At 58.4% G+C, this 115343-nt stretch carries 104 protein-coding genes and 2 pseudogenes (2 of these 106 running past the window's edge); 41 read left to right on the forward strand and 65 right to left on the reverse strand.

Going from position 1 to position 115343, the window contains the following annotated elements; translation table 11 throughout:
• The 11 genes from AB4N44_RS01645 to rfaH all read right to left on the reverse strand — a co-directional run.
• Positions 1–346, reverse strand: the beginning of a protein-coding gene (locus AB4N44_RS01645) for a glycosyltransferase family 2 protein (protein ID WP_460158160.1). Its footprint begins 584 nt before the window's first position; only the first 346 of its 930 coding nucleotides appear in the window; its start codon is at positions 344–346; its stop codon lies beyond the left edge, outside the window.
• A gap of 40 nt (positions 347–386) precedes the next feature.
• Positions 387–1700, reverse strand: coding sequence for an O-antigen ligase family protein (locus AB4N44_RS01650; protein ID WP_460110563.1), 1314 nt, complete (start codon positions 1698–1700; stop codon positions 387–389).
• Entirely contained in the window at positions 1697–2809 is a 1113-nt protein-coding gene (locus AB4N44_RS01655; protein WP_460110561.1) for a glycosyltransferase, read from the reverse strand. The genes AB4N44_RS01650 and AB4N44_RS01655 overlap by 4 nt, the downstream gene beginning before the upstream one ends.
• A complete protein-coding gene (locus AB4N44_RS01660) occupies positions 2806–3885 on the reverse strand; it encodes a glycosyltransferase (RefSeq protein WP_460110560.1) in 1080 nt (359 codons plus the stop codon). The genes AB4N44_RS01655 and AB4N44_RS01660 overlap by 4 nt, the downstream gene beginning before the upstream one ends.
• A gap of 2 nt (positions 3886–3887) precedes the next feature.
• Positions 3888–4592, reverse strand: a complete 705-nt coding sequence (locus AB4N44_RS01665; RefSeq protein ID WP_460110558.1) for a WecB/TagA/CpsF family glycosyltransferase — start codon at positions 4590–4592, stop codon at positions 3888–3890.
• Positions 4593–4604: 12 nt separating this feature from the next.
• Positions 4605–5945 carry a UDP-glucose dehydrogenase family protein gene (locus AB4N44_RS01670; RefSeq protein WP_460110556.1) on the reverse strand — a complete coding sequence of 447 codons (1341 nt, stop codon included), beginning with the start codon at positions 5943–5945 and terminating at the stop codon, positions 4605–4607.
• Between the two features lie 71 nt (positions 5946–6016).
• Entirely contained in the window at positions 6017–7408 is a 1392-nt protein-coding gene (locus AB4N44_RS01675; protein ID WP_322847219.1) for an undecaprenyl-phosphate glucose phosphotransferase, read from the reverse strand.
• A 149-nt stretch (positions 7409–7557) separates the two neighbouring features.
• Complete coding sequence (locus tag AB4N44_RS01680; RefSeq protein ID WP_160039963.1) at positions 7558–9873, reverse strand: GumC family protein; 2316 nt, start codon at positions 9871–9873, stop codon at positions 7558–7560.
• A gap of 2 nt (positions 9874–9875) precedes the next feature.
• Complete coding sequence (locus AB4N44_RS01685) at positions 9876–10409, reverse strand: polysaccharide biosynthesis/export family protein (protein ID WP_122598339.1); 534 nt, start codon at positions 10407–10409, stop codon at positions 9876–9878.
• Positions 10410–10421: 12 nt separating this feature from the next.
• Positions 10422–11582, reverse strand: a complete 1161-nt coding sequence (locus AB4N44_RS01690) for an outer membrane beta-barrel protein (protein WP_127927520.1) — start codon at positions 11580–11582, stop codon at positions 10422–10424.
• 38 nt (positions 11583–11620) lie between these two features.
• Positions 11621–12157: a transcription/translation regulatory transformer protein RfaH gene (gene rfaH, locus AB4N44_RS01695; protein ID WP_160039967.1), complete on the reverse strand. Its 537-nt coding sequence runs from the start codon at positions 12155–12157 to the stop codon at positions 11621–11623.
• A gap of 603 nt (positions 12158–12760) precedes the next feature.
• Here rfaH and AB4N44_RS01700 point away from each other — a divergent pair.
• A complete protein-coding gene (locus AB4N44_RS01700) occupies positions 12761–13738 on the forward strand; it encodes an NAD-dependent epimerase (protein WP_460110550.1) in 978 nt (325 codons plus the stop codon).
• Positions 13739–13797: 59 nt separating this feature from the next.
• Here AB4N44_RS01700 and AB4N44_RS01705 read toward each other — a convergent pair whose 3' ends face one another.
• Entirely contained in the window at positions 13798–14610 is an 813-nt protein-coding gene (locus tag AB4N44_RS01705; RefSeq protein ID WP_460110549.1) for a DUF1206 domain-containing protein, read from the reverse strand.
• 236 nt (positions 14611–14846) lie between these two features.
• Between AB4N44_RS01705 and AB4N44_RS01710 the strand changes: the two genes are divergently transcribed.
• Positions 14847–15353 carry a hypothetical protein gene (locus tag AB4N44_RS01710; RefSeq protein WP_460110548.1) on the forward strand — a complete coding sequence of 169 codons (507 nt, stop codon included), beginning with the start codon at positions 14847–14849 and terminating at the stop codon, positions 15351–15353.
• A 112-nt stretch (positions 15354–15465) separates the two neighbouring features.
• Here AB4N44_RS01710 and AB4N44_RS01715 read toward each other — a convergent pair whose 3' ends face one another.
• The 5 genes from AB4N44_RS01715 to AB4N44_RS01735 form a co-directional block, all read right to left on the reverse strand.
• On the reverse strand, positions 15466–16485 hold the full coding sequence (locus AB4N44_RS01715; protein ID WP_460110546.1) for an XdhC family protein: 1020 nt from the start codon (positions 16483–16485) through the stop codon (positions 15466–15468).
• A gap of 11 nt (positions 16486–16496) precedes the next feature.
• Positions 16497–17849 carry a c-type cytochrome gene (locus AB4N44_RS01720; protein ID WP_460110544.1) on the reverse strand — a complete coding sequence of 451 codons (1353 nt, stop codon included), beginning with the start codon at positions 17847–17849 and terminating at the stop codon, positions 16497–16499.
• Positions 17850–17866: 17 nt separating this feature from the next.
• Positions 17867–20119, reverse strand: coding sequence for a xanthine dehydrogenase family protein molybdopterin-binding subunit (locus AB4N44_RS01725; RefSeq protein ID WP_460110543.1), 2253 nt, complete (start codon positions 20117–20119; stop codon positions 17867–17869).
• Positions 20119–20574, reverse strand: coding sequence for a (2Fe-2S)-binding protein (locus tag AB4N44_RS01730; RefSeq protein WP_460110541.1), 456 nt, complete (start codon positions 20572–20574; stop codon positions 20119–20121). The genes AB4N44_RS01725 and AB4N44_RS01730 overlap by 1 nt, the downstream gene beginning before the upstream one ends.
• A 77-nt stretch (positions 20575–20651) precedes the next feature.
• Positions 20652–21584, reverse strand: coding sequence for an AraC family transcriptional regulator (locus AB4N44_RS01735; RefSeq protein ID WP_460110539.1), 933 nt, complete (start codon positions 21582–21584; stop codon positions 20652–20654).
• Between the two features lie 229 nt (positions 21585–21813).
• Here AB4N44_RS01735 and AB4N44_RS01740 point away from each other — a divergent pair, with 229 nt between their 5' ends.
• Entirely contained in the window at positions 21814–23058 is a 1245-nt protein-coding gene (locus AB4N44_RS01740) for an MFS transporter (RefSeq protein ID WP_316918339.1), read from the forward strand.
• Between the two features lie 16 nt (positions 23059–23074).
• Here AB4N44_RS01740 and AB4N44_RS01745 read toward each other — a convergent pair whose 3' ends face one another.
• Positions 23075–23536, reverse strand: coding sequence for a hypothetical protein (locus AB4N44_RS01745; protein WP_460110537.1), 462 nt, complete (start codon positions 23534–23536; stop codon positions 23075–23077).
• A gap of 219 nt (positions 23537–23755) precedes the next feature.
• Here AB4N44_RS01745 and AB4N44_RS01750 point away from each other — a divergent pair.
• Positions 23756–23935: pseudogene (locus tag AB4N44_RS01750) on the forward strand (AAA family ATPase); the annotation flags it as partial.
• A gap of 92 nt (positions 23936–24027) precedes the next feature.
• Here the strand turns inward: AB4N44_RS01750 and AB4N44_RS01755 are convergent.
• Positions 24028–24663, reverse strand: coding sequence for a hypothetical protein (locus tag AB4N44_RS01755; protein WP_150751429.1), 636 nt, complete (start codon positions 24661–24663; stop codon positions 24028–24030).
• A gap of 169 nt (positions 24664–24832) precedes the next feature.
• Here AB4N44_RS01755 and AB4N44_RS01760 point away from each other — a divergent pair.
• A pseudogene (locus AB4N44_RS01760) lies at positions 24833–25060 on the forward strand (MFS transporter); the annotation flags it as partial.
• 84 nt (positions 25061–25144) lie between these two features.
• Here AB4N44_RS01760 and AB4N44_RS01765 read toward each other — a convergent pair.
• Entirely contained in the window at positions 25145–26398 is a 1254-nt protein-coding gene (locus AB4N44_RS01765; protein WP_460110535.1) for an MFS transporter, read from the reverse strand.
• Between the two features lie 74 nt (positions 26399–26472).
• The gene (locus tag AB4N44_RS01770) at positions 26473–26643 is read right to left on the reverse strand and encodes a hypothetical protein (protein ID WP_316918343.1); all 171 of its coding nucleotides are present in this window, start codon (positions 26641–26643) and stop codon (positions 26473–26475) included.
• 183 nt (positions 26644–26826) lie between these two features.
• Between AB4N44_RS01770 and AB4N44_RS01775 the strand changes: the two genes are divergently transcribed.
• Positions 26827–27282 carry a hypothetical protein gene (locus tag AB4N44_RS01775; RefSeq protein WP_160039983.1) on the forward strand — a complete coding sequence of 152 codons (456 nt, stop codon included), beginning with the start codon at positions 26827–26829 and terminating at the stop codon, positions 27280–27282.
• Between the two features lie 90 nt (positions 27283–27372).
• Here AB4N44_RS01775 and AB4N44_RS01780 read toward each other — a convergent pair whose 3' ends face one another.
• From AB4N44_RS01780 to AB4N44_RS01805, 6 genes are all read right to left on the reverse strand, one after another.
• Entirely contained in the window at positions 27373–27876 is a 504-nt protein-coding gene (locus AB4N44_RS01780; RefSeq protein ID WP_160039985.1) for a cupin domain-containing protein, read from the reverse strand.
• Entirely contained in the window at positions 27876–28394 is a 519-nt protein-coding gene (locus AB4N44_RS01785) for a GNAT family N-acetyltransferase (protein ID WP_160040017.1), read from the reverse strand. The genes AB4N44_RS01780 and AB4N44_RS01785 overlap by 1 nt, the downstream gene beginning before the upstream one ends.
• Positions 28395–28490: 96 nt before the next feature.
• Positions 28491–28712 (reverse strand): hypothetical protein, encoded by a 222-nt coding sequence (locus AB4N44_RS01790; protein WP_160040019.1) that lies wholly within the window; start codon positions 28710–28712, stop codon positions 28491–28493.
• A gap of 71 nt (positions 28713–28783) precedes the next feature.
• Complete coding sequence (locus tag AB4N44_RS01795) at positions 28784–29170, reverse strand: cupin domain-containing protein (RefSeq protein ID WP_127927582.1); 387 nt, start codon at positions 29168–29170, stop codon at positions 28784–28786.
• Positions 29171–29242: 72 nt separating this feature from the next.
• A complete protein-coding gene (locus tag AB4N44_RS01800) occupies positions 29243–30067 on the reverse strand; it encodes an AraC family transcriptional regulator (RefSeq protein ID WP_127927584.1) in 825 nt (274 codons plus the stop codon).
• A 136-nt stretch (positions 30068–30203) separates the two neighbouring features.
• On the reverse strand, positions 30204–31109 hold the full coding sequence (locus AB4N44_RS01805) for a LysR family transcriptional regulator (RefSeq protein WP_460110531.1): 906 nt from the start codon (positions 31107–31109) through the stop codon (positions 30204–30206).
• Positions 31110–31203: 94 nt separating this feature from the next.
• Here AB4N44_RS01805 and AB4N44_RS01810 point away from each other — a divergent pair, with 94 nt between their 5' ends.
• From AB4N44_RS01810 to AB4N44_RS01830, 5 genes are all read left to right on the forward strand, one after another.
• Positions 31204–32370 (forward strand): MFS transporter, encoded by a 1167-nt coding sequence (locus AB4N44_RS01810; protein ID WP_460110529.1) that lies wholly within the window; start codon positions 31204–31206, stop codon positions 32368–32370.
• A gap of 58 nt (positions 32371–32428) precedes the next feature.
• On the forward strand, positions 32429–33055 hold the full coding sequence (locus AB4N44_RS01815) for a TetR/AcrR family transcriptional regulator (protein WP_127927591.1): 627 nt from the start codon (positions 32429–32431) through the stop codon (positions 33053–33055).
• A 200-nt stretch (positions 33056–33255) separates the two neighbouring features.
• Complete coding sequence (locus AB4N44_RS01820; protein ID WP_127927593.1) at positions 33256–34527, forward strand: OmpP1/FadL family transporter; 1272 nt, start codon at positions 33256–33258, stop codon at positions 34525–34527.
• Between the two features lie 125 nt (positions 34528–34652).
• The gene (locus AB4N44_RS01825; protein ID WP_127927595.1) at positions 34653–35762 is read left to right on the forward strand and encodes an efflux RND transporter periplasmic adaptor subunit; all 1110 of its coding nucleotides are present in this window, start codon (positions 34653–34655) and stop codon (positions 35760–35762) included.
• A complete protein-coding gene (locus tag AB4N44_RS01830) occupies positions 35759–38848 on the forward strand; it encodes an efflux RND transporter permease subunit (protein ID WP_127927597.1) in 3090 nt (1029 codons plus the stop codon). Before AB4N44_RS01825 ends, AB4N44_RS01830 begins: the two co-directional genes overlap by 4 nt.
• A 51-nt stretch (positions 38849–38899) precedes the next feature.
• Here the strand turns inward: AB4N44_RS01830 and AB4N44_RS01835 are convergent, their stop codons facing one another.
• A complete protein-coding gene (locus AB4N44_RS01835) occupies positions 38900–39814 on the reverse strand; it encodes a LysR family transcriptional regulator (protein ID WP_460110526.1) in 915 nt (304 codons plus the stop codon).
• Between the two features lie 215 nt (positions 39815–40029).
• Here AB4N44_RS01835 and AB4N44_RS01840 point away from each other — a divergent pair, with 215 nt between their 5' ends.
• The 3 genes from AB4N44_RS01840 to AB4N44_RS01850 all read left to right on the forward strand — a co-directional run bounded on the left by AB4N44_RS01840 (position 40030) and on the right by AB4N44_RS01850 (position 42181).
• Positions 40030–41361, forward strand: a complete 1332-nt coding sequence (locus AB4N44_RS01840; RefSeq protein ID WP_460110525.1) for a nucleobase:cation symporter-2 family protein — start codon at positions 40030–40032, stop codon at positions 41359–41361.
• A gap of 31 nt (positions 41362–41392) precedes the next feature.
• Positions 41393–41902, forward strand: a complete 510-nt coding sequence (locus tag AB4N44_RS01845) for a nucleoside deaminase (protein ID WP_460158161.1) — start codon at positions 41393–41395, stop codon at positions 41900–41902.
• A gap of 147 nt (positions 41903–42049) precedes the next feature.
• On the forward strand, positions 42050–42181 hold the full coding sequence (locus tag AB4N44_RS01850; RefSeq protein WP_086936038.1) for a hypothetical protein: 132 nt from the start codon (positions 42050–42052) through the stop codon (positions 42179–42181).
• A 97-nt stretch (positions 42182–42278) separates the two neighbouring features.
• Here AB4N44_RS01850 and AB4N44_RS01855 read toward each other — a convergent pair whose 3' ends face one another.
• The 4 genes from AB4N44_RS01855 to AB4N44_RS01870 all read right to left on the reverse strand — a co-directional run bounded on the left by AB4N44_RS01855 (position 42279) and on the right by AB4N44_RS01870 (position 46976).
• Positions 42279–42674 carry a hypothetical protein gene (locus AB4N44_RS01855; protein WP_460110524.1) on the reverse strand — a complete coding sequence of 132 codons (396 nt, stop codon included), beginning with the start codon at positions 42672–42674 and terminating at the stop codon, positions 42279–42281.
• 215 nt (positions 42675–42889) lie between these two features.
• A complete protein-coding gene (locus tag AB4N44_RS01860) occupies positions 42890–45358 on the reverse strand; it encodes a fimbria/pilus outer membrane usher protein (protein ID WP_460110522.1) in 2469 nt (822 codons plus the stop codon).
• Positions 45359–45555: 197 nt separating this feature from the next.
• Entirely contained in the window at positions 45556–46305 is a 750-nt protein-coding gene (locus AB4N44_RS01865; RefSeq protein WP_460111648.1) for a fimbrial biogenesis chaperone, read from the reverse strand.
• Positions 46306–46373: 68 nt separating this feature from the next.
• Positions 46374–46976, reverse strand: a complete 603-nt coding sequence (locus AB4N44_RS01870; protein ID WP_016986831.1) for a fimbrial protein — start codon at positions 46974–46976, stop codon at positions 46374–46376.
• A 319-nt stretch (positions 46977–47295) separates the two neighbouring features.
• Between AB4N44_RS01870 and AB4N44_RS01875 the strand changes: the two genes are divergently transcribed.
• The 6 genes from AB4N44_RS01875 (at position 47296) to AB4N44_RS01900 (ending at position 56021) form a co-directional block, all read left to right on the forward strand.
• Positions 47296–48516, forward strand: coding sequence for an EAL domain-containing response regulator (locus AB4N44_RS01875; protein WP_034154081.1), 1221 nt, complete (start codon positions 47296–47298; stop codon positions 48514–48516).
• 174 nt (positions 48517–48690) lie between these two features.
• Complete coding sequence (locus tag AB4N44_RS01880; protein ID WP_137217056.1) at positions 48691–49398, forward strand: response regulator transcription factor; 708 nt, start codon at positions 48691–48693, stop codon at positions 49396–49398.
• A 7-nt stretch (positions 49399–49405) separates the two neighbouring features.
• A complete protein-coding gene (locus AB4N44_RS01885; RefSeq protein WP_160040041.1) occupies positions 49406–53038 on the forward strand; it encodes a transporter substrate-binding domain-containing protein in 3633 nt (1210 codons plus the stop codon).
• A 104-nt stretch (positions 53039–53142) separates the two neighbouring features.
• Positions 53143–53526: a hypothetical protein gene (locus tag AB4N44_RS01890; protein ID WP_077572902.1), complete on the forward strand. Its 384-nt coding sequence runs from the start codon at positions 53143–53145 to the stop codon at positions 53524–53526.
• 309 nt (positions 53527–53835) lie between these two features.
• Positions 53836–54297 carry a hypothetical protein gene (locus AB4N44_RS01895; protein ID WP_077572901.1) on the forward strand — a complete coding sequence of 154 codons (462 nt, stop codon included), beginning with the start codon at positions 53836–53838 and terminating at the stop codon, positions 54295–54297.
• 95 nt (positions 54298–54392) lie between these two features.
• Positions 54393–56021, forward strand: a complete 1629-nt coding sequence (locus tag AB4N44_RS01900; protein WP_077572900.1) for a methyl-accepting chemotaxis protein — start codon at positions 54393–54395, stop codon at positions 56019–56021.
• Between the two features lie 38 nt (positions 56022–56059).
• Here AB4N44_RS01900 and AB4N44_RS01905 read toward each other — a convergent pair whose 3' ends face one another.
• A complete protein-coding gene (locus AB4N44_RS01905) occupies positions 56060–56641 on the reverse strand; it encodes a hypothetical protein (RefSeq protein WP_460158162.1) in 582 nt (193 codons plus the stop codon).
• Positions 56642–57003: 362 nt separating this feature from the next.
• Between AB4N44_RS01905 and AB4N44_RS01910 the strand changes: the two genes are divergently transcribed.
• Positions 57004–57921: a fimbrial protein gene (locus AB4N44_RS01910; RefSeq protein WP_254846362.1), complete on the forward strand. Its 918-nt coding sequence runs from the start codon at positions 57004–57006 to the stop codon at positions 57919–57921.
• A gap of 211 nt (positions 57922–58132) precedes the next feature.
• On the opposite strand, the gene AB4N44_RS01915 is transcribed toward AB4N44_RS01910, so the two are convergent.
• From AB4N44_RS01915 to AB4N44_RS01925, 3 genes are read right to left on the reverse strand one after another with little or no spacing between them, the layout of a single operon-like run.
• Entirely contained in the window at positions 58133–59134 is a 1002-nt protein-coding gene (locus AB4N44_RS01915; RefSeq protein WP_460110516.1) for an NAD(P)H-quinone oxidoreductase, read from the reverse strand.
• Positions 59135–59467 (reverse strand): carboxymuconolactone decarboxylase family protein, encoded by a 333-nt coding sequence (locus AB4N44_RS01920; RefSeq protein ID WP_034154073.1) that lies wholly within the window; start codon positions 59465–59467, stop codon positions 59135–59137.
• 11 nt (positions 59468–59478) lie between these two features.
• Positions 59479–60915, reverse strand: a complete 1437-nt coding sequence (locus AB4N44_RS01925) for an NAD-dependent succinate-semialdehyde dehydrogenase (protein ID WP_077572895.1) — start codon at positions 60913–60915, stop codon at positions 59479–59481.
• Between the two features lie 221 nt (positions 60916–61136).
• Between AB4N44_RS01925 and AB4N44_RS01930 the strand changes: the two genes are divergently transcribed.
• Positions 61137–62063, forward strand: coding sequence for a LysR family transcriptional regulator (locus AB4N44_RS01930; protein ID WP_122661952.1), 927 nt, complete (start codon positions 61137–61139; stop codon positions 62061–62063).
• 76 nt (positions 62064–62139) lie between these two features.
• On the opposite strand, the gene AB4N44_RS01935 is transcribed toward AB4N44_RS01930, so the two are convergent.
• The 6 genes from AB4N44_RS01935 to AB4N44_RS01960 form a co-directional block, all read right to left on the reverse strand.
• Entirely contained in the window at positions 62140–62391 is a 252-nt protein-coding gene (locus AB4N44_RS01935; RefSeq protein ID WP_016984519.1) for a DUF2790 domain-containing protein, read from the reverse strand.
• A 254-nt stretch (positions 62392–62645) separates the two neighbouring features.
• The gene (locus AB4N44_RS01940; protein WP_460110513.1) at positions 62646–63767 is read right to left on the reverse strand and encodes an SMP-30/gluconolactonase/LRE family protein; all 1122 of its coding nucleotides are present in this window, start codon (positions 63765–63767) and stop codon (positions 62646–62648) included.
• 123 nt (positions 63768–63890) lie between these two features.
• Complete coding sequence (locus AB4N44_RS01945; protein ID WP_460110512.1) at positions 63891–64907, reverse strand: transketolase family protein; 1017 nt, start codon at positions 64905–64907, stop codon at positions 63891–63893.
• Positions 64904–65752, reverse strand: a complete 849-nt coding sequence (locus AB4N44_RS01950; RefSeq protein ID WP_460110510.1) for a transketolase — start codon at positions 65750–65752, stop codon at positions 64904–64906. Before AB4N44_RS01950 ends, AB4N44_RS01945 begins: the two co-directional genes overlap by 4 nt.
• Before the next feature lie 17 nt (positions 65753–65769).
• Positions 65770–67068 (reverse strand): MFS transporter, encoded by a 1299-nt coding sequence (locus tag AB4N44_RS01955; protein WP_016984522.1) that lies wholly within the window; start codon positions 67066–67068, stop codon positions 65770–65772.
• Positions 67069–67168: 100 nt separating this feature from the next.
• Complete coding sequence (locus AB4N44_RS01960) at positions 67169–67918, reverse strand: SDR family NAD(P)-dependent oxidoreductase (RefSeq protein ID WP_122843954.1); 750 nt, start codon at positions 67916–67918, stop codon at positions 67169–67171.
• A 197-nt stretch (positions 67919–68115) separates the two neighbouring features.
• On the opposite strand from AB4N44_RS01960, the gene AB4N44_RS01965 reads away from it, so the two are divergent.
• Positions 68116–69030 (forward strand): LysR substrate-binding domain-containing protein, encoded by a 915-nt coding sequence (locus AB4N44_RS01965; RefSeq protein ID WP_460064581.1) that lies wholly within the window; start codon positions 68116–68118, stop codon positions 69028–69030.
• A gap of 38 nt (positions 69031–69068) precedes the next feature.
• Here AB4N44_RS01965 and AB4N44_RS01970 read toward each other — a convergent pair whose 3' ends face one another.
• Entirely contained in the window at positions 69069–69671 is a 603-nt protein-coding gene (locus tag AB4N44_RS01970) for a helix-turn-helix domain-containing protein (protein ID WP_460110508.1), read from the reverse strand.
• Positions 69672–69829: 158 nt separating this feature from the next.
• Here AB4N44_RS01970 and AB4N44_RS01975 point away from each other — a divergent pair, with 158 nt between their 5' ends.
• Positions 69830–70525 (forward strand): B3/B4 domain-containing protein, encoded by a 696-nt coding sequence (locus tag AB4N44_RS01975; protein ID WP_016986055.1) that lies wholly within the window; start codon positions 69830–69832, stop codon positions 70523–70525.
• A 101-nt stretch (positions 70526–70626) separates the two neighbouring features.
• Here the strand turns inward: AB4N44_RS01975 and AB4N44_RS01980 are convergent, their stop codons facing one another.
• On the reverse strand, positions 70627–71760 hold the full coding sequence (locus tag AB4N44_RS01980; protein WP_460110507.1) for an alanine--glyoxylate aminotransferase family protein: 1134 nt from the start codon (positions 71758–71760) through the stop codon (positions 70627–70629).
• A 127-nt stretch (positions 71761–71887) separates the two neighbouring features.
• On the opposite strand from AB4N44_RS01980, the gene AB4N44_RS01985 reads away from it, so the two are divergent.
• Together AB4N44_RS01985 and AB4N44_RS01990 are read left to right on the forward strand one after the other, a co-directional pair.
• Entirely contained in the window at positions 71888–72499 is a 612-nt protein-coding gene (locus tag AB4N44_RS01985; protein ID WP_316916337.1) for a dTMP kinase, read from the forward strand.
• Between the two features lie 85 nt (positions 72500–72584).
• A complete protein-coding gene (locus AB4N44_RS01990; protein WP_460110505.1) occupies positions 72585–73700 on the forward strand; it encodes an aromatic ring-hydroxylating dioxygenase subunit alpha in 1116 nt (371 codons plus the stop codon).
• A gap of 42 nt (positions 73701–73742) precedes the next feature.
• On the opposite strand, the gene AB4N44_RS01995 is transcribed toward AB4N44_RS01990, so the two are convergent.
• Positions 73743–75041 carry an MFS transporter gene (locus AB4N44_RS01995; RefSeq protein ID WP_460158163.1) on the reverse strand — a complete coding sequence of 433 codons (1299 nt, stop codon included), beginning with the start codon at positions 75039–75041 and terminating at the stop codon, positions 73743–73745.
• A 291-nt stretch (positions 75042–75332) separates the two neighbouring features.
• Here AB4N44_RS01995 and AB4N44_RS02000 point away from each other — a divergent pair, with 291 nt between their 5' ends.
• Together AB4N44_RS02000 and AB4N44_RS02005 are read left to right on the forward strand one after the other, a co-directional pair.
• Positions 75333–76265 (forward strand): phospholipase C/P1 nuclease family protein, encoded by a 933-nt coding sequence (locus AB4N44_RS02000; protein ID WP_460110503.1) that lies wholly within the window; start codon positions 75333–75335, stop codon positions 76263–76265.
• A gap of 18 nt (positions 76266–76283) precedes the next feature.
• Positions 76284–76847, forward strand: coding sequence for a hypothetical protein (locus tag AB4N44_RS02005; protein WP_460110501.1), 564 nt, complete (start codon positions 76284–76286; stop codon positions 76845–76847).
• Positions 76848–76855: 8 nt separating this feature from the next.
• Here the strand turns inward: AB4N44_RS02005 and AB4N44_RS02010 are convergent, their stop codons facing one another.
• From AB4N44_RS02010 to AB4N44_RS02025, 4 genes are all read right to left on the reverse strand, one after another.
• Positions 76856–78007 (reverse strand): MFS transporter, encoded by a 1152-nt coding sequence (locus AB4N44_RS02010; protein ID WP_460110499.1) that lies wholly within the window; start codon positions 78005–78007, stop codon positions 76856–76858.
• 143 nt (positions 78008–78150) lie between these two features.
• Positions 78151–79386, reverse strand: a complete 1236-nt coding sequence (locus AB4N44_RS02015) for an aromatic ring-hydroxylating oxygenase subunit alpha (RefSeq protein ID WP_460111646.1) — start codon at positions 79384–79386, stop codon at positions 78151–78153.
• A 78-nt stretch (positions 79387–79464) separates the two neighbouring features.
• Positions 79465–80838, reverse strand: coding sequence for an MmgE/PrpD family protein (locus tag AB4N44_RS02020; protein WP_460110498.1), 1374 nt, complete (start codon positions 80836–80838; stop codon positions 79465–79467).
• Positions 80839–80979: 141 nt separating this feature from the next.
• Positions 80980–81939, reverse strand: a complete 960-nt coding sequence (locus AB4N44_RS02025; protein WP_150729204.1) for a LysR family transcriptional regulator — start codon at positions 81937–81939, stop codon at positions 80980–80982.
• A gap of 367 nt (positions 81940–82306) precedes the next feature.
• Here AB4N44_RS02025 and AB4N44_RS02030 point away from each other — a divergent pair, with 367 nt between their 5' ends.
• The 9 genes from AB4N44_RS02030 (at position 82307) to AB4N44_RS02070 (ending at position 91961) form a co-directional block, all read left to right on the forward strand.
• Positions 82307–83341, forward strand: a complete 1035-nt coding sequence (locus AB4N44_RS02030; RefSeq protein ID WP_102899765.1) for a quaternary amine ABC transporter ATP-binding protein — start codon at positions 82307–82309, stop codon at positions 83339–83341.
• 50 nt (positions 83342–83391) lie between these two features.
• A complete protein-coding gene (proW, locus tag AB4N44_RS02035; protein WP_460110496.1) occupies positions 83392–84345 on the forward strand; it encodes a glycine betaine/L-proline ABC transporter permease ProW in 954 nt (317 codons plus the stop codon).
• Positions 84346–84388: 43 nt separating this feature from the next.
• On the forward strand, positions 84389–85411 hold the full coding sequence (proX, locus tag AB4N44_RS02040; RefSeq protein WP_460110494.1) for a glycine betaine/L-proline ABC transporter substrate-binding protein ProX: 1023 nt from the start codon (positions 84389–84391) through the stop codon (positions 85409–85411).
• An 88-nt stretch (positions 85412–85499) separates the two neighbouring features.
• Positions 85500–86558 carry a GlxA family transcriptional regulator gene (locus tag AB4N44_RS02045; protein WP_460110492.1) on the forward strand — a complete coding sequence of 353 codons (1059 nt, stop codon included), beginning with the start codon at positions 85500–85502 and terminating at the stop codon, positions 86556–86558.
• Positions 86559–86684: 126 nt separating this feature from the next.
• Complete coding sequence (locus AB4N44_RS02050) at positions 86685–88001, forward strand: NAD(P)/FAD-dependent oxidoreductase (RefSeq protein ID WP_460110490.1); 1317 nt, start codon at positions 86685–86687, stop codon at positions 87999–88001.
• A gap of 120 nt (positions 88002–88121) precedes the next feature.
• On the forward strand, positions 88122–89024 hold the full coding sequence (locus AB4N44_RS02055; RefSeq protein WP_460110489.1) for a dihydrodipicolinate synthase family protein: 903 nt from the start codon (positions 88122–88124) through the stop codon (positions 89022–89024).
• A gap of 1 nt (position 89025) precedes the next feature.
• The gene (locus AB4N44_RS02060; RefSeq protein WP_460110487.1) at positions 89026–90516 is read left to right on the forward strand and encodes an aldehyde dehydrogenase; all 1491 of its coding nucleotides are present in this window, start codon (positions 89026–89028) and stop codon (positions 90514–90516) included.
• Between the two features lie 203 nt (positions 90517–90719).
• Positions 90720–90968 carry a hypothetical protein gene (locus AB4N44_RS02065; protein WP_191630852.1) on the forward strand — a complete coding sequence of 83 codons (249 nt, stop codon included), beginning with the start codon at positions 90720–90722 and terminating at the stop codon, positions 90966–90968.
• A gap of 63 nt (positions 90969–91031) precedes the next feature.
• Positions 91032–91961, forward strand: coding sequence for a ZIP family metal transporter (locus tag AB4N44_RS02070; protein ID WP_316916341.1), 930 nt, complete (start codon positions 91032–91034; stop codon positions 91959–91961).
• Positions 91962–91990: 29 nt separating this feature from the next.
• Here AB4N44_RS02070 and AB4N44_RS02075 read toward each other — a convergent pair whose 3' ends face one another.
• The 5 genes from AB4N44_RS02075 to AB4N44_RS02095 all read right to left on the reverse strand — a co-directional run bounded on the left by AB4N44_RS02075 (position 91991) and on the right by AB4N44_RS02095 (position 98429).
• Positions 91991–92950, reverse strand: coding sequence for an EamA family transporter (locus AB4N44_RS02075; protein WP_150751409.1), 960 nt, complete (start codon positions 92948–92950; stop codon positions 91991–91993).
• Positions 92951–93206: 256 nt separating this feature from the next.
• The gene (locus AB4N44_RS02080) at positions 93207–94319 is read right to left on the reverse strand and encodes an alkene reductase (protein ID WP_460110485.1); all 1113 of its coding nucleotides are present in this window, start codon (positions 94317–94319) and stop codon (positions 93207–93209) included.
• 170 nt (positions 94320–94489) lie between these two features.
• Positions 94490–96724, reverse strand: coding sequence for a xanthine dehydrogenase family protein molybdopterin-binding subunit (locus tag AB4N44_RS02085; protein WP_460110484.1), 2235 nt, complete (start codon positions 96722–96724; stop codon positions 94490–94492).
• On the reverse strand, positions 96721–97194 hold the full coding sequence (locus AB4N44_RS02090; RefSeq protein ID WP_460110483.1) for a (2Fe-2S)-binding protein: 474 nt from the start codon (positions 97192–97194) through the stop codon (positions 96721–96723). The genes AB4N44_RS02085 and AB4N44_RS02090 overlap by 4 nt, the downstream gene beginning before the upstream one ends.
• Positions 97191–98429, reverse strand: a complete 1239-nt coding sequence (locus AB4N44_RS02095) for a c-type cytochrome (RefSeq protein ID WP_460110481.1) — start codon at positions 98427–98429, stop codon at positions 97191–97193. The genes AB4N44_RS02090 and AB4N44_RS02095 overlap by 4 nt, the downstream gene beginning before the upstream one ends.
• A 337-nt stretch (positions 98430–98766) precedes the next feature.
• On the opposite strand from AB4N44_RS02095, the gene AB4N44_RS02100 reads away from it, so the two are divergent.
• Complete coding sequence (locus AB4N44_RS02100; protein WP_460110479.1) at positions 98767–99966, forward strand: MFS transporter; 1200 nt, start codon at positions 98767–98769, stop codon at positions 99964–99966.
• Between the two features lie 94 nt (positions 99967–100060).
• On the forward strand, positions 100061–100978 hold the full coding sequence (locus tag AB4N44_RS02105) for a LysR family transcriptional regulator (protein WP_460110477.1): 918 nt from the start codon (positions 100061–100063) through the stop codon (positions 100976–100978).
• Between the two features lie 10 nt (positions 100979–100988).
• Here AB4N44_RS02105 and AB4N44_RS02110 read toward each other — a convergent pair whose 3' ends face one another.
• From AB4N44_RS02110 to xylA, 4 genes are all read right to left on the reverse strand, one after another.
• Positions 100989–102125, reverse strand: a complete 1137-nt coding sequence (locus tag AB4N44_RS02110) for a sugar ABC transporter permease (RefSeq protein ID WP_460110476.1) — start codon at positions 102123–102125, stop codon at positions 100989–100991.
• On the reverse strand, positions 102126–103682 hold the full coding sequence (gene xylG / locus AB4N44_RS02115; protein ID WP_460110474.1) for a D-xylose ABC transporter ATP-binding protein: 1557 nt from the start codon (positions 103680–103682) through the stop codon (positions 102126–102128). It lies immediately after the preceding gene.
• Positions 103683–103785: 103 nt separating this feature from the next.
• Entirely contained in the window at positions 103786–104787 is a 1002-nt protein-coding gene (gene xylF, locus AB4N44_RS02120; protein WP_007913194.1) for a D-xylose ABC transporter substrate-binding protein, read from the reverse strand.
• 149 nt (positions 104788–104936) lie between these two features.
• Positions 104937–106253 (reverse strand): xylose isomerase, encoded by a 1317-nt coding sequence (xylA, locus tag AB4N44_RS02125; protein ID WP_460110473.1) that lies wholly within the window; start codon positions 106251–106253, stop codon positions 104937–104939.
• 175 nt (positions 106254–106428) lie between these two features.
• Between xylA and AB4N44_RS02130 the strand changes: the two genes are divergently transcribed.
• Positions 106429–107610, forward strand: a complete 1182-nt coding sequence (locus AB4N44_RS02130; RefSeq protein ID WP_150774233.1) for a XylR family transcriptional regulator — start codon at positions 106429–106431, stop codon at positions 107608–107610.
• A 424-nt stretch (positions 107611–108034) separates the two neighbouring features.
• Here the strand turns inward: AB4N44_RS02130 and AB4N44_RS02135 are convergent, their stop codons facing one another.
• The 4 genes from AB4N44_RS02135 to AB4N44_RS02150 all read right to left on the reverse strand — a co-directional run bounded on the left by AB4N44_RS02135 (position 108035) and on the right by AB4N44_RS02150 (position 111235).
• Positions 108035–108769: an NADPH-dependent F420 reductase gene (locus AB4N44_RS02135; RefSeq protein WP_137217019.1), complete on the reverse strand. Its 735-nt coding sequence runs from the start codon at positions 108767–108769 to the stop codon at positions 108035–108037.
• A gap of 128 nt (positions 108770–108897) precedes the next feature.
• Positions 108898–109614, reverse strand: a complete 717-nt coding sequence (locus tag AB4N44_RS02140) for a nitroreductase (RefSeq protein WP_137217018.1) — start codon at positions 109612–109614, stop codon at positions 108898–108900.
• A 32-nt stretch (positions 109615–109646) separates the two neighbouring features.
• Positions 109647–110078, reverse strand: a complete 432-nt coding sequence (locus tag AB4N44_RS02145; protein WP_137217017.1) for a MarR family winged helix-turn-helix transcriptional regulator — start codon at positions 110076–110078, stop codon at positions 109647–109649.
• 398 nt (positions 110079–110476) lie between these two features.
• A complete protein-coding gene (locus AB4N44_RS02150) occupies positions 110477–111235 on the reverse strand; it encodes an SDR family oxidoreductase (protein WP_137217016.1) in 759 nt (252 codons plus the stop codon).
• 98 nt (positions 111236–111333) lie between these two features.
• Between AB4N44_RS02150 and AB4N44_RS02155 the strand changes: the two genes are divergently transcribed.
• A complete protein-coding gene (locus AB4N44_RS02155) occupies positions 111334–111924 on the forward strand; it encodes a TetR/AcrR family transcriptional regulator (protein ID WP_161986523.1) in 591 nt (196 codons plus the stop codon).
• Between the two features lie 378 nt (positions 111925–112302).
• On the opposite strand, the gene AB4N44_RS02160 is transcribed toward AB4N44_RS02155, so the two are convergent.
• The 3 genes from AB4N44_RS02160 to AB4N44_RS02170 all read right to left on the reverse strand — a co-directional run.
• Complete coding sequence (locus AB4N44_RS02160; RefSeq protein WP_460158164.1) at positions 112303–113175, reverse strand: isocitrate lyase/PEP mutase family protein; 873 nt, start codon at positions 113173–113175, stop codon at positions 112303–112305.
• A 120-nt stretch (positions 113176–113295) separates the two neighbouring features.
• Positions 113296–114603, reverse strand: coding sequence for a C4-dicarboxylate transporter DctA (dctA, locus tag AB4N44_RS02165; protein WP_122590618.1), 1308 nt, complete (start codon positions 114601–114603; stop codon positions 113296–113298).
• A 102-nt stretch (positions 114604–114705) separates the two neighbouring features.
• A protein-coding gene (locus tag AB4N44_RS02170) for a mandelate racemase/muconate lactonizing enzyme family protein (protein ID WP_053123197.1) crosses the window boundary here: on the reverse strand, positions 114706–115343 show its 3' portion. It continues 532 nt past the right edge of the window; 638 of the gene's 1170 nt are visible here — the last part of the coding sequence; its start codon lies off the right edge, out of view; the stop codon is at positions 114706–114708.

Genomic DNA, 115343 nt, shown 5'->3' on the forward strand with positions numbered 1-115343 from the left:
CCACCGGCCGGCCCTGACGACTGAGTTCTTCGTACAGGGCCAGTTGCAGCTCAAGCTTTTGCGGGTGCCACTGGTCATCGGCATCGAGCATCGCCACAAACGTCTCTTGCGAGTGCCGCATGCCGTGATTACGAGCGCTGGCCTGGCCTTCGTTGGCTTGCTGCAGCAGCGTCAGGCGAAACGGCGCGACAAAGTCTCTGACCCGTTGCGGTCCATCATCGGTGGAGCCATCGTCGATAACGATGACGTGATCCGGCAGGCGGGTTTGCCCGACCAGCGACGCCAATGTCTGCTCGATGCTGTCGGCGCCGTTGTACATCGGGATAACGACGCACACTGAATCCACGGAAGGGGGGCTTGATTGGGCACGGGTGGTTCTCCTTGGGTTACGCGTTGGCTGAATCGCGCGGCACTGCTCTGCCAGACACACGCTGACGCTGCGCTGCCGCTGAGGTTTCGGGGTAGGCCGCGAGGTGATGGCGGAAAGACAGGGCCAGAGTGCAGAACACCAGAAACTCGGCGGAGCGATAGTTGGGGATCACGTACGCCACATAATTGGTGACGGCGAACAAACCGATGATCACCAGCGCACTGGCGCGAAACTGCGCCGTCTGGTTCGCGGTCACGGCGCGGTACTGCTTGAGCAGGGCTTCGCCAAACATCAGCGCCAGCGCCGTCAGTTGGATGATCCCGCCGTTGAGCAGGGTTTCGACATAGCCGCTGTGGGCGTTACCGATGTAACCCCAACGGGTAATGAAGCCATCGGCATCGGGGCTGGACCAGAAGGCGCCGAAGCCGTAACCCTTGAGGAACTGCCCGTCGATAAAGGGCCCGAGCAGTTCCCAGATCAAGGTGCGGTCGGTCAATGACGGGTCACGACCGGCCATTTCCAGCAGCACCGCAAAGTTGCTGTAGAGGAACAGGCACACCAGCAGGTAAAGGAGGGTGCAGCCCAGAAACATCAGCGGCGAATGGTTGATGCGCAAACGGATCAGGGTCAGGAAGTACCAGTAGCTGATCGCTCCGGAAACAATCAGCGCGACCCCGGTCGCCGACTGCGCGAGCAGGATCGCGATCAGCGAGAAAAACGCGCAGAACAGCGCCCAGTGATTGCGTCGGCGAATCATCGGTAGCAACAACAGGATGGCGATCGCGTTGAGCCGCGCACCGGCATTCTTTTCGGCAAAAATCCCCTTGAAGGCGCCGTCGCGAATCCCCCCGGACAGGAACGCGACGTCAGGCATCACCACGGCGAGGATCAAGCCGATCAGCGCCGCCCCGCCGATGGCGCAACCAAGCATGAAGGTGATTTTTTCCAGCGAATAGTTGTAGGCAATGAAACCGGCGAAAAACACCATGCTGAGCATCGCGATAAAGCGCTTGAAACTCAGCATCGGGTCGTGGGACCAGCCGATCGACGCGATGACACAGAGCAAGAACAGCAGCATGAAAAAGTTGCTGCGATAAAAGGTCTTGCTGAGGAACACCTTGTTGCGGATGAAGAAGAATAACGGCACCAACAGCGTGATCAGCCCGCAAATCTGATTGGCCACGTTGCCTTCGAGGTCTTTGTTGATGTCGCCGAAGCTGGCGGCTCCGCCCAGGCTGAGGACAAAGGTAATCACCTGGATGTAGAACAGGATGCCGAACAAGGTGAAGCCGTCGCGTAAGGTCGAATACCTGATCGCCAGTGTGCTCATGATGACGGGCTCCCGATCAACGCTTTGAGATAGGTCTGCACGGCGCTGGCATTGATGAATCGGGCCGCGGCCTCCAGGCGCAATTCACGTTGCAGATTGCGCGGTGTGGCCAGTTGCAGGGCAATCGCCTGTGCCAGGGCGAGCGGATCGTCGACGTCAACCAGTGGCGCGACCACACCGCCAACGAGAATGTCTTGCGGGCCATGGGGACAGCGGGTTGCCACCACCGGCGTGCCCGTGGATAACGCCTCTACCAACGCGTTTGGGCTGCCCTCGAAGCGCGACGACAGCACGAAGCAATCGGCGGCAGCGACCTCCGCCAAAGGGGCATGGGCATAGCCCGGCAGATCGAAGCGGTCCGCCATGCCCAGTGCGCGCGCCTGTTCCAGCAGATTCGGCCTGAGTGCGCCCTCGCCAAAAATGATCAGTCGGGCGCGGCTGTCCGGCAATGCAGCGAACGCGGTGATCAAGGTGTCGAAGCCTTTTTGCGGCGCCAGTCGACCCACGGCGACAATCACCGGGCCGGATTTTTCCTGCAGCCAGCGGTGGCTGGGCAGACCGAGCGTCTTCTCGCGAAAGTCATTGTCGAGCACCGGGTTGTCGGCAATGGTCACGTCCTGGCGGCGGGCCACGGTTGTGTCGACCAGGTCCTGGGCTATACCCCGCGAGACACAGATCACCGGGTTGGGAATCAGCCGATACAACAGCGGCGCCAGCAGGTACGCGACGCGCACCATGAAGTCGGGGTTGACGTGCTTGTCGTGGGAAAAGGCATTGCGCTCGCTGACGTGCAGGCGTGCCAGCGTGCCGGACAACACCGACGCAGCGATCGCCACCACGTTGACGTGGGTGAGGGCCGCCAGTTGTGCGTCAAAGCGATTGGCCCGCAGAAAACGCGTGAGTGCCGGCACTGCACGGACGCTGCGTGGGCTATTCAACTCAACCTTCTTCACGCGCGGGTCGAGGTGCGCGGCGTGAATGCCGCCGCCGGTGAGCATCAGCAAGGTCACGTCATTGCCCGCGTCCACCAGCGCTCCAGCCAGACGCGCCATCATTTTTTCAGCCCCGCCGGCGCTGAGGTCATGCAGGATGATCAGCAACTTTTTCATTGATTCCATACCTGGTAATACGCCTGCGCCGCGTACTGGCTGGTGTACTGACGCAGGGTGTCAGTGAGTCTGGTTTCGCTGAAGGCAACGTCATCGCGTGGGACCAGGCTGCGCAGCATGCCGTCGGCCAGCGCCGGTACGTCGTTGACCCTCACCAGTTGGCCGAGTCGGCCGTTGTCCAGCAGTTCTCGGGGGCCGGTCTCGCAATCGCTGGCCAGCACCGGCGTGCCCAGTGCCAGCGCCTCGATCAATACCGTCGGCATGCCTTCTTGCACGGAACTCAAAATGAACAGTTGCGCGTGCCGGAGCAGCGGATAGGGGTTGCTCAGGAATCCGGTGAAATGCACCCGCGGAGCAATGCCCAGACGACGGGCCTGAGCGGTCAGTGCCTCGCGCAACGGGCCATCGCCGATGATCACCAGATCCGGCAGCACTGCGCTGCGCAGTGCCAGTGCGTAAGCATCGAGCAACAGCTGAAAACCTTTCGGTTCGACCAAACGGCCCAGGCCCAACCAGTACGCACCGGGCATTCCGGCGGGTAGCGGCGCCTGCGAGGCTTGAAAGAGTTGCTCGGTGACCACCGCATTGGGGCAATAACGGATGCGCTGCTGACCCCAGGGCAGTAACTCGACGAGCGTCTGGCGCAAGGCATTGGAGACGGTGACGACCTTGCCGCTGCCACACAGGTACAAGCTGTAGAGCACGCGCAGGCTGGCGGGACCGGTGTTCTGTTCACTGCAATCGAGGGTCGCGTGGCGGCAATAGATGACTTTGCACAAACGCCCCAAGGTGGCGAACCAGGTGCAGAGGTTGGCCTGCTCCTTGGCGGCAATCAGGTGGGTGACGCGTTCACGCTGTATGAGCCGGCGCAACAGAACGATGGACTTGAGCAAACCGACGAGACCGCTGCCGCCGCCGTTGAAGCGTTGCACACCCGGGGTATCGGGCACGTCTGCGTTGATGACGAAAAAACTCACCCGGCGACCGTCCTTGAGGAACTGCTCGGACAACCGTTGCTGAACGCGCTCGACGCCACCGCCCAGCTTGAAATCCTTGAGGATAAACAGGATGTGCATGGTCATTCCCCCACGCTGATGGCAACTTTGTGCCGGGCGAGCATCGTCAGCAGGTGCAAGAAGTTGCTGGGGTAATCGATGAGATAGCGTTTGATCGTGTGCGGCTCGCGGTACATTCGATAGAACGCGCGCAGGTGCAGGCGATTGATCAGCGCCGGGTAGTATTGCCGCATGGCCAGGGCTTCCTGGCGGATGAACCCGCCACAGGTGAAGGCAACACCACGAAAGCCTGCGCGCAGGGCATCCTGTTCGAACTGTTCTTGCAGCCCGGCGCCCAGGCCAACAATCAGGATGTCGGCGGCGCTGCGACAGATGTCCGCTTGAATGTCTTCGGCCTCGGCAGCGTCGAAATAGCCGTTGCGATAACCGGCGATGGTCAACTGCGGATAAAGCGCCCCGATCTTGACGATAAACAGCTCCAGCTCGGCCTGCCGGGCGCCGACGAAGTACACGCGTTTACCCAGTTGCTCGGCGCTGCCGAGGACAAGGTCGGCGATCGAGGTGAAGTCGAAGCTGACCCGGCCGATCGTCCTGCCGGTCACCCGCGACATGAAGGTCGACATCAGCATGCCGTCGCAGAAATAGGCGACGCTGCCCGGGGTCTGCTGGAAAACGCTGCCGATGGAGGCAAAGTTGATAAAGGAATAGGCCTGGTTGGCCTCCAGTAATTTCGCCGAGTAATGCCCGACCAGTTCCAGCTGCAACATGGCGCGGCTCCTTCAAATGACTGAAGGGGTTGGCCGCCCCACGGAGATGTAGGTGAAGCCGCGTTTGCTCAAACGCTGCGGATCGAACAGATTGCGCCCGTCGAAAATCAACGGTTGTTTGAGCTGCTGGCTGAGCAAGTCAAAGTCCGGCGCGCGAAAGGCTTGCCACTCGGTGACGATGATCAACGCGTCGGCATTTTTCAGCGCCGCTTCCTTGGTCCCCGCCAGCGTCAGGTCATCGCGTGCGCCATACAGGCGCTGGGCCTCTTCCATGGCTTTGGGATCAAACGCCTGAACGTTGGCGCCGGCTTGCCACAAGGCCTCCATCAGTACGCGGCTGGGCGCTTCGCGCATGTCGTCGGTGTTCGGTTTGAAACTCAAACCCCACAGGGCAAACGTCTTGCCGCGCAGATGACCGTCGAAGTGATTGAAAATCTTGCTGTACAGACTGGCTTTCTGGTCCTGGTTGCGCGCCTCCACGGCCTTGAGCAGGCGGGCGTCGATATCGACACTGGTCGCGGCATGGATCAGCGCCTTGACGTCTTTGGGAAAGCACGAGCCGCCGTAGCCCACGCCCGGGTAGATAAACTGGTAACCGATGCGCGGGTCGGCGCCGATGCCGTGCCGGACTTTTTCGATGTCGGCACCGAGTTTTTCCGCGAGGCAGGCCATCTCGTTCATGAAGCTGATCTTGGTCGCCAGCATGCAGTTGGCGGCGTACTTGCTCAGCTCAGCGCTGCGAAGGTCCATGACAATGATTTTGTCGCGGCTGCGATTGAACGGCTCATACAGTTCGCGCATCACCGCTTCAGCATGCGCGCTGTCGGTGCCGATGATGATCCGGTCCGGGCGCATGCAGTCTTCGACCGCGCAGCCTTCCTTGAGAAATTCCGGGTTCGACACCACGTCGAACGTCAGATGGCTGCGATTGTTGTCGGCCAGCACCTGCTCGATACACGCACGCACCTGATCGCCCGTGCCGACCGGCACCGTGGATTTGTCGACGATGATCTGATGCCGATCCATGTTCAGCGCGATGGTTTGCGCCACGCTCAACACGTATTGCAGATCGGCCGAACCGTCTTCGTCGGGCGGTGTGCCGACGGCGATCAACAGCACATCGCCATGCTGAACGGCTTCGGCCAGGTCGGTGCCGAAGCGCAGACGACCACTTTGATAATTGTCGCGCACAAGGCTTTTCAGGCCCGGCTCGTAGATCGGCAGCGTGCCTTGTTTCAGCGCCTCGACCCGGGCCGCGTCGACATCGACGCAGAGCACGTTGTGCCCGACCTCGGCCAGTGCGGCGCCCTGGACAAGGCCCACGTAACCAATACCGAATACGCTCACATTCATGGTCAAACCTCAGCTCGTTGTGAAGGTTGTCAACGCAGGGGCAGGGCGGGGATCAAGCGGTCTGGCAGGGGTCAGTAGATGTTTTTCGAGAACAGCGTGAAGGGCGTCTTGATGAGGATTTTGATGTCGAGCCACAGCGACCATTGGTTGATGTAGTTGAGGTCCTGGGCGACGCGCAGCTGCATCTTTTCCACGGTCTCGGTTTCGCCGCGATGGCCGGTGATCTGGGCCAGGCCGGTGATGCCCGGCTTGAGGCGATGGCGGGCCATGTAGGCGCGCACCTTGCCGGTGTAATAAATGTTGTGGGTGACGGCATGCGGGCGCGGGCCGACCAGGGCCATCTGGCCGGACACGACATTGAACAACTGCGGCAATTCGTCGATGGAACTGCGGCGCAGGAAGCCGCCGATCGGGGTCAGACGGGCATCGTCACGGGTGGCCTGGCGCACCTCGCGATCGTCGTGGACGTGCATCGAACGAAACTTCCAGACCTTGATCACTTCACCGTTGCAACCGTGGCGGGCCTGCTTGAACAGCACCGGGCCTGCGGAGGTCAGCTTGACGGCGACGGCCACCGCCAGCAGCAAGGGACTGAGCAGAATAATGGCCGCGCCGGCCAGGCTGCGTTCAAACAGGTCCTTGCAAAACAGACTCGCCGGGTGCGAGCTGATCAGGCTTTCATTGAGGTAGATCGCCGGCATTCGCTCGATTTCCGAGATCGAATGGTTGAGCAACACCATGCTGCCGAAATCCGGAATCCACACCACGTCGACATTCATATCCAAGAGGTCGATGTACAGCGCTTCAATGGTCGCGGCATGCGCCATGGTCAGCACGATGTAGACGCGGCGCACTTCCAGGCGCGTGATGATCTCGCGGATCGCGGCAACGTTGCCGAGCAGCGGCAGAATGCTTGGGGCCGGGCCGCTGTTGTCGGCGGCAGCGATGAAACCGAGCACCAGCGCGCGGTTCGGTCGCGAGAGTTTTTTCGCCAGCTCATGGGCCGTCGGGCAGGTGCCGATGATCACCGACCGGCGCTCTTTGCAGACCTTGCGCGAGTGCAGCCGGGCGAAGTAATGCAGGGGCAGAAAACTCGCCGCCTGCACCACGAAACCCAACACGGCCCAGACAATAATCACCTGGCGTGAATAGATCGCGCTGGTCTGGGTGATGAAGGCAATGGCCGCGAGCACGGCCAGCAGAATCAGCCAGCCAGCCAGCAATCGGCCGAGGCCGACCAACAGACCATGGCGCTTGTGGTAGACCTGCATCACGCTGTAAATCGGCACCGAACCGAGCACGGCGAGAATGATCAGGATGCGGTATTCGCTGTTCAGACTGCCGACGCGCCAATGCACGAGCAACATCAGCAACACGGTGGTCAGCGACAGCGCACACAGCCACTGGCCCCAGAAAGTCAGGCCTCGGCGGTGCGTCAGGTGAGCGGTATAGAGCGGTGTCATGGGCTTAACCTCAAGGCAGCAGTCATGTATCAGCGCTAATCGAACGGACAGGACGGGTCGCCCGATGGCTATTCCGTAGCTCGGCAGAGGTGAAGCGGGTTGTGCGATGGCAGAAGGGGGTGTAGCGGCTGGCGTATTCGCCTGAGGTGTTACCTGGGCGCGAAATCGTAGTTATAGAACGCCCGGGAGTGGTGATGGCCGTACTTGCGCGCCTTGCGCAGGTCGACCTGGTTGAGCACGGTGCCAAACACCGGCACATGGCTCTGCTGCAACGCGGCAAGGCCGCGCTGTACTTGGCTGATCGGCGTGCTGTCGGCCTTGACCACGTAGATCACGGCATCCGAATGCCGCGCCAGCAACAGTGCGTCGCTGATCATCTCGGCTGGGGGTGAATCGATAATGATGTGGCGGTAACGCGACCTCAGCGCCTCAAGCATGCGCGCCATGCGCGGTGAGCTGAGCAGATCCTGCGGCGGCGGCTGTAAGGGATTGAGCGAATCGGCCGGCGACGGCAGGCGCGGGGCGGCGAACATGTCCAGCGGTGCCGGCAGGACCTTGCCGGCCGGCAACATGTCCAGATTGCCCACCGAGACAATGCAGTCTTCAAGCCTGGCGGTGCCGGCAATGACATTCGCCAGCCCCGGGCTGTCCGGTGGGAAATCGAAGTTCAGCGACAAGGTTGGCTGACGCATGTCGGCATCGATCAACAGCACACGCTCGAGTGACGTCAGCGAGCTGGCCAGATTGTTGGCAATGGTGCTTTTACCCTCACCGGCAACCGTCGACGTCACCAGCACCACCTGCGAGGGCATTTCGCTGCTTTGCAGCATCAACCAGGTACGCAGGTTGCGAATGGTCTCGGAAAAACGCGGGTTGTCGTTATCCTCGAACAAGCGCGCCAATTGCCGACGGGTTTTCTTCGTCACCAGTGGTACGACGCTGAGCAATGGAATGTTCAGCGCGTTTTCGATCGACTCATCGGTTTTGAAGGTATTGCTCAGGCTCTCGAAGAGCAGCGCCAAGGCAACGCCGATCACCGCAGCGATCAACCCGACGATCGCGACAATCAAGGTTTTACGCGGTTTGCTCGCGTCAACCGGGACAATGGCCGGGTCGACGATGCGCACCTTGGTCGAGTCCATGTCGGCGGTGGCGGTGGTTTCTTTCAGGCGGGTGACGAATGTTTCATACAGCGCGCGGGAGCTGTCGACCTCACGCTGGAACTCGCGCAACTGAAATTCTTTGCGCGCAATGTCCTGGATTTGCGCCTTGTTGCTGTTGAACGACTGCCGTAGCGAGGCTTCACTGGCAGTGGCGAGCTGGTATTGCCGCTCGATACCGGCGACCACTTGTTGCACCTGCAATTGCAGGCTGGTGGTGGCGGTGCGCAATTCGGTTTGCGCAGAAAGCAGGCTCGGGTGTTTTGGCCCATAACGGCCCGCCAGTTCATCTACCTTGGCTTGCGCCACAGCCCGGTCGGCCTGGAACTTCTGCACCAAAGGATTGCTCAGCACCGCAGGTACGCTGGAGAGGCGGCTCAGATCGCCGTTGCCCAAGGCCTTCGCCTGGCGGTATTCGCTCTCGGCTTCAGCGCGGTTGCGCCGGGCGTCGACCATGCGATTACCGGTCATTTCCAGTTCGTTGGCACTGATGGTGGCAACGCCGCCGACGTCCACCAGACCTTGCTCTTCGCGGTAGCCCTGGAGCTTTTTCTCGGCCACGCGCAAGTTGTCGCGCAGCTTGACCAGCCGTGTGTTCATCCAGGCTGTGGTGGTTTGCGAGGACTTCTCGCTGGTGTCGAGCTGGCTGTCGGTGAAGCCTTGGGCCAACGCATTGGCCGCTGCGGCTGCGAGAACCGGATCGGGCAACTCGACCTCGATCTCGAGCAACTGGCTCTTGCCGACGAACTTGACGCTGGTGTGCAGCATGAGGTTCTGCGTGACCTGATTGAAAACATCTTCTTCAGTGGGCTCGTCTTTTTTGCTCAGCGGCATCAACCGGCTCAGGCCCGGGATCCATTGATCAAGGTCGAGATCCGCCAGCCACTGGCGCGGTGTGAACCAGGGCTTTGATTGCTGGCGCGGGTCGGTGACCGGATGCGTGGTCAGGCCGAGTTTTTTCACTGCGCGTTCGGCAAGATCGCGCGATTGCAGGAGCGCCTGCTGGGTCTGCAAATAGTCCGTGGCGTTGCCGCCGGAATCCTTGACTTGCTGGAACGACATCAGCGGCGGGGTTTTATCGTTGAACAGCAAGGTGGTGCTGCCGATGTATTGCGGCGTGATGTTCGAGACCACAATCGCGGCCAGCGCAGCGCTCGCCAGCACCAGCCAGGCGATGCTCCATTTGGCGCGCCAGATCACTCTCCAGAGCTTTAACAGGTCAAGGGTGTCCTTGTCTTCGCTGTACTGCTGATGCAGATGCGCTTGCAGAGGACGTTCGACGTAGGTGCTAGGGCTGTTGTCCATGATTAGAAAAAGCCTTGTGCAATGGAAATGGTGTCGCCGGGGGCAATCGTGGTGTTGCGCGTCACGTCATCGGTGAGGGTCGCGCCACCATCGCCGCGCAAAATGGTCACGCGCTTGATCGAGGCCCGCTCGGTCAAGCCCCCGCCCAAGGCAATGGCTTTCTCCAGAGTCAGGCCGGGCACGAACGGGTAGCTGCCGGGTTTCTTGACTTCGCCATTGATGTAGAAAGAGCGGTATTCAATCTGACTGAGGCTGACTTTCGGGTCGATCAGGTATCCCTGTTTCAGCCCGTCGACGATGATTTTTTCGACTTGGCCGGGGGTCAGTCCCTTGGCGGAGATCTCACCGAGAAAAGGGTAGGAAAAAGTGCCGGCATCACTGAGGCGGATCTTTTTCAGGCTCAATTCCGGCTCACCGAAAACGATGATCCGCAACACATCGCCAGCGGCCAGTTTGTATTGGGTGCTGGGGTCTGCAGCGAAGGTATGAGGTAGAAAAAACAGGGCAAACACCAAGACGAGCGTGCGTGTGTTCATGTCGAAACCCTCTTAAAGGCTGACGTTGAAACTGATCTGGAACACGTTGCGGGTGAAGCTTTCATCGTCGGCATCGGAATCGTTGTCGCGATAGCGATAGCCCAATTCGATATCCAGCCAGCGGCGCATCGCGTACACCACGGCCAGGTTGTAGTCCTGGAGATCGTCGGTACGGCTTTGGCCTTCGTAGACATAACGGCCAAAACCGGCTTGTGCCACCGTGGTGATGCGTTCGGTCCAGCCGTGGCGCCAACCGACCTGAGTGAACGTCGACTTCACGGCATCAGCGCCATCGTCGCCTTCGGCGAGGGCTTGGCGAGCGACAAAGGTAAACGTCGAGTAGGTTCGCGGTTTCCATTGCAAATCGACTTGCCAGGTCGGGTTGTTGAGGTCCTTGGATTCGCTGTTGTCGAAGTTCTTGCGCTCATAACCGAGGCGCACTTTGCCCGTCGTACGTGCGGTGAAGTCCCACACGGCACCGGCCAGTACCGCATCGGATTTGCTGCTGCGCGGGCTGTTGGCTTGCTGATAATCAAAGTCGGTGTGGTCATATTCCAGCAGGCCGCGGGTGTTACTGCCGATGCGGTGGTACCAGGTGCTGGTGAGGGCGGTGGTATTGCGTTCCTTGTCGTCGTTGATGCCGTCGGCATTGTCGTAGCGAAGTTGCGCGTAACTGGCGCCGACATCGATTTGGTTGTCGGCACTTTTAGCGCCGAAGGTGTAGAGCCCCCCCACGCGTTTATTGTTGAGTTTGTCGTTGATGCCCTCGACTGCCGTCGACTCGGTGCGCTCCCATTTACGGTATTCAGCATCGAGCTTGAGACGATGGCGGTCGGTGAACTCCATGATGCTGTCGGCACGCACGCGCTGGGCGGTGTTCGAGGCATCGGAATCGTCGTGATAGATATAACGCGTGGGCTGCCAGATCAGTCGAGTGGCGCTGTTGCGATCTTCCGCCTTGAGCTCGAAGGTCGGCGCCAATTTGGTGACCATCGATGACTGTTTACTGTTCTCCACTTCACGAAAGTTATCGTCATAACTTTCTGAAAACAAAAAGGATGGCGTGAAATCGAATCCGTAAACATTAATGGCTTGCGGATCGATACTCCAGGCCATTCCAGGATAGAGAGAGGCCATCAGCAGTGCGACAGGGCATCGTGACTTCAAAGCCATGTTATAGCTCCTGAGCAAAGGCCTATAAGGCAAGGGGGTTAGTGATAGTTCTGAACGTTGGGTTGTTGACGTTCGATCACGCTGAGTGGCAAGCAAACGGATTGTTCGCGATTAAGAAACTGCAAGAGGATCATCACCCGGTCGCTGCCGTGCAAGCCGAGAAACACGCCCTCCAAGGGTGCCAGCGGGCCGCTGACGATCTGCAGGTTCTGCCCCGGTTTCAGGGCCTCATCCGGCCCCGACAGCGATGATTCGATACAGCGCGCACGCAAGTGCTCGATGACGTGCTCTGCCACCGTCGCAGGACCGTGATTGAATTCGACGATGCGACTGACCCCGCGTGTAGAACGCAAGGGCCCCCAATTGTCGTTACGACTGAGTTGGATAAACAAATACCCGGGGAATAGCGATTCGCGCACTCGCTGTCGTTTCCCACGGATGATTCGTTCACTGAGGAGTTGCGGATGGAATACCACGTAATCCTGTTGGAGCAGGTTCAGGTGAGCGCGCTCATCCTGACGTGGCTTGCATTGCAAAAGGTACCAAAAGGGATGTTCGGAGCTGATAACTGGCATGCTGGTAAACTCTGTAATGATCGAAAGTTTATGCAGGCAGGAGCTCTATCGAGGGCTAAGTAAAGGCAAATGGCAACAGTCTGTTTTTATGTTTGGCGCAGAAGTGTTTCATACATGAATCACAAAGCGTTTCATTAAGGTGCGTCGAACTTAGGCGTGACGCTATAGTGTGCGGCGCATAGGGAATAAGCCGCGGCTTAACTTTTCAGAAGACAAAGCTACCGCACGGTCTGCGCATGGCAGCGTTTAATGATAGGTAACTAAGTAGTTGTCTCTGAAACGACAGGGCGCGAGTAGAATATTGCTCGCGCCCTGTAAAAATGAACCTTGGTAGTTATCGGCCAGTCTTTGCGGTCTGTCAAACGTTCCCAGTCAAAAAACACGCCATTTATCCGCTAGTGATGGCACTCGCGCGCAGGTTATTGTTTTTTAAGGCGTCATCCTTTTGTCGGAAGGCAAGAAACTTTACTGTCACTTCAGAGTCGTCGCTCGCCATTTAGATCAGACGTTAAACCCCATAGTTGGGGAAGTTATAAAGTCTGGACTCCGCAAGTCGACCAACGCTATAACTAATCGCCTGGCGACTTGGCTGGAGAGGCGAATATGTCCGTTCTTGTTACAGGTGCTGCAGGCTTTATCGGATATCACACGGTCAGACGATTGATATTGCAAGGCCATCAAGTAATCGGCATCGACAATCTTAACGATTATTACAGCGTGGAACTCAAACAGGCGCGCCTCAAGCAGTTGAGCGAGCTAAAAGGTTTCCGTTTCCAGACCATGGACATTGTCGATAAGCCAGCCTTGATGGCTCTGTTCGAAGAGCAGGGGTTCACCGAAGTCGTGCATTTGGCCGCGCAAGCGGGTGTCCGCTATTCGCTCGACAACCCGGATGCCTATGCGCAATCAAATCTGCTGGGCTTTCTCAATGTGCTGGAAGCCTGCCGGCACTATCCACCTGCGCATCTGATCTACGCGTCGAGCAGTTCGGTGTACGGGGCCAACAGCAAGCTGCCATACAGCGTCGATGACGCGGTCGAGCATCCGGTGTCCCTGTATGCCGCCACCAAACGCGCCAATGAATTGCTTGCCGACAGTTACTGCCATCTCTACGGCCTGAAGGCCAGCGGGCTGCGATTTTTTACCGTCTATGGACCATGGGGCCGACCGGACATGGCGATGTTCAAGTTCACCGAAGCGATCCTTCAGGGGCGGCCGATTGATATTTACAATCAGGGTCAGATGGCGCGGGACTTTACCTACGTCGATGACGTTGTCGAAAGCATCGTCCGCCTGTGCCCGAAGCCGCCAACGCCCGACAAAGACGCCCATGGCAGCCACCGGATTTTCAACCTGGGGCGGGGCAGGCCGATAGCGCTGCTGGATTTTGTCGACTGCCTGGAGACGGCATTAGGCATAAAAGCCCAGCGCAATTTGCTGCCGATGCAGGCCGGCGATGTGGTCAAGACCTGGGCTGATGTTTCGGCGCTGGCAGACTGGATCGGGTTTACGCCGCAGGTCGAGGTTGAGGTGGGTGTGGCGGAGTTTGTACGGTGGTATCGCGAGTATTATCGGGTGTGATCGAAACAGTAGCGTCCCCGCTGACGGGGTGACGAGCGCCATGGGGACTGGATTACACCCTACGGTCTCGCGACTCCCGGCACATCCATATTGATCTTGCGCCAGAAAGCTTCCGCCAGACTGTAGACCGAGAAGGCAATCAGCCCCAAGGCCATCACCATCAAGATCAGCCAGCCAGCGGGTAGATTCTGCAGCGCATCGAGCGCTTCCTTCATACCCGGTGGATCCATGGCTTGATAGGTGGAACCGCTGACGGCCAGCAGCAATGCAATCTCGATAAACACCACGCCGCGCGCGATCAGACCAAACCGCGAGACCGGGCGCACGTAGCGCATGACATCCTCGTCGGCCTCGAAATACTTCTCGAACGACGCTTTCCATCCTTTGACGATGTGAGCAATGCCGACCCCCAGCGGAATGAGGGCGATCAGGTACACCAGCCAGTTCGAATGTTCCCAGGACAGCAAATGCGCCAGCCAGTCTTTGGTTTGTCCTGCGGAATCGCCCGAGCTTTTAATCCCGCTTATAAGCAGACCCAATGCAAAGAACGCCAGAGCACCATTGACCAAGCCACCCACAAACAGCCCTGTGCGAATCACCAGCCCTTTGAATTTTGTGCCGTGATGGTCGACATCACGCGTTGCCTGCAGGACACGCCAGGCGGCAAATGCGAGCAGCCCCGCCACGACAAGTCCAACCAGAAAATAGCCGAATGGCTGGCCCAGCAACGCTTCCAGACTCTTGTGACTGTCCTTTGGCTTGGTTGAATCCTGGGCTGCCAGCAACGCAAAGATGCCGATGATCAAATACAGCATTCCTCGGGCGGCGTAGCCTCCCCGAGCGAGAATGACAAGGTTGCGTTGCGCGGACATGGGACGTATTCCTGAGAGGTCATACCAGAGCAGACCCTTCTTGCCGGGAGGGGTTCTATGAACGGTCAAAGACTGCCGGGGCCTGGTGATCGAGAACGTACTGCGACCGCGGCTCAAGTCATACCGGCTGCCCCAGAATCGGGCCTTGCACAGCGACTTCCGTCTGTCGCAGGACTTGAACCATAAAGGGCGGATTGCGTCTTAACTTTTGCGAAATCAACCCTATGGAAGCAATCATGCTTTTGAAGAATAAGAGTCTCCTTGCTGTCATGTCCTGCGCCATGATGCTTGCAGCCGCCCCATTACTCCCTGCTGACCTCTCTGTCATGAACTCTGCCCACGCGAAGGACGGTGGCGGTGGTGGTGGTGGTGGTGGTGGTGGTGGCAACGGCGGTGGCAACGGTGGTGGCAATGGTGGCGGTAACGGCGGTGGCCACGGTGGCGGTATGGGCGGCGGTCGTGGCGGCTCAGATCACGGAGGCACCAACAGCAACGGCCGTGGCAATGGGCTCAGTAGTGATCATGCGGGCAAGGCCACTCGTGACCATGGCGAAAGCGGTAACCACTATGGCAGTGATCGCAATGGTGACAGCGGTCACGGCTCAACGACTTCAGGCGTCGCCCATTCCAAAGATACGCGCGGCGTGACCAAAGCGACGGCCATCTCCGACACGACACCAGGGGATCACAACTCGAAAGGGTTGAGCAAAGCCGGAACGTCGACAGCCAAGAAATCACACTGATCCGCTCTACCTGCCGCACGCAATATAAACAAAGAGGGCGCCTGACAAGGCGCCCTCTTTGTTTACGCATTTGCTATTAATCGGAGGCGCTATGTCAGCGTGTCGCTGGGGGCTAGCCGGATGAGGAGACCAGGTTTACCGCTTTGGCCCTGGCAATTGAAAACGCTTTCGGCAGATTGGCGCCATTCTTCGCCGCAAGGATCTCGGCCATCACACTAACGGCAATTTCCGCCGGCGTCTTGCTACCAATATAGAGGCCGATCGGCCCGTGCAGGCGCTCAAGCGACGCCTCGGTTTCAGCAAAATGTTCGATCAGGCGTTCGCGGCGCAGCTGGCTGTTGCGCCGCGAACCGATGGCGCCGATGTAGAACGCCGGGCTGTGGAGCGCTTCGAGCAACGCCAGATCGTCGAGTTTGGGGTCATGACTCAAGGCGACGATGCAGGTGCGCAGATCGACCGCGAAGTCGCGGACCACGTCGTCCGGCATGCCGACAATCCGCTCCACACCGTCTACTGCCCACGTCTCGATGTACTCGGGACGCGGATCGCACACCGCCACCTTGAAGCCGTTGAACAAGGCCATGGTCGCCAGATATTCGGCCAGCGCTCCGGCCCCGATCATCAGCATCCGATAGCCCGGTCCCAGAGTGTTGAGCATCTGCGCACCATCGAAGCTGAATTGTTCCGGCGTTGCGGTCGGTTCGAGCATGACCTGACCGGACTCCAACGCCAGTCGGCGACGAACCAGTTGCCCGGCGTCCAGTTGCCCCAGCAACGCGTCAAGCGACTGCCACGTCGGGTTGAACTCAAGGATCAGTTCAAGCGTGCCACCGCAGGGCAAGCCGAAGCGATGCGCCTCATCGGCGCTGACGCCATAGCGCACCACTTGCGGTGCGCTGTCGCTAAAAGCGCTGCCGCCATACGCCGTGGTGAAGCGATGGATCAGATCGTCCTCGATGCAGCCACCGGACACGCTGCCCACCACGCGACCGTCGTCACGCAAAGCCATCATCGACCCCGTCGGCCGTGGTGATGAACCCCAAGTGCGCGCCACCGTAGCGAGCAACACACGTTCGCCAGCGGCGAGCCAGTCCCGCGCCGTGCGCAGGACCAGCAAGTCGATGCTCTCCATCAATTTCTCCTTTAACGCATCTGCAGGATGATCGGGCTGCTGCTGGCCGGATCGGTGTGCTCACGCAGTTTGCCCACCGTCTGCGCATCGACAGCACTGGCCTGATTGCCCCAGGTGCTGCGCATGAAGGTCAGCACTTCGGCGATCTGCTGATCTGACAGCTGCTCGCGGAAGGCCGGCATGCGATAGGCGTCCGGCACACCGGCGGCTACCACACGTTGCGAACCATTCAGGGTGATGTTGATCGCCGAGGCGCTTTCCTTGGCCAGTGCAGAAGTCGCGCCGGCCAGCGGCGGCATCCATTCAGGTTGACCCTTGCCGTCGAGACCGTGGCAGGAAGCACAGCGCGCCACGTAGGTATGCGCACCGGGCGAGTCCAGCCGTTGCGCTGCCGATACCGCTTGATACTGCCACGGCGCGCCATCCCTTTCGCGATCCCCGGGAAGCGACTTCAGGTAATGGGCAATCGCGCTCAGATCGTCATCGCTCATGAACTGCGTGGAGTTATTGAACGCCTCAGTCATCGAGCCGTAGACCACCGCGTGTTGATTGCGACCGGTCTTGAGGAACTGCACGATTTCCGCCTCACTCCAGCGGCCCAGGCCGGTGTTGTGATCATCACGCAGGCTCGGTGCGTACCAGCCATCGAGCAAGGCGCCGGCGAGGTACGGTTTACCGGATTCATCCAGTGCCTTCTCGTTGAACGCCAGGCCGCGCGGCGTGTGGCAACTGCCGCAGTGCCCGGCGCCCTGAACAAGGTAAGCGCCACGGTTCCACTGTTCATCCTGCGACGGTTTGGGCGCATACGGTTCGGCATCGACAAACACACCGTTCCACAGTGCAATCGGCCAGCGCAGGTTCAGCGGGAACGGAATCGCACTCGGGATATTCGCCTGTTTCACCGGCGCCACGCCTTTCATGAAGAACGCATACAACGCTCGTACATCGTCATCACTGAGCTTGGCGTAGGACGGGTAGGGCATCGCCGGATACAGACGGCGACTGTCGGGCGCCACGCCGTGGCGCACCGCCCGGTCAAAATCCGCCAGGCTGTAGTGGCCGATGCCGGTTTCCGTGTCCGGGGTGATATTGGTCGCATGGATTGAGCCCAGCGGTGTGGCCATTTCCAGGCCACCAGCGAATGGCGCGCCTCCTGGCACGCTGTGGCAGGCCACGCAATCGCTGAGCCGGGCGACGTATTCGCCACGGGCGACCAGTGCCGGGTCGATGTCGGCCACGGCGATCTGATGGGTTTCAAGGCGCGAGACAGGCTCACGGGTGACATACCAGGCCAGCAGGCCTGCCGCGACCAGGCACGGCACTGCCAGCCAGCCAGCGGTTCTTGCGAATCGGCTGTTATTCATGGACGCTCCGGCGCTGATCAAGTGAAGGTGTGTCGGCTCATCGGCAGGCTGCGCACCCGCTGACCGGTTAGCCTTGCCACCGCGTTAGCGACGGCGGGCGCGACCGCTGGCAACGGCGGTTCACCGATGCCACCCATTTTTTCCCCACTCTCGACCACACGCACGTGTACCCGAGCCATCCGCGCAGGCGGCAGGATCTGATACAAGTCGTAGTTGCGCGCCCGGGGTTTGCCATCAATCCACACTGCTTCTTCCACCAGGGTTTGCGACAGTCCCAACGCCACAGCGCCGTTGACCTGCGCTTCGACAATCGCCGGGTTGACGATGCTGCCCGGGTCAATCGCCTGCCAGATGTCGTGCACCTTGACCTGGCCGTTCTCGATGGACACCTCGGCGATCACCGCCGTCTCCGTACCGAACGGCGAAGCCATGGCCACACCGCGTGCACGTTTGCTGCCATCCTCGGCGGTAAACGGCCCGCGCTTCCAGCCGCCCGACAGTTCACCCACCGCTTGCAGCAAGGTGGTCAGGCGTTTGTTATCACGCAGCAGATGCAGACGCAGGTCGAACGGGTCTTTGCCACCCTTGTCGGCGAGCTCATCGAGGAACGATTCATAGAAGAAGTCGTTGAGGGAGTTGCCCACCGAACGCCAGTAACCGAGCATGGCCGGGCCTTTGACGTAGATCTGCGCGATGCGTTTGTTGGGGATCGCATAGGTTTTGCCTGACAACCCTTCAAGCGCTGTGGGGTCGAGTTTTTCACCCTGTTTGCCGGCGAGGGCTTCGGTCGGGCCTTCGGTGGCACTGATCGCTTCGATTGCCAGCGGCCAGCCGTCGTTGTCCAGCGCGGCACGGAAGTTCACCGCAGCAACGGGGCGGAGCACGTCACGCAGGAACTCTTCTTCGCGGCTCCAGATCAGTTTGACCGGACGGCCAACCGCTTTCGCCAGCGCGATTGCCTGAGGGTAGGGACTGGCCGAGTCGTAGAGGAAATGCCGGCCGAAGAACCCGCCTAGCAGCGGCGAATGCAAGGTGATGCGCGACGGATCCAGCCCTGTGCGTTTGGCAATGTCGGCACGGAACATGTCCGGCGCCTGATTCGGCAACCAGACTTCCAGCGTACCGTCCGGGTTGAATCGGGCCAGTGCCGAAGGCGGCTCCAGTTGTCCATGGTTCAGGTATTGGTTGTGGTAAGTGGCGTCAATCCGCGTCTTGGTTTCCTTGAGAATCGCAGCCACGTCGCCTTGGTTTTCATCATCTTTGGCCGGGCCTTTGTCTTCAGCGAGGCGCTTGAACCAGGCATCGCTGGAAAAGTCGGCGGGCATCGGCCGCACTTTGCTATCGGCCGTTGGCTCTTGCCAGTCGACCTGGATCGCCTCGACGGCACGTTTGGCGTGCCACCAACGCTCGGCGACCACCGCCACGGCGCCCGGCAGACGGTGCACGGAATGCACGCCTTTCATTGCTTTGACCTGATCTTCGTTGCGCAGGTTGCCGACCGTCATCCCCAAACGCGGGGCATGTTGCACGGCAGCGTGGAGCATGTCGTCGACCTTCAGATCGATGCTGTACAGCGCCTTGCCGGTGGACTTGTCGTAGGCATCGAGGCGCTTCACCGGTTTGCCGATCCAGCGGAACTGGCTCGGATCACGCAGTTGCACGGAGGCCGGATCGGGAACCGGCAGATCCATCGCGCGCTCGGCCAGTTCACCGTAAGCCAGCGAGCGGCCCGACTTGGCATGCACGACTTTGCCAGGCTCGGTGCTCAACTCGCTGACTGGCACGCCAAGTTGTTGCGCGCCCGCCTGCAACAGCATGGCGCGGGCAAGGGCGCCGAGGCGGCGCATGACCGGGTAGCTCATGCGCACCGACATACTGCCGCCGGTGATGCGCATGCCGTTTTCCAACACCACATAGGCTTCGCCGGGCGGTGCGGCTTCGACCAGAAAGGTCGACGGATCGGCATCCAGCTCTTCACCGACGATTTGCGCCATCGCCGTGAACGTGCCTTGTCCGCCTTCCATGAACGGGCAGAGCAGACGCACGCGATTGTCTGGACGGATCTCGAGAAACGCCGGCACCTGCGTGCCGCGCTCGGCCGTCGCCGCGGCAACGGCAGCTTGCACGCGTGTCGCACCGAGCGGCAGGCCGAAGCCGAGGACCAGTGCGCCGACGGCGGTGCCGGTGAGAAAACGTCTGCGCGAAACATTGATCGGTTCGTGCAGATCCAGCACCGAGGCTTGCTGTGAAGGGTCGATTCGAACGTTCATCACGCGTCTCCCTTGCCGGCCACCTCATGCACGGCGGCATGAATGGCGTTGTAAGTGCCGCAACGGCACAGATTGACCATCGCCGCTTCGATCTGCGCATCACTCGGCTTGGGGTTTTGTTTGAGCAGCGCGGTGGCGGCCATCACCTGCCCGGACTGGCAGTAGCCGCACTGCGCAACCTGCAGATCGACCCAGGTCGCGACCACCCGTTTGCCGACTTCATCGCTTTCGATGGCCTCAATGGTGGTGACCTCGCGGCCGACCACACCCGCCACCGGCGTGACGCACGAACGCACCACATTGCCGTCCACCAACACTGAGCAGGCGCCGCATTGCGCCAGCCCGCAGCCGTACTTGGTCCCGGTCATGCCCAGATCATCGCGGATCACCCACAGCAAGGGCGTATCGGCGTCGGCATCGACCTGATAGGTCTTCTGGTTGATTCGTAGTTCCATGATTCACCCGCTGATCATCGGTTGACGTGCATTGTTATGAGCGGTGACACGCGGCGAGGCGCAGCACCGGTTTTCGTTCAATTCGCTACTGTGCCGAGGGCTTCTGCTTCAAATGGCTGCCCGCGCAAAAGGGCAATGTCACGACTCGGCGCGGTGCCGAACAGGCGGCCATATTCGCGACTGAACTGCGAAGGGCTTTCATAGCCGACCGCAAACGCAGCGCGCGATACGTCGAGGCGCTCGACCAGCATCAGCCGCCGCGCTTCGTTGAGCCGCAGCCATTTCTGGTACTGCAGCGGACTCATGCCGGTGAGCTGGCGGAAATGATGGTGAAAGGTCGGCGCACTCATCTGCACCCGCGCGGCCAGATCATCGATGCGCAGGGCATCGGTGTAGTTGACCTTGAGCCAGTCAATCGCCTTGGCGATGCGATAACCCTGACCATCGACGGCCGTGATCTGCCGCAGCCGCGCACCTTGGTCGGTGTGCAGCAAGCGATAGTGGATTTCGCGCAGAATCAGTGGCGCCAGCACCGGGATCGCTTCGGGTTCATCGAGCAATGCCAGCAGTCGATCGAGTGCGCCTTCCAGGGCAGACGACATACTGCCAATCGCGGCGCCCGTGCCCGTTGCTGGCTGCCGCTTGGCCGGCAGGCCGCTCTTGGTGATGACCTCGGCGAGCATGCTGACATCCAGTTTCAGCACGAGGCCGACACAGGGCTGCTCAGGACTGGCAAGCATCACTTCGGAGTTGGCGGGCAGGTCCAGTGAAGTGACCAGAAACCGTGACGGGTCATAGCTGTAGCCCTCACCACCGACCCACAAGCGCTTTTCGCCGCGACCCACGAGAATCAGGCTGGGTTCGATCATGCACACCATGGGCGGCGCCGGTTGGTCGCGACGAAACAGCGACAAGCCGGGTATGGCCGTGGCGAAGTCACCCGGTGCGTTCACGCGCGGGTCAATGTGCAACGCCAAAGGCGATTGCTGAGCCAGAGGGGTAGGGATCATGTCGGGTCACTCCTGTTGACCGAACTCTAATCCGCGCGCGAGACGTTTCCTATCCATCACCCTGCATCGCCAGAGGATCAGGCAAGCATTCAAGAGGAATGCGCTAGGGAAGGGCCGGATTGACCGGGAGAATGTGTCTATCTGTTACAGGGGCAGTGCCCGAATGGGCTTCACGCTGCTTGCCCCTGCGCATCACATCCACAGGTTTTTCGCACCACAGGTAGTTCCCATGACGTTTCCTTCTACAGATCCTTCTAAAAGAACAGGCGGCTGGAGCGCTGTGCTGGCCATGTCGCTGGCCGCATTCGCTTTGGTCGCTTCAGAATTCATGCCCGTCAGTCTGCTGACGCCGATTGCCGCAGACCTGCACATCACCGAAGGCCAGGCCGGGCAGGGGATTTCCGTGTCGGGCGCCTTTGCCTTGATCACCAGCCTGTTGATCGCCTCGGTCGCCGCGCGCATCGAACGCAAGAAGTTGCTGCTGGGCCTGACCTTGCTGATGATCGTCTCCGGTACGGTCGTCGCGGTCGCGCCGGGCTACCCGTCATTCATGTTTGGACGTGCGTTGATCGGGATCGCGATCGGCGGTTTCTGGTCATTGTCGGCGGCGACCGCAATGCGTCTGGTGAAGCCTGAACAGGTTTCGCGAGCGCTGGCCATCGTCAATGGCGGTAACGCTCTCGCCACGGTAATCGCGGCTCCAGCGGGGAGTTTTCTTGGCTCGTTGATCGGCTGGCGCGGGGCATTCTTCTGTGTGGTTCCGGTCGCGGTGCTGGCCGCCGTGTGGCTGCTGATCAGCCTGCCGTCCTTCAAGGCCGAACGCCAGGCCGGTAGCGGCAACGTCCTGCGGTTGATGAAGCAGTTGCCAGTGGCCTTGGGCATGGTCGCTGTCAGCGTATTTTTCATGGGCCAGTTCATGCTGTTTACCTACCTGCGGCCCTTTCTTGAAGGCGTGACGGGCGTCAGTGTCTCAACGTTGTCCTTGATGCTGCTGGGGTTGGGACTGGCCGGTTTTATCGGTACCTTTCTAATTGAAAGGTTTATGGGCCGCGGCCTCTACCGCACGTTGACCGTCATCCCGCTGATCATGGCGGCCATCGCGCTAGCGTTGGTCAGCTTCGGCAAGTCACCGGTGCTGACCGCCGTGTTGCTCGGACTGTGGGGATTGGTGGCCACGGCCGCGCCGGTCGGCTGGTGGACATGGCTGGCGCAGACGCTGCCGGATGATGCGGAAGCCGGAGGCGGCTTGCTTGTGGCGATTGTCCAACTGGCGATCGCCGGTGGCGCGATCATTGGCGGTCTGGCCTTCGATCTGAGCGGTTACAAAGCCACATTCGAGCTTAGCGCCGCTGTCTTGGTTGTCGCGTCAGTGCTGGCCTGGTTGGCGGGGCGCAATGCCACTGAAGTTCATCTTGTCGAACCGGCAGCTCATTCGAACGCTGTTTCCGGCGAAGCTGAGTCCCGATTTGTCTGATCAAGCAGGAAGCTGCTCAGTGCGCCAATGACGGTTGGGTCGCGACCGAGACAGTGAAGATCAAAACAAACAGCACGACGACTGCCCAGAACATCACCATGACTGTCAGCATGACCACCTTAAGGCCTTGATAAAGCCTGCGCAGCCAATGGCCTTCGGGTTTTGCTTCTGCGCGGGTTCTGAGTAGGCCTTTCAAATAAAAGCCGAGCAGCGCCAATAGCCCGCCATCTATCGCCAGCGCAGGCAGGCCGGCTATGGGGAAGATGCTTTCCCACCGATAGAAAGAAGACCGGCTCAGAAAGACCACATAACAAGTCAGACCGCCGTAGGGCAGTGCTCTCCACCATTTGCCGGCCAGCGCCCCGACCATCAGGCACATGATCACCATGAAAGGGCTGAGGAGAATATGGAGCATCCACTCCATTACGTTGGGCAAGTAGTCCGGGGAATGGATGCTGCGCCAGAGGTGTTCCAACATTGATCGGGTTCCTGCCTTCTATGAAGTAAGTGCTGCTGCGGTGCTTCCGTGCTGCTGCACGGTATCGGCGTGTTTTTGGGTTACATAAGGGTTGTTGTGTAAATCAGGGGCTTTAGGGGCGTGCGTCCTACGCCGGAGCATGCCCGGGCGGGGGAGGAATTCAAGGTTGTGCGCAATGGCGTGCCGTCCGGCGTGCGTGAGAAACGGTTGAGCGAGCGGAACGATAGATATGAACACCAGCGACGGGTAGACACCAGGAAGGTTGATATTACCGGCCTGACGCCACCCACCTGGCAGTCTGTATTGGCTCATGAATATGAGCCGTGGGATAACGCTCCGTTTTATATAGACACAGCCTTGACGTCTCGCTGCTTTCGAACAATATCGATCATTGGTTAGGCTCTGCGCCTTTCCTGCTATTTCAACCTGTATCTAGACTGATAACATCTAGTGGGTAAAAAGGCGTGAAAGGCCCAGGGCAATATTCCACCTTATCCAAAGTATTGCTGAACAATTGCCAAACCTCTTAGTTGTGACAATGCGCCAATGCAAGCAGTATGAGTGGCTTGATTCGGATAGCCGTGCTCCCACCATATTCGCCAAGTAATGCCTTCACTCGATCGAATGACGGCAGCTAGCTTATTGGCGCAACCCGCCGGAAGCAGCAGATCACCGTTTGCAGTGGGCAATATCCAATTAGAGGATGCTGAGGCGCACGGGATTTTGGAAATGAAAATATCAATCTTACTTGCCGCGCCATATTCATCAAACATTTGAGGGAGCTTCCTCAGAAACAGTTCTTCCGCATGGCCGCCACCTTGTTGCGGATTCTCGATGACCCTTAGAGTGCCGAGCACAGGTTGGCTACCCTGTATGAAAGGGCCTCGCAAACGGTCGGCAGGCTGAATTCTTCGCTGCTGTTTCATACCTGCCAATGTGACGAGCGCAACGCCTCCAATCCCTGTCTTTATTGGGTTGTCTCTATACCCCATACTTCCGAATGTGCATATTGTTCCGTCGTCATCATCAAATCTTGATATTAAGTAAACATAGCCGGGACTCTGTCTCGCAAGCACGTCAAGTGATCGCTTGTGACGAATGAACTCAGAGCTTTCTACCAATGTCATGAGCACCTCCTTGTGAAACGTAAAATTCCAAACCTGACCTCAATCAACGCCAGTTTAGTAGATTTTCAAGCGACCGTTTTTGACCGATTACTGCCTCTTGTGGTCGGCTGAAAACAGCCCTTGTCCAACGATGGGATGAAACAGAAAGCGATCCTGCTTTATTACTCGCCTCTGGGGACTGGTTCCCACCGCCGCGCCGATCGGCTGGTGGACATGGCTGGCGCAAACGCTTCCGGATGATGCTGCGCAGGCCGGAGGCGGCTTGCTGGTGGCGATTGTCCAAGTGGCGATCGCGGGAGGCGCAATCATTGGTGACCTGGCTTTTGATCTGAGTGGCTACAAATCTACATTCGGGCTTAGCGCCGCGGTGTAGGTCGCCGCGTCGGTGCTTGCCTGATTGGCGGGGCGCAATGCCACGGAAGCTCAGGAAGGGGAGTCTGATGCTCACTTTGAGTTGACCGAGTAACGTTTCAACCGCATTTCATGGACTCAAGATCGCCGCAAGTTCCGGATGGTTTTTTGCGTAATACAGCTCTGACTCAGCGTCATCTTCCAGGAAGTGCCATATCTTTTTTGATCGCATGGAATACATGACGATAATCAGAAATACCCCGAGATAAAGCCACATCAAACTGTTTGCGCCGGATCTGGACATGATGGCGCCCGTCATCATGAATGAAACCGAGCTGCCTAGCTGACTGATCACTAATGTGGAGGCCATCAGTCGTACGCGTACGCCGGAGGGGATCGACATGAGCCTCTTGTCCATTCCGACCATAGCAATGCAAGCACTCGCCGCCCCGGCGAAAAACAGACAAGTACTCAACTGCCAGATTTCGTCGGCTTGCGTCGCTGCACAGAGTGCAAACGTTAATAGGGCCCAACATCCAAGATACTTGTTGCGCTGATTTTCCTTTTTGCTAATCAGCGGGCTTAAGAAGAACAAACCTGCAACAGCCCCACCCGCGAACAGCGCATTGAACAGGCCAACGCTACCTTCAGCTAAACCGCGAGTGTGTATGAGCGCTGGAACCAACATCGGTACCGTCGCTGTTACGGCAAAACCCAGTAGCAACCCTGAAAAAGTCAAAAATTGTTCTGCCGGTAGAGCGCATTTGAGTTTAAGCCCCAAAAGCATGTCATTAACGTGATCGGCTGATGATTTTCTGCGTAGCAGGGCAGGGGCTGCACTCACCGGTAGCATCATGGCGAACGCCACGATGACTAATCCCACGATTGACGCAAATAGCAGCGAGATTTCCAGTGAAGAAACCGTAATAACAATACCCGCCAACAAGGGCCCCGCAACCCTGCCGACAGTAACGACGATGCGCCGGACGCGAAATGCCGCGTCCGCACGATGTTTATCAACGGTTTCCGCAGGATAGATACCCAACAGAGGCTGGATCATTCCAAATGCTGATGCCGCGATCACATCGATCAGTATCAGCGCATCAAGCGAATACCAGTTTGCGGCAAAAACGTATCGCAATACGCTGGCCATCAAGATCGCAAAACAGCCCACCTTGAGCGCCGTAGTGCGGCGCATCGACTCAACACGCGGCGCCAGACACAACATCGAAATGATCGCCGCGAGTGCGAGCGCTGTTTCGTAGACCGCCAGCTCCAGCAGGCTTCCTCGCTGCACGATGATCAGCGGTAGCGTGGTATTCCAGCAGCCGAGGTAGATCCAGAGTAACAAGTCCAGGCAAAGATACTTTCGAAATGTACTCAATTCGTGGGTTCCTTGCTCCGCACCTTGTCAACTCAATAAAACAACGGTGCAGTGAGGGTTCAGATTGCGTGATATCAAAAGCTCTCACCGTCGACAATGAAAAAATCACTCTGTAAATCAGCTGATTGCTGGCCAGTTAAGGTTTGGCTGGATGGCTCTGTCAAACTATTTTTTTGCGCACCATTTTGGTAAATAACCAAGGATCCGTGACGGCTTTGTTCTTTGAAGTTCAGCCAGGCGAGCATCAAAAAGAGGCACCTATAAAAGTGTTGCGCACATGCAGAGTGCGAAAGGATGGCGTGAATTGACACATGACTTCGCGAGGTTGCCCTTCAGCACGGGTTAAATCTGGCGATAACCTGTTCGGCGACTCAAGCGTTTTCTCACCGGATGTTCCCGCCGGCCCTCTATCGTTGAATGGACTTCCCATGCATCACCGCATCCATGCCGCTTACCATCAAGCAAAATTCAGTCGTAGCCGTTGTGCCTGGCTATTTATCGACAACGTACCTATCGAACAGTGGCTGAACAGTCATCTCGAATACCCCGATCAGGACCTCAACGGTCTTTCATTGATGTGGTTGCTGGACGAGGAAGAAGACGCGCTCGCCAAACGGCGCTTCGCTCCTGCAGAAGACGGGACATCGACGCCAGTTCCACTGTTGGTCTGCGGCGATGATATGGACTTCGATTGCTTTGTGTTGATGACCGAACAGGTGATTGACGGAGAGACTCTGCATTGGCGTCGTTTTGGGTTGAGCGTGTCCAGCGGCCTGGAAGTCGGTATTACCACTCGATGGGACGTCGAGAATCGGCCGATCAGTTTTTCCCTTGCGGAATTTCGCGAAGCGCTGGAGGACTTTTACAGACTGATGAAAGCCTGAAGGGCTGAGTGAGGTCGGAGAGTCATTCGCGCGCGCCGAGTGTTTCGCAATGCCGGGGGAAACCTGCCCGGGATCGAAAACACGGCGCCCTCATGGTTCGTCGTCCCAATAATCAAGCGTAGCCCCGGGCCGCTGCACAGCGGCGAAGGCGCGCGCTCCATTGATTGTGACCATCGCCTGATATTTGCCGGAGTCCGGGTATTGGCAGACTTCGGGGGTTTCTCGGGTGCCAATGGACAGATACTTCAGCGGTGCATCCGAGGTGTTGATGATCTGATGCGGATATTCGGGGCCGGCCGGAATGAAGATGACGTCGCCGCTTCGGATCGGCAACATTTCACCCGCCACGCGCAGGGTGCCAAACCCTTCCAGGATGACGAACATCTCTTCCTGAGCATAATGAAAGTGGTAGGGACAAGAACGCTTGCCTGGCGCGACGATGTCCACCGACGCACCGAGTTTCTGCGCGACGGTGTCAGTGCCGAGGCGCGCGCCATGGCTCTCGTAAAGAGGGTCGCGGCGCTCGTATTGCAGCGGCACATCATTGAAATTGCGAATCATGCGCGCAGCTAAAGCACAGGGGTCATTGCTCATTAATCACTCCCGAAAGTATCTGTATGGGCATCCCGCCTGTCGCCCAAACGAACGGTATTACTGTTGGCGCGGACATAATAATTATCAAATTCACCGCTTTCGACAAATACGAAACCATGGCGAATATAAAAGCGATTTGAAGCGCTTTCTTTGAGAGCGCCAACTTTAACAGGGCGTCCGATCTCATCCGCCTCTCTGAAAATCCGAGTGAGAACTTCGGTGCCTATCCCTGCTCCTTGAGCGCTAGGTATCACATACAAGTGGTCGAGCAGTAGCTCGCTCTGATGGTCTTTGAGAACGACAAAACCGACCATATCACCTGATACTTCTATGCGGCGCGTGCTGCTAGCGTCGAAACCACTATGAAACCGTTCGCGCGCGCGATCAGGATCAAATCGCCCAAGCCGCTCTAGGCTTTCGCGCATGGCCTCAATCCGAATGGCTATCAGATCTTCCAGATCGCAGTTTGAAGCACGGCGTAAAACGACAGCAGATTTTTGATCAGGGAAAGGTGACATAACAAGCGCTCCAGGCATGGCCGGTGACTCATTATAGAGAGCGTGAGTGGCATAACCAGTCACGCCGGCCCATGCCCGCAACCAGAACGTACTGTCTCAGCCATACATGTACAAAAGGTCGTCGATCAGCTCTAGGTCCTGCTGCGTGAACTGGACCTTGTTGTACCGTCTAATGTCCTCAAGCACACCCCTGATCGGAACTTGCCGCGAAGGATCCTGAACAATTTCGATCAGACGGTCGTAATCGGGATCTCTTCCCTTGAGGTGTTTTTCAATCAGTTCTTTGAGCGCTACGCGCGCCACTGGATCGGATAGCACTGTCACTTATCCCGCAAGATCGTGAATTCATCTTCCCACTCAGCGCAGACATCGCACAGGATGGTGCTGGATTATATCCAGACGTCGTTCAAGGCCGTTCTTTCACCATCTTCATGCCCGGTATTCAAAATACCTCGTGGCTCGATCATCATCAGTTTTGTTTCACCTTTAGCAGCCGTCCGATGTTCAACACCACGGGGTACTACATACAGTTCACCCGGGCTCACATAGACGCAGCCATCCGGCAGGTCGATGCGCAAGGTGCCCTCCAGGACAAGAAATGCTTCGTCGGTCTCAGGATGTGAGTGCCAGATGAATTCGCCTTCGATTCGCACAACCTTGAACTGGTAGTCATTCATCTCTGCAACAACCCTGGGACTCCATTGCTGTTCGATGAGCGACGCTTTACGTGCCAGGTTTACAGGAACTGATGATTGTTGATGACGGAGCTTTGACATGACGGATCCTCTTTGGTCGAAGTCGTCATCCTATAGAGCATGGAGCAGGGCGCTCTTGTACGATCCTGCAAGTCAGCGCGCGGCCCGCAATCGTTCCAGCCAGCGCATGGGCGGAACTCCGTAGCAGCGGCTGAAGTGTCGCGTCATATGACTTTGATCGTGGAAACCCGCGACGAGGGCCGCATCCACCAAGGTGAAACCTTCAAGCACCAATGCGCGGAACCGATCCAGACGGCGCAGGGTGACAAATCGGTAAGGGCTCGTACCGTAAAGTGTTCTGAAGTCGCGTGACAGGCTCCAGCGTTCGCGCCCACTGGCATGTTCCAGCATCTCCAGCGAAATGCATGTGTGCAGATGTTCCAGGATGAATGCTCTGGCGCGCTCGGCTGCGCGGTAATCCAGACGCTTGCGCCCGCGCGGCTTGCCGCCGACCGCACGCAACGCCATCGCCAGGTCATACAGCGCGTCCTGTTCCTCCAGTATTTCCAGTGGATGATCCACCGCTTGCACGAATGCTTCACTGGCCTGGAACAGACGCGGATCGCTCGACAGTCCCCCTGCGATAAAGGGCAAGGGTTCCCCACCCAGAACGTTCTGGATCAATGACGGATCAACGTAGGCCATTCGATAACGAAAGCCTGCGTCAGTGCCGGCCATGCCATCGTGGAGTTCGTCGGGGTGAAGCACGAGCGTGTTGCCGGGAACACCGTGGCGCAGCGAGCCTGCGTAGTGAAAGCTCTGAACGCCCGCCAACGTACGGCCGATCGAGTAGGTGTCGTGTCGATGAGGATCGTAGCCGTGGCTGCCGAACCACGCTTCGATACGCTCGATGCCCCCAGGCTGAACACTGCGGATGACCCAGTCGGCGGTGCCGGCTTGGCCATTTTTCTGATCCATGAATGTGTACCTTCCCGATTCTGCGCGTTGGTGGTGAAGATTTGTCTGTCGGAAATATACAAGTGAGGGTATTTAGATGTCTGTTCTTGACCTAAAGCGGTCTTTAACGACGGCCATCAACTTCACGAGTATCAGCTTATACCTGCGCTGACATCCGGTGATGCTCCAGCAAGAAGTCGACGAACAATCGCACCCGCGCCGGCATCGCTGCGCCGCCGACGAACACCGCATGAATCGGTTCCTGGTCCCCGGGATTCCACGCTTCCAGCAGCGCAATCAGGTCGCCACGCTGCAGATCCTCGCTCACGCTGAACTCTCCGATACGTGCAATGCCGGCGCCCATTCGCGCGAGTTGTGCCAGCGCTTCACCACTGCTGCATTCGATGTTGCCGCTGACCTTCAGGGAAAACGCTTTGCCATCACGGATGAATGGCCAGTTGGGTTCGGCACGCCGGAAGTTGAAGCGCAGGCAGTTGTGCTGCAACAGGTCCTCCGGTTCCTGGGGGATGCCGTGGCGCTGCAGATACTCGGGCGATGCCACCACGACCTGGCCGGTGGTGCCGATCCTGCGCGCGCTCAGCGGGCTGTCGGGCAGATGGCCGAAGCGCACCGCGACGTCGGCTTGTCCGGCAAGAATGTCGACCACTTCGTCGCCGAGGGTGAGGTCGACGACGATGTTCGGGTAGCGGGCGCTGAAGGCTGCGACCAAGGGCACGATGGCCAGACGGCCGTGGCCAAGGGCGGCACTGACGCGCAATCGCCCTCTGGGCACGCCTTGATCGGCGATGGCTTCTTCGACTTCGTCCATGTCGGCGAGGATACGCCGGGCGCCGCGCAGGAACGCTTCGCCCTCGGCCGTGAAGGTGATCGCTCGGGTGGTGCGCAACAGCAGGCGAGTGCCAAGCCGTTGCTCGGTACGCGCGATGATCCGGCTGACTGCCGAAGGTGTCAGGCCTAGCGCACGCGCGGCGGCCGACAGACTGCCTTCCTGCGCCACGGTAGTGAACACGCTCATTTCACCTGACCTGCCGTTGAAATCCACTTGTGCCTCCTACGCAAAGGTGATTGCCAAAAACGCTATCTACCGCCTGAAAGGGCGGGATCGTAGCATTGGCAGCATAGATGAGGAGCTTTCCATGCGTATCAATCCACCACTTGTTGCACTCGCCATCGGTGCCTTCGGCATCGGCGTTACAGAATTCGCGCCCATGGGCATGTTGCCGGGTATCGCTGCGGATCTGGGCGTTTCCATTCCCGCTGCCGGTTTGCTGGTCAGTGCTTATGCGCTGGGGGTATTGCTCGGCGCGCCGCTGATGACTCTGACCACCGGCAAGATTCCCCGGCGCTCTCTGCTGATCGGGCTCATGGCGATTTTCACCTTGGGTAATCTGATGTCAGCCCTGGCCACCGATTATTACAGCCTGATGGTCGCCAGGGTAGTGACCTCACTGAACCACGGTGCCTTCTTTGGCGTTGGCTCCGTCGTCGCCGCCACCCTGGTTGCCCCGGAAAAACGCGCCGGGGCAGTGGCGGCGATGTTCATGGGTCTGACCCTGGCGACCATCGGCGGTGTGCCGCTGGCCGCCTGGTTTGGCGAACTGTTTGGTTGGCGCACCGCGTTCTGGGGGATTACCGGCCTCGGCGTGGTGACCATGGCCGCGTTGTGGTTCGCCTTGCCCAACGTGCGGGCGCCGCAAAGCGTCGGTGTCATGGCAGAAATTCGAGTGTTGGGGCGCGGCCCGGTGCTGGCCGCGCTGGCCCTGACCGTAGTCGGCTCGAGCGCGATGTTCACCGTCTTCACCTACATCGCGCCGATCCTCAGCAGCGAGACCCATGCGTCCACCGCCTTCATCACCGCCATGCTGATGCTTTACGGTGTCGGGTTGACGCTGGGCAACATGTGGGGCGGCAAGGCCGCTGACCGCTCGATCGATCGCACCCTGATCGTCTCGCTGAGCGTGTTGATTCTGGTGTTGTTGGCGTTCACCGTACTGATGCGTTGGCCGCTGCCGGCCGCCGTGGCCATTCTGATCTGGGGTATTGCCAGCTTTGCTTTGGTGCCGCCACTACAGATGCGCGTCATGGAAGCGGCCAAGGACGCGCCCAATCTGGCCTCGGCGGTGAACATCGGCGCGTTCAACTTCGGCAATGCGATTGGCGCGGCGCTGGGCGGCGCGGTGATCAGCAGCGGGCTGGGTTATCCGGCGATCTCCCTGGCCGGCGCGGCAATGGCGGGCCTGGGGCTGCTGATGGTGTTGGGGTTTGCGTGGCGTTCCAGAACGGTTGAAGCCGCGGTGGTGTGACACGTTCAACAATGCTCGGCGAGTTGTCAGTCATTCATAGGGTGAGTAAGCTGCCCCCATGAATCAGCCATCCCTCTCTACCTCCTCGCCGAGCACTCGCGGCCCCGCCGAACACGACATTCGTGACCAGATTGTCGCCGCGGCCAACGAGCACTTCAGCCAATACGGCTACGGTAAAACCACGGTTTCCGACCTGGCCAAGGCCATCGGTTTTTCCAAGGCCTACATCTATAAATTCTTTGATTCCAAGCAGGCGATTGGCGAGGCTATTTGCGCCAACTGTCTGGGACAAATCGCTGCAGCAGTCGAGCACGCGGTTAACGCGGAAGCGCTTTCAGCCACCGAGCGTTTGCGCAGGTTGGTGAAAACCGTGATCGCCACGGGTGTGGACCTGTTCTTCAACGATCGCAAGCTCTACGACATCGCGGCGTTTTCCGCCTCGGAGCGCTGGAACAGTGCGCAAGTGTATGAAGCGCAGATCAAGGCCTTTATCCTCGACATCGTGCGTCAAGGTCGAGAAGCGGGGGAGTTCGAACGCAAGACGCCGCTGGACGAGACCGTCGAGTCGATCAATCTGGCGCTGCGACCTTTCGTCAATCCGCTGCTGTTGCAACACAATCTGGATTTGATCGAGCAAGCGCCCACGCTGACCACCAATCTCATCCTGCGCAGCCTGATGCCTTGACCCATCGCTGAGCAAGCTTTTCAGGCGATTAGAGTCAAGGCAACATCCCCCTCATTACGTTTCCTGCCCACCGGCACATCAGTGCCGGGAGGGCATTGAATTTAGTCTTATGTGACCATTGACTGAATCGGTCACATGGATAATATGGTTTCGCTGTAGTGCTCGATGTTCTATTCCAGTGATCTCCATAGAGTCCAATAATGAAAAAAACAATGCTCAAGAGCCCCGTGGGCCTGGCCTTCGTGCTTGCGTCTTCCAATGTGTTTGCCGGTGGCTTTGCACTCAACGAACAAAGCATCAGCGGGATGGGATCCGGTTTTGCCGGTCGATCTTCATCAGCCGAAGACGCCAGTACGGTCTACGGCAACCCGGCGGGCATGGCGCGGCTTAAACGGGAGCAGGTGAGCGTGGGCGCGGCGACGCTGTTCGCCAAGTCTGATATCAGCCGCACGCGCAGTACGTTCGGCGGTAATGAAGACGGCGACATGGTGCCAACGACCACCGTGCCCATGGGGTATTACGTCAAACCGATTGATGACCACTGGGCATTCGGCGTCGGATTTTATGTGCCGTTCGGGCTGATCACCGACTACGGCAGTGGTTTTGCCGGACGCTATTACGCCAACAAGAGTGAAGTCACCACGCTGACTTTCCAGCCGACCATCAGCTACGCCTTTAACGAAAAAGTCTCGATCGGCTTCGGTCCGACCATTAACCGTATCAGCGGCGAGATATCCGGCATGGTGCCCAATCCACTCAGCCCGGGGCGTAATGACGGCAAGCTGAAAAGCACGGGTGATGATACCGCGCTGGGCTTCAACGCCGGTGTGCTGGTGCAGGCGACAGACCAGACCCGCCTGGGGCTGACCTATCACTCCAAAGTCAGTTACCACCTGGATGCGAAAACCAAGGTCACCGATGGCATCTTCAGCGTGCTGGGCGTGAGCGGTCGCAGCTATGACGCGTCGCTGGACGTGGACACGCCGGAGTCGGTGGACGTTTCGGTTACGCATCAATTCAATAACGACTGGACGCTTTATGTCGGCAGTACCTGGACGCGCTGGAGCCGCTTCAAGGAGCTGACGATCGAGAACAGTGGCTTGCCGCCGTTGCTGAGTGGCCAGTTGGGGACGATTAGCGAAGAGCAGAACTGGCACGACACCTGGGCTCACGCGATCGGTGCGGCCTATCAATTGAATAACCAATGGGTACTTCGTGCCGGTTTCTCGGTTGATCAGTCACCGGCCAACAACACCAATCGGGGGCCGCGCATTCCGACGGGCGACCGCAAGGTGCTCAGCTTCGGGGCGGGCTGGACGCCGGTGGAAAATGTCACGATCGACCTGGCTTATTCCTACCTTTGGGAGGAGAGCGTCGAGGTTAACGACACCTCGGCATCGAGAGGTGCCTACAGTGCCAGATACAAGAACAGTGCGAGCGGGCTTGGGACTTCTGTGAGCTACCGTTTTTAGTCGGGCCTGTCGGTCGATTCGTGGTTCGATCTCGCAGGTGGTAAGGATGTAGGGTGTGACTATTGACGATATTGGTCACAAGACTGAGAATATGATGATCATCCTATTCCACAGTAAGTGAACCTATGCGCCGGCTCCGACTTTTCCCCATTGCCGCATGCTTGTTGCCTCTAGCCCTGACCGCCTGTGGCGAATCTTCCAGTGTTGCAGATCCCCGTACACAGGCGCCGCTGGTCAGATCCGCTGCGGTACAAGCGTCACCTGACATCGCTCGTTCTTTCACCGGTGTCGTGGCGGCGCGCGTTCAGGGCGACCTAGGGTTTCGCGTATCGGGCAAAGTGCTCGAACGTCTGGTTGATACGGGGGAGGTCGTCAAGCGCGGGCAGCCGCTGATGCGTCTCGACCCGATCGACCTCGGACTGCAAGCGCGGGCGCAGCAGGCGGCGGTCATCGCTGCTCGCGCCAGCGCCAAACAGACCGCCGACGATGAGGCTCGCTATCGCAAACTGGTCGGCGTTGGCGCCATTTCGGCATCAGCCTACGATCAGTTCAGAGCCGCCGCGGAGACTGCAAAAGCGCAGCTCAACGCCGCGCAAGCGCAAGCCGATGTAGCGCGCAATACCTCGGGTTATGCGCTGCTGGTCGCTGATGCGGACGGCGTAGTGGTGGAAACGCTCGCCGAGCCAGGACAAGTGGTCAGCCCGGGACAACCGGTGGTGCGCCTGGCCCGTGCAGGTCAGCGCGAAGCCATCGTGCATCTACCCGAAACGTTGCGCCCGGCTGTCGGCTCCACCGCGCAAGCCAGCCTCTACGGCATGAATTCAGCGGCTGTCACGGCAAAACTGCGGCTGCTTTCGGACTCGGCAGACCGCACAACGCGCACGTTCGAAGCGCGCTATGTGCTCGAAGGACCGTTGGCCAACGCGCCGATCGGTGCGACCGTCACCCTCAGCATTGCCGAGGGCGCCTCCCAGACACAGGCCTTACAAGTTCCCATCGCTGCTGTTTACGACGCGGGTAAAGGTCCAGGTGTGTGGTTGATCGCCGGAACACCGGCAACAGTGACCTGGCGAGCGGTTCAGGTGCTGGGGTTGAGTGATGATTCGGCCCGCATCGCCGGCGACCTCGCTGCCGGTGAGCAGGTTGTAGCGTTGGGCGCCCATCTGCTGCGCGATGGCGAAGAAGTACGGTTGCCGCAGATGAGCGAAGCCAGCGTTGCCGGGAGCCGTCCATGAGTCAGGGGCGCTTCAACCTTTCGGCCATCGCCGTGCGCGAGCGGGCAATCACGGTTTTCCTGATTTTTCTGATCGCTGTTGCAGGGACGTTGTCGTTCTTTAAGTTGGGACGTGCGGAAGATCCACCGTTTACGGTCAAGCAGCTGACCGTGATTACCGCGTGGCCGGGCGCGACGGCGCAAGAGATGCAGGATCAGGTCGCCGAACCCCTTGAAAAGCGCCTGCAAGAACTCAAGTGGTACGACCGCTCGGAAACCTACACACGCCCTGGACTGGCGTTCACGATGGTGTCGTTGCTCGATAGCACGCCGCCCTCGCAAGTGCAGGAAGAGTTCTATCAAGCACGCAAGAAACTCGACGATGAAGCCATCAGGCTGCCGGCCGGTGTGATCGGGCCGATGGTCAACGATGAGTTTTCCGACGTGACCTTCGCGCTGTTCGCCTTGAAAGCCAAAGGCGAGCCGCAGCGCTTGCTGGTGCGTGATGCCGAAGCCATGCGCCAGCGTCTGCTGCACGTGCCGGGGGTGAAGAAGGTCAACATCATCGGTGAGCAAGCCGAGCGCATCTACGTTTCATTTTCCCATGACCGCTTGGCGACCCTCGGCTTGTCGCCGCAGGACATCTTCGCCGCGCTGAACAGTCAGAACGTGCTGACGCCCGCCGGGTCCATCGAAACCAATGGGCCACAGGTGTTTCTGCGTCTGGACGGTGCTTTCGACAAGGTGCAGAAAATTCGCGAGACACCGGTCTCCGTGCAGGGCCGCACGCTCAAGCTCTCTGATGTGGCGACGGTTGAACGCGGTTACGAAGATCCGGCGACCTTTGTTGTGCGCAATGACGGCGAAGACGCGCTGCTGCTGGGTGTGGTGATGCGCGAGGGCTGGAACGGTCTCGATCTGGGCAAGGCGCTGGATGCGGAGACCGCGCGGATCAATGCGGAAATGCCATTGGGCATGACCCTCGCCAAAGTCACCGACCAGGCAGTCAATATCGACTCGGCGGTCGGCGAGTTCATGGTCAAATTTTTTGTCGCGCTGCTGGTGGTCATGCTCGTGTGCTTTCTGAGTATGGGCTGGCGAGTAGGCGTGGTGGTCGCCGCCGCAGTGCCGTTGACCCTGGCGATCGTGTTCGTGGTGATGGCCGCCACCGGCAAGAACTTCGATCGGATTACCCTCGGGTCATTGATCCTCGCGCTCGGGCTGTTGGTCGATGACGCGATCATCGCCATTGAAATGATGGTGGTGAAAATGGAGGAGGGCTACGATCGCATCAAAGCGTCCGCGTATGCCTGGAGCCATACGGCGGCACCGATGCTGTCCGGTACGCTGGTGACGGCGATCGGCTTTTTGCCCAACGGTTTTGCCCAGTCCACTGCCGGCGAGTACACCAGCAATATGTTCTGGATTGTCGGCATCGCACTGATCGCTTCCTGGGTCGTTGCGGTGGCGTTCACCCCGTATCTGGGCGTGAAGTTGTTGCCGGACATCAAGAAGGTTGAAGGTGGCCACGCGGCGATCTACAACACGCCGAATTACAACCGTTTCCGCCGGCTGCTGACCGCGGTGATCGCTCGCAAATGGCTGGTGGCGGGCACGGTGGTCACGCTGTTTTTCGTCGCGGTTCCTGGCATGGGGCTGGTGAAGAAACAGTTCTTTCCGACCTCCGACCGCCCCGAGGTGATGATCGAGGTGCAAATGCCCTACGGCACCTCGATCGAGCAGACCAGCGCCGCGTCCGCCAAGGTTGAAGCCTGGTTGCACAAGCAGGATGAGGCAAAAATCGTCACGGCCTATATCGGCCAGGGTGCGCCACGTTTCTTCTTGGCGATGGCGCCAGAATTACCCGATCCTTCTTTTGCCAAAATCGTCGTGCTGACGGACAGTCAGGAAGCACGCGAAACCCTCAAGTTGCGCTTGCGTGAAGCGGTTGCTGAAGGCCTCGCGCCGGAGGCTCGTGTGCGGGCCACGCAAATTGTCTTTGGTCCTTATTCGCCGTTTCCGGTTGCCTACCGGGTGATGGGGCCTGATCCGGCGAAGTTGCGCGACATCGCCGAGCAGGTCCGCGGCGTGCTGCAAGACAGCCCGATGATGAGAACGGTGAACACTGATTGGGGACCGCTGACCCCGACATTGCATTTCAATCTCGATCAGGACCGCCTGCAAGCCGTGGGGCTGACCTCGAACGCGGTCGCCCAGCAACTGCAGTTTCTCCTGAGCGGAGTGCCGATCACCGCGGTGCGCGAGGATATTCGTTCTGTGCAGGTTGTTGGGCGTGCCGCTGGCAATATCAGGCTCAACCCGGCGCAAATCAAAGGCTTCACTCTGGTCGGCGCGGCGGGACAACGCATCCCGTTGTCGCAGATCGGCGAGGTCGATGTGCGCATGGAAGATCCGATTCTGCGGCGCCGCGACCGCACACCGACGATCACTGTGCGTGGCGACATTGCCGAAGGTTTGCAGCCTCCGGATGTGTCGGGTGAGATCCTCAAGCAATTGCAGCCGATCATTGAAAAACTGCCTTCGGGTTACCGAATCGAGCAGGCGGGCGCCATCGAGGAATCCGGCAAAGCGGGCAAGGCGATCCTGCCCTTGCTGCCGATCATGATCGCCATGACGTTGCTGATCATCATGGTGCAGGTGCGTTCGATCGCGGCGATGATCATGGTCTTCCTCACCTCGCCATTAGGCTTGATTGGTGTGGTGCCGACGCTGCTGATCTTCAATCAGCCATTTGGCATCAATGCGCTGGTCGGGTTGATTGCGCTGTCGGGGATCCTGATGCGCAATACGCTGATTCTGATCGGGCAGATCCATCACAACACGCTGGAAGGACTGGACCCGTTCCATGCCGTGGTCGAAGCCACTGTGCAACGTGCGCGGCCGGTACTGCTGACGGCGCTGGCGGCCATTTTGGCGTTTATTCCACTGACACACTCGGTGTTCTGGGGCACGCTGGCCTACACCCTGATTGGCGGCACGTTCGTCGGCACCATCATGACGCTGGTGTTCCTGCCGGCGATGTATTCCATCTGGTTCAAGATCCGCCCTGAGCACGAGGTTCAGACCGAAACAGTCAAACTGGCGTAGTGACAACGCCTGCAATCGAGGCCCGCTTTGGCGGGCCTCTTTGTTCCCACGTCAAAGGGTGGTGATCTGCCCGTTGCGATCCAGCTCATACACCTTGTTGCCCTGCAATTTCTCCTTCAGCCACCGCTCCGCTTTGCCCAGCGGTCGCTGCCGCGCCCACAGCAAATCCACACCAATCTGCCAGTCGGTATGCGGATACGCCGAGAGCTGTAGCTCCACCAGCTCACCCTTGGCCAGTTCACGCTGAACAAGCTGGCGGGGCAGGGTGGCCCAACCGAGCCCGGCGCGGACCATTTCCAGTAACGCCAGATAGCTTTCCGCTTGCCACAACTGGGTCGAGCGCAGGTATTCGCTGCTCGGCAGTTTGCTCGCGTGGGCGCTGAAGGCCAGGCGCCGATGGACGTGCAGGTCGTCGAACGTGACGTTATCGAGTTGCGCCAATGGATGGTCGGGGTGGCAGACGTGCAGCATGATCAGCTTGCCCAGTTGCTGAAACGCCAGCTCCTTGGGATAGCCGGGCTGTGAGAACGCCACACCGAGTACCGCTTCGCCGCTGCTGACCAGTTCGCTAACGTCGCCGTAAACCGGATGGCGGATGATCAGGTCGACAAAGGGGAACGCGGCTTCGAAGGCTTTGAGCACCGGCATGATCGGCCCGTACGGCGTTTCAATGGCGAGCGTCAGGCTGGTTTCGACGTTGTCCGAAAGACAATCGGCGTGGGCTTCGAAGGTCATGCAGCGTTCGAGCACGGCTTCGGCCTGCACCAGGAGTTTGTGGCCGCTGGCGGTGAGGGCAGGGCTGCGGTTGCTGCGATCGAACAGGTCGACGCCAAGGTCGGTTTCGAGGTTGGCAATCGCCGCGCTGATGGTCGATTGAGTCTTGCCCAGTTTGCGCCCGGCGGCGGAAAACGATCCGCTTTTGACCACTTGGACGAACATCAACAGTTGATCGAGTGAGAAGCGCAAGCGGTGAACTCCCGGGTCGAGGATGGGGGTTTAAAGCAGATAACCAATGCCAGATTCGTGCCATCGAAAAAAGCGATGGTTGCTAATTTGGTTCATCGCAATAAACGTTCAACCATGGCCCCGCGTCAAACGATCTCCGGGGCGGATCTGATTTTCAAACGCCCCTGAGCATGCCCGCGATCTCAACAGATGCCGCACCTTCAGGAGCGTGTGAAATGACTACACAACGCATTCATCCGGTGGACGAGATTTTGCCACTGCGACAGTTGTTCACGTTTGGCTTGCAGCATGTGCTGGTGATGTACGCGGGAGCGGTGGCGGTGCCGCTGATTCTTGGCAGTGCGATGGGGCTGACCTCGGCGCAGGTGATGTTGCTGATCAACGCCAACCTGTTGACCTCTGGCGTGGCGACGCTGATTCAAACTATCGGCTTCTGGAAATTCGGCGCACGGCTGCCGTTGATTCAGGGCTGCTCGTTTATTGCCCTGGCGCCGATGATCATGATCGGCAAGGAATTCGGCCTCAGTCAGATTTTCGGCGCGGTGATCGCAGCGGGCTTTATCACCATTGCCCTGGCACCGGTGTTCAGCCGCTTGCTGCGGTTTTTTCCGCCGGTGGTGATTGGCAGTCTGATCACCATTATCGGCATCTCGCTAATGCCGGCGGTGGCGATCTGGCTGGGCGGCGGCAATCCCGACTCGGCGGATTTTGGTAATCCCGCGAACCTGTTGCTCGGTTTGGCGACGGTCAGCGTGACGCTAGTGATCTACGCCAAATGCAAGGGCTTTCTCGGCAACCTCAGCGTGCTGATTGGTCTGTTCGTCGGCAGCCTGATCGCAGCAGCCTGCGGTATGACTCACTTCAATCGTGTCAGCGAAGCGGCGTGGTTTGAGCTGAGTGCGCCGATCGCCTTCGGCGCGCCGGAATTCGCACCGGTGCCGATTCTGATCATGACCCTGGCGATGCTGGTGATCATGGCCGAGACCACCGGCAACTGCTTGGCGATCGGCAAACTGACCGGCAAACCGACCACGCAACAGACTCTCGGCAACGCGTTCCGCGCCGACGGCTTGTCGACCATGCTCGGCGGTTTGTTCAACAGCTTTCCCTACAACGCCTTCACTCAGAACACCGGTTTGATCGCGCTTTCCAACGTGAAAAGCCGCTTCGTCGTGGCCGCCGCCGGGGCAATCATGGTGCTGATGGGCCTGTTCCCCAAACTCGGCGCGTTGATCGCCGCCGTGCCGACGCCAGTGCTCGGTGGCTGCGCGATCGTGATGTTCGGCATGACCACGGTGGCGGGCATTCAAGAACTGTCACGGGTGCAATTCGAGGGGACGCGCAACGGCATCATCGTCGCCGTTTCAGTGAGTGTCGGCGTGCTGCCGATGTCCTTTCCGGCGCTGTTCGAACACGTCGGCCCGACCCTGAAACTGGTGCTCGACAGCGGGATTTTCCTCGGCGCGATCACCGCCATCGTCCTCAACATCCTGCTCAACAACGAAAAAAAATCGACCGAAACCCTCGGCGCTGAACTGGCCGACTGACCTTTTGTTTTCCACTGCCCAGGAGTTACCCATGAATCAATTCACTCAGCTCATTCCGGCCGGCGTCAGCGAGCTTGATCTGGCCTTGCTGCGCCAGACCATCGCCTTGTCCGAGGCATCGAAACAACGCGGTCGCCATCCGTTCGCGGCATTGGTGGCGGATCGCAACGGCAAGGTGATTGTCGAAGCGGGGAACAACTCGATGCCGCCGCAAGGCGATCCGACTCAGCATGCCGAGTTGGTGGCGGCCGCCGCAGCGGCAAAACTGCTGTCGCCGCAAGAGCTGGAACTGTGCACGCTGTACACCAGCGCCGAACCTTGCTGCATGTGCGCCGGCGCGGTGTATTGGACCGGGATCGGGCGGGTGGTTTATGCCTTGTCGGAGCATGCGTTACTGGGATTGACCGGTGACCATCCGGAGAACCCGACGTTCTCTCTGCCGTGCCGCGAGGTGTTCGCCAAGGGGCAGCGCAAGGTCAGTGTGCTGGGGCCGATGCTGGAGGGGGAGGCGGCTGAACCGCACAAGGGCTTCTGGTTGTAACCGCTTTGAAACGAAGCGCGCGTGGTGTGAGGTTGCGCTATCCAGAGACTTAAGAGTACTTGCTCGCCGAGAGGGAGAAGGTGCGAAGTTTTGGAACTGCCAGCCCTCGGCCGATGCCGAATGAGTAACCAGAACGAGGGCAAAGCAATGACTGAAGAAACAGCACAATTTCCAGAGGAAGAAGTACCTGATCAATCGACGCCGGCGCATTCCACAGAGGAAGAGCAAAAGCGCCTCAAAGATTTTAACAAGGAAGGCATCCCGCCCGGCAGCTGCTGATGGGTAGGCACTGGCTCGGGCCACGTACCTTCGGCGCGTCGCTTTGCGACGCGCCATGAGGCGTTGGCCTGCGCCAGTGCGGCCATCGGCGGGGATTTCAAGCGTGTGTGTCAACGCTGAGTGTCATTTGGATCAATGTTGCCGGCAGCGCGTGGAGGTTGCCAGCACATACAGAAATCTGATTTTGAATCTCGATTGTTCTTTGAGACTTCTCTTCTTCTGGCATATTCATTCTTTCGATTTTAGCCAGCTCTGCTCTGCGAGTGGCAAGTTGTTGCTGCATCTCGGCAATTTGTTTTTTTATGAGCTCGACTGCACTAATAGGCTGTTTGACCGTATCAACACCTTCTTCTCTGGAATCAATTCTAATCTTGTCGTCGCTAGTGGTTTTCTTCGTAAGTGATAGATGATTTTGCGAATCTGATTTTATGTGTTGGTTGTTCTCTGGTTTTTTCTTATAGATGGTTACGCTCATTGCACTGATTTTTGGCATGGCTAATTCTCTTGGCTTTCTCGGCTATAGGGCGTTGGGGCTATTGATCTCACACGGTTGCGCGTGAGTGCTCACTACGCCTTTTATGGTAATGAGTCTTCTGCATGAGGATATAGGAATTGTCTTGTTTTTATGCGCCATGGCTAGACGCGCAGAAACGACAAGGCTCTGAATAAATCAGAGCCTTGATATTGAAGATTGAAGAATTGAACGTGTTATTTCGATGTGTCTACGCTGGTTGAGCAAGAAAGCCGGTAATGCTCATAGTTCAAATCCTTCAGTCGTTCTGGAAGCTTGTAAGGGGCGGGGCAACTTTTACCCTGCCACTTGATTGTAATAATCCCTTGATCTTTGGTAACAAGCGCTAACGCCTTGCCGGTGGGGTCGGAAAGTGCCAGTTGTTTACCATCGGCATCCATCAATACCGCTCCGAATGGGAGGGGGTTGCCCTCGGCATCGTAGAGTTCGAACTGGATCCGTCGACCTTTGCTGCCCTCGAAGCGCGCGAGCACTACTGAACCTCGTCTCGGTACGAGTTGTTGAGTGGTGTTGTCCAGCTCTATGTCACCGCCGAGATTTCGTGTGTCCAGTGTCACCCAATTCACGCGATAGGGCTGTGCGTTTGGAAGGACGGCATAGCCGTTGAGGCCGGTTTTCACGCCGGAGTAGCTGCTGACTTCTACCCCTGACATGCCAGGCACTTCCACCATTGCGAATGTTTCGCCGACGGTCTGGCCCATGTTGATTCCCCCCGCGTGAGCCACGATCGATCCGGCCGCGCTCAGGTTCTGTGATTCATAACCGCTGCCTCGGCTGTAGCCCAATCCCAGATCGCCCATCGCTGTACGGGTACTCAGGCTGAGTGAGCCGGAGCGATCACCTTGCACACTGCGCCCGGTCTGTACGGAATAGTAGGTGTCACTGTCTTCAGTCAGATAACCATTGATCCCGGCTTGTGTACTGGTGCCGGTATTCTGATGATTGCTGGAAATGTAGGCGCGAGGTGCGCGAGGTGTCGATCCGAGCGGGAATGAGATCGAAACGCTCAATTGGGTGTCGTGAGTGGTGTCGCCGCGTGTGCCGAATTCCTCGGTTTTACTCAAGCTGATGTTGTAGTTCAGGTCGCGCCAATTGTTGTTGTAACCGGCGGAGAAGCTGCGCGAGCCGCCGCGATCCCAATAGCGCTGATCACTGGCATTCAAGTACAGCGAGCCGTACTGGCGCGCTTCGCCCAGGGTCTGGTTGACCGTGAGGTCGGTACGGGTTTTGGCGTTACCTGCGCGCCGTGTAGCGCCGGTGCTGGTGTCTTGAACGTGGTCGGTCAGCGTGCGGTAACCCTCGGTCGAATAACGATAGGCGGCGAGGGTGAAGCTGGTATCGGTGCCGGTGAAGGTCTTTGCATAGAGCGCGCGTACGCTGCTGCCCTGGGTCGTTTTGCCAAATGCCTTGCTGGACGATTGCGTCACGTCCAGCGACATCGCGCCAATCGAAGTGTTCTTCGCCGCACCGACGGAAAGCGCCTTGAAACCATTGCTGGCCTGAATGCCGGCAATGCCTGTCAGGTTGCTGGTCAGACCGTAGGCGAAAGTGCCGCCCAGGAAGGCCGGCTTGTCATAGCCTTCGCTGTTGTTGTTGAATTTGCCGCTCGACAGGCTGTACTTCAACTGTCCCTCACGCACCATCGTCGGCAGGGCGGAGAACGCCTGCCGGGTGACCTTGCGCCGACCATCCGCCTCGACAATGGTGATCTCCAGATCGCCATTGGAACCCGATGGATAGATATCACTGATCTCGAACGGCCCCGGCGGCACGTTGGTGGTGTAAAGAATGTAGTTATCCTGGCGGACCTCGATCTTCGCATTGGTTTCAGCCACGCCACGAATGATTGGCGCATAGCCGCGCTCGCTGTCTGCGCGCATGCCCTCATCAGAGGCTACCTTGACGCCTTGATAGCGCACGCTGTCGAACAGGTCTGAGTCGGAAAAGATTTCACCCGCGCTCAGTTGCCCCTTGATCGCCGTGAGGTCGCGCTGGATGAACGTGCGGTTGCTGACAAACCGATTGGGCCGGCCGGTGGCACTGCTCAGATTGGACTCGTTACGCAAACGCCAGGCACCGAAGTTGATGCCGTTGCGCAGCCCCAGATTATTGGAGATCTGCGTCGAGTAATCGGTTTTGCTGCGGGTGCTGCTCAACTGATAGTTGATGAATCCGGCGGCCACGCCATCGTCCCAAAGCTCTGGGTCAACATAGCCGCGCATGCCGCGTGCCATAGCAACCTGCGGCACGCTGATATTGAGGCGCAGGCGGTTGGCGTCAAAACTGATACTGGCTTGCTCGATCATCGACGCAAGATCGTAGTGATCGGCAGGCCGTTGCTCATCAACCAGACCTTGCTCACGCAGTTTGCGCATGTCCACACCCAGCTGCTGTAACAATTCCAGGGTGATACGTGGCTCGACTTTGCCGTTGAGCGGGTTGGCCGCGAAATCAACGTCGCGACGACCGACCAGCGTGCCGTTGCTGAAAACGTCAACGCGATATCGGCCAGGCAGAACGCTGTTGGCATTCAACAAAGGCTGCAGATCGACCGCCGATGAACCTTCCAGAAACAAGGTATTGAACGCTTCACCCGCTACCGCGGCGGGGCCTTCGGCACCCATGGCGAAGCCACAAATGGCCATGTTGATGGCAAAGCACAATGGATGCAGGCAGCCCAACGCCGTTTTGTTTTTATGGCGCGCAACGTGATGCTTTACACAACTTGAAGATGTGTGGTGTTGGGAGGAAAACATGCAATTTGCCTTATCAGTCCGTGTTGCTTCAACCGGAGTCCGGAACTCGTAAATAGCTTGTGAATTGGCGGGGCGGGGCGAGGAATTTACTGGGCGGATGCATCTTTCACGCGCTCGGCATGACTTTCGATAGCGCTGAGTGGTGCATCGAATCGTTGTTGTGCGCCGTAATCATTAATGGCTGAAAAAGTCAGGCGTGGAGAACCGGGTGGCAACTCTTTCAAGTTGAACGAGCGAACTTCGCCCGGAGCGATCATTGTCGAATCAATCACCAGTTCCGCTTTATTTCCAGCAGCGACTTTCAGGTCGGCCAGCGATACGTGGTAATTGCTTTGATTTTTTACTTTCAGTACCGACTTGCCAGCTTGCGTGACCAGTTGCCATACAAGTTGCACCGGCGCTTGCGCGGCGGCTCCGGTGAGTCCGTCCGGACGGAAGAAAACCTTGATGCGCTGACGTACCGCCAGTTGCAGCGTATTGACATCGGCAGCGCTGGCCTGAGGGATTTCCTGCACGTTCAGCCACACCACTGACTCTTTGTCTGCAGGCATGCCGCGGCCTTCATAGAGAATCCTCAACAGTTGCTGTTGATTGGGTTCGAGTCGGGCCAGCGGTGGAGTCACCGCAAATGGCGGCGCGCTGCCAGCCGTGTCGCCGGCATCCAGCCACGATTGCGCCAGGATGGTTTGCCCGCCGTTGCGCACGGTGACGTTCGCCTCTTTGTGCGCGCCATCGAAAATGATCCGGGTGGAACTCAAGGAGATGCTGGCGAATGCCGAGTGCGTCATCAACACCCCGGCAAGCCCCAGGCACAGCGGAAAATAGCGACTTAACATAGTTTTCACCGATTGATCTGGTGGGGAAGGACGAGGCACAGCGGCCCCGTCCAGGTATTGCGTGCTGCTTATTCGTATTCGAGAACGAACGGCAGAGTGGCGTTACCGGTACCTGCAGTAGCGGTGGTCTTGTCGCCGGTGGTGACGTAAGCGGCTGCGAACGACAGGGTGCCGTCGCCGCCAGTGGTGCCGTCGCCGGTCAGACTGGTCTGTACTTTGGCAGTGGCTTCAGAGCTCAGGTCGATCAACTGGCCGTTGCTGTCCAGCAGCGCGATACCTACGCCTTTGGCCGCATCAGTACCTTGCAGCTTGAGAACTTTCTTGCCATCAACCAGGCCCGAACCACCGTTTACGGTTGGTTTGAACAGCATCGACACTTTGGTGCCGGCGTTGCAGTTCACTTTCAGGTTGAAATCGTTGGCAGCCACGCGACCAGCACCCGGGGCAGAATCGGTGCCCATGTCTTTGATCGATACGCTGCCCATGTCCACAGCGATCATCTTGTCGTTACCCGAAGCGCCATCTACCGAGCACGCGTCGTTGTTGATGACGCCGGTGAAACTGATTTGACCGCTGCCGCCCTTGACGGCTTTAGCGGCTTCTTCAGCCAGTGCGCCAGTGGAGGCAGCCAGTACGGAAAGAGTGAGTACTGCGAAAGCGAACTTTTTCATGTTTATATCCGAAGTTATTGTGAAGTGCTGCATTGAAATGCCAGGCCATGTTAGGTCGGTGATAGTGATGGGTCTTTGAGATTTGTCTTAAAGCGTGGCAAGTGCGAACAAAGCGGCAATATCGGAAGTGCGTATTTATATTCTCAGTAAAGTGCAGTGGACTAAATGAGACAATTCTCAAAGTCGCGCGAGCTCTACCTGATTAGTATTCGCGGACGCAGAAATTCTCAGTCAATGCAAAGTTTGTGAGCAATCTTTCTGTTGGAAGATGATTCAAGCTTTTCGCTATTAATGGCTGATAGAAAGAGGTTCCCGGTTTGTGAACACGCTTCGTATATTGGTATTGGAAGATCACGCCTTCCAGCGCACGGCTGCGGTCAGCGCGCTTAACAGTCTGGGTTACAAAAATATCTTTCAGGCGGCTGACGGAAAGGATGCGCTGGCTTTGATCTCCCAGGCAGGAGGTGTGGACGTTGCGTTGTGTGACTTGAGCATGGCCGGGATGGATGGTTTGACCTTTCTGCGCCTGGCGAGAGAGGCCGGATTGATTCGCGCAGTGATCATCTGCAGTTCACTGCCTGAAGACTTGTTACGCACGGTCGATCGAATTGTCACGTTGCAGGGCCTGGAATTGCTTGGCAGTGTCGGCAAGCCCTTGATGGTCGATGTGCTGGCGCCATTGCTGGCTCGCTATCGGCCGAACAGCCAGGTCGATGCCAAACTCGCGGAAAGTCATCTCGATCAGCCTACGGAGAACGAAGTACTGGAAGCGATACGCCGGCAGGAATTTCGCGCGTACTTCCAGCCCAAGTTTCATCTGCGCAGTGGTGAGGTGGATGGCGCCGAGGTGCTGGTGCGCTGGCAAAGCCCTAGTCGCGGGTTGCTTTCACCGGGTATGTTTCTGCCAACGATCGAGCGTTGCGGACTGCTCGACGAAATGTTTTTCAGCCTGCTCACGCAAGGACTGAGTCTGCAGCGTTTTGTGCAGTCCCACGGCAAGCCGTTCAAGCTCGCCTTCAATCTCGACGTCACGCAGATGGCCAACCCGAATCTCGTCGACCGGATCAAGGCGCTGTTGCGCATTCACGGCGCCTCGCCAGCCGGGCTCATATTCGAGCTGACGGAAACCGGTCTGCTGCAGATGCCCGAGATCAGCATGGAAAACATGGTGCGTCTGCGCATGCTCGGCTTCAGCCTGGCGATCGATGATTTCGGTGTCGGCTATTCTTCGCTGGAACGACTGTGTCAGATGCCGTTCAACGAAATCAAACTCGACGCCGGTTTCGTGCAGAATTTCCAGCAGGCTCGCTACAGTGCAGTTATCCACGGTGCACTGGCCTTGGCGCGCGAGCTGGACATGCGAGTGGTCGCAGAAGGCATTGAAACCGCAGATCAGGTCCATCACCTGGCTCGACTCGGTTGCCAGTGGGGGCAGGGCTTCTTCTATGCTCGACCCATGAATTGGGCGCATCTGGTCGATTGGCGTTTTGAGGGGCAAAAATCGTCCTGGCGCCGGGCAATAGGCACGTCCGACCTTTGATCCGCGCGCGCGGTCTGACTTTTGGGACAAAGCCCTATTTCGTCACGTCTTCAAAACAATCATCATGTGACGAGAAATCAATCAGATGCACCTGAATGCTTCGGTGATGCCCGGGATCGGCTGCGGTTGCCAAGTGCTGATGATCCTTCAACCCTCCTCATCATGGAGCTGTTCATGCATTGGTCAGTCGTGAATCCGTTACGCGTTGCCATCCTTGATGATCACTCGCTCATACGTCTGGCGATGAAATCGCGGCTGACGCGCGAAGCCGAGTTCAGTGTCGTGGGCGTGTACGCGAGCAGTGCGCAGTTGCTCGCTGGATTGCGCGAGACCGAAATCGACCTGCTGATACTCGACTACAAGCTGCACGATGGCGAGCTGGACGGGCTTAATCTGATTCGCCTGCTGCGCAAGCAATATCCGGGCATGCGCATCCTCGTCTCATCCTCCGAAGAGCGCCCGGCAGTAGTGAACATGGCGATCGGAGCGGGCGTCAGCGGATTCTTCGGCAAGTCCCAGCCAGTCGATGACCTGATCACCGGCATCCGCTGCGCAGCGTCCGGCCAGTTGTACCTGTCGCCGGCAATGGCCTTCGAACTTGATGTGCTGCCTGTGTCAGTCGATGAGCCTGCTGGTAGCAATGATGACGGCGCGGCGCACAGCGACGATTTTCTGAGCAATCCTCTGCTGTCGCCGAAAGAGAAAGAAGTCTTGCGCTGCTGCCTCGAGGGTATGGGGGTGACGCAGATCGCTTTGAAGTTCTCGCGCAGTCGCAAAACCATCAGTGGGCAAAAACAGGCCGCTTTCAAAAAGCTTGGCATTCGTGGTGATGCAGAGCTGTTCAAGTTGCAGCACAGCCTGACAGCCGACAACCAGGGATAACTCGCTTATGTTTCATCTGTTGCGCGGTGTTTTGCTAGTCAGTGTGCTTTTCGTGTTCGGTAGCGGGTCGTTGTGGGCAGCAGAGCCGCGCACTCTGCAGGTGTTCGGTCGATCGGACTGCAAGGAGGTGCAAGTCGATCTGGGCAATGAAGACTGGAGTTGGCTACGGCAGAAACGCAGCCTCGTATTGGGATCGGCGCTTCCGGATTTTCCGCCCTATGTCATGACCGCAAGCGGTACGCGTTATGAGGGGATTGCCGCCGACATTGCCTGCATTATCGGCCAGGCCTTGCATGTCGAAGTTACCGTCAAGGCTTATCCTGACCGTCGCGAGGCCATGGCGGCGCTTGAACGCGGCGACATCGACATGTTGGGCAGCTCCAACAGTTTCGAGTTGATCGATGGCCTCGTCACGCTCAGCAAACCTTATGTCGAAGACGTGCCGGCGATGTTCATGCGCGGCGATGATCGGCGACCGATGCCGGCCAATCTGGCCGGTCTGCGTATTGCGGTTGCCGACGATTACCTGCCATCCAGTCAGCTGCATGGCTTGTACCCCAACGCCGAGTTCGTACTTTTCCCATCGAACGAGTTGGCACTGGCCGCGCTGGCGTTTGGCAAAGTCGATTTGTTTCTGGGCGACACGGTGTCCAGCAATTATCTTATCAATCTCAACTACTTCAACTATGTGCGCCTGCACTCTTTCGTCAAAACGCAAACCAGCGGTTTCAGCTTTGCCTTGCGCCGAGGTAATGATCAACTGCTGCGTCTGATCGACTCGGTCATCGAGTCGATGGGTGAGGGCAAGATAGCCGAAATTTCCAAGCGCTGGTCCGGTGGCGGCGGGGCACTGACACCCAAACGCATCGATCTGACACCCGGTGAAGCACGCTGGCTTGAACTGCACCCGGTCGCGCGGTTCGTGATCAATGACGATCAGGCGCCATTTGCGTTCTTTGATGGCGATGGCAATTTTGGCGGGATCGGCGCCGATCTGCTGGAGCTGATTCAGCGGCGCACTGGTTTGCAGATCGATGTAGAGCGCACCGACAGTTTTTCCAGCTTGAGCACACGCCTGCTGGATGGCAGTGCCGATATCTCGTTGCTGACGCCAACCGTCTCCCGTGAAGTCGGTATGCGTTTCACCCACCCGTTCCTCGCCAGTCCCTTTGTGATCGTCACCGCCAAGGACGCAGGCGCGCCGTCAAGCCTGCAGGAGCTACGCGGCAAGCGTGTCGCCGTCCCCGAGAGTTCGGCGGAGCGTGAGCTGCTCAAGGATTACCCCGACATCGAGATTGTCGACAGCGAAACAGTGCTGGGCGCTCTGGCTGACGTGAAGGATGGGCGAGCAGACGCGATGATTACCACGTTGCACAGTGCGCGTTACTACATCGCTCACATCTACAGCGACAGTTTGCGCATCTCCAACATCGTCGGCATGAACAAGGGTTTCCTCGCCTTCGCCGCCCGACGCGCCGATACCGAACTGGTCAGCATTCTGAACAAGGCTCTGTTGAGCATTCCACCCGATGAGCTGGACGTGATTCTCAACCGTTGGCGTCCCATTGCTGCGTTCTCGGGTTTGTCGTGGCGCGATTACAAGACGTTGATCTACCAGATCAGCGCTGGCGCATTCCTGATCATCCTCGGATCGCTGGCGTGGAATTTCTATATTCGCCGGCAGATCCGCGAGCGCAGTCGGGCAGAGCGCTTGCTCGGCGATCAACTGAAGTTCATGGGGGCGCTGATCAACGGCACGCCGCATCCCATTTACGTTCGCGATCGGGAAGGTCGGCTTGTCACCTGCAATAACAATTATCTGCAGACGTTTGGCCTGTTGGAAAAGGACGTAATTGGCAAGACCGTGCTCGAAAGCGGCAAGCGCAATCGCCAGGAGGCGTTGCAATTTCACGATGACTATCTGCGCGTCATCGAGCGGGACGAACCTTACGAGGTGGATCGCACGCTGCATGTCGGTGATACGCGGCTGATCATTTATCACTGGATTCAGCCTTATCACGACACAACGGGCGAAGTCAGAGGCGTGATCTGCGGCTGGATCGACATCAGCGAGCGCCGCGAACTGATCGAAGAGTTGCGTTCGGCGAAAGAGCTGGCCGATGAGTCGAGCCGCGCCAAAACCACATTCCTGGCGACGATGAGCCACGAAATCCGTACGCCGATGAGCGCCGTGATCGGCATGCTTGAACTCACACTCAAGCGCGCCGAGCAGGGCCACTTCGATCGACCGGCGATTGAAGTGGCCTACGACTCGGCCAAAGGCCTGCTGGAGCTGATCGGCGACATTCTCGATGTGGTTCGCATCGAGTCTGGGCATGTCAGTCTTTCGCCGAAACGTGCCAACCTGCGCGAACTGGTCGAATCCGTAGCGCGGGTCTTCGACGGCCTGGCCAGGCAGAAGAGTCTGGTGTTGAAGCTCGATATCGACGCCACCGTCGGCTGTGACGTACTGGTTGATCCGATGCGCTTCCAGCAGGTGCTCTCGAACCTGGTCGGCAATGCCATCAAGTTTACCGATACCGGGCATGTCAGCGTCTCGATTCGTGGCCAACGCCTTGCTGACGAACGTTTGCAGGTCGACTTGAAAGTCGAGGACACCGGCATCGGCATTTCCAGCGCTGATTTGCAGAACCTGTTCCAGCCGTTTTCGCAAGCCAATCACGGCCCCTCGAACCGGGGCGGCACCGGTCTGGGGTTGGCGATTTCACGTTCGCTGTGCGAGTTGATGGGCGGGCGGCTGAACATCACCAGTACGCTGGGCAAAGGCACCTGCCTGGAAGTGTCGCTGTTCTTCAATATCCTCAGTCCGCTCGGCGGCAAGGTGCTGCCTGTTTCGGTCGTCCAGGACAAGCCAGTGCCGACGCTGCGGATTCTGGTAGTGGATGACCAGAGCGCCAATCGTCTGCTGCTGATGCAGCAGCTCAGCTTTCTTGGCCAGGCGGTGCGTGACGCTGCCGATGGAGCGCAGGCATTGGCGTTGTGGCGCTCTGAGCCGTTCGACATTGTCATCACGGACTGCAACATGCCGGTCATGAACGGCTATGAACTGGCCCGCACCATCCGCCAGGACGAACGCGACAGTGGTGGCGCGCCGTGTATCGTCTTGGGCTTCACAGCCAACGCGCAGCCGGAAGAAAAAGTGAAATGCCGAGAGGCGGGGATGGATGACTGTCTGTTCAAACCGATCAGCCTCAGCACCTTGTCGACCATGCTTGCCGGCTGGGAAAAGAATGTCGAAACCGAGCCGGTTCAAAGCCCGCCAGCGGCGAGTATCAAGGAGCTGGGGTCGATTCGCGAGCGTCTGACCGAACTCACCGGAGGCGATCTCGACATGATGAAAGAACTGCTGCGCGAGGCGCTGTCTAGTTGCGAGAAGGATCTGGAGGAGTTGCATTCGCTGATACCCGAAAGCGATCCCGGTTTGTTGGCTGACCTGGCACATCGGATCAAGGGCGCGGCGCGCATCGTCGCCGAGCATCAGGTCATCGAGGCGTGTAACGACCTTGAGGCCGAGTGCGAAGCGCCGGTCATCGATCCACTGGATATCAATCGCAGCGCGTTGAAGCTTGAGCATGCACAAGCTGATCTGATCAAGAAAATCAAACGGGTCGAGCTGTAACCGTATTGGCGCAGGGCCCTGCTGACTGGCCTTGTAATGAAGGGGCACGTTAAAGATCATTTTGTAACGGGCGATACCTTGGTTAATAACCATGGAGTTTCGCGATGATCATTCGACGTCCTTTATTGATTGCCAGTCTCTGCCTGCTTGGTTTTGACACCGTCAGCGCGGCCCAGTCTGCGCCCGTCAGCGGAGTGATTCGCTTCAGCGGACAGATTGTCGAGGCAAGTTGCATGGCGAGTGGCGCCAGCCGTGCTTCTGCTTCTTTCGAGCTGCTTGATTGTCCGCAGGCGAGCACTGGTCAGATGTTCTCGGTGACCAACGTCAGTGCGGCTGGGCGGGGTGAGCCGCGCCAGCAAGTATTCGTGAAGATGATTGCCGATACCCACGAGCAGGAAAAATATTACGACCAGCGCCTGCTGCTCACGGACAACAACGGCCACCCGATAACGACTGGCAATTACGTCGTGACGCTGACGCTGCCTTGATGGACTGAGAAAGAATGAGTTTGCGCCCCTTGTTTCAAGGTTACTGACAACAAGGGGCATTAATAATGAGAATTGTCTGGTTCGTACACAACCGTCTCGCGCTTCTGGCATTGCGCCGCTCTCCACTGTTGCAAAATCCCTCCCTCCAAAGACTTTGAACCATGCCGGGCCCCGCTAGCGCGGGCTTGTCAGCAAAGTGTGGTTTTCGTTCAGCGACCCCTGCGGTCATTTTGAGACAAGTCTCATATCGGACGGGCTGGCCCTTGGTTATTTTCTTGAAAGGAAGAATGGAGCTGCCAAAGGTGTCCGATGTTTCTTGAAAATAACCGAAGTCGATCCTTGCGGATCCTGATCGCCGATAGCGACGTGCGTAGAGGCCTGTCGATTGAACAGCAGTTCAACAAGCTGGGCTGTCTCAGCGTCGTGAACGTATGCACTTATCGTGACCTGAGAATACTGACGTATTACTGCCCCCAGCGGCTCAGCCTGGTCGTCGTCAATGCTGAGTTGCTCAACGAGATGGCGATGGATCCGCTCGATTTTTTTGGGGAAAACCCGCTGATTCGTCACCTGCTGATTTTCAACCCCAGTGATGATCATCAGTGGTCGAAGACCTTCTTCAACCCGCATCCGCAACGCTGGATGCGTCTGGTCTCGAAAATCAATCTGCCGCGATTGGCGGATTTTCTGATGCTGGCTGATCCCGCGCTCAATGAAAGTGCGGAGCCGGCCTCAACTGATCCCACGCTTTCTTCGTGTGCAAACCGCTAGCTGCACCCTTGCGCGGTGACGGCTGATTGTCTGCGCCAGCTTTCCTGCCAGCTCGTAAGACCCATTGTCTTGAATACACTCTAAGGTAAGGCATCATGCTGCTTCGTAAACTCAACCTCGCGCCGCGATCGGCGCTGTGTTTTGGCTTGTTCTGTCTCATGATTATCGCGATCGGATTGATCGCCTTGCAGCAAGTCGACTTGCTCAACAAGGCAGAAACCTATGTCGAGACGACCATCGTGCCAAGCATCAAGCTGCTCGGCCAACTGGATCGCGAGTTCATCGAAATCAAGGGCAATAACGCCCGTTTGCGTAACCCTATCGAAACCCCTGAGCGCAAGGCTCAGGCCCTGATGGACATTCAGCAATCGCGTCAGCTCATCAAAAATCATCAACGAGCGCTCATTGATCTGCTGACTACTGACGCTGGGCGTAAAGCGTTCGAGGAGTTCGCCAAAGCACAAGCGGTCAATGATCAGGCGCAGGACCAATACCTTGAAACCGTGGCGAAAGGGCAGCTTGAAGCGGCCATTGCGCTGTCAAAGAATCAGATGCGTGCCGCCTCGGACGGCGTGCAGGTCGCGCTCAAAAAGCTGATTGCTCTCAACGAGATCGAAGCATATGAAGCGGGCAAGCAGGCCGACAATGTCTACGAACACACGCTGTTGATCGTCAGTGTGTTCATTGTCATTGCCATCGGTGCTTCCTTGGCCCTGGCGGTGTTGTACACGCGCAGCCTGACGGTGCCGATTGCAGGCTCGCTAAGGGTTGCGGAATGCATCGCCGCCAACGATTTGAGCGAAACCATCGCGCTGGATGGTTCCGATGAGGCGGCGCAGATGCTGTCTTCGTTGGCCGCGATGCAGGCCAGTTTGCGTGATGCGCTGATCATGATCCGTGACTCGTCCACGCAGTTGGCCGAAACCTCGGAAGTCATGCACGGCGTCACCGAAGATATTTCGCGTATCACTCAGCGTCAGAGTCATGAAATCGAAATGGCCGCCACCGCCGTGACTGAAATGAGTGCGGCGGTGGAGCAGGTCGCGGACAACGCCGCATCGACCTCGCAACTGACGTCGGAATCAAGCGCAGCAGCTGTTGCCGGTAAAGCCCAGGTCAGCGAAACGGTCGCGGCAATCAATCTGATGGTTTCCAGCGTGCATAGCACCTCGGCTGAAGTGCAGGCGCTTTCTACGATGGCGAGCGATATCAGCAGCGTGCTGGACGTGATCCGAGAAGTCGCCGAACAAACCAATCTGCTCGCTTTGAACGCGGCCATCGAAGCGGCACGGGCGGGGGAGGCGGGCCGTGGCTTTGCCGTGGTTGCAGATGAGGTGAGAGGGCTGGCGCAACGTACGCAGAAATCGACCGAGGACATTGAATCCATGGTCAGCTCCATTCAGTCGGGCACCAGTCGGGCGGTTTCTTCCATGAGCCACACCCGCTCTCAGGCCGAAAGAACGCTCGAGATGGCCAATATCGCCGGCGAAGTGCTGACCGACATTACTGGCTCACTGAATCTCATCAATGAACGAAATCTGCTGATGGCGACCGCTGCCGAAGAGCAGGCTCAGGTTGCGCGTGAAGTGGATCGCAGCCTGATCAGCATTCGCGACTTGTCCTGTGAAACCGCAGAAGGATCGAAACAGACGGCGGTTGCATCGGCGGAGCTCTCGCAGTTAGCGGCGTCGCTGAACAAATTGACCAAGGAATTCAAGCTCTGACTGTGAGCGTAAAGCCCTGGTTGCCAGGGCTTTGTTTATCAGTGCTTGATCGGTGAAGTGAAGTCTTGCACATCGGGTGCAGAATTCTGAGCTGGCGATGCGGTTTGTGCCGTCAGTTGTTCAATGCAGGTGGCGAGTTGTTTTTCATAGCTTTCAAGCACTGCTTCGGCTTCAGCTTCGCGCTCATCACGCAAGCGAAAGAAGTCGTCGCGACTGAGCTGATCCGCTACGAGGCGGATATTTTGCTCGATGATCGCGCACAGAGAGTCTTCATCCTCTAGCGCGGTGCTGGTTTGCGTCGCGCGTTGAGTGTTTTCCAGCTCGGTCTTTGCCGTCTCGGCGGCCTTCACTTGTTCCTTCGCGTTAAGCAGATCGGTTTCCAGGGCTTGCTTCTGTTCTGCCAGGCGCTTGAGTTCTGCGCTCATTGACTGGATAGCATCGGCGCGGTGGGTGAGTTGGACCTCCTGTTGTTGCACCACATCCTTCAGTGGAAACAGTTCATTGAGCTCATGACCGGCGACCACGGTCATGGCGATCAGCGCCAGTGCCAGAATCGTCAGGCAGTAGATGGCGGCGTTGCTCTGGGGTTTTGCGCTATTGAGGGTATCGAGGGCTCTCACGGAATCGTTTCTCCTATCAAGAGAAGTCAGTGTAATGCCAGAGTTTCGTTGTGCCTTTAAGACGAGTCTTAAATTGGTTGTTGGTTATTTGCGCTGGCAAAGGAAGGTGTTCAACTTGGCCTTTTATAGATAATCCGAATTTAGCTAGCTGGCTATAAGTCCATGAGCATTGTCTGGTTGTTGAATAAATAAACCTTTTGCTCAAGTGTTATTTATTCATTATCTTTTCGCTCCGCTTATGGTGATTTTGCTGCCGGTTAAATATTCGCACCATCGTCAATTATTCAGTTGTTTGCATGCAATGCAGAGTCAGGGGGAGTGTTATGAAGTTATGCCATATATCAATTGTCGGGCTCTTGTACATGCTGTCGTCAAACGCAACGGCGGCGGTATGCGAATTCTATCCCGACAATTCCATGGGCAACCTCCGAGTTGTCCTTCCGGCCACGATCTCGGTGCCGCGGGACACGCCGAACGGCACGGTTATCTATGAAAGCCCAATCGTGACGCTGGGAGCCATTCCCAGTTCGTTCAGGTGCTCTGCGGTACACAATGAAGGGGTGCGAAATTCTGTGGGCACCACCCAGGCGGGCGCGCAGACTTTTCCCATTGGAAATACCGGCATCGGCTGGCAATGGGTTCGACCGCCATCGGGCAAAGTATGGAAAGGCTTTCCGGGTGACTCCGACGTCGCTGGCGGTTGGGGGTGGAATGGCACTGAGCACATCTTGCGGCTTGTAAAGACGGGGGAGATTTCCGGGAGTGCGACGATACCCTCAGGCCAATTAGGGAAATTTGTCGCTGCTGAAATCGAGCCTCTTGCATTGAATACAAGTGGCACGCGGGTGGTCTCACAGTCTTGCGAAACACCCGATGTAAAAGTTGATATGGGTAGCTATAACTTGAGCGATTTCCCGAAGAACGGTGCCTATGCCAAGGAGCAATACTTTTTTCTCAGTATGAAAAACTGTCCTGCCGGAATAAACAACTTCCGCTACTCCTTTTCGCCCACTGCGGGCAGCCCTGCGTGGGACGCTAATACTGGCATGGTAAATCTGAACAGTAGCTCCACTGCCAAAGGTTTGGCATTGCAGATGCGCTTCAGAGACGGGAAGCCACTCAAGCTGAATCAGAACTACATAACGAAAGCGCCTACATCGGAAGGCGGGAATGCAGCTGTAGACTTGCAAGCGCGTTTCGTGCGCATTGAACCTTCCAATGCGCAAATGAAGGCAGGCGATGCCAACGCCGAAATTGCCTTTGTCGTTGAGTATCTATGAGGAGGCCAACAGCTTCTTCACCTCAGCCACAATCATCGCAATGTCGAAAGGCATGGCCAGCCCCACGTCGAACTTTCAAAGAAAGGCATGAGAAGCGGGTTGTCGACATACGGAACAGGTCGACTAAGCCCGAACACTTATGCATGTCAATGCATAAGCAGAAAACGGTGCCCATCAAGGGCACCGTTGTTAATCGACCATTCGACCCGTTTTAAATCAAGTCTTCTGGCTGCATCGTCAAAATGATTTTCCCGACGTTCCCGGAAGACTCCATCCGGCGATGCGCATCGGCAGCCCGCGCTAGAGCAAACGTGCTATCGACGACCGGCTCAAGGCTTCCGGCACCTTCGAAGCGATCAAGCCAGTGATCGCGGAATCGCTTGATCATGGCGTGCTTCTCCGGTTGCGTGCGTGACTTCATCACCGTGCCGATGATTTGCAAGTGGCGGTAAAGAATGTCCTCCAGCGCCACCGTGACGTTGCCGCCACCGCCAAGGATGCCGACCTGAATCAGGCGACCGCCCTTGGCAAGGGACGCGATGTTGCGGGCGAAGTAGGGCTCACCGATAAAGTCGATGATCACATCGACGCCACGCCCCTGGGTTTTTTCGGCGATCACTTGAGCGAAGTCCTGCGTCTTGTAATCGATCGCCACGTCTGCGCCCAAATGCTCGACACGCGCCAGCTTGCTGCCTTCGGTGGTCGCATACACCGTGGCGCCGGTGGCGTAAGCCAACTGCACCGCAGCAGACCCGACGCCGCCAGCGGCCGCGTGTATCAGCACCGAATCGCCAGCCTTGAGCCGAGCCAGGTGCATCATCGCTTCATGGGCCGTGACGAAGACCTCGGGAATGGCCGCCGCATGTACATAGTCAACCTGCGCAGGGATGTGCATGGCCATGCGGTAATCGATGCGTGCCTGCTCGGCGTAGGCGCCGCCGCCGACCACACCCATGACGCGATCTCCGACCTCGAACCCCGTCACCGCTTTACCTTTGCCGATCACTTCGCCAGCGATTTCCAGGCCGATGATCAGCGAGTCACCGAAATCCGGATGGCCGTAGCCACCGGTCCGGTGCGTCGAATCCGCTCGGTTCACTCCGGCGGCATAGACACGTACCAGCAGGTCGTCAGGACGGACTTCAGGATCGGCGACCTCGACGAGTTCGAGGACGTCTGGCGCACCAAATTCTCTGATGTTGATGGCTTTCATTCAGTTGTTCTCCGTTTCGCTGAACGTGGCGTTGGCGATAGCAGACGCAGTGATGGCGCCAGGGAAGCCCACATAGAAAGCCAGGTGCGTGATCGCTGCCGCCAGTTCGTCTTGGGTTACACCGTTGCCAGCCGCGCGGCGTAAGTGGGCAGGCAACTCTTCCGAGTGACCAGCGGCTATCAATGCCGCCACGGTGATCAGGCTACGGTCGCGCGGGGACAGCGCCGGGTCACTCCAGATTTGCGGATAAAGCGTCGAGTCGACGAATTGCGACAGCTTTGGCGTGAACGCGCGCGCGGCTTCGCGAGGACTGCTGAAATTGAGCTTGGACATGGGCGAGTTCCTTAAACCTGGCTGATGAATTTGTGGGTCAGATAGTGCTCGATGCCTTCAATGCCGCCTTCGGAGCCGTGACCGCTTTCTTTCATGCCGCCGAACGGGAGCTCGGTCGCGACGATGCGGTATTGGTTGATGCCGATCATCCCGGCCTCTAATCCGTCGGCGACGTCAATGGCCGTGCGCGCGCTGGAGGTGAACGCGTAGGCCGAGAGTCCGTAGGGCAGGCGGTTGGCTTCTTGCAGCCCATCGGCCAGCTCATCGAACCGCATCAGTACGGCGATGGGGCCGAAGGGTTCTTCGTGCATGATGCGGGCGTTCATCGGCACATCCGCCAGAACGGTGGGCTGGAAGAAGTAGCCCTCGCCTGACAAGGCTTCGCCACCGACCAATACTCGTGCACCTTTTTCGACGGCATCGGCGACCAGTTCTTCCATTTTTGCCAATTGCCTTGGGTTGGCTAACGGTCCGACCTGAGTGTCCGGATGCAGGCCGTCACCGATTCTCAGGGCTTGGGTCGCCGCGACAAAGTGATCGACAAAGGCTTGATAGGCGCCACGCTGGATCAGAAACCGAGTGGATGAAATGCACACCTGCCCGGTGCCGCGAAAGCGGTTGGCGACGCCCTCAACGGCGGCTTTTTCAATGTCGGCATCTTCGAACACCAGCACCGGTCCGTGCCCGCCCAGTTCAAGGGTGATGGGCTTCACGCCTTCGGCAGCGCGTGCAGACAGCAGACGACCGATGGGCACCGAGCCGGTGAAGGTCACCTTGCGAATGATCGGCGAGGCGATCAGATGGCTGGACACTTGATCCGGTACGCCAAACACCACTTGCAGCACACCCTTGGGCAATCCTGCATCGTCGAGTGCACGCGCCAGGGCCAGTGCTGTGGAGGGGCTTTCCTCACCCGGTTTGAGGATGACGCTGCAACCGGCGGCCAGTGCTGCCGAGAGCTTGCGTGCCGGGGTGATGGCCGGGAAATTCCACGGTGTAAATGCGGCCACCGGGCCGATGGCCTGGCGTTTGACCAGTTGCAACACGCCTGGTCGGTTAGCCGGGACCACACGGCCATCGATACGCCGGGCGCTTTCGGCGAACCATTCGAAATACTCCGCCGCACGGGTCACTTCATCGAGGCTTTCACTCAGCGGTTTGCCTTCCTCCAAGGTCATCTGCGCGGCAATCTGCGGTGCACGTTCCAGGATCAGGTCGGCGGCACGCTTGAGGATTTTTGCGCGTTGGTCAGGCACGGTCTGGCGCCACTGCTCGAAGCTCAGGCGAGTCACTTCCAGGGTGTGATCAAGATCGCCTGCGGTGGCGAGCGGGACGCGGCCGATTTCCCGGCCGGTCGCCGGGTTGACGACGGCGGCGGTATCGCGCCCTTCGGCACTGATCCATTCACCACCGATGAAAAGATAAAGCGGGTCGTAGGAGGTTTTCATGATCTGCCCTTCAGTTGGTTGTCAGAGATTCGGATGAAACCCGGCGCCTGTTCAGGCGGCCTGTGCAACCAAGTCTATGGAAGGAGGGGCCATTGATTTAGACGGGCCAGAGGGAATCATTGTTGTCGCCAGAGGTAATATCGAGCCGCGGGCCGAACGTGTAGCATCCGGAAAAAATGCGCGTTATCACGGGTCAGCGTCAGATCTACAGGAAGGTCGCGATGGACAAGCTTTCGAACATGTCGGTGTATATAAAGGTTGTCGAGATGGGCAGTTTCACGGCCGTGGCCAATCATCTGGACTCCACCGTCGGTAACGTATCGCGTGCTGTATCGGCGCTGGAAAACGTGCTCGACGCACGTCTGTTGCAACGCTCGACCCGACGCCTGTCGGTCACCGATGCCGGGCGACGGTTCTATGAGCGCTGCACGAAAATTCTGGCTGATCTGGAGAGTGCCGAAGCCGAAGCCAGCAATGCCGCGCTGGAGCCTCGGGGAACACTGCGGGTGCATTGCGTTCCTGGGCTGGCCCGGCATCTGGTCACCGGGGCGGTGCTGGAGTACCGCCAGCAATTCCCGGAGGTGACGGTGGATTTATTGCTCTCGCAACGCATGCCTAACCTGTTGGAAGACCAACTGGATGTCTCGATCCTGATCGCCCGCGCGCTCCCCGATTCGGCGTATGTCAGCCAGAAGATCGGTGTCAGCCATTGTGTGTTGGTGGCGTCGCCAGACTACTTGGCCCGGCATGCGGCTCCCGAGACGCCAGAAGACCTGCGTGATCACCAGTGTCTGCTGTTGGGCACCGTCGACTATGTGCGGGATGAGTGGCAACTCAAGAGCAAGGCCGGGGACGCGACGTTTGTCCCGACAGGGCCAAGTTTCAGCGTCAACGATATGGATGCGATGGCGCTGGCCATTCGAGAGGGCGCGGGGATTGGCTTGCTGGCCGGATTTACGGCCATCGATGATTTGCGTTCCGGCAAGCTCGTGCGGGTTTTGCCTGACTACCATACATATGAGCGTAACGTGTACGCCGTCTATACCTCTCGGCAGTTTGTCGATGCAAAAATCACCCGGTTTATTGAAACGCTGAAAGATCGGGTTGGCAGTCAGCTGGCAGCCACGGCCAAAGAACTGATCGATTGAAATACTGCGGAGCAAAAAGGTATTTGCGCCTCGATGAGACCACTCTCCGAGGCGCAATGATGGGTAAACAGCTGACTTAGCCCTGGCTGCAACGGCCCATGACGTTATAGGCCAGTACATGGCGTTTGCCTTGCGAGTCCTGGTAAGTCATGTGCGTCGGTACCACTGCGCAAACATCCGGCACCGGTTCTTCAGAGATGACCTTGGCGACATCCAGGTGGGTACCGTAGCGATATTGCTCGACCTGTTTAGTCGTTGCAGGACCGTCCTGCGCTGCTACCACAGAGCTGAAGCCCAAGAGTGCGACGATGATCATTGCCGTTTTCATGATGAGATTTCCTAAAGTAAGTGTGATGTTGCTGGCAGGACGAACTTTAGGCTTGAGGGTGTTGCGCAAACAGGCACGGATCAGGGAAAGACTTTTATCAATTTCGAACACAATCGGGAGGTGTCTGACGTTACGGGCGCTCTACAAGGTCGGCGTGGCGGTGACAGTAACCGGGCTTGAGTGCCGCGCACCTTCGGATGCGCGGCAAGCTGTGTTTCGACGCTCACGAAACTGTCGTGAGACGAACCGCGCTTTTACAACGCAAACGTAGTCCCACGGGTATTCACAAACAGCGAATAGATCGAGTGACTGCTGGCCATGAACAACCGATTGCCTTCGCGCCCCCCAAAGCACAAATTCGGGCAGCGCTCTGGCAGGGAAATGTGCCCGATGGCCTTGCCCTGCTGATTGAAAACGCGCACGCCGTCGAGTTTTTCCAGGTCAGCCTTGGAATCACCATTGCCGCCCCAGCCGCACCACAGGTTGCCGGCTTCGTCGCATTTGATGCCGTCGATAGCTGCATATTCCAGACCTTCGATGTGCTTGCGGCGTTCGCCCAGTGTGCCGTCGTCATTCACGGCAATCGCCCAGATCAAGCGATTAGGCTTGGCGCGACCTTCGACGACGTAAAGGGTTTTTTCATCGGGCGAGAAGCACAGGCCGTTTGGACCGTTGAGGTCATCGATGACCCGCGTGACTTTTTTGCTCTCGCCGTCGATGCGGTACACGGCGTGGGGTTGGCTCGGGGTGATTTTGTGGCCCTCGTAGTTGTTGCTGGTCTGGAAGGGCGGGTCGGTGAACCAGATCGATCCGTCACTTTTGCAGACGATGTCGTTGGGCGAGTTGAAGGGTTTGCCGTCGAAGCTGTCGGCCAGCACGGTGATCGTGCCATTGGCTTCGGTGCGCGTGACGCGCCGACCTTCGCTGGTGGTGGTGGAGCCTTCGCAGACAATCAGCCGCCCTTGGCGATCCCGGCACATGCCGTTGGAAAAGTTCGAGTGTTCGCGGTACACGCTGAAGGTGTCGGTTATTTCATCCCAGCGCATGATGCGATTATTTGGGATGTCGCTGACCAGCAAATAGCGGCCATCACCGACCCAGACCGGACCTTCGGCCCAGCGCATGCCGGTGGCAAGTTTTTCAACACTGGCGTTGAAAACACGTAATTCGAGGAAGCTGTCGTCGAGGATATGAATCAGCGGATCTGGATAGCGCTGACTCAAGGGTTCGGCGGCCTCGGCGAGTCGGGGCAGTGCGGCACTGCCGACGGTGGCGAGCGTAGCGGAAACAGCCAAGGACTTTTTCAGGAAGCTGCGGCGGGTGTTGCCTTGCGCTCGGTGGAGGCTTTCAGGTTTGGCGGACAGGCATGAGTCCATGTAGCGATCTCCGTGGTTTTATTTTTTTTCGGGGAGACGTAGTAATACCTTGTGATAGGACATCGTACAAGCTGTTCGTTGTCCGCGAGTTGTAGGGCGCTTGTCCATAAGCGCCCTGATCGGTCAGCGGTCCAGCCAAAGCTTGATCTGCGCGCAGACGGCCTGGGTAGAAATGCCGTAACGATCATGCAGTGTCGGCAAAGCACCCGCGTCCAGAAACGCGTCCGGCAAAGCGATCTGCCTGAACGCTGGCGTGACTCCGTTACGCAGCAGCACCCCGGCAACGGCCTCGCCGAGTCCGCCAATAATCGAGCTGTTTTCTGCGGTAACCACCAGTCGACCTGATTTGCGAGCTTCGGCAAGAATGGTTTGTTCATCCAGCGGCTTTATCGTCGGTACGTGCAACACGGCGACATCCACGCCATCTGCTTGCAGTTCCTTGGCGGCTTCAAGTGCGCGCATGGTCATCAGGCCGGTGGAGATGATCAGCACATCGTTACCGGTGCGCAGGGTTTTGGCTTTGCCGATCTCGAACTGATAGCCGTACTCGTCGAGCACCAGCGGTACGTTGCCGCGCAGCAAACGCATATACACAGGCCCTTGATGCGCGGCGATCGCTGGTACGGCCTGTTCGATTTCCAGGGCATCGCAGGGGTCGACAATCATCAGGTTGGGCATGGCACGGAAGATGGCCAGGTCATCGGTGGCCTGGTGGCTGGGGCCGTATCCGGTGGTGAGACCGGGCAGGCCGCAGACGATTTTGACGTTGAGGTTTTCCTCGGCGATGGCCATGCAGATGAAGTCATAGGCACGCCGCGAAGCAAACACCGCATAGGTCGTGGCAAAGGGGACGAAGCCTTCACGGGCCATGCCCGCGGCTGCACTCATCAGCAGTTGTTCGGCCATGCCCATTTGATAGAACCGGTCCGGGTGGACCTTGGCAAAGATGTGCAGGTCGGTGTATTTGGACAGGTCGGCGGACAGGCCGACGATGTCCTGGCGTTGATCAGCCAGCGCCGCCAGCGCATGACCGAAAGGCGCGGATTTGGTGGCTTGGCCTTCTGAAGCAATGGAGGCGATCATCGCTGACGTGGTCAGGCGCTTTTTGCTCGACATCGGGGTGTTGACGGCGTTGTTCATTGGGTTTTTCCTTCTTCAAGATTGCGCAGCGCAAGATCCCATTCGTGCTCTTCCACACGGATGAAGTGGGTTTTCTCGCGGGTTTCCAGGAAGGGCACGCCTTTGCCCATTTTGGTGTCGCAGATGATCACTCTTGGTTGGCTGCCGGAATGATTGCGCGCGGCATCGAACGCGCTGACCAGCGCCTCCAGATCATTGCCGTCGACGCGCTGGGTAAACCAGCCAAATGCCTGCCAGCGATCGACGATGGGTTCGAACGAGAGAATTTCGCTGGAGTGGCCGTCGGCTTGCTGGTTGTTGACGTCGACGATGGCGATCAGGTTGTCGAGCTGCCAGTGCGAAGCCGACATCAGCGCTTCCCAGGTCGAGCCTTCGTTCAACTCGCCATCGGACAGCAGGTTGTAGACGAAGGAGGGCGAATCTTTGCGCTTGAGGCCCAGGCAGGCACCGACAGCGATGCCCAGCCCCTGACCCAACGAGCCGCCGGTGATTTCCATGCCCGGGGTGTAGGCGGCCATGCCCGACATCGGCAGGCGACTGTCGTCCGAGCCGTAGGTTTCCAGCTCTTCGAGCGGGATGATCTCGGCTTCGATCAGCGCTGCGTACAGCGCAATGGCGTAGTGACCGATGGAGAGGTAGAAGCGATCGCGCTGCTCCCATTCAGGGTCTGTGGGGCGATGATTCATCGCATGAAAATAAGACACCGCCAGCAAATCGGCAGCGCCGAGAGCCTGGCCGACGTAGCCCTGACCCTGAACCTGGCCCATGCGCAACGCATGGCGGCGAATGTTGTGCGCGCGCTCCGTCAGGCTCAGGGATGCAGCGTGTGAAAGATTAGTCGTCATGATGAAACTCCGTTAACTCAACGATTGACCAGGGCGGCGGGAATGCGCAGGACCAGACTGGCGCCGAGGAACAGCACGCCCGTAATCAGGTACATGCCGATGGCGCTGGAGCCGGTCAGGGTGGTGATCCAGCCGATCAGATAAGGCGAGCAGAACCCGGCGAGATTGGCGAAGCTGTTGACCGCAGCGATGCCGGCGGCGGCAGACACCCCGCCGAGCAGTGTGGTGGGCAGCATCCAGAACAGCGACGTCGCCGACAAAATGCCGGAAGCGGCCAGGCACAGACTGAGGATCGACAGCGTTGAGTTGCCGCCCATCATCGCCGCCAGGCTCAAGCCGATCGCCCCGGCAATCATCGGCACGATGAGGTGCCAGCGGCGTTCGCGATGTTTGTCACCACTGCGGCCCACCAACAACATCGCGACGATGGCGCACAGGTAGGGCAGGCTGGTCATAAAACCGATGTGCAGCGGGTCGGAAACCCCCGCATTGCGCACCAGTGTGGGCAGCCAGAAGGTGATAGCGTACTGGCCCATCACCACGCAGAAGTAGATGGCCGCCAGCAGCCACAGACGGCGATCGCGAATGAATTCGCCAACCGAGGCGTGGGTGACTTTTTGCTGGTCGTCTTCGGCCAGTTCGCGAGTGATCAGGGCTTTTTCTTCGTCATTCAGCCAAGTGGCCTGATGCACGCCGTCTTTCAGATAGCTCAGCACCAGCAGCCCGACGATGACGGTCGGTACCGCCTCCAGAACGAACATCCACTGCCAGCCGGCCCAACCGTGCACGCCGGCGAAGTGGTTCATGATCCAGCCGGAAAGCGGACCACCGACCATGCCTGACAGCGGAATGGCGATGAACCACAGCACCGTCATGCGTGCCCGACGGTAGGACGGAAACCAGTAGGTGAGGTAGAGCAACAGGCCCGGCGCCAGACCGGCTTCGGCAATCCCCAGCAGAAAGCGCAACGCATAGAATTGCCACGCGGTTTCGACGAAGGCGAACAGCGCCGAAACGATGCCCCAGGTGATCATGATCCGCGCGATCCACACGCGCGCACCGACCTTGTGCAGAATGATGTTGCTGGGCACTTCGCAGAGGAAATAGCCGATGAAGAACACGCCGGCGCCCAATCCGTAGACCGTTTCGCTGAGGGCCAGATCGTTCATCATTTGCAGCTTGGCGAAGCCGACGTTGACCCGATCCAGATAGGCGCACAAATAGCACAGCATCAGGAACGGCATCAGGCGCCAAGCGGTTTTGCGATAGGCAGAGGAGCGCACGGTCGAAACCGCTTCGAGCGACAGGGTAGTCATGATGGTCTGATCTCTTGTTTTTATTGACCGCCAGGCCATCAGGCCCGGCTGCATCATCGATCCAGAACCGCACGGGCCGCACAGGCCCGCCCAGAAGTACTCAGTGAATCAGCATGCCGCCGTTCACATCCAAGGTGATGCCAGTCAGATAAGAGGATAAGTCGCTGGCGAGAAACAGCGCAGCGTTGGCGACGTCCTGCGCCTCACCCAGGCGACCCAGCGGAATGCCGTCGATGATGGCGTGACGGCGCTCGTCCTGCATCAGGCCGCCGGTGATGTCGGTGTGGATCAGGCCCGGCGCGATGGAGTTGACGCGAATGTTGTCGGGGCCCAGCTCCCGTGCCATGGCTTTGCCCAGACCCAGCACACCGGCCTTGGCCGCGCTGTAATGCGGGCCTCCGAAAATGCCGCCACCGCGTTGCGCAGACACCGACGACATGCAGACGATGCTGCCGCTGGCCTGCTGACGCATAAGCGGAATCACCGCTTGGGACATGAGCAGGGTGCCACGCAGGCTGACGTCCAGCACCTTGTCGTAGTCCGAAGGACGAATGTCGAGGGTCTTGAGTGGCTGGGTAATGCCGGCGTTGTTGACGAGGATATCAATGCGCCCGAAGTGCTCGATGATGGTGGCGACGGCTTGCTGAACCTGCGCCTCGTCCGCGACGTTAGCCGCCAGTCCCAGGTGACCTTCGCCCAGCGACGCAGCAGCGTCGCGCGCGGCGGATGCATCCAGATCAAGGATCACGACACGAGCGCCTTGTTGTGCGAACGTCGTCGCTGTAGCGCGGCCGATGCCACGGGCAGATGCGGCACCGGTGATGATTGCGACTTTGCCTTGGAGAAGCATGGAGGTGTTCCTCTAATTGTTTTTATGGGTTCGGTCCGCAAAGAACCGATGACTCAGCTTGTCCTCCAGACCGGCCCTGAGCAATAACGCAAACCTCACTGGGTGCTGAAAAAATTCAGCACTCGCCAGCGCTGTCTGCCAATGCTTGAATAGCCATAAGCCCGGCCCAAGCCACTTGCAGCGGAAAAACAATCATCATGAGTTCATCTGGCGATGCACCTGCGACCCTGCCACCCCTGAAAGCCATTCAGGCCTTTGAGCAAACGGCACGCTTCGGCAACGTTGCCCGCGCCGCCGAATTGCTGGACTTGACCCCGTCAGCGGTCAGTCACCAGTTGGCCAAGCTGGAGGCGATGATCGGGCGTCAGCTATTTCTCAGAACAGCCAGAGGCGTGACACTGACGCCAGTGGGCGAGCAATACCTGACTGAAGTGTCCGGCATCCTGCACAGCCTGGCGGTGGCGACAGAGCGTGCCGCCAGCGATGTCAGCCTCGATTGCCTGCGGTTGCACTCGTCGCCCAGCTTCGGGCTGCTGTGGCTGATGCCGCGGCTGGAACAGTTTCGCCAGAGTCATCCCGACATCCAGCTCAATCTGTCGTGTTCGTACGAATCACTGCATTTCAGTCGCGACAAGATCGATGTCGACATCCGTCACGGCATGCCCAATTGGCCAAGTTTCGAAGTCCGTACGGTGCGCAATGAAAAAATTGCCGTGCTGGCGTCGCCGAAACTGCTGCAGCAACGCCCGATCCGCACAGTCGCGGATCTGCTCGACTGCAATCTGATCCTGTCGGAAGCGACGCTGATCAAGTGGCCGCAGCTGTTTGCTCAACATGGCCTGTCGCGTCCTGAAAAACCCTATTCACTCAGCTTTGACCGCTCCTACATGACATTGGAGGCGGCCAGCCACGGTCTTGGGTTCGCGTTGGAAAGCACGCTGCTTGCTCAGGATTATCTGGCGCGCGGCGCTTTAGTCGAAGTGACGCCAGGCTTGAGTGCGCCGATCACCGCGCACCACCTGGTGTTCCCGAGAGCGCATGCCGGCTTTCCTCGGGTCAGGAGATTTCTGGAGTGGATGCAGAGTGAGTTGGGGCACGACTTCAACTACTGACGGTTATGTCGGGAAGCCTGTGCCCTAGTGTCGGGTATCTACTGATGTATCTCGGTCACGGACATGGTGAACACCAATTTGGATCTGCCCGCGTTGGAGTAGGAGTGAGGCACATCAGTTTTCGCCACTGCCGAACTCCCGGCAGGAATGATCAGCTCTGTTTTCCCGATCATGCATTTCAACGTGCCTTTCTCTACATGGAACAGTTCAAGCGTGCCTTGAGGGTGCCCCGGTGAAGCGAACGATTCACCAGGATGCATTTCCCAGCGCCATAACTCGATCATGTTCGGGCCGGACGTTCCTGCAAGAAGTCGCGCGGTGCCTCCAAGGTCACCGGTCCAGAGCGTGGGGATATCCTGGCTTTCGATGATATGGGCAGAGGGGGCCTCGGTCACATTGACGATGTCGGCAACCGACAGGCCCAGCGCGGCGGCGATTTTGCAAAGAATGCCGATACTGGGATTCGCGGTGCATTTTTCTATTTCGACGACCATTCCTTTGCTCACGCCTGAGCGCCGAGAAAGCTCGTCCAGCGTGATTTTCTGTGCCTTGCGGGCTTGTTTGAGTGTGCGTGCGACGGCCAGGCTGACGGCTTGAGCATCAGCACCTGGGGTAGTCGACAAGCTGGTATTCATGGTCATTGATCAGGTTCATGAAAAAAAGTGCTGGAATTTTCGGCCCTTAACGATCGTGGCGTCAATCGACTCACCCACTGAAGCGGAACATGATGGTCATTATATTGACTAAATCGGTCATCGATAGATAGCATGAAACACCATTTGAATCCTGGAGGTTTTTGATGCTGTCCGTACTGCCGTTGATCGATCCAGCCGTTGCAGAACTGGCTCCGGGGTTCCGGGCCCTGAGCATTGTGGTGGAAGCTGCACCACTCACCCGTCCTGAAGTTGCCCGGGCCGCCCTGGATCACGCTTGCAAGGCTGTGCAGGCGGGTGGTCCAAGCTGGGGAGACGCTCACCTTGCCGCCTGGGCCGACGCCTTCAGAAAGTTCGGGGCCAAGCCACAGCGCACGCCTTGTTCAGCCGAAGCGTTGCGTAAAAGGGTTTTACGTGACGGGACCTTGCCGAGCCTCGATCCCATCGTCGATCTCTACAACGCCATCAGCATCGAGTACGCCATTCCGGTAGGCGGGGAAAATATAGAGGCTTATGCAGGCGCTCCGCATCTTGTCGTCGCCAATGGCAGCGAGCCCTTTGACACGATGAAAGAGGGCGTTCCCGCTGTCGAGTATCCAGATGCCGGCGAAGTGGTCTGGCGCGATGACAAAGGCGTGACCTGCCGCCGCTGGAATTGGCGGCAAGGTGTCAGAACCCGCCTTGGGGCCGATGCGCAGAACATGTGGTTCATTCTCGAGAGTTTGCCAGCGATGCCGCTTGAAGCCTTGACTGAAGCAGGGGACAAGCTGATCGCAGGTTTGCAGCAAATGATGCCCGGCGTGCAGATTGAAAGCTCGCTGATTGGCCCCGGGGCCAAATAGTCGATAGACCACTGAACAGAATGATGAACCGCCTTGCTGGAAGAAGGGCACACGTCGGGAATGCCCTTCTGGAGTTCAAGCGTTAGGAACGATATGGGACCTTAGTCAACCATCAGCTCATCCAGTGCCTGCTCAAGCAGGCTGACCGTGCGCTCGATATTCTGCAGCTTCTCCAGCCCGAACAACCCGAGGCGGAAGGTCTGGAAGTCGGCCGGCTCATCGCATTGCAACGGCACGCCGGCAGCGATCTGCAGGCCCTGATGGGCAAATTTCTTGCCGCTTTTGATGTCGGCATCATCGGTGTAACTCACCACGACGCCCGGGGCCTGAAAGCCGGGAGCGGCCACGCTTTTGATGCCTTTGCCGGTCAATAGCGCACGCACCCGATCGCCCAGCGCCTGTTGTTCATCGCGAACCTTGTCGAACCCGTAGGCTTGCGTCTCTTTCATCACCTCGTTAAAGCGCGCGAGGGAATCGCTGGGCATGGTTGCGTGATAGGCATGTCCGCCCTGTTCGTAGGCCTGCATGATCTGCAGCCACTTTTTCAGGTCGCAGGCGAAGCTGCTGCTTTGCGTCTGTTCGATTCGTTCGAGGGCGAGAGCACTGAACATCACCAGGGCGCAGCAAGGGGAGGCGCTCCAGCCTTTCTGCGGAGCGCTGATCAACAGGTCGACGGCGCACTTGTGCATATCCACCCAAATCGTGCCGGAGGCGATGCAGTCCAGCACAAACAGACCACCCACTGCATGCACAGCGTCGCCGACGGCTCGCAGGTACTCGTCGGGCAGGAGGATCCCGGATGAAGTTTCAACGTGGGGCGCGAAGACCACCTGCGGTTTCTGTGCGGCGATGGCGGCCAGCACTTCGTCCAGCGGCGGCGGGGCGTAGGCTGCCTGGCGACCCGTCTCGACCGGCCGGGCTTTGAGCACCGTGGTGGCCGCCGGGATATTGCCCATATCCAGAATCTGGCTCCAGCGATAACTGAACCAGCCGTTGCGTATCACTAGGCACTGCTGGTCGGTAGCGAACTGCCGCGCCACCGCCTCCATGCCGAATGTACCGCTGCCCGGAACCACCGCCACCGCTTCGGCGTTGTAGACCTGTTTAAGGGTCGTGGAAATGTTCTTCATCACGCCTTGAAAGGACTGCGACATGTGGTTCAGCGAGCGGTCGGTGTAGACCACTGAGTACTCGACCAATCCCTCGGGATCGATGCTCGGATAAAGCTTGGACATGGTGACTCCTTTGGCAGAGGGCTAAACATCATTGGCAAGCAAGTGTAGGCAAAGGGCAGGGATCAGCTCATCGATTTGCGCAAATGAGGTTAGAGTGCTCGGCAATGTCTCAATCGTTGCGTGAACCATGAAGCTGCCGCTGTTTATTTCTCTGGACGGGCCCAAGGGCACCGGCAAAACCACATTGCTGGAGGCCGTTACCGCAGCGCTGCGGGCAGACAAGCACAAAGTCATCCGCCTGTGCGAGAGAAAAAGCGATCCGTACCGCGGCGAAACCATGGCCCTGGTCAACCAGCTCGCCAGACATCCCTCGCGGGAGTTGGAGTGGGCAGTGTGTCAGCGCCTTGCCGATAGCCGTCGCTGGATTTCTGAGCGGGTGCTGCCCAAACAGCCGCTGGACAGCATCATCCTGATCGACCGCTGGTATCCGTCGGACGCCGCATTTCGCCATAGCGTGCCGTTTGCCGAGATTCTGCAGTTGAACATCGAGCGAGGCGTGCGCGTGCCGGATCTGCATGTCGGCGTTGTCACCGCACCGGATATTTCATGGGCGCGGGCAACGGCACGAACACGAGGACTGGGCGGCACGGTGATCCAGAAACACGCCGAGCACGTCGTGTGTAGCGAGATGTTCGAGCAGGCGGTTGCCGATCACGGCTGGGTGTTGTGCCGTAACGAAGGAACCATCGAAGCCGCAACGACTCAGGTAGTTGCAGAGATCTATAAAGTGCTTGGCTGATTGTCGAATCAGCGCCGCCTGATCTAGTTTGAATGCCAGGTTTCTCTGACCTGAACTCACCGTACTGACGGATCACACGCCCCCCATGCTCACAAACCTTTGGTATGTCGTTGTCCCATCGTCACAGCTGACTGATGGACTGATGCCGGTTCAATTGCTCGGACAACCGTTCGTTGCGTTCCGCGATGACGCGGGCGTCGCTCACCTGCTTTCAGATATCTGCGTGCATCGCGGCGGCTCACTGTCAGCCGGCAGCAAAGTGGGCAACAGCGTGCAGTGTCCCTATCACGGCTGGCGGTTTGGCACTGATGGCGTGTGCACGCAGATACCGGCGCAGCCGGACCTGCGCATTCCCGCCAAGGCCCGGGTCGATGCGTACCCGACGCTTGAGCGCTACGGTTGGATCTGGGCATTTTTAGGTGATCTGTCGGAGTCTGAGCGCCCACCATTGCCCACGCTCGACTGGGTCGACGATCCCGCGATCCGCGTGGTCTCGGGACACTTTGACTGGCAGGCCAGTTGGGACCGGATTATTGAAAACGGTCTGGATTTCGCGCACGCACCGTTTGTCCATGGTTCAACCTTCGGTGATCCGGATCATCCCGAGATTGAATCGTTCGAGGTCGACAGTGATGCGTGGAGCGGCAGCGCCCAAATGCTTATGCGCAGGCCGGCGCGCAAAGGGTTGCTGAGACGCAAATCCTCCACCGAGTTTGTCAGTGTGGTCACTGTTCCGGGGTTTCACCTGTCCGGCCCTTGTACAACGCTTGAGCTTGAGTTGCCCAACGGCTGGCGGATCTACATCGTCTCGGCGCATGTGCCGATTGATGCCAATCACACGCGCACCTGGTGGATGATGGGCAGAACGTTTCTGCGCTCCCGATTGCTCGATCGCAGGTTCATTGCGAGCAATATCCGTATCTTCGAACAGGATCATGCCGTGCTGAAAAACGTGCGGCCCGAGCGCGTGCCGGACTCTTTCCAGCAGGAGGTTTCGCTGAAATCCGACGCGCTGCAGATTGCCTTTCGCCGAGACGTACAGGCACTGGAACAGCGCGGCTGCCGCATCGATGAAGAGCGTCTTGCGCGAACCTTCACCGGACGCAAGGCCTGCGCAATACCCAGCCCCGAGCGTCGTCAGATTCGCGCTTGGGCCATTGAGCCGATTCCGCTCGTGGATATCACCCACGAACCTGAATAGCGCTGCGAGCCAGCCTGCGCTTGACGCAGACTGGCGCACCCCTTAGCGCGTCTCACATTGCGGCGAAGGCTCGCCGCTCAGTGCATCAACCATCGGCGGATGCTCCTGCACCGCCTGACGCAGATCTTCAGTCACCCGCAGCTCCGCACCTGTCGGCGAGAACGTGGCTGCCGCTGCAAACGGCGCGGGATTGGCCGGAACCGGGCGTTTGCCACGGCGCCACAGGAAGAAGGTAACCATGCACAGATTGACCAGTGCAAACACCCAGAACAAACCATTGGCACCGAACGAATTCATCACCGGCGAGATCATCATCGGGCTGATCGCCGAGCCCAGTGAGTTGATCAGCAGCAAGCCCTGAATCATCGGCACCAAGGCTTCGGCCGGGGCGCGGTCGGCGGCATGGCTGACCGCGACCGGGTAAAGCGCGAACACACCACCACCAAGCAGAAACAACATCACCGCGAGCATCGTCGAGGACAACGGCACCAGGACGATCAACAGCGACAATACCGTGCACGCCACTGTCAGAATCGTCAGCACTTGCAAGCGATCCTTGCGATCAGACCAGCGTCCCACCGGGTATTGCAGGAGCATCGCACCGAGGATCGTCCAGGCCATCATGCTGCCGACTTCCCCGACATTCAGACCACTGCGCTGCAAGTACAGCGGCAGCAAGGTGTAGATCGCCGCAATGGTCACACCCGAACCGAAACAGCCGACCAGCCCGGTCGGCGTCACGCCCAATAGTTGCCGAGGCTTGAGCGGCTCGACCTGATCGAGCAATGGCGACACGCGCGGCAGGATCACGATCGGCAGCACCGACAACGAAGCGAGCATGCCGGCGATCATGAACGGTGCGCTGTCGCTCAACCCGGTGATCTTGCCCAACGTTGCCTGACCCAGCACACCGGCGCCGTACAGGACGATCATGTACAACGCGAGCAAGCGCCCACGAATCTTCGCGTCGCCGGCCAGCAGCAGCCAGCTTTCGATCACCAGAAACACACCGACCGTGGCCCAGCCGTTGATCAGGCGCAGGGCGAACCAGCCCCAAGTGTCGTAAAACAATCCCTGCAGCAGGATGGTCACGGCGATCAGCGAAGCAAAGCTGCCATAGGCGCGGATATGGCCGATGCGCAGAATCAAGCGGTCATTGAACACGGCGCCCAGGGTCAGGCCGATGAAGTAGGCCGAGGAAACGACACCGATCATCGTCGCCGAAGCGCCGGCGGCGTCGAGTCGAAGGGTGGTCAGCGAAGACAAAAAGCCGTTGCCCAGCGCAACAATGAACAGCCCGAGCAGGGGCGCCAGCGCCATGGCCAGCAAACGCGGAGACATAAAAACCTCTAGAGATCGAACAGCGCAACGTGCGCCTCTGCGCATGCGATTGCCAAGCCGGTGTGTGTGGTGCGGGCAGACACCGAGAGGGCTGCAAGAGAGCGCGGGATTCTAAGGCTTGTGCAGGATTTGCCAATAGCTGTTTGCTGCGACGTTAGGACGCAGGTGTTGCCATTTATGCTTGTCCTGAGCGGACGGAGAAAAAACAGCTTTTTGCCATCACCTAAGTGCTAAATTGCCTCGTGTACGGTCAGTGTTGCGCAATCACGCAAGTTTCTGGAGATCAACAGCATGGAAGCCACCCCGATAGGCCGAACAGCCGCAACACGTTACCTCGCAGCATTTGGCCTATCGCTGCTGTTCAACCCTTCAACCCCGGCCTTCGCCTTCAACCCCGACCTGCATTCGGCCTATGCACTGAGAGCAGCGCAGGCGTATCAACGCTGCCCGGGGGTGAAGTTGCCCGAGCAGTTGGCCGAGGCTTTGGCGGCAGGCACTGACGCTGAGGATTCAAACCTGCTGACGCTCCCTCAGCGCGCTACCAATTGGCACTTCTATAACCGCAACAAAAAGCTTGAGCCCTTCTGGTTCGCCAATCGCAGCCTGGATGTGATTTTTTCCAAACGCATTGAAAAGCTGAACGCGCTGCTGGCGGAACCTGATGCCGATCCCGTTGAGGTATACGAGCAAGCGGGAAGGGTCCTGCATTACATACAGGACATGAGCGTCCCCGGCCATGTAGTCCCGGCTTACCACGCCAAGTTGCCGGGCAATCCTGCCGATCCGTTTGATGAGTTCGAGAGCATTGAAGCGCTGCCAGTGTTCGATTTGTCTGAAGCGCAGTGTCAGGCGCTTCGTGATGAGGCAGGTCAAGCCGATGCCACTCCTCAGCATTTTTTGAATGCCGCCGCGACAGCCACCTTGCAGGCGATAGAGCAGATAGACGCAGCCGGTAAACCTGTCGTCGACGGTGCATGGAAAGCGTATTGGGTGTATCCCGCCCGAGATACCGATGAGGCCCGCAAAGGCTGGGGCCAATACGGTACCTGCGAATTTGCAAAGGGCAATGTCAATGCTGGGTGCAAGCGTGAAGAACAGCTTGTGGCGTTGTTCGAACAACAGTCTCGACAGGCTCAGAGAAACTCGGTGCTGATGCTTTTTTATGTGCAAAAGAAGCTGGCCGAAGCAGGCCAGAAAAACGCCAGTGCAATGGCTGATCAATAGTGGGGACTGAAATTTAGAATGCGCCGCTTAATAGCTCATGGATGTGTTGTTGTCAGTGTTGCGATGCTGTGTTCAGGATGTACCTCCTATGCGACCGTGCCGACAATCAACGAACACGCGGGAGCCGCAAAACAGGAAACCATCTCCAGCTTCAGCTACGAAATAGACTCTCCCTGGAAAAACAGTCGCCTTGGCAAAGACGCCTACGCGCTGACAAAAAGCATGTTTCCAAATGCACAGGATCACAGCTCCAGCCCTGTAGCCTCGAGCCTCCCTGCATTGGAAATCAAAGTCTCGGAATTCTCATTGGGTGGCGCTTGCACACAAGAGTATTTGACGGGGTTGAGTTTTGGTTTGATTCCGAGCTGGTGTACAAGGCCAGACCTGTACAAGTTTGATTTCATCCTGAATAAAGATAACGGCTTTTGCAGGCAAACAACTTACTCAGTGAGCGCCACAACGGTTTCACATCTCGTTGTGATTCCATTTGCACTGTCGCAGCCCGACAATCGACCACTGACCCTTTATCAGGCTTCGCTAAAAGATTTCCTGCAAGCCGATCAATGTTCCAAAGGCTTGTGACCAGCGCATCAGGTCTTCAAAAATCTTGCGGCGTAGCTGACAAACAACAACAGGAAAACCAAGCCACCCAACGCGACCACCAGCGTACTGAGATGCGCAACCATGCCGATAAACGCCGGCCCCATGAGAATGCCAGCGTAGCCCATGGAAATGATCGCCGGAATCGCGGTGCGCTGGGGCATGCGCTGTTGCCGACCTGCCGCGGTAAACAGCACCGGGACAATGTTCGAGCAGCCGATGCCGACCAAGGCATAGCCCAGCAAGGACGCCTGCCAACTCTCGAACACCAGCGAAACCAACATGCCGGCCGCCGCGCAGATCCCGCCCAGCGCCACCACGCGAATGCCACCCAGCCGACTGACGATGGCATCTCCGGTCAGGCGCCCGAGCGTCATCGCCGCGGCGAAGCTCGCATAACCCAAGCCTGCGTAGCTGGGTTCCATTGCGCGTTGCGAGGCAAGGAAAACCGCGCTCCAGTCGAGCATGGCGCCTTCCGTAAGGAAAACAATGAAACACAGGACGCCCAATAGCAGCACGATCCCCCGTGGCATCGCCAACAACGGGCCGTCTCTTTCCGTGCCATAGGGCAACAAACTTGGCGCAGCTTTGTACAGCGCAGCGAGGATGATCGCCACCAGACACAGCACAGACAGCAGCGGATCCAGCCCCAGGCTGAGCATCGCCGTCATGGCCCCGGCACCGGCGATACCGCCGACGCTGTAGAGCCCGTGAAAACCGGATTGCAGGGTTTCGCCGCTGTTCTTTTCAACAATGATCGACTGGATATTGATCGCGCAATCGAGCATGCCCATGCTCGCGCCGAACCCCAGCACGGCGAGCGCCAGCCCCGGCAGCCATGTCAGATGGCTGAGCATCGGCAGCACCGAACACAACGCGAGAGTTGAGCAGATGATCACTGGCCGGCAGCCAAAACGTGCAGTCAGGTAACCGGCAAACGGCATGGCGACGATCGAGCCGATACCAAACCCCAGCAACAACAGGCCCAGTCCACCGTCGTCCAGTCCGGTACGCGCTTTGACTAACGGCACGAGTGGCGCCCAGGCCGACATCACCATGCCGGTGATCAAAAACACGATGCGCGTGGACATGCGCTCGCCGTAGTTTGCATAAGTCGCCACGGATGATGTCGAGGTGTTCATTGAGGTGGACATCCTTATCGGTGTCTCCCGGCTTTTTTTGGCGACGAACCGGAACAACAGCTTTTCGAGACGAAAGAGTCCCTGCCAGCATCCGTCGGGATGCTGGCAGGGAGCAGGGTTAACATGAGTGAACAGAACGCCGATCAGCCAACATACTTCAACGGAATGGGGCCTTTGAGCCGATCCATCATGGTCGCGCAGTACCAGTCATCGAACTGACAAACGCCGGTCTCGGCCGTTTCCGAATAAGGACCCGGCTCGTACGACGGCGAGGTCACGCCACGCTGGGTACCCTCGACCAGCGTGCGGTCCTGATCGTTGGTGGCAATCCAGACTTTGGTCAGGCGCTCGATATCGTAATCCACACCTTCCACTGCGCTGTCAGGTACCAGCCATTTGGTGGTGACCAGAGTTTCAGTGGCGCTGATCGGCAGCACCCGGAAGCTCAGGGCATGGTCACCGAGGAAGTGATTCCAGGTGGAGGGATAGTGGAAGTACAGCAGCGCGCCGATGTCCGCTTCAGCTGTCTTGTCCAGGCGACCGGCAACGGCCGGTTTGCCATCCATGGTGTAGCTGACGGCACCGGATGACAGCGGAATACGGGTCATGCGGAACTGGCCGTTGATGTCCATCACCAAACGGCTTGGCAACCCGGCGCTCTCGCACTTGGACCAGTAAGCCGACAGCTCTGGATCATCTTCGCCACTGACGCCGCCCACCGACAGATTATCGACGAACGAATGCAGCAGCTCCGGGTGGGAGCCGTCGCAGTGATAGCACTCGCGATTGTTTTCGAAGACCAGTTTCCAGTTGCCTTTCTCGATGATGTTCGACTCGAACGCCACTTTGCAGTTTTCAAGATAGTGCGGCGCGATGAAAGGACTGACGGCTTTGCGGAAACCCTCGAAGTCCGGGGCCTTGGCGGCCACGCAGACATAAATGTAGGTATCGACGATCTCGCAGTGAACGCTTTTCAGACTGTATTGGGATTTGTCGAAATCCTGGCCCATGTTGCCGGCGAACAACAGGTTGCCATCCAGCTCATACGTCCACTTGTGATACGGGCAAACCATCTTCGCCACTTTGCCGTGATCGGCCTCGCAGATTTTTGCGCCGCGGTGACGGCAGGCATTATGGAACGCCCGAACTTCTCCATCTTTGCCACGCACCACGGCAACGGGATAGTCACCGATCTGCAGGGTGAAATACTGCCCTGGCTTGATGATTTCAAAGGTGTGGCCGGCGAAGATCCAGTCCTTGTGCCAGATCTGCTCAAGATCCTGGCGGTAAACACTTTCATTGCTGTAAAGAGTGCCCGGCAGCGAGTGCCAGGCCTTGCGCTGTGCGATCAGGTCAAAAACGCTTTCTTTATTCATTATTATCCTCCCAGGGGCGACATAGCCCTCAGCCTATAGGGCGCAGGACAGCGATCACAAACGACATTTGCTGTGGGCAATTCATGCGTTGGGGTTATCGATGATGTCTGACTGGCGTGCCAGCACTGGGTGAAAAATCGGTTCCAGCGCGGTAATGGCACAGCTGGATTGAGCGATTTGTTTGATCGCTGTTTTCACCTCGGCACTGCGCTCTACACCGAGACCGCTGGCGAACAGATCAAATTTCTGACTCAGCTCTTGAGCGCTGAGGGGCGTTTCGGGGTCGCCCCGCGCGGCAGTGATTGGACTCACCAGCACGCCGCCGTTCTTCAGGGTGATGGTCAACCGGGAAAGGATTTCGTCGGGGAAACGGGCGGAGATATCGGCGGCTTCGACGATTTCGATACGGCGGCTCAATTCCCGAATATCTTCGGCAAAAATCGCCGCGCCGGTGACTTCCTCCGGACCGACCTTGCCCCGGACAATCAGTGCGGCCAGCGGAAAGGCGAGGGCGTACTGCGCCTGGTCGGCGTCATTCGGCGTATGTCCTTGCAAACACATCGACTCGTAGAACGTTTCGACGCGAACGGTTTCAATCGAATCCGCATCGAGCTGAGGGTTTTCCCGTTGCAGTTCGAGCATGGCGGTCAGCGCCGGTTGTGCCCAGCGGCAAACTGGCCAGGGTTTGAAGTACTGACTGTCGATCTCCCAGCGTGCACCGATGTCGCTCCAGTATTCGGCGACGGTGATGCCTTCAACCGTTTCTGCCGGCGCACCGGTGATGCCTTCCCGGGCCATGAGCAAGGCGTTCAATCCCGCAAATGCGCCTGCACCGTGGGCATCGCGCAGCATGGTCGGCGCTTGCACCACGCGCATCATCGGACAGCGTGCACTGAAGTATTCGGCGATGCCCAAGGCGTGGCGAAAGGTCGGCTCATCAAAGCCCAGCATGCGCGCGCCGGCGCAGACAACGCCCAGCGCGGAAAAACCACCCGATGCGTGATAAGTCGGCGAAGTCGCCATCAAGGCGGAGCCGGCCCGCAGCGCCGTTTCATAACCGATACACAGTGCGGTGAGCAGTTCATGGCCACTGATCGACTGGCCTTGATGATGCAGCGCATCGGCGAGGGCAAGCACGGCGGGAACAACGGTCGCTCCGGCATGGCCCTTGGATTTGAAGTGGCCTTCGTGGGCATCGAGGCTGTCAGCGCTGAACCCTCCCGCCCAAGCTGCGCCGAGCACGTTGACACGCTGTCCGCCAAAGATCAGGCGACTGCTGTAGACGCCCGCCGGGTAATGCTGTTCGGCAAAACGTCGCATGGTGCTGCTGGTGTCATTGCTGGCCGCGCCGGCCATGACGCCGACGATGTCCAGCAGACTGTCCTGCACGATTGCACGAGTCTTGAGCGGGGCATCGAGGAAATCAAAGTCGCGACAGAATTCGAAGAGTGACATTCAACAATCCCTTCCTGTGAGTTGAGCCGAACCGATCATGGCCGGCGCGGCTCAACAATGAGCCAGGGGGAGGGTGCCGCTCTAGCAACATTTTCGTCGGGCTATTGATAACCAAATCATCCGACGACGGTGCGGTGCGGATTAACGGCGGGGAAACTTCGCCAGAATCCATTCACGAAAACGCCGCAACTCGTCTTCGTTTTCGGAGCTTTCGCGACAGCTCAGGTAGTGCCAGCTGTTGCGCAGTTGCACCTGTTGCTCGATCGGTCGCACCAACAGGCCTTGCTGCACCAATCCCGTGACCAAGTGATTCCAGCCCAACGCAATGCCCTGGTGGGTCAGGACCATGCTGATCAGCAGGTTGTAGTCGTTGGCGTTGAAGATCTGCGGACTGTTCGCCGGGCGATCGTCAATATCGATGGCCTGAAATGCCAGCCACACGCCCCAGTCGACATGTTCGGCGACTTGCGAGCGACCGTAAGGGCTGAGGTTGAGCAGGGCCGAATCGCGCACGCCTTCGATCGTCGCAATCTCCGGGTGTTTCTCCAGATACTGCGGGGTGCACACCGGGTAAATTACGTCGTGGCACAACGGATAGCTTCTATAACCATCACGGATGCGCGAAATCTTGGTGATGAAGATGTCCGGCTGCACACCGGGTTCCATGGTCAGAAAGTTCTGCGTGGTGATCAGGTTGAGTTCGATATCCGGGCACTGTGCGAAGAACTCTTGCAGATGGTTCGACAGCCACAGTGCGGAAAAGGCCGGCGAGCAACAGACGGTGAGGACCTTCTTGGTCGACTGACTGCTGCGGATGCGTTCGGCAGCCTGGGCGATGTTGACGAAGGACAGCTGCGCGGCATCGAAGAACACCGCGCCGGCGGCCGTCAGTTCCACCGCCCGGCCGACCCGGGTAAACAGTTGCGCGCCCAGATAGCTTTCCAGCTCACGGATCTGCCGGCTGATCGCGGCTTGCGAAACGCACAATGCCTCCGCCGCACGGGTGAAGCTTTCGTATTTGGCCGCGGCGACAAATGCCTTCACAGCCCTCAAGGACGGCATTTTCAGCAGAATGGTGTCAGGGTCGACATGCTTGCTCATTCGTACACTCTCCTAACGATACAACTCCCCAACGAAGCGCGAGGAGGGTAACGGAACCGTGCGGGGAGGGCTACGCGAGCGTCGCTGTGGGGATAGACCCGGTCGCTCATGGTGCTGACGCAGCACTCGGCAATGGCAGTCGTCGCAACCGATAACCCGACGTTATCGAATTGTCCCTGTAAATGTAGTTGGATTAAGCGGGGTGATGCTAATAGATTTGAAACATCCCTTTTTCCTGGGACCTCAAAAATAATAAAAGGAAGCCCGTCGTGAAGACATTTATTCATTACCGCTGCCGCTTACAATTATTTTTGCTCGTTTGCCTGTCGCTTAATGCGAAAGATGCACGATGCGAAGGAGGCATGGTATGACAAGCTCCGACGAGATCATCTGCGTAAAGAATGTTTTCAAAGTCTTCGGTACGCAGCCAGCACTTGCCATGAAAATGGTTAAAGAAGGCGCGTCAAAAGCTGAAGTGTTTAAAAAGACCGGTCAGGCGATTGGTGTTTTTGATGCCAACTTCTCTGTTCGCCGCGGTGAGATTTTCGTGATCATGGGTTTGTCCGGCTCGGGCAAATCGACCATGGTCAGATTGTTCAACCGGCTGATCGAACCGACGTCCGGGCAGATCTTTCTCAATGGCAAGGAAATCACTGGCCTGGGCGACAAGGACTTGTTGCAAGTTCGCCGCAAAGACATGGGCATGGTCTTCCAGTCGTTTGCTTTGATGCCGCACATGAGTGTCATCGACAACGTCAGCTTCGGCCTGGAAATCAGCGGTGTCAGCGAGAAAGAACGCTACTGCCGCGCGATGGGCGCACTGGAGCAGGTCGGACTTTCGGGGCAGGAACTGAGCTTTCCTCACCAACTCTCCGGCGGCATGCAACAACGCGTCGGTCTGGCCCGCGCGCTGGCCAACGATCCCGCCATTCTGTTGATGGACGAAGCGTTCTCGGCACTCGATCCGATGATTCGCAGCGAAATGCAGGGCGAGTTGATCAAGCTCCAGGCCGAGCAGGATCGCACCATCATTTTCATCTCCCACGATATAGAAGAAGCGGTTCGCATCGGGCATCGCATTGCGATCATGGAAGGCGGGCGGGTGGTGCAAATCGGCACGCCGCGTGAACTGCTGTGCAACCCGGTGAATAAATATGTTCGCGATTTCTTTAACGGCTTCGACACCAGTCGCATTCTGAAAGCGGGTGATATCGCCCAACAGGATTGCAATGTCGCTTATATACCGGGCGGGCAAATACCGATTAAAGCGGAAGCGTCTCTTCGTGACATCTTTCATCTGGTTGCGGCCTCGGCAACTCCCATGCCGGTGGTGGATGAAGTTGGGCTTTATAAAGGTTCGATTTCGCAAGGCCATCTTCTGAGCTGTCTGTGTAATAGCTGAACTGCGAATAATCAGAATTGATTTACCGCTTCTGAGGGCGAGGTAGCACCATGTCAGACTTCAACTTTCTAGATCCTTTCCATAGTTTAAATATTCCTTTGGGATCCTGGGTGGAAACCGCCCTTAAATATCTGGTGCATAACTTCAGGGAAGTGTTTCGCTCGATCCGCTGGCCGGTCGATCAAGTGCTGGACGGTGTGCAGTGGGGACTGCTGTCGGTTCCGCCGACGGTGTTCATCATCATCGCCGGGCTGATCAGTTGGCAGATTGGCGGCAAGCGCATCGCCATTTTCAGCGTCGCCACCCTCACCGGGCTTGGACTGATCGGTGTGTGGAGTGATGCGATGGTCACACTGGCCCTGGTGCTGACATCGCTGTTGTTCTGCGCGGTTATCGGCATCCCGCTGGGCATCTTGTGCGCACGCAGTGATCGCACGGAAATGATCATCCGCCCGGTGCTGGATGCGATGCAGACACTGCCGGCGTTCGTTTACCTGGTGCCGGTGGTGATGCTCTTTGGTATCGGCAACGTCCCCGGTGTGATCGTCACCATCATCTTTTCCGTCGCGCCACTGGTGCGGCTGACCAACCTTGGTATTCGTCAGGTCCCGGCGGACAAGGTCGAAGCCGCTCGAGCGTTTGGTTGCACGGCTACGCAAATGCTGATGAAGGTGCAGTTGCCGTTGGCGGCGCCGACGATGATGGCCGGTCTCAACCAGACATTGATGCTGTCGCTGTCGATGGTGGTCGTCGCCTCGATGATTTCGGTGGGCGGTCTGGGCTTGATGGTGTTGAGCGGCATCGGCCGCCTCGACATGGGCCTGGCCAGCGTCGGCGGCGCGGGGCTGGTGCTGCTCGCGGTATTCCTTGACCGACTGACTCAGGCAATGGGTGAGCGCAGCAGCGATCTGGCCTCCGGTCAGCGCTGGTATGAAAGCGGCCCGGTGGGGCTGGTCATGAAACTGAAGAAAAAGAAGAACGTTGCACGTCCAGTGACGAATTGAGTTGGCCTGCTCACCCCATTAAAAATTCCAAGCGTGGTGAAACATGAAACTGACAAATCTCAAGAAAAGCGTGGTTGCGAGCCTGGTAGCTTCAGTGTTTGGCACCTTGTTGTGCTCGGCGGCCTACGCGGCCGACGCCAACAAACCCGGTGCCGGTGTTTCGATTACGCCGATCTTCCCGACCATCGCCGAAGAGCGCTTCCGTGGTGAAGTGGTGATCGCCGGCCTCAAGGAACTGGGCTACGACGTCAAACAGCCAAAAGAAGTTGATTACCCGGCGATGTTCCTCGCGCTGTCTTACGGCGATGCGGACTTCACCGTGCATGAATGGGAACACCTGCACCAAGCGTTTTATGAGAAGGCCGGCGGCGATGACGTGATGGTCAAGGTCGGGCAAGTCATGAAAGGCGTGCTGCAGGGCTACATGATCGACAAGAAGACCGCCGAGGCTTATCAGATCAAGGATCTGTCGGACCTGAAGAAACCCGAAATCGCCAAACTCTTCGACAGCAACGGTGACGGCAAGGCCGATCTGACCGGCTGCAACCCGGGCTGGGGCTGCGAGATCATGGTCGAACACCACATGAAAGCCTATGGCTTGGGCCCAACCGTGGTCGACAACCGCGGTTCGTACTTCGCGTTGATGGCAGACACCATTGCGCGCTTCCAGCAAGGCAAACCCGTGCTGTTTTTCACTTGGGTTCCGCAATGGATCGCCAGTGTTCTGGTGGAAGGGCGTGACGTGGTCTGGTTGCCGGTGCCGTTCACCTCGCTGCCAGATGGCCAGGCAAGCAAGGACACCTTCCATGACGGCAAGAACCTCGGCTTCCCGGTGGATACGATCAATGCCGTCATGAGCAAGGAGTTCGCCGAGAAGAACCCGGTGGCGCGCAAATTCCTCTCTGAAGTCAGCATCCCGACCGCCGCTGAAAGTGCGCAAAACCTGCGCATGCAGAACGGTGAAAAATCGCTGGCCGACATCAAACGGCATGCCGCGGAATGGATCAAGGCCAACCAGCAAGCCTATGACGGCTGGTTGAGTGACGCACGGGCGGCAGCGAAGTAATCGGTTCGACCACGGATTGGCGGCGGGCCGTGCCGGTCGCCAAACCAACGGGTTGTCGTTTCAAGTGAAGGTGAGCGGGTGACGCAAGATGGAAACGTTCCAGAGTCCGTTGAAACAACAGAACATCGGCTTTCGCCCATCCACCGTGATGTCGGGCCACGAACGTGTGGTGCGGGTGGCGTTTATCCTGCTCGATCATTTTTCGTTGACGACCCTTTCAACGGCGATGGATGCCTTTGCCACTGGAAACCTGATCAACGCTGAGACGATTTACACGGTATCGACCTACTCACTTCAGGGCGGGCTGGTTGAAAGCGATATTGGCGTGTCGCTGGCTTCGCAAAGGCTGCTTGCCGAAGGTTTCAATCATGATGCGGTGATTGTCGTCGGAGGCCATCGTGTGAGGCTTGCCGCGCAGCCAGTGCTGCGCCGAGTACTAAAGAAGTCCGCAGGCAAAGGGATCGTTGCCGGGTGCTGGAATGCCGCGTTTTATCTGGCCGATGCCGGTTTGCTGGAGGCTTGCGAGTTCGCCTGCCACAGCGACAGCTGCGGCCTGATCAATGAATATTTCCCGCAGTTGAAAGTTTCCGCTCGTGAGTTTATTTGCGCACAGCGCCGAGCCACTTGCGCCAACGCTCATTCAGCGCTGGATATGACCCTGGCAATCATGCAGGAGCTGGGAGCGCGCAACGATGCGGCACTGGTCGATGAAATAAAACGGGTTCACCAGTCTGGACACCTTCAACCGAAGACTGCCGACAGTCTCCGCTGTTCAGCGATTCCCAAGCCTTTGAACATCGCGCTCGACTTGATGGAAAAAAACATTGAGGAGCCGCTGGAAATTGACGCAATCGCCAGTCAGGTCGGCGTGTCACGCCGGCAACTGGAAAGACGGTTTGCCCGCTATCTCAATGCCGCACCCAATCGCTACTACCTGGAACTGCGTTTGACTCGGGCTCGGCAACTGATTGTGCAAAGTGATCGTTCGTTGACGGATGTGGCTCTGGCCACCGGGTTTGTCAGCTATCCGCACTTCTATAAACGCTTCAAGGACCTGTTCGGCTTACCGCCCATGACCTTCAGGGATTATTACTACGCCAACGACTATGCCAGTAGCGGACGTTACGCCGTGGCGGCCAGTTTTTAAAACAAACAGTCAATCGTCACTGTTTGCGCAAGTGCAAGTTTTGCAAGTTTCCGGATCAACGCCACTGCGTGCGTTTGCTTTGTGCCGCGTGCGTTTTGCAACTTCAACGATTAACGGTTCAACACTATGAAAGTCAGTTCATTACCCGCCGATGATGATAGTTGTGGCTGGTTTCATTTGAGCAAGCCACGCAGTCCCGAGCCGGCTCACCGCGGGCACCGTTCAGCCCGCTGGGTGATCATCGGTGCCGGCTTCACGGGACTGGCGTGCGCGCGGCAACTGGCGTTGAATTTTCCCGACGACGAAGTGGTGCTGATCGAAGCGCAGGAAGTCGGACTGGGGCCTTCGGGGCGTAATGCCGGTTTTGCCATTGATCTTCCCCATGACATTGGTGCTGAGGATTACATCGGTGACATCGCGCTTGCCCGGACCAGTTTGAAACTCAATCTGGCCGGCCAATCGATACTTCGCGAGCTGGTCGATCAATACCGCATCGAATGTCAGATGAAAGCCTGCGGCAAATATCAGGCGGCGGTGGAGAACCGCGGTATCGCCGTCCTCGATGCCTATCGCCGGGGCCTGGAAAAACTCGATCAGCCTTTTCAGATGATTGATGCCGATGAGTTGCCCGAACACTTGGGCACACGGTTTTACCGCAAAGCTTTGTTTACGCCGGGCGCAGTGTTGCTGCAACCGTCCGGACTGGTGAAAGGCTTGGCCGACCATTTGCCGTCGAACGTCACGCTGTATGAGCGGACCCCGATTCTGGAAGTGGAATACGGCGCCAAGACGCTGCTCAAACACGCCCACGGCAGCATCACTGCCGACAAGCTGATTCTGGCGAACAACTCGTTCGGTATGCGTTTCGGTTTCCTGCAAGGGCGCATGTTGCCGATCTACACCTACGCCAGCATCACGCGGCCGCTGACCGAAGAAGAACAGGCACGGCTGGGCGGCAAACCGTTCTGGGGTGCCATTCCGGCGGATCCGTTCGGCACCACGGTGCGCCGAACCCCGGATAACCGCCTGCTGATCCGCAACAGTTTCACCTTCAACCCGGATGGTCGCAGCAACCGCAAATACAACGAGCGTTTCGTGCGTCGGCACAAGGCTTCATTCGATCAGCGTTTCCCGATGTTGCCGGACGTGACGTTTGAATACACCTGGGGCGGCGCCTTGGCCATGTCGCGCAATCACAACGGCTTCTTCGGTGAACTGGCGCCCAACGTTTACGGCGCGCTGGGCTGCAACGGTCTGGGTGTCACGCGTGGAACCGTCACCGGCAAGTTGCTCGCTGACTGGCTGGCGGGGGAGCGTGACCCACTGATTGATTTCCTGTTGCAGGCGCCAGGCCCCAACAGCAACCCGCCAGAACCGTTCCTTTCGCTTGGGGTGAACATGAACCTCAAGTGGGGGCAGTACCGCGCCGGGAGAGAAAGTTGAGGGTCGCTGAAGCCTCGTCGCTCTGCTGCCGTCCTGAAGGCTTGCGCCGCCAATAACCACGGTCTGCCTGGCATGCCGTCGGGCACACGGATTGAACATTGAACCACTGGAGAAAATGCTATGAACTTTGACGGAATTTTTACCCCTGCGATTACCCCGTTGTCCGCTGATGGCCAGATCGACTATTCGGCGTTCTCCGACGTGCTCGAATACCTGATCGAGTCCAAGGTTCACGGCATCGTTATTGGCGGCTCCACCGGTGAGTATTACGCGCACACCGCCGAGGAGCGCGTAACCGTGGCCGAGCGAGCCAAAGAGGTTATTCGCGGACGTTTGCCGCTGGTCATCGGCACCGGCGGCATTCGTACTGAAGACTCGGTGTACTTCGCCGAAAAAGCCAAATCACTGGAAGCGGATGCCATCCTGGTCGGTTCGCCACCGTATGCCTTGCCGACGCAAAAGGAAATTGCCGCCCACGTACTCGCCGTGGACAAGGCCGCCGGGCTGCCGATCATGCTGTACAACTACCCGTCGCGGATGGGTGTGGCGATGGGCGACGAGTTTTTCGAAGCGATTGCCGGCTGCAAGAACATCGCCGCGATCAAGGAAAGTTCGGGTGAGATGAGTCGCCTGCACCGTCTGGCTCATGCCCATCCGTCGATCCAGTTGTCCTGTGGCTGGGATGATCAGGCGCTGGAGTTTTTCGCCTGGGGCGCGCGCAGCTGGGTTTGCGCCGGCTCGAACTTCATCCCGCGCGAACACATCGCGCTCTACGAAGCCTGTGTCCTCGAGAAAAATTTCGATAAGGGCAGGCGGATCATGTCGGCGATGTTGCCGTTGATGGATTTCCTCGAAAGCGGCAAGTTCGTGCAATCGATCAAACATGGCAGCGAACTCAGTGGCCTGCGTGCCGGCGGGGTCCGGGCGCCACTACAAGCGCTGGAGCCTTCCGAGAAGCAAGCGCTGGAAAGCGTGATCAAAACCCTTCAGAAAAACGTCGCGCGTATCGTCGAGGAGGCTTGAAATGGCAGACCTGCTGAGTAAAGAGCAATACCGTGAAATGGCTGCGAAGCTCGAATTTCGCAATCAAGCCTTCATCAACGGCCAGTTTTGCGCCTCCCGATCGGGCAAGACCTTCACCACGACCAACCCGGCCACCGAACAGGTATTGACCGAGATTGCCGCGTGCAATGCCGACGATGTCGATGCAGCGGTGGCCGCCGCGAAGGAAGCCTTCGATGACGCACGCTGGCATTCACTGGCGCCGTCCGCACGCAAATCGGTATTGCTGCGCTTTGCCCAGTTACTGGAAGACAACGCCCATGAACTGGCGGTGCTGGAAAGCCTGGACAGTGGCAAGCCGATTCGCGAATGCCAGAACATCGACGTGCCGGAAACGATTCATACGTTGCGCTGGCATGCCGAGCTGATCGACAAGATCTACGACGCTACGGCCCCCGTCGGCTCGGGTGCGGTGACCATGGTTGTGCGTGAACCGATTGGCGTCGTCGGCCTGGTGTTGCCGTGGAACTTCCCGCTGCTGATGCTCGCCTGGAAGATCGGCCCGTCGCTGGCCGCGGGCTGTTCGATCGTGGTCAAACCGGCCAAGGAAACCACCTTGAGCACCTTGCGCGTCGCCGAACTGGCGCATCAGGCGGGGATTCCCGCCGGCGTGTTCAACGTCGTGCCCGGGGGAGGGAAGGAAGCAGGCGAGCCGCTGGGCCGTCATCCGGATGTGGCGATGGTCAGCTTCACCGGTTCGACCGACACCGGGCGGCTGTTTCTCAAATACTCCAGCGAATCGAACCTCAAACGCATCGTGCTGGAATGTGGCGGCAAGAACCCGGCCGTGGTGATGAATGATGTCGAAGATATCGACCTCGTCGCCCAGCATGTGGTGAACGGCGCGTTCTGGAACATGGGTGAAAACTGCTCGGCCTCATCGCGGCTGATCGTGCACGCCGACGTCAAGGATGAACTGTTGCAGCGTGTGCAGGTGCATCTGGGCGACTGGAAAATGGGCGATCCACTGGATCCTGAGAACCGCCTCGGCTCGATGATCAGCAAGGCGCATTTCGACAAGGTGCGCTCCTACCTTGATGTCGCCCGCGACGAAAACCTCAGCGTGTTGGTGGGCGGAAACACCCGCGACGACATCTTCGTCGAACCCACCATCGTTGACGGCGTGAGTCGCGATAGCCGTTTGTTCCAGGAAGAGATTTTCGGCCCGGTACTGAGCGTCACCACGTTCCAGACCGTTGACGAAGCCATTGAGCTGGCCAACGACACGGCCTACGGCCTGGCAGCGTCGGCTTACACCGGCAACCTGCGCCATGCCCTGAAACTCTCACGCGAGATTCGCGCCGGGATTGTCACGGTGAACTGCTTCGGTGAGGGCGACGCCTCTACGCCATTCGGCGGCTACAAAGAGTCGGGGTTTGGCGGACGCGACAAGTCGATCTGGGCGCACGACCAATACACTGAAATCAAAACCATCTGGATTGATGCTTCCTGATGGTGCTTTGACGCAACAAATCGCATCGCCCCGCCACTGGATTCAGTGGCGGGGCGATTGCCCCATACCGTTACCCCATCCATGAGCTGGGATTGGTTGGTGGCCACGTCAGCAGAGAGCTTTCAGTCATCCGCTTTTCGTCAGACATTTTGAACCTAACCCGAAATCAGTCGCTCAACCGGGAAATATTCGGGGTGGGCGAAATGAACGCGTTCAAGAATCAACTGACATTCGCACAAGAAACCAGATTACTCGCTTTGGCGGCCTGGCAACGTGCACTGGAAAACCTTGAATTGCGCATGGACTGCCCAGACGCCTATCACGATGAACTGCTGCGCCAGTCGGACGAAATGGATCGCTTGGGCATACTCAGCTGGGACGAGTGGCGCGACCTGCGCAGAGAAGCAGATGTCGCCTATCTGCGCGCAGTCGCTGGAGACGATTACCACTGAGGTCATGTACGTTGGTTATCCGCATCCGCTGAAAATATCGAATCAACAAAACAGGAGGTTTCCATGCCCGAGCCGTTGTCCTCATCAGGCGCACCACCTCGCTCCTTGTTCGCTCGATTCTCAGAGTCTGGGTGGGGCGGTCGCGTCTTCTGGTCAGTTCTGATCGGGGTGACAATCTTCCTGCTGATCAGCGGGTATGGCGCCTTCGTCGGGGCCAACAAACAGAATCTGTACTTCGCCTTTATCGGTGGCATGACCGGCTTCGCTGCGACGGCAATGGGCGCTGTCGTAGCGATCGCGTTACGAGACATCGCCGCCCGAACCCAAGACATCATGCTCGGCTTCGCCGCCGGGATGATGCTGGCCGCCAGTTCGTTTTCGCTGATTCTGCCGGGCATAGAAGCGGCTCAGGCGCTTTGCGATAACCAACTGCTCGCAGCCTGCGTCGTCGTTGCAGGGTTGGGATTGGGCGTAGCGCTGATGGTCGGTCTTGATCGTTTCGTGCCTCACGAACACGAGAAAAGCGGACGCCGCGGGCCGGATGCGCAGCGCATCAATCGTGTCTGGTTGTTCGTGCTGGCAATCACACTGCATAACCTGCCGGAAGGTATGGCCATTGGCGTGAGCTTCGCCAACGGCGACATGAAGGTCGGATTGCCGCTGACCGCGGCGATCGCCATTCAGGATATTCCCGAAGGTCTGGCTGTCGCCCTGGCATTACGCGTGACAGGCATCTCAGCACTTCGCGCCGCGCTTATTGCGGTGGGCTCAGGGTTGATGGAACCGATTGGCGCCATTGTTGGACTGGGTATTTCCAGCAGCTTTGCGTTGGGATATCCCATTGCGCTCGGTTTGGCCGCCGGGGCGATGATTTTTGTGGTCTCCCATGAGGTCATTCCCGAGACTCATCGCAACGGGCATGAGACCCCGGCGACCTTGGGGCTGATGCTCGGTTTTGGGGTGATGATGTTTCTCGATACGGCTTTGGGTTAATCACGAACCTAACCACTGGAGAGAAACCCTCACGCACTGGCTTTAACCTCAGCCTTGACCACTGATTTACGATAAGTCAGCAACACGATGCCCGTGACCACGATCACCCCACCGAGAATCTGTCCGTTGCTGAGCATTTGGTCCAGCACAATCCAGCCCATCAGCAGCGTTGCCAATGGCTCGATGTTCATGACCGGCGCATTGCGCGGCATGTCCAGTCGAGGCACGGAAATGAACAGGACGATAAAACCTGTGCCGTACAGCACCACCAGAGTGGCGAGCGCCAGCCATCCGGTTGAGGTGGCGGGCAGGTTCAATCCGCCGGGAAGGGCACCTGTCAGCCCTGCCAGGTTGACGCTGCTGAACACGATGAAAATGGTCAACAGACTGCGCACCGAGCCACGTACCTGAGACAGTTTGTGGTCGGTGATCCACAGCGCGCAGGCGAACACGCTGGCGGCGCAGAACGCGAGCGCGACGCCCGTCAGCCATTGCGCACTGACGTCTGTCGCAGTCGAGAGCCGCCCGGGGACGTCCAGCACAAACACCAGGCCCAGCAGAATCAAACCCATCAACGTCGCGGTGCGCGCGCTCGGTCGCGGGCCACCCAGCGCCCAGGTGAGCAATGCCAGCAGAATGGGGAACACGTTCGCCACCAGCAGGGCCAGCGCCACCGGCACCCGTGCGACAGCGGAGTAAAGGCACAGACTCTGTGCAGTGATCAGCAACCCCAGCAATAGCTGCCAGCGCCAGGCACCCGCCGGCAAGCGCAGGCTTTGTCTTTGCCACAGCACCAGGATGGCGAGCACCAGCAAGGTCCCGCCGGAACGCATCAAAATCGCCAGCAGCACACCCGCACCATCATCAAATGCGACTCGCGCCGCCACATGATTGCCGGCAAACGCACAGCCCATGCACAACAGAATGATCACAGCCAGATAACGGGGGTAGGGCGGCGGTACGGTTTGCGTAGCGGTAGGGCGAGGCATGGCAGAACTCAGGATTTTTAGCCGTTCGAACGACTTGGTTTTTATTAGGTTGTCGTACAACCAGATCGTTTTATCGCATTCGGCGACGCCGGGCAATAGACCTGAAAACGCACAGCTACGCATAAGTTCAGCGTTATGGTGGATTTTTACTTATTTGATTAAGCGCAGAGATCGTATGACTTGATAGGGCAGGGGCGCATCGGCCCCTGCTTCCATGGATTTACACATTCATGAGATGCGGGCGGTCTGCTTCTGCTCAGGCGTGAAATGGATAATCGATGTAGCCACGCTGATCCCCACCGAAAAAGCTGCCTGGGTCTGGCACGTTGAGTGTCAGACCATCGTGCAGCCTACGCGGCAAGTCAGGGTTGGCCAGGAACGGCCGGCCAAACGCGATGATGTCGGCACGATCGGCAATCAGCGCCTGTTCGGCAGATTGCGCATCGTAGCCGCCCGCCAGGATCAGCACGCCGTTCCAGGCTTTGCGCAACTGGGCAATGATCGCGTCCCAGCGCGGGTCGAAGTTCTCATCTTTGACTGTGCCGACCATCGCTGGCTCGACCAGATGCAGGTAGGCCAGATTCCATTGGTTGAGCGCTTCGACGAGGTGGCCGAAGGTGGCCTCGGGGGTGTCATCGCCCATGCCCATGAAGCGGCCCATCGGCGTCAGGCGTACGCCCACTCGTTCGGCGCCGACTTCTTCAGCCACGGCCGCGACCACTTCCAGCAGAAACCGCGCGCGATTTTCCACGCTGCCGCCATAGGCATCGTCACGCTGGTTGCTGTTGCTGTTAAGAAATTGATCGAGCAGGTAACCGTTGCCAGCATGAATCTCTACACCGTCCATGCCCGCCTGCAATGCGTTGCGCGCGGCCACGCGGTAGTCCTCGACGATGCCGGCGATTTCCGCGGTTTCCAGCGCGCGCGGCACCGGCACATCACCCCAGACGCCGTTACCGTTTTCATCGACGATAAACGTCTTGCCAGGCACCGGCAGCGCGCTGGGCGCAACCGGCAGGCCGGCATCGGGTTGAAAACTGGGATGGGAAACCCGACCGACGTGCCACAGCTGCATGAAGATCAACCCGCCGGCCTCATGCACCGCCGCGCTGACGTCACGCCACGCCTCAACTTGCTCAGGACTGTAGATGCCCGGCGTCCAGGCGTAACCCTGAGCTTGCCGGGAGATTTGCGTGGCTTCGGTGATGATCAGCGCGGCACTGGCCCGCTGGCGGTAGTACTCGGCGTTCATCGGCGTCGGCACATCGCCCGGTTGGCCGGCGCGTGAGCGCGTCAACGGCGCCATCGCCACGCGATGGGCGAGGGTGTAAGGACCGAGTGCGAGGGGTTGGAACAGACGACGGGTCATGGGTAGCTCCATATTTCAATAGAAGGAATTCAAGCGCGGCAGCGGGGCCGCGAACCAGTGCCGCTAACTTAACCGGGGGCAGCGGGGCTGATAATCGGTGACCGGCGCTACGCTGTTTTGCGCAGGGCGCAACGGCACCCGTGCTCATCAGCGATGAACACGGGTGTGGCTCAGGCGGGTGGGTTGGAACGGGTCAGCGGCAGGTTCAGCCAGCGCCGGCCGGTGGCGTTGGCGACGGCGTTGCCAAGGGCGGCGGCCATCGGCCCCTGGACGATTTCAGCGGCACCGAGGAAGGGTTGTCCCGGCTGGTCGAGCAAATGCACATCGACTTTTTTCGGCAGTTGTGTGAAACGCAGAATCGGATAACCGCTCCAGTCGTAACTGCGAATGCCTCCTGCGTCGTAGGCGACTTTTTCGTACAGGGTCCAGCTCGCGGACTGCACGATGCCGCCCTCGACCTGATTGCGCAGGCCATCGGGGCTGACGATCTGGCCAACGTCAACCGCCGTCACCACGTGATCGATACGGATCTCGCCGGTCTGCGGATGCACTCGAAGTTTCACCGCGATGGCGCAGTAACCCATGATGTTTTTGTAGCGGGCAAAGGCGAAACCGATACCGGCGCCGGGCTCGCTGCTTTTTTGCGGCCAACCGATCTCATCACGCACACGCTCAATGACCGCGCGAGCACGCGGATCGCTGAGGTGGGCCAGACGCAGCGCCACCGCGTCGATACCGGCCCTGATCGCCAACTCGTCGATGCTCGCCTCGATAGCGAAGATGTTGATGTGCGCACCCAGCGAACGCATGGCCGAGGTGCGAAAGGGCATCTGGGTGACGAAGGTCATGTTGATGCGCGTCGAGTTGAGGTCGTACAGCGGCACCGCATTGCGATCACCATCGCCTTCGGGCTGGGCGATCGGCACGGAGGGCGCCGAGGCGAAGGGCCGCGCGAGCAAGCGTGCCGGCAGCAGACGCCCGGCGTTGACGATGCGTTCGTTGTGCGGCGTGGTCCAGAGTTCGTAGGCCCAATCCTGCAAACGACCTTGGCTGAGGCCGGCGTCAACTTCGCTGACCATCGCCGAGCTATACGGCTCCCAAAGATTTTCCTGTTCGCGCATCCATTGCACGCGCACCGGCGTACCGGGCACGCGCAGGGCAATCAATGCCGCATCGGCGGCGGCATCATCGGCGCCGTTGTGCCCGTAACACCCTGAGCCTTCGGTATGAATACAGCGCACCCGCTCAGGTGGCAGACCGAGCATTTCGGCAATGCCGGCGCGCAGCGGGTACACGCCTTGGGTGTGGGTCCAGACCGTGAGATTGCCGTCCTTGAACCAGGCCACTGCGCAAGACGGGCCGATCGAGCCATGCATCAAATACTGCTTGGTGACCCGCGCCTGAAAACGCGTGTCGGCCGCGCCACTCGGCGTGCCGCTGTGGCTGATCGGATAGCGCCGTGAGGGCAGGCGTTTGAGCAGGCCATGAATCTCGGCCGCCTCGGGAATCGCTTCGCCCTCGCTCCATTGCGTCACCTCACTGGCACGGCGCATGGCTTTGATCGCTTGCCACTCATCATGGGCGAGTACCGCCAGATAGCTGCCGTCACGGATCACTTTGACCACGCCAGCCAACGCCTCGATGGACGCCGTATCGAATGCTTGCAACGTGCAGCCCGGACGGGGCGGGCGGATCACCCGCGCATGCAGCATGCCCGGCAGGCGCATGTCCTGGACGAATGCTGCGCCACCGCTGACCTTCGCCGGAATGTCGAGGCGCGGCAACGAATGGCCGATCAGTTTGAAGTCAGCGGCGGCCATCGCCGGTGACTGCGCCTTGGCATATTGATGCACATCGACATGCTTGACCGCGTCGACGTAACTCATCCGCTGAGCGGCCGGGCCTTCGATCACACCGTCGCGAGTGCTCAGCAGCGCTGCATCAACCTGCCAACGGCGCGCGGCGGCATCGACGAGCATTTCGCGTACCTGCGCGGCGGCGTTGTACAACGCGGTGCCGCTGTCGAAAATGCTGTGACTGCCGGCGGTGTAGCCTTCATTGGGCGTCAGCGCGGTGTCGGCGGTGAGCAGGTTGATAGCGGTTGCCGGCACCTGCAAACGTTCGGCAGCAATTTGCAGCAATGCGGTTTTCACCCCGGTGCCCAATTCGACCTTGCCGGTGTAGACGGTAATGCCGTCGGCGCCGATGCGGATCCAGGCGTCGAGAAACGGGTTGGTGCGCAGGCTGCCGGGCAGGTCGGGCGCGAGGACCACGGTGCCGAGCGTATCGACTTCCGTATCCGCCAACACACGCCGCGCGACCGGCAGCAGGGTGAACGCCATCAGCAACGCACCACCGCGCAGGAAGGCGCGTCGGCTCGGATTCAGTTCATTCGACTCGCTCATGTCAGGCTCCCGTTGTGCCCGGCCACCTGTTTGATCGCCTCGATGATCCGCAAGTGCGTACCGCAGCGGCACAGGTTGCCGGCCATGTATTCGCGAATGGTCGCCTCATCCGGGTGGCGATTACGCTCAAGCAACGCTTGCGCGCGCATCAGCATGCCGGCGATGCAGTAGCCGCATTGCGCAGCCTGTTTCTCGATGAACGCCGCTTGCAGAGGGCCAGGTTGTTCCGCGCTGCCGAGGCTTTCCACGGTGCGGATTTTTTTGCCTTCGAGACCGGCGCAGGGCGTCAGGCAGGCGAACACCGGTCGATCATCGACGATCACCGTGCAGGCACCGCATTGCCCGAGACCGCAGCCGTATTTGGCACCGTTGAGGTTCAAGTGATTGCGCAGCGCATACAGCAGCGGCATGTCCGGCTCCAGCTCAAGCGGTTGCGCGGCTCCGTTGACGTTGAGGATGATCTGGCTCATTTCGTCTCCTGACGTAACGCTTCAATAGTGGAAGAGAGGTCGGCCCACGGTTGATCGGGGCTGGCTTGCTGACGCAGATACGCGGCCAGTGCGCCGAGTTGCGCGTTGTCCAGGCTGGCGGCAAATGCAGGCATCAGTGGGCCGGGCGATCCTGGCGTGGCGGGCAAGCCTTCAAGCACGGTTTTGAGGAAGTTGCGCGAACTGGCCGCTTGCAGCGCCGAGGTGTTTTGCAACCCCGGGCGACCATCGATGGTGCGCATCGGTGCCGCCGGGCCATGGCAGCCGGCGCAGGCACTGCTGAAGAGCAGGGTGCCGGTCGAGTGGTCTGCCGCTTCACTGGCAGGCGTCTTCGCCGTCGTCTCTGTCACCGAAGGCGGGTTTTCCAGACTGAGCAGGTATTCGGCAATCGCCTCGGCTTCACTGGCGGGCAAGCGGGCCAGACTCAAGCTGACCGGACGCATCGGCCCGGCGGGTGTGCCGTGTCCATCGACGATCTCGGCGCGCAGATAGCCGACAAGTTGCGCGCGACTCCACGGGTTGGCGCGCTGGCCCATACCGACCAACGCGGGCGCTTGCCAGCCATCGACGCTGCCGCCTTGCAAATATTCCGAGGATTTTTCCGCGCCGATCAGGTTCAGCGGCGAATGGCAGCCAGCGCAATGGCCCGGACCGTCGACCAGATAACGCCCTCGATTCCACGCTTCGCTGCGCCCCGCCAGCGGCGTCAGTGGCTCACCGTGCAGGAACAGCAGGTTCCAGAACGCCACCAACGGACGAATGTTCATCGGAAAGTTCATCTGGTTCTGCTCGGCCGGCGCGTGTACGGCAGGGCCGCTCATCAAGTAGGCATAAGCGTCGGCGATGTCTGCTGCGCTCATGCGCCGGTAGTGCACGTAGGGGAACGCCGGATAGAGCAAGTGACCATCGCGAGCAATGCCCTGACGCATCGCCCGCTCGAAGGCCGGCAGCGACCATTGGCCGATACCGGTCTCTACGTCCGGGGTGATGTTGGTGCTGTACAGCGTGCCGAACGGCGTTACCAGCGGCAGCCCGCCGGCCAGATATTCACCGCCGGGGCGGGTATGGCACACCGCACAATCGCCGGCCTCGACCACCCGCGCACCGCGTTGCAACTGCGCAGTATCGAACATTGTCGGGCGCTCGATCGGTGTAATTGCCGGGCGCCACATCAGCCATATGGCGCCGGTCAGGCCGAGCACGGCGACGACGGCCACGCTGATCCATAGCGTTCTGGACTTCAGAAATGAGCTGTTCATGGGACTGAGAAAAACGCGGCAGGCAATGGCAGAACGGATCGGATACGGGTCATGACAACGCTCCTTGTAACAGCCGGGGAAGGGCACCGCTGGGGACGACGACGCCAGGGGCCAAAGCGTAGAGAAACCACCAGCGTTGGAGAATCAGCGGCGCACGCAACAGCGCGTTGCGCGAGAAGCAACGCCTGCGCCGTTGCGCAGGACGCATCAGTGCATTGCCCGCCGCGTGGATTCTGCGCATCGCCACAGGGCCGTAGCCTTGGCAGCACTTTCCTGAACTCAATGAGGTGTCATCATGCTTACGGGCAATCCGGCCGTTGCGGCCAGCGCCGAACAGCCAACTTCACTTTCCGGCCTGATGGTCGCGTTCCTGGCATTCTGCTGTGGCGCGGTCGTGGCCAATCTTTATTACGCACAGCCGATCGTCGAACTGATTGCACCGCAGATCGGTCTGTCCAGCGCCAATGCCAGCCTGATCGTGTCGCTCACGCAGTTTGGCTACGCGCTGGGCCTGTTGCTGCTGGTGCCGCTGGCCGACCTGATGGAAAACCGCCGGCTGGTGGTCGGTTTCACCCTGGCGGCGAGCGTCACATTGCTGTGCGCCGGGCTGACCCATTCGCCGTCGATGTTCCTGCTGTTGTCTTTGCTCATCGGCCTGACCTCGGTTGCCGTGCAGATCCTTGTGCCGCTGGCGGCGCACCTGGCGCCCGAGGCCAGCCGTGGCCGCGTTGTCGGCAATATCATGAGCGGTCTGTTGCTGGGCATTCTGTTGTCGCGGCCACTGTCGAGCCTGTTGGTTGAAGTGTTCGGCTGGCGTGGGGTGTTTTACAGCGCTGCGGCCCTGATGGCGGTCATCGCGCTGATCACTGCGGTGGCGCTGCCGCGCCGGTTGCCGACGCATAAAGCCACGTATGCCGCGCTGATCGGTTCGGTGTTTGCCTTGGCCCGGCGCTATCCGCTGTTGCGTCAGCGCTCGCTGTATCAAGGACTGTTGTTTGCCAGTTTCAGTCTGTTCTGGACCCTCGCGCCGATTGAACTGATGCGTCACCACGGCTTCACTCAGGCACAAGTCGCGATCTTCGCGCTGGTCGGTGCGGTGGGTGCCATTGCCGCGCCGATTGCCGGACGTCTGGCCGATGCCGGGCATGGTCGTCGCGGCACGCTGGTCGCATTGCTGCTGGCGCCGGTTTCGCTGTTGATCGCCGCGCTCCCGGGCAGCGGTTATGTCTGGCTGGTGGTGTGCGCGGTGCTGCTGGATTTCGCCGTGCAATTGAACATGGTGCTCGGCCAGCGTGAGGTGTACGCCCTCGATCCGCACAGCCGTGCGCGCCTGAACGCCGTGTACATGACCAGTATTTTCGTCGGCGGCGCGCTGGGGTCGCTGGTTGCGAGCCCGTTGTACGAGCATTTCGGCTGGAACCTGTCCGCCGTCGCTGTGGCGCTGTTGCCAGCGCTGGCGCTTGGCTTGTTCCTGAGTCGCCAGGCCGATGTCTGAACAACCGGCGAGTGCGGGCAAGCACGGCGGTACAAGACGAGGGGGGAACAGTGATGCACAATCATCCGCGTTCCCTTTCGACCGGACTCCGCTTATGGACAAGTTGCTGGCACTGAAGATGTTTGTGGAAACCGTGCGCTGCGGAGGCTATTCCTCGGCAGCGCGCAAACTCGGGATATCAACGTCGTCAGTGACACGGCAAGTGGCCGGGCTGGAACACGAACTGGGCGCGAGCCTGCTCAATCGCACCACGCGCAACACCAGCGTGACCGTTGCCGGCCAGACCTATTTTGAAAAAGCCGTGGCGATTCTCGACGCGATCGACGAAGCCGATGCCGTCGTCGCCGATCGTGGCGCCGAAGCGCAGGGCCGTTTGCGCATCAGCGTGCCGGTGGAGTTCGGGCGACGCCTGATCGCGCCGCACCTGAGTCGCTTGCTGGAGCGGCATCCGGGCCTGGAGATCAGTCTGTCGCTGAGCGATCAGGTCAGCGACCTGCTCAGCGAGCAGATCGATGTTTCGGTGCGGCTGGGGTCGTCGGTGGTCAGTGAAGACATCGTCAGCAAACGCGTGGGGCAGTTCGAACGCTGGGTGGTGGCCAGTCCGGCGTATCTGGCGCGTAGCGCGGCGCTTGGTCACCCAAGGGATTTGCTCGAGCATCAGTGCCTGCGTTTCGATTACGGCGGCACACACCAGCACTGGACCTTTCAGAATGAAGACGCGCCCATTCAACTCAATGTCCATGGGCGCCTGCAAAGCAACAACGCCGACATCCTGCGCGAAGCTGCCATCGGTGGCGGCGGGGTGACGCTGCTGGCTGACTGGCTGGTGCGCGACGACGTGGCAGCCGGCCGGTTGACCCGCTTACTTGAGCATTACGAGGTCAATCCCGGCAGTGCCAGCACGTGCATCAACGCGCTGTATTTACCCAATCACCGTGGGTCCAGCCGGATCAATGTGTTTATCGATTTCCTGATGGAAATTCTCAGCCCGGCGGCCGCGACCACTGCGTGATGCCTGCGGCTCAACGGCGCCCGGTCCGCGTACTCACATCCACCCAAACCGCCAACACCAGAATGCTGCCCTTGACGATCATCTGCCAATAGCTGTCGACATCGAGCATCGACATGCCGTTGTCCAGACTGGTAATGACCAGCGCGCCGAGGAGGGCGCCGTACACCGTGCCGGAACCGCCGCGCATCGAGGTGCCGCCGATGAAGCAGGCGGCGATGGCATCAAGTTCGCCCATGCTCCCGGCCGAAGGCGAACCGGCGGCCAGGCGTGCGGTGTTGACCACGCCGGCGAGGGCGCACATCACGCCCATGATCCCGAAGATCCACAGCTTCACCGCCTGCACATTGATGCCGGACAGGCGCGTCGCTTCCATATTGCTGCCCACGGCATACACGCGCCGGCCGAACACAGTCTGACTGGTCACGTAGCTGAACACGCCGAGCAGAATCAGCAGCAACAAGACCGGCACCGGAATGCCGTCGTAGCTGTTGAGCGTCTGCACGAAAGCGGCGAGCACGGCACCGATCACCAACACGCGGATAAAATCACGCACCAATGAATGCGCCGCGAGGCCGTGCAGGGCGCGATTGCGTCGTTGTTTCCAGGTCAGGAACACCGTCAGCGCGAACAACAGAATGCCCAGGCCTGTGCCGATCGCGTGGGGCAGGTAACCCTGGCCAATGTAAACCAGCTCCGGCGACACCGGTGCGATGGTCGTGCCGCCGGTAATCCCCAGCAAAATCCCGCGAAAAGCCAGCATGCCGCCCAGGCCGACGATGAACGAGGGGATGCGCAGGTAAGCCGTCATGTAGCCGTTGGCGAGGCCGATCATCAGGCCACACAAGGCGACCAGACTCAGGTTCGCCAACAGCGGAATGTGGTAGACCACATCAAGAATCGCCGCGAGGCCACCGAGCAGGCCGAGCAATGAACCGACCGACAAATCGATCTCGCCACTGATGATCACCAGCACCATGCCGCAGGCAAGAATGCCGGTAATCGACATTTGCCGCAGCAGATTGGAGAGGTTGCGCGGGGTCAGGAATCCGCCCTCGGTCTGCCAGCTGAAAAACAGCCAGATCAGCACCACGGCAAACACCAATGCGAGCATTTTGTAGCGGGTGAACAGTTGTTTGACCTGATTCATTTACGCGGATTTCCGATCATTATTGTTATGCCTGCCAGACTGGCTAAGGGCGGCGGCGAGCACTTGTTCCTGCGTCAATTCATGGTTGACGAAGTCGCCACGCAACTGGCCTTCGCCGATCACCAGCACGCGGTCGGAAACGCCGAGCACTTCGGCCAGCTCCGACGAGACCATGATGATCGACACGCCGGCAGCGGCCAGCGCGCCCATCAACTTGTAGATTTCGTATTTGGCGCCGACGTCCACGCCTCGGGTCGGCTCGTCGAGAATCAGCACCCGGGGCTTGGCCAGCAGCATCTTCGCCAGCACGGCTTTTTGTTGATTGCCACCGGACAGACTAGTGATCGGCAGGAACGGGCTGGCGGTCTTGAGGTGCAGGCGCGAGATTTCCCGATCGATGCTGCCCAGTTCGGCTTCGGCATCGATGCGGGTGAGTTTTGAGTAGTTGTCCAGCACGGCGAGGGTGATGTTCTGGCCGACGCCCAGGTCCGGAATGATGCCTTGGCGTTTGCGGTCCTCTGGCACCAGGCACAGGCCGGCACGGATTGATTTGAGCGGCGTGCGCGTGTCGATGGGTTGGCCATCGAGCCAGACTTCGCCCTCGTGGCGACCGGGGTAAGCGCCGAACAGCGCGGTGACCAGTTCAGTGCGGCCGGCACCGACCAGCCCGGCGATACCGAGGATCTCCCCGCGCTTGAGGACGAAGGAAATATCGTCGACCCGTTTACGCTTGGGGTTGTCGACGTCGTAGCAGGTGATGTGCCGGGCCTCGAAAATCACTTCGCCAATGTCGTGTGGCTCGCTGGGGTAGAGGTTGCTCATTTCACGCCCGACCATCTGGGTGATGATCTGCGCAATGTCCATGTCGGCCATGGCGGTGGTTGCGATGTGTTTGCCGTCGCGGATCACCGAAATGGTGTCGCACACGGCGGCCACTTCATCGAGCTTGTGCGAGATGTAGACGCAGGCCACGCCCTTGGCTTTGAGGTCGCGGATGATGTCCAGCAACACCTCGATTTCCGAACGACTCAAGGCCGATGAAGGCTCGTCGAGGATCAGCAGGCGCGCCTTTTTGTTCAGGGCTTTGGCGATCTCCACCAGTTGCTGATAGCCGCCGCCATACTGCGACACTGGCAGCGAAACGTTCATGTCAGGGACTTTCAATTCACGCATCAGCGCTTCGGCGCGGTGGATCATCGCCGGGTAATTCATCCGTCCGCCGGGCAGCGTCAGTTCGTGGCCCATGAAGATGTTTTCAGCCACCGACAGATCGGGTACCAGCGTCAGCTCCTGGTGAATGATGACGATGCCGGCAGCTTCTGTTTCGCTGATCGATTGGGCTCTGAGCGGTTGCCCGTCCCAGAGGATTTCCCCGTCCCAGGTGCCGTGGGGGTAGACCGCCGAGAGGATCTTCATCAGCGTGGATTTGCCGGCGCCATTCTCGCCGCACAGGCCAACGCACTCGCCGGGCCTGACCTTGATGTCGATGCCGTTGAGCGCTTTGACACCGCCGAAGGTTTTGACGATGCCGTTCATTTGCAGCAGATAGTCGGACATGGACAGGGCTCGTATATCAAAGACTCACACACCACGAAACCTGTGGGAGTGAGCAGGCTCGCTCCCACAAGGGTTTTCGCATCACCGGAGATTTGTGATGTGATCACTTCCCGGCAATTTGCGCCTTGGTGTAGAAGCCGTCCTGTTCGAGCAGGTCGATGTTGTCCTTGGTCAGCGGGGTTGGCGTGAGCAGGATGGTGTCGACTTTTTTGCTGCCGTTGTCGTACTGCGAGCTGAAGGCGGGTTTTTCGTTGCGCGCCAGTTGCACCGAGAGCTTGGCGGCTTCGGTAGCGATGAGTTTCAGCGGTTTGTACACGGTCATGGTTTGCGTGCCGGCGATCACTCGCTTGACTGCAGCAAGGTCAGCGTCCTGCCCGGAAATCGGCACCTTGCCGGCCAACTGCTGCGCCGCCAGTGCCTGGATCGCGCCGCCGGCCGTGGCGTCGTTGGAGGCGACGATGCCGTCGATTTTGTTGTCGTTGCGGGTCAGGGCGTTTTCAACAATGCTCAGCGCTTCGGTCGGGTTCCATTCCTTCACCCACTGTTGGCCGACGATCTTGATATCGCCCTTGTCGATGGCCGGTTGCAGCACTTTCATCTGGCCTTCACGCAGGATCTTGGCGTTGTTGTCGGTGGGCGCACCACCGAGCAGGAAGTAGTTGCCTTTGGGCGCGGCATTCAGCACGCCGCTGGCCTGCATCTCACCGACCTTTTCGTTATCGAAGGAAATGTACGCGTCGACATCAGCGTTGAGAATCAGTCGATCGTAGGAGACGACTTTGATCCCGGCTTTCTTCGCTTCGGCCACCGCGTTGGTCAGCACCGTAGCGTTGAACGGCACGATGACGATGACATCGACGCCCCGGGAAATCAGGTTTTCGATCTGGGAAATCTGTTTTTGCTCGTTGGCATCGGCCGACTGTACGAATACCTTGGCGTCCATTTTTTCAGCCGCCGCGACGAAGTAGTCACGGTCACGCGACCAGCGTTCCAGACGCAGATCATCAATGGAAAAACCGATTTTCGGGTGGGCAGCGTCAGCCATCACCGGCAGTGACAGCAGCGCCAGGGCAGTGGCCAACAGCGTGCGTTTTACGTTCTTCATAGTGGGGCGTCCTTTTATTGTTGTTGGAAAGACACGGCCTGACGATGAGTATCGGGCTGGTAAAACTGTAGAGAATCCGCAGACGCCGCAGGCACAGAATTGTCGTGCAATTGTCACAGCGTCGAAGCGCCGGCAGATCCTCGTAGCGATCAGCGATAGAGGTAGCGGTTAACGATGTTCTCGAGCATTTCCTGGCGGCCGCTGACGGCTTGCGGGTTCAACTCGTTGGTGAACGCGTGCTCCGCCAACGACTCAAGATTGAAGTCACCGGCCATCACCGCCTGGCCGAACGGCTGCTGCCAACCGGCGTAACGTTGATCCTTGAGCCGTTGCAGCTCGTCGTTCTGGACCATGGCCGCTGCGCGCTCCAGCGACAGGGCGAGCACGTCCATCGCGCCGACGTGGCCATGGAACAGATCAATCTGATCAAGGCTTTGCCGGCGCACCTTGGAGTCGAAGTTGAAACCGCCATTCTTGAAGCCGCCGGCCTTGAGGATTTCATAGGTGGCCAGGGTCATCTCTTCGACGCTGTTGGGGAATTGGTCGGTGTCCCAGCCGTTTTGCGGATCACCCCGATTGGCATCGATGCTACCGAAAATCCCAAGGGAGACGGCCGTCGCGATCTCGTGATGGAAACTATGCCCAGCCAGGGTCGCGTGGTTAGCCTCGATGTTGACCTTGATTTCGTGCTCCAGCCCGAACTGCTGGAGAAAGCCGAACACGGTGGCGCTGTCGTAATCGTATTGGTGCTTGGTCGGCTCCTGCGGTTTGGGCTCGATCAGCAGGTCGCCGGTAAAACCAATCTTGTGCTTGTGCTCGACCACCATGCGCATAAAGCGTCCGAGTTGTTCGCGTTCACGCTTCAAGTCCGTGTTGAGCAGGGTTTCATAGCCTTCTCGACCACCCCACAACACGTAGTTGGCGCCTTTCAGGCGATGGGTCGCGTTCATGGCGCTGAACACCTGGGCAGCGGCGCAGGCGAACACTTCGGGATCGGGGTTGCTCGCGGCGCCGGCAGCGAAACGCGGGTTGCTGAAGCAGTTGGCGGTCCCCCACAGCAGCTTGATGCCGCTGGCTTCCTGGTGTTGCTCCAGGTGATCAACCATCTGCGCGAAGTGGTTGCGGTATTCCTTGAGAGAGCTGCCCTCCGGGGCGACATCGGTGTCATGGAAGCAGTAATAGTCGATACCCAGTTTGGAGAAAAACTCGAAGGCGGCGGCTGCTTTGCCGATCGCCAATTCCATGGGATCGCCGGCGTGTTGCCAAGGGCGCTTGAACGTCCCAGCACCGAACACATCGGAACCCGGCCAGACGAACGTGTGCCAGTAACAGGCAGCCATGCGCAGGTGTTCGCGCATGGGTTTGCCGAGGATCAGTTTGTCGGCGTCGTAGTGACGAAAGGAGAGGGGAGAATCGCTATCCGGGCCTTCGTAGCGAATCGCATCGACATCGGGGAAATACTGCATGGACCTTGTCCTTGTTGTTCTTGGCGGTGTCTCGATACTAGCAACGGCCCTGTGCTCGCTGATTATGAAAAACATCAACACCGAGTGCGATTTTGCGTATTGAGCTTCTCCGGCCAGGCGCCTAGTCTGTGTCAATCGCCTCTGTGACAAGGGGCCTTGAACAAGCATAAAAACAATGAAAACCGTACCGCCTGTTCACCGCATCGCTTTGTTGTTCAACGGCAGCAAGATCTACGACCGTGGCATCATCAGCGGCATCGGCAACTACCTGAGCAGCACTCGGGCCTCCTGGGACCTGTTTCTCGAAGAGGATTTTCTCTGTCGCTTGAAAGGCATAGAGCGTTGGCAGGGAGATGGGATCATTGCCGATTTTGACGATCCGTTGATTGGCGAGGCGCTGGCCGATATCCAGATGCCGGTGGTAGCAGTAGGGGGCTCGTACGAGGATAAATGCGCCTATCCGAAAGCGATTCCCTACGTCGCCACCGATAACAACGCGCTGATGACACTGGCCTACACGCACTTGATCGAGGCGGGACTGCAACGTTTTGCCTGTTTCAGCCTGCCGGAAGCGCAAGCCAATCGCTGGGCGCAAGAGCGCGAAAAAGCCTTTCGCAAATTGATGAAGCGCGACGGTCTGCACGGCGAAATCTATCGCGGCATGGGCACTAGCGCGCCGCTCTGGGACAGCGCCGTCGAACAGTTGATCGCCTGGCTGCACAGCCTGCCCAAACCCATCGGCATCATCGCCGTCAGCGACGCCCGCGCCCGGCAATTGCTACAAGCCTGCCTGACCGCCGGCATTGCCGTGCCGGAGCAAGTGGCACTGATTGGCATCGACAATGATCCGCTGACCCGCAGCCTGACCCGGGTGCCTCTGAGTTCAGTCATTCAGGGCACGGAAACCATGGGCCGTACCGCCGCGCAATTGCTTCACCAGATGCTGCACGGCATGCCGTCCACCGGCACGCAAATCCTGATCCCGCCGGATGCGGTCAACGTGCAGGTGTCGAGCTTGCACCAGCCGTTGGGCAATCCCTATGTCATGCAAGCGCTTTTGTTTATTCGCCAATATGCTTGCCAGGGCATCAAAACGGCGCAGGTGGCGGCGTATGTCGGTGTGTCGCGTTCGTCACTTGAAGCGCATTTTCGTGCGGAGCGAAGCTGTAGCGTGCATGACGAGATTTTGCGTTTCAAATTGGCAGCGGCCACCAGCGGCTTGAAAAATACTGACTCGGTGATTGCCGACGTGGCGCGCAGTTGTGGGTTTAAGTCTGCGCAGTATTTGCACACGGTGTTTCGACGGGAGTTTGGTTGTACGCCGCGGGAGTATCAGCAAGGGGCAGGGATGCGCTAAGGGAATACCCTACGGACTCGGCGCTATTGTTCGAGCGTGCTTGCCGCGAATCATTGCGTTAGGGGTAGCCAGTGCAGAAGAGGTAGAAATCGAAGCGTTGCAAGAGCGTCTGGATCAGGAGCGTTCAGCCTTTTCAGGCATCTACGTCGGTGATGTGATGTTCGGAAGCTGGGCGCGGAAGTTTTGACGTTTTGAAAAGTGGATATAGCGGACTCGCGTAAGCGAATGTCTGCTATTGGCCGTTTTCTGCCCGTCGCGAGAGGCAGAAAACGACCCATAGCAGGGCAATGTCGCAACCGCTGGCGGCGGCCTGGCATCGCAGTATCTGGCCGCCTGGTTCATTTCCCGCCTAGCGGGTGTAGAGGCTGAGCGCAGTGCGCTTCATTACGTTGCTCTAAATGCAGATTCCACCCAATCCGAAAAGTCAGGCTGTCATTGCCCGATTGGTGGCAATAATTTGCTGGTGAGTAAACTGACTGCCGGGAGTCATGAACTTAGCGAGCAGTGCGTCGCGGTTTTGAGGTGCTCGTGCCTTGTCTGCAGCTTTCAGTGCTAATTTGAGTTCTGGCAAGGTCAGTTCAGTGCAGTAAGCAGGTGTACCTGGTTGCTGGCGCCATGAATCCTCAATGTTGCCTGCGGCCAGAGCGATAAAGCCAGTGTCCTCTACGAGATCCTGTGCAATTGCCTCAGCATTAATATCATCGCCGGCTACAGGTAAGGCAATGCGTTCTGACGACCGCGCTGGTTGACCCTTGTCGGCAAGAGTCGCTGCGAGAACGGCGTTCCAAGCCTTAATCACCGGTCGGCCAATCTGTTCGCTTACCCAGATGCTCTCAGGCTTGCCGTCGTCAACTTCTTTGATCGCCCCGTCGCGCCCCGGATAATAATTGGACGTGTCAATGACGACGGTCTTCTCAGGGACACTGCTCAATGTCTGTTTGAGATCAGGGTATTTTGCGAAGGGGATCGAGAGGATTACAACTTCTACTCCGGACACCGCATCTTCCTTGGTTACCGCGCTCACGCCGATTTCATTGGCAAGGTTCTGAATGCTCTCAGGGTCTTTCGAGTTTGCCAGCTTAACTTCATGGCCGCACGCAGCAAGCTTGCGGGCAAGCGTAGCCCCAATATTACCGGCGCCAATAATTCCGATTTTCACTTCAACCTCCTTACCTACAACCAATACTTGAGTGACCGCTTGGTTGGATATACGAATGAATTAAGCATGTCACGCAGCCACTTCGCTCTGGGGCACGCATGTCGCCTGGCTCAGGTAAATACGACTCTTCAAGAGTGAAAGGTCACGCTGTCAGTAATTGGCACGCGATCCATATGCATGCGGTTGCCTGGAGCACTCTCGTCTGGGTAGCCAAATGACATGCCAAACAGCATTTTCATTTCTTCAGAAATGCCTAACACCTCGCGGATCGTTTCTGCATAGAAACCAAGCGAGGTTTGCGGGATGCCGCCTAACCCACGGGCAGCGAGTGACAGTAGGAAGGTTTGGCCGTACATACCAATGTCGCCAGCAGTTCGAACGCTGTCGCCAAACACCGGCATGAATAAAAAAACTGCCTGGGGAGCATTGAAAAAAGACAAGTTCAGGGCTGCGGCCCGCCGACGCCCCTCCTTGTCTTCGCGCATAACATTCATAGCCTCGTAGTAGGCTTTGCCTTGCGCATTCTTACGATCCCCATACATGCCGTAAAAAGCATCCATATTGAACGAAAAGTCTGGCGTGAATTCGCCTGCAGTATTTTTTGCGTGGAGGATTTGCGAAAGCTCTTTTAGTTTTTGACCGCGAACGATGTGCACGTCCCAAGGTTGGGTATTGCAGTTGGAGGGGGCGCACTGGGCATCCTTCAACACCTCCTGAATGATGTGATCGGGTACGGAGGTGTCCAGAAACCCTCGAAAAGACCGCCGAGTACGTGCCGTCTTTTGAAATTGAAGGGTGTCATCCATCGCTGTATCAGCATCGAATCTAGATATTGAAATAGTCATGATTTCCTCTTTGTGCAAGGCGTGAAAAATACTCAGTCGGTTGCCGGATGACCGAGCGCATCGAGTGTTTGTCGAAGCTCATCGATACCCCGCTCATCAAGCTGGCAAGCTGACTTAATTTTGCTAGTGATTCCCCGAATGTCAGCTTCCAACATGCGGCTATTAGGCGTCAGGTCGATCATCACGCGGCGCTCGTCGGCAGGATCCCGTGTGCGGCTGACGAGTTCGGCAGCCTCAAGCCTTTTCAGCAATGGCGTTATGGTTCCAGCGTCCATCGCAAGCCGGGTTCCGAGTGCTCCCACAGTGAGTGGCGAACCGTTTAGAAGCTCCAGGATGACCAGATACTGAGGGAAGGTTAGGCCCAACGGCTCCAGATAGGGTTTGTGCAATCGCACGACCCGATTTGCCGCCGCGTAGAGTGAAAAAGACAGCTGGGTACCCACCCGTTTCAGGTTTGAGGTCATTTCATAGCTCGCTATTGTATAGTGCACTACATATTTAAGTAGGAGAGTCGCTCTGTCAACCGACGCCTTCGGCGCTCGACGAATGGCTCATCTAGCTAAGTAGCATATGCCTTGCACTTGCTGTGATTTGAGGCGGACGCCTGGTCATGCGGTAGGAAATGGCCAATCCCACTTGCCAGAGGGGTAGGCCAGCGTTTCAGGCTGCATCGGACTGCTCCGCTGGGTAGCCAAATTTACGGGCGTGAGATTGCGCACTGCATCCATCTACGCGCTCCAATTGGATGATCAGCTTTGCCGCCATTTTCCCTTGATGAATAGGAGCAACAAAAAACTGTGCGCCCAGTAGGCAGATGCTAGCTGCTTATTTGGACGCATCAGGTGTGCCCGCAAGGTAAACGTTACTCTGTCGGTGGCTTGTATCCCGCGAGCATTTTCAAGACATCACCATGTGATCCGCTCGCTTCCGCAAATCGTAATGGCTTCGCGCGTTCAACGACAAGTTCAGGCGGGGTCGGAGAAATCTTGAGCAGTTCGAAGATTTCATCCAAAAACTCCTCCAAAGGCATAGCATTTTCGTCGTTTTCCTGTCCAAGCAATGTGGTACGTACCCCTGGCGGCGCAAGCTCGATGACCTCGACGGACGAGGCTTCTAGCTGCACTCGAAGACTTTGAGTGAACGAGTGAACCGCCGCTTTAGTTGCGCTGTAGGTCGGTGTGGCTGGCAGCGGTACGAATGCCAACGCCGAGCTGACATTCACTATCGTTGCACTGATCTGCTTGATCAGCTGGGGAGTGAATGCGTACACCATTCGAATCGTGCCAAGCAAGTTCGTTGTCACGAGATCTTCGGCGGTGCTCAGGCTTTCCGGATCAGTCAGATCCTCCCAGTGCATGATCCCAGCGTTGTTTATGAGAACGTTCAGATTCGGATGGCTGATCGCAAGCGCTTCGCTGGTACGCTGGATGGATTGGGGATTTGAGACGTCAAGCAATACTGATTCAATGCCAGGGTGTTCTGACACGACCTTGTCGAGCAGAGCCTTGCTACGCCCAGCGATGATGACTTTGTTGCCCGCCTTGTGAAATCTCAGCGCCAGACCGAGGCCGATGCCTGAGGTGCCGCCAGTAACCAGAATCGTGTTGCCAGTGCTGTTCATAGTAAACTCCAGAAACGATGCCTAAGCGGACAGCTGTCCACTTTTCGACCGTACCGGACAATTGTCCGCTTAGCAATGCAGTGAAGGAAAACTTTTTCATGACTGATGAGTTGGTGATGCGTTCTGACGCAAAAAAAAACCGGGAACGGATTTTGGCGGTCGCGGTGGTAGAGCTGACAAGCGACCCTGCGATGCCTTTAAGCACGATTGCGAAGAAGGCAGGGGTAGGGCAGGGCACGTTCTATCGCCACTTCCCTACCAGGGAGAAGTTGGTGTTCGAGGTCTATCAATTCGAAATGCAGCAGGTGGCCTCCTTGGCGGAAGAGTTACTCGCGACAAAACCACCTAAGGAAGCCCTCCGAGAGTGGATGGACTGCCTCGCTGAATATGCAATGACAAAGGCAGGACTCGCTACTGCGATCCAACAAGCTGCTTGCGTTTACGAGTTCCCTGGGAAGTCGGGATACGCTCCTGTCCAAGGAGCCGCCGAGTTGCTTTTGAGGGCAAATGAAAAGGCAGGAACGATTCGTAGCGGGATTACAAACGACGACTTTTTTCTAGCCATCGCGGGAATATGGCAAATGGATGCCCAGAGCGAATGGCGCTTACGTCTCGCCAGATTGATGAATTTGGTGATGGATGGTCTGTGCGCTGGCAGCCCTGAGAGCCTGAAAAAGAATAACGCCTAGCATCAAAATCAGGACACGCGTCGGCGAGAACAGGAAACGGAGCGCATCGGCAAATAGTCGATCTTGTTTAGAGCGGCTTAAGCTTGAGTAGGCGACCCAACCTATAGCCGCGATCCATCCTGAGCGGTGGCCATACCGCCAGCGTCCTTGTCGTCACTGCTGCGTCCATCTGCGTCCTAGCCCGTGAGTGTTCACGAGGTCTCTTGGTTGCCGTCCTTCGAGACCCGTAAGCAAATTTTCCAATGCGCGCAGTGCCATCGCATTGCGTGTATCGCTTGTTGCAGAGCCGATTTGAGGCACGGTGACAACGTTCTTCAATTTGAAAAGACCTGAACTCACTTGTCTTTTTCATGACGCTTTATTTCACCTGTTTCAAACTCAATTTGAATCGTGTCCTGACTTCAAATAGGTTTTCGCCCACTCACGGTAATTGTCCGAGAGTGTGTATTTAGAAAGCAGATCGGGAAGCGATAGCTCGCTACCCTTTGTGCCGCTTTGTTCGCGCAGCGCCTCGTACGTCGCTTTGATTGCGGACAAATACGGCGCATGCCCATTGACGACAATCCGCACATTGGCAGCACTCAGTTTCTCAACATCACTAAGAGCCGGATTTCCATAATTGATCAGCATGATCGGCACGCTGAGATGTGCTGTGAGTGCTTCCAAATGTTTGAAGTTTTTTACCCCGACGAGGCAAATCGCGTCGGCCCCGGCTTTTTCATAGGCCGTGGTGCGTGCAATGGAATCTTCCAAAGTGGTAACGGCCACATTCGTTCGGGCGATGATGATGAGCGCATCGTCTGATCGCGCAAATCGCGCAGCGTAAATCTTGCTCGCGGCTTCTTCCCTCTCGATGAGCACATGCGATTGCTCGTCGTACTTGGCCGGTAGGTGGGTGTCCTCCAGCGTTAGGGCGGCGACGCCGGCTTTCTGCAGCTCGGTCACAGTTCGCATTACATTCAGTGCGTTTCCGAATCCATGGTCAGCATCCCCAATGATTGGGATTTGGCTGGCTCGTCCGACTCTGGAAACCTGCTCGACATACTCATCCAGCGTGAGCAGTGCGATGTCCGGTGCCCCGAGCACCTGAAGCGAGGCGACGGAACCACCTTGAATGGCGACCTCAAAGCCAAGGTCGGAAGCCATACGAACCGAGATCGGATCGAATACGGAAGCAGCGAATTTGCAGACGGTACCCTGGAGTAAATCACCAAACGCCTTGCGCAGTTCATGATGTGATCGCTCGATCATTTTTGGCTCCATCAAATTCTTACAAGTAATTTGTAGGTCTCATTCGATTTGAACGAGACCTGGAAGGCACTCCCGGTCATAACCGTTTCTAAGGCGAGATGACCGGCTTCCCTTTGCAGATTATTTCTGCGCCAACAATGCCTTCCTGGCCGCTTTTTCGTGTTTCATGGCGGCGATTTCACGCTCGCAGGCCTCGACATCGAACGAGTTATCCCACTTGGCAATGGCGATGGTGCCGATGCCGTTACCGATCAGGTTGGTCACGGCCCGTGCTTCGTTCAGGAATCGGTCAATGCCCAGTAGCAAGACGAGGCCGACCAGAGGAATGGAGTGGATGGTTGTTAGCGTTGCCGCAAGGGTTATGAACCCGGCACCCGCTACGCCAGCGGAGCCTTTTGAGGTCAGCAGGAAGACGCCCAACAGAATCATCTGATCCATAAACGTCAGTGGCGTATTGGTTGCCTGTGCGATAAAAATCGCCGCCATGGTGAGGTAAATGCAGGTGCCATCTGCATTGAAGGCATATCCAGTGGGTAGCACCATGCCTACCACTGACTTCTTGCAGCCCAGCTTTTCAAGTTTCACCATCATTCGCGGAAGCACGGCTTCGGTTGAGCAAGTGCCAAGCGTGATGAGAATTTCATCTTTGAAATAACGAAGAAATTGCATCAGCGGCATGCCCGACCATCTGGCAACCGTACCCAGCACTACCACGATGAAAATCAAGGTGGTGATGTAGAGCGCGACCAGCAACTGGCCGAGCGACAGCAAGGTACCAATGCCGTACTTGCCTATAGTGAAAGCCATCCCGGCGCCGGCACCAAGGGGAGCAAGGCGCATCACCATTGCCACGATCTTGAAAAGCCCTTGCAGAAACAAGTCGATGGTATTGATCAGCGGCTTGCTGGTTTCGCCCATCTGGACAAGGGCGACGCCCATCAATACCGAAATCAGAATGACCTGAAGCATGACGCCATTCGAGAATGCGCCAATGAAGGTGCTCGGGATGATGTTGAGAAAGAAATCGATAGTGCCACCCTGTTCCGTGGCGGCTTGGCTGTACTTGGCGATAGCGCTGGCATCAAGCGTGGTAGCGTTGATATTCATCCCGGCGCCTGGCTTTGCGATATTGACCACAATAAGGCCGATGACTAGCGCAATGGTGGAAAGGATTTCAAAGTAGAGCAGCGCCTTGACGCCGATCCGTCCGACCTCCTTGATGCTGCCCATCTTTGCGATACCAACCACGACGGTACCGAAAATAATAGGCGCCAACAGCATTTTGATGAGTTTGATAAAGCCATCCGCAAAAGGTTGAAGCTTGGCTCCGAATTGCGGTTCAAAGTGACCAATCGCTGCGCCGATGACGATACCGATCAGCACCTGCACATATAGCTGGCTGTACCAGCGGGATTTGGAAATTTCCACGGAAGCACCTCATTTTATTTTTGTGATGGGCATGTGGTTTGGCGTCAACGGATGACGCCTGAGTCTGCGGTCTCTTTAAAAGAAACCGCAGATCGAGGTTGATCAGCCTTCGCCTAGCTCGCGCATAACTGCGTACAAGGCGGACTTGGCTTCGAAGCCAACACCTGGAATATCTGGCAGGCCGACATATCCATTTTCCACCTTGATTCCGTCGGCGAAGCCGCCGAAAGGCTGGAACACGTCGGGGTAAGATTCGTTGCCGCCCAAGTGCAGACCGGCTGCGATGTTCAGGGACATCTGGTGACCACCGTGCGGCACTACGCGGCGCGAAGACCAGCCCATTTCTTCCATCACTTTCAGAGTGCGCATGTACTCCACGAGTCCATAAGACAGCGCACAGTCGAACTGGAGGAAGTCGCGATCCGGGCGCATGCCGCCGTGACGCAGCAAGTTACGGGCGTCCTGGTGGGAAAACAGGTTCTCCCCGGTCGCCATAGGCAGTTCATAGTGATTGGCAAGCTCAGCCTGAAGTGCGTAATCGAGTGGGTCGCCGATCTCCTCGTACCAGAACAGGTTGTACTTCTTGATGGCTTCCGCGTAAGCAATACCGGTCTGAAGATCGAAACGACCGTTGGCATCGACCGCCAGTCGACGACCGTCGCCAACTACTTCGAGTACCGCTTCGATACGACGGATATCTTCGTCCAGTGGCACCGCACCGATCTTCATTTTGACAACGT

The organism is Pseudomonas sp. S3_C06 (assembly GCF_054667675.1).

What these genes read in the sequence shown, in the direction of transcription:
- AB4N44_RS01650 (WP_460110563.1), bottom strand. Translation starts at nt 1,700, where the DNA reads ATGAGCACACTGGCGATCAGGTATTCGACCTTACGCGACGGCTTCACC.
- AB4N44_RS01655 (WP_460110561.1), bottom strand. Translation starts at nt 2,809, where the DNA reads ATGAAAAAGTTGCTGATCATCCTGCATGACCTCAGCGCCGGCGGGGCT.
- AB4N44_RS01660 (WP_460110560.1), bottom strand. Translation starts at nt 3,885, where the DNA reads ATGCACATCCTGTTTATCCTCAAGGATTTCAAGCTGGGCGGTGGCGTC.
- AB4N44_RS01665 (WP_460110558.1), bottom strand. Translation starts at nt 4,592, where the DNA reads ATGTTGCAGCTGGAACTGGTCGGGCATTACTCGGCGAAATTACTGGAG.
- AB4N44_RS01670 (WP_460110556.1), bottom strand. Translation starts at nt 5,945, where the DNA reads ATGAATGTGAGCGTATTCGGTATTGGTTACGTGGGCCTTGTCCAGGGC.
- AB4N44_RS01675 (WP_322847219.1), bottom strand. Translation starts at nt 7,408, where the DNA reads ATGACACCGCTCTATACCGCTCACCTGACGCACCGCCGAGGCCTGACT.
- AB4N44_RS01680 (WP_160039963.1), bottom strand. Translation starts at nt 9,873, where the DNA reads ATGGACAACAGCCCTAGCACCTACGTCGAACGTCCTCTGCAAGCGCAT.
- AB4N44_RS01685 (WP_122598339.1), bottom strand. Translation starts at nt 10,409, where the DNA reads ATGAACACACGCACGCTCGTCTTGGTGTTTGCCCTGTTTTTTCTACCT.
- AB4N44_RS01690 (WP_127927520.1), bottom strand. Translation starts at nt 11,582, where the DNA reads ATGGCTTTGAAGTCACGATGCCCTGTCGCACTGCTGATGGCCTCTCTC.
- rfaH (WP_160039967.1), bottom strand. Translation starts at nt 12,157, where the DNA reads ATGCCAGTTATCAGCTCCGAACATCCCTTTTGGTACCTTTTGCAATGC.
- AB4N44_RS01700 (WP_460110550.1), top strand. Translation starts at nt 12,761, where the DNA reads ATGTCCGTTCTTGTTACAGGTGCTGCAGGCTTTATCGGATATCACACG.
- AB4N44_RS01705 (WP_460110549.1), bottom strand. Translation starts at nt 14,610, where the DNA reads ATGTCCGCGCAACGCAACCTTGTCATTCTCGCTCGGGGAGGCTACGCC.
- AB4N44_RS01710 (WP_460110548.1), top strand. Translation starts at nt 14,847, where the DNA reads ATGCTTTTGAAGAATAAGAGTCTCCTTGCTGTCATGTCCTGCGCCATG.
- AB4N44_RS01715 (WP_460110546.1), bottom strand. Translation starts at nt 16,485, where the DNA reads ATGGAGAGCATCGACTTGCTGGTCCTGCGCACGGCGCGGGACTGGCTC.
- AB4N44_RS01720 (WP_460110544.1), bottom strand. Translation starts at nt 17,849, where the DNA reads ATGAATAACAGCCGATTCGCAAGAACCGCTGGCTGGCTGGCAGTGCCG.
- AB4N44_RS01725 (WP_460110543.1), bottom strand. Translation starts at nt 20,119, where the DNA reads ATGAACGTTCGAATCGACCCTTCACAGCAAGCCTCGGTGCTGGATCTG.
- AB4N44_RS01730 (WP_460110541.1), bottom strand. Translation starts at nt 20,574, where the DNA reads ATGGAACTACGAATCAACCAGAAGACCTATCAGGTCGATGCCGACGCC.
- AB4N44_RS01735 (WP_460110539.1), bottom strand. Translation starts at nt 21,584, where the DNA reads ATGATCCCTACCCCTCTGGCTCAGCAATCGCCTTTGGCGTTGCACATT.
- AB4N44_RS01740 (WP_316918339.1), top strand. Translation starts at nt 21,814, where the DNA reads ATGACGTTTCCTTCTACAGATCCTTCTAAAAGAACAGGCGGCTGGAGC.
- AB4N44_RS01745 (WP_460110537.1), bottom strand. Translation starts at nt 23,536, where the DNA reads ATGTTGGAACACCTCTGGCGCAGCATCCATTCCCCGGACTACTTGCCC.
- AB4N44_RS01755 (WP_150751429.1), bottom strand. Translation starts at nt 24,663, where the DNA reads ATGACATTGGTAGAAAGCTCTGAGTTCATTCGTCACAAGCGATCACTT.
- AB4N44_RS01770 (WP_316918343.1), bottom strand. Translation starts at nt 26,643, where the DNA reads ATGCTCGCCTGGCTGAACTTCAAAGAACAAAGCCGTCACGGATCCTTG.
- AB4N44_RS01775 (WP_160039983.1), top strand. Translation starts at nt 26,827, where the DNA reads ATGCATCACCGCATCCATGCCGCTTACCATCAAGCAAAATTCAGTCGT.
- AB4N44_RS01780 (WP_160039985.1), bottom strand. Translation starts at nt 27,876, where the DNA reads ATGAGCAATGACCCCTGTGCTTTAGCTGCGCGCATGATTCGCAATTTC.
- AB4N44_RS01785 (WP_160040017.1), bottom strand. Translation starts at nt 28,394, where the DNA reads ATGTCACCTTTCCCTGATCAAAAATCTGCTGTCGTTTTACGCCGTGCT.
- AB4N44_RS01795 (WP_127927582.1), bottom strand. Translation starts at nt 29,170, where the DNA reads ATGTCAAAGCTCCGTCATCAACAATCATCAGTTCCTGTAAACCTGGCA.
- AB4N44_RS01800 (WP_127927584.1), bottom strand. Translation starts at nt 30,067, where the DNA reads ATGGATCAGAAAAATGGCCAAGCCGGCACCGCCGACTGGGTCATCCGC.
- AB4N44_RS01810 (WP_460110529.1), top strand. Translation starts at nt 31,204, where the DNA reads ATGCGTATCAATCCACCACTTGTTGCACTCGCCATCGGTGCCTTCGGC.
- AB4N44_RS01815 (WP_127927591.1), top strand. Translation starts at nt 32,429, where the DNA reads ATGAATCAGCCATCCCTCTCTACCTCCTCGCCGAGCACTCGCGGCCCC.
- AB4N44_RS01820 (WP_127927593.1), top strand. Translation starts at nt 33,256, where the DNA reads ATGAAAAAAACAATGCTCAAGAGCCCCGTGGGCCTGGCCTTCGTGCTT.
- AB4N44_RS01825 (WP_127927595.1), top strand. Translation starts at nt 34,653, where the DNA reads ATGCGCCGGCTCCGACTTTTCCCCATTGCCGCATGCTTGTTGCCTCTA.
- AB4N44_RS01830 (WP_127927597.1), top strand. Translation starts at nt 35,759, where the DNA reads ATGAGTCAGGGGCGCTTCAACCTTTCGGCCATCGCCGTGCGCGAGCGG.
- AB4N44_RS01840 (WP_460110525.1), top strand. Translation starts at nt 40,030, where the DNA reads ATGACTACACAACGCATTCATCCGGTGGACGAGATTTTGCCACTGCGA.
- AB4N44_RS01845 (WP_460158161.1), top strand. Translation starts at nt 41,393, where the DNA reads ATGAATCAATTCACTCAGCTCATTCCGGCCGGCGTCAGCGAGCTTGAT.
- AB4N44_RS01850 (WP_086936038.1), top strand. Translation starts at nt 42,050, where the DNA reads ATGACTGAAGAAACAGCACAATTTCCAGAGGAAGAAGTACCTGATCAA.
- AB4N44_RS01855 (WP_460110524.1), bottom strand. Translation starts at nt 42,674, where the DNA reads ATGCCAAAAATCAGTGCAATGAGCGTAACCATCTATAAGAAAAAACCA.
- AB4N44_RS01860 (WP_460110522.1), bottom strand. Translation starts at nt 45,358, where the DNA reads ATGGCCATTTGTGGCTTCGCCATGGGTGCCGAAGGCCCCGCCGCGGTA.
- AB4N44_RS01865 (WP_460111648.1), bottom strand. Translation starts at nt 46,305, where the DNA reads ATGTTAAGTCGCTATTTTCCGCTGTGCCTGGGGCTTGCCGGGGTGTTG.
- AB4N44_RS01870 (WP_016986831.1), bottom strand. Translation starts at nt 46,976, where the DNA reads ATGAAAAAGTTCGCTTTCGCAGTACTCACTCTTTCCGTACTGGCTGCC.
- AB4N44_RS01880 (WP_137217056.1), top strand. Translation starts at nt 48,691, where the DNA reads ATGCATTGGTCAGTCGTGAATCCGTTACGCGTTGCCATCCTTGATGAT.
- AB4N44_RS01885 (WP_160040041.1), top strand. Translation starts at nt 49,406, where the DNA reads ATGTTTCATCTGTTGCGCGGTGTTTTGCTAGTCAGTGTGCTTTTCGTG.
- AB4N44_RS01890 (WP_077572902.1), top strand. Translation starts at nt 53,143, where the DNA reads ATGATCATTCGACGTCCTTTATTGATTGCCAGTCTCTGCCTGCTTGGT.
- AB4N44_RS01895 (WP_077572901.1), top strand. Translation starts at nt 53,836, where the DNA reads ATGTTTCTTGAAAATAACCGAAGTCGATCCTTGCGGATCCTGATCGCC.
- AB4N44_RS01900 (WP_077572900.1), top strand. Translation starts at nt 54,393, where the DNA reads ATGCTGCTTCGTAAACTCAACCTCGCGCCGCGATCGGCGCTGTGTTTT.
- AB4N44_RS01910 (WP_254846362.1), top strand. Translation starts at nt 57,004, where the DNA reads ATGCTGTCGTCAAACGCAACGGCGGCGGTATGCGAATTCTATCCCGAC.
- AB4N44_RS01915 (WP_460110516.1), bottom strand. Translation starts at nt 59,134, where the DNA reads ATGAAAGCCATCAACATCAGAGAATTTGGTGCGCCAGACGTCCTCGAA.
- AB4N44_RS01920 (WP_034154073.1), bottom strand. Translation starts at nt 59,467, where the DNA reads ATGTCCAAGCTCAATTTCAGCAGTCCTCGCGAAGCCGCGCGCGCGTTC.
- AB4N44_RS01925 (WP_077572895.1), bottom strand. Translation starts at nt 60,915, where the DNA reads ATGAAAACCTCCTACGACCCGCTTTATCTTTTCATCGGTGGTGAATGG.
- AB4N44_RS01930 (WP_122661952.1), top strand. Translation starts at nt 61,137, where the DNA reads ATGGACAAGCTTTCGAACATGTCGGTGTATATAAAGGTTGTCGAGATG.
- AB4N44_RS01935 (WP_016984519.1), bottom strand. Translation starts at nt 62,391, where the DNA reads ATGAAAACGGCAATGATCATCGTCGCACTCTTGGGCTTCAGCTCTGTG.
- AB4N44_RS01940 (WP_460110513.1), bottom strand. Translation starts at nt 63,767, where the DNA reads ATGGACTCATGCCTGTCCGCCAAACCTGAAAGCCTCCACCGAGCGCAA.
- AB4N44_RS01945 (WP_460110512.1), bottom strand. Translation starts at nt 64,907, where the DNA reads ATGAACAACGCCGTCAACACCCCGATGTCGAGCAAAAAGCGCCTGACC.
- AB4N44_RS01950 (WP_460110510.1), bottom strand. Translation starts at nt 65,752, where the DNA reads ATGACGACTAATCTTTCACACGCTGCATCCCTGAGCCTGACGGAGCGC.
- AB4N44_RS01955 (WP_016984522.1), bottom strand. Translation starts at nt 67,068, where the DNA reads ATGACTACCCTGTCGCTCGAAGCGGTTTCGACCGTGCGCTCCTCTGCC.
- AB4N44_RS01960 (WP_122843954.1), bottom strand. Translation starts at nt 67,918, where the DNA reads ATGCTTCTCCAAGGCAAAGTCGCAATCATCACCGGTGCCGCATCTGCC.
- AB4N44_RS01965 (WP_460064581.1), top strand. Translation starts at nt 68,116, where the DNA reads ATGAGTTCATCTGGCGATGCACCTGCGACCCTGCCACCCCTGAAAGCC.
- AB4N44_RS01970 (WP_460110508.1), bottom strand. Translation starts at nt 69,671, where the DNA reads ATGACCATGAATACCAGCTTGTCGACTACCCCAGGTGCTGATGCTCAA.
- AB4N44_RS01975 (WP_016986055.1), top strand. Translation starts at nt 69,830, where the DNA reads ATGCTGTCCGTACTGCCGTTGATCGATCCAGCCGTTGCAGAACTGGCT.
- AB4N44_RS01980 (WP_460110507.1), bottom strand. Translation starts at nt 71,760, where the DNA reads ATGTCCAAGCTTTATCCGAGCATCGATCCCGAGGGATTGGTCGAGTAC.
- AB4N44_RS01985 (WP_316916337.1), top strand. Translation starts at nt 71,888, where the DNA reads ATGAAGCTGCCGCTGTTTATTTCTCTGGACGGGCCCAAGGGCACCGGC.
- AB4N44_RS01990 (WP_460110505.1), top strand. Translation starts at nt 72,585, where the DNA reads ATGCTCACAAACCTTTGGTATGTCGTTGTCCCATCGTCACAGCTGACT.
- AB4N44_RS01995 (WP_460158163.1), bottom strand. Translation starts at nt 75,041, where the DNA reads ATGTCTCCGCGTTTGCTGGCCATGGCGCTGGCGCCCCTGCTCGGGCTG.
- AB4N44_RS02000 (WP_460110503.1), top strand. Translation starts at nt 75,333, where the DNA reads ATGGAAGCCACCCCGATAGGCCGAACAGCCGCAACACGTTACCTCGCA.
- AB4N44_RS02005 (WP_460110501.1), top strand. Translation starts at nt 76,284, where the DNA reads ATGCGCCGCTTAATAGCTCATGGATGTGTTGTTGTCAGTGTTGCGATG.
- AB4N44_RS02010 (WP_460110499.1), bottom strand. Translation starts at nt 78,007, where the DNA reads ATGAACACCTCGACATCATCCGTGGCGACTTATGCAAACTACGGCGAG.
- AB4N44_RS02020 (WP_460110498.1), bottom strand. Translation starts at nt 80,838, where the DNA reads ATGTCACTCTTCGAATTCTGTCGCGACTTTGATTTCCTCGATGCCCCG.
- AB4N44_RS02025 (WP_150729204.1), bottom strand. Translation starts at nt 81,939, where the DNA reads ATGAGCAAGCATGTCGACCCTGACACCATTCTGCTGAAAATGCCGTCC.
- AB4N44_RS02030 (WP_102899765.1), top strand. Translation starts at nt 82,307, where the DNA reads ATGACAAGCTCCGACGAGATCATCTGCGTAAAGAATGTTTTCAAAGTC.
- proW (WP_460110496.1), top strand. Translation starts at nt 83,392, where the DNA reads ATGTCAGACTTCAACTTTCTAGATCCTTTCCATAGTTTAAATATTCCT.
- proX (WP_460110494.1), top strand. Translation starts at nt 84,389, where the DNA reads ATGAAACTGACAAATCTCAAGAAAAGCGTGGTTGCGAGCCTGGTAGCT.
- AB4N44_RS02045 (WP_460110492.1), top strand. Translation starts at nt 85,500, where the DNA reads ATGGAAACGTTCCAGAGTCCGTTGAAACAACAGAACATCGGCTTTCGC.
- AB4N44_RS02050 (WP_460110490.1), top strand. Translation starts at nt 86,685, where the DNA reads ATGAAAGTCAGTTCATTACCCGCCGATGATGATAGTTGTGGCTGGTTT.
- AB4N44_RS02055 (WP_460110489.1), top strand. Translation starts at nt 88,122, where the DNA reads ATGAACTTTGACGGAATTTTTACCCCTGCGATTACCCCGTTGTCCGCT.
- AB4N44_RS02060 (WP_460110487.1), top strand. Translation starts at nt 89,026, where the DNA reads ATGGCAGACCTGCTGAGTAAAGAGCAATACCGTGAAATGGCTGCGAAG.
- AB4N44_RS02065 (WP_191630852.1), top strand. Translation starts at nt 90,720, where the DNA reads ATGAACGCGTTCAAGAATCAACTGACATTCGCACAAGAAACCAGATTA.
- AB4N44_RS02070 (WP_316916341.1), top strand. Translation starts at nt 91,032, where the DNA reads ATGCCCGAGCCGTTGTCCTCATCAGGCGCACCACCTCGCTCCTTGTTC.
- AB4N44_RS02075 (WP_150751409.1), bottom strand. Translation starts at nt 92,950, where the DNA reads ATGCCTCGCCCTACCGCTACGCAAACCGTACCGCCGCCCTACCCCCGT.
- AB4N44_RS02080 (WP_460110485.1), bottom strand. Translation starts at nt 94,319, where the DNA reads ATGACCCGTCGTCTGTTCCAACCCCTCGCACTCGGTCCTTACACCCTC.
- AB4N44_RS02085 (WP_460110484.1), bottom strand. Translation starts at nt 96,724, where the DNA reads ATGAGCGAGTCGAATGAACTGAATCCGAGCCGACGCGCCTTCCTGCGC.
- AB4N44_RS02090 (WP_460110483.1), bottom strand. Translation starts at nt 97,194, where the DNA reads ATGAGCCAGATCATCCTCAACGTCAACGGAGCCGCGCAACCGCTTGAG.
- AB4N44_RS02100 (WP_460110479.1), top strand. Translation starts at nt 98,767, where the DNA reads ATGCTTACGGGCAATCCGGCCGTTGCGGCCAGCGCCGAACAGCCAACT.
- AB4N44_RS02105 (WP_460110477.1), top strand. Translation starts at nt 100,061, where the DNA reads ATGGACAAGTTGCTGGCACTGAAGATGTTTGTGGAAACCGTGCGCTGC.
- AB4N44_RS02110 (WP_460110476.1), bottom strand. Translation starts at nt 102,125, where the DNA reads ATGAATCAGGTCAAACAACTGTTCACCCGCTACAAAATGCTCGCATTG.
- xylG (WP_460110474.1), bottom strand. Translation starts at nt 103,682, where the DNA reads ATGTCCGACTATCTGCTGCAAATGAACGGCATCGTCAAAACCTTCGGC.
- xylF (WP_007913194.1), bottom strand. Translation starts at nt 104,787, where the DNA reads ATGAAGAACGTAAAACGCACGCTGTTGGCCACTGCCCTGGCGCTGCTG.
- xylA (WP_460110473.1), bottom strand. Translation starts at nt 106,253, where the DNA reads ATGCAGTATTTCCCCGATGTCGATGCGATTCGCTACGAAGGCCCGGAT.
- AB4N44_RS02130 (WP_150774233.1), top strand. Translation starts at nt 106,429, where the DNA reads ATGAAAACCGTACCGCCTGTTCACCGCATCGCTTTGTTGTTCAACGGC.
- AB4N44_RS02140 (WP_137217018.1), bottom strand. Translation starts at nt 109,614, where the DNA reads ATGACTATTTCAATATCTAGATTCGATGCTGATACAGCGATGGATGAC.
- AB4N44_RS02145 (WP_137217017.1), bottom strand. Translation starts at nt 110,078, where the DNA reads ATGACCTCAAACCTGAAACGGGTGGGTACCCAGCTGTCTTTTTCACTC.
- AB4N44_RS02150 (WP_137217016.1), bottom strand. Translation starts at nt 111,235, where the DNA reads ATGAACAGCACTGGCAACACGATTCTGGTTACTGGCGGCACCTCAGGC.
- AB4N44_RS02155 (WP_161986523.1), top strand. Translation starts at nt 111,334, where the DNA reads ATGACTGATGAGTTGGTGATGCGTTCTGACGCAAAAAAAAACCGGGAA.
- AB4N44_RS02160 (WP_460158164.1), bottom strand. Translation starts at nt 113,175, where the DNA reads ATGATCGAGCGATCACATCATGAACTGCGCAAGGCGTTTGGTGATTTA.